Source organism: uncultured Paracoccus sp. (assembly GCF_937873615.1).
GTDB lineage: Bacteria > Pseudomonadota > Alphaproteobacteria > Rhodobacterales > Rhodobacteraceae > Paracoccus.
Genome location: NZ_CALMYP010000057.1, coordinates 1 through 115343, shown reverse-complemented (window position 1 = coordinate 115343; position 115343 = coordinate 1). Strand labels below are relative to the sequence as shown.

At 65.0% G+C, this 115343-nt stretch carries 102 protein-coding genes and 1 pseudogene (1 of these 103 running past the window's edge); 56 read left to right on the top strand and 47 right to left on the bottom strand.

Going from position 1 to position 115343, the window contains the following annotated elements; all coding sequences use genetic code 11:
- The 3 genes from Q0330_RS13685 to Q0330_RS13675 all read left to right on the top strand — a co-directional run.
- Window positions 1–371: the 3' portion of an ABC transporter ATP-binding protein gene (locus Q0330_RS13685; RefSeq protein ID WP_299480387.1), read on the top strand. The gene continues 619 nt to the left of window position 1, outside the view; 371 of the gene's 990 nt are visible here — the last part of the coding sequence; its start codon lies off the left edge, out of view; its stop codon occupies window positions 369–371.
- Entirely contained in the window at window positions 368–1354 is a 987-nt protein-coding gene (locus Q0330_RS13680; RefSeq protein WP_299480384.1) for a dipeptide ABC transporter ATP-binding protein, read from the top strand. Before Q0330_RS13685 ends, Q0330_RS13680 begins: the two co-directional genes overlap by 4 nt.
- 66 nt (window positions 1355–1420) lie before the next feature.
- The gene (locus Q0330_RS13675; protein ID WP_299480381.1) at window positions 1421–2872 is read left to right on the top strand and encodes a TrkH family potassium uptake protein; all 1452 of its coding nucleotides are present in this window, start codon (window positions 1421–1423) and stop codon (window positions 2870–2872) included.
- Between the two features lie 45 nt (window positions 2873–2917).
- Here the strand turns inward: Q0330_RS13675 and Q0330_RS13670 are convergent, their stop codons facing one another.
- Entirely contained in the window at window positions 2918–4291 is a 1374-nt protein-coding gene (locus tag Q0330_RS13670; RefSeq protein ID WP_299480378.1) for a peptidoglycan-binding protein, read from the bottom strand.
- Between the two features lie 146 nt (window positions 4292–4437).
- Between Q0330_RS13670 and Q0330_RS13665 the strand changes: the two genes are divergently transcribed.
- The 5 genes from Q0330_RS13665 (at window position 4438) to alaS (ending at window position 11780) form a co-directional block, all read left to right on the top strand.
- Window positions 4438–5370: a glycine--tRNA ligase subunit alpha gene (locus Q0330_RS13665; RefSeq protein WP_299480375.1), complete on the top strand. Its 933-nt coding sequence runs from the start codon at window positions 4438–4440 to the stop codon at window positions 5368–5370.
- Window positions 5367–5852: a DUF6446 family protein gene (locus Q0330_RS13660; protein ID WP_299480372.1), complete on the top strand. Its 486-nt coding sequence runs from the start codon at window positions 5367–5369 to the stop codon at window positions 5850–5852. The genes Q0330_RS13665 and Q0330_RS13660 overlap by 4 nt, the downstream gene beginning before the upstream one ends.
- The gene (locus tag Q0330_RS13655) at window positions 5852–6538 is read left to right on the top strand and encodes an FkbM family methyltransferase (RefSeq protein ID WP_299480369.1); all 687 of its coding nucleotides are present in this window, start codon (window positions 5852–5854) and stop codon (window positions 6536–6538) included. The genes Q0330_RS13660 and Q0330_RS13655 overlap by 1 nt, the downstream gene beginning before the upstream one ends.
- A 24-nt stretch (window positions 6539–6562) precedes the next feature.
- Complete coding sequence (glyS, locus tag Q0330_RS13650) at window positions 6563–8863, top strand: glycine--tRNA ligase subunit beta (protein WP_299480366.1); 2301 nt, start codon at window positions 6563–6565, stop codon at window positions 8861–8863.
- 265 nt (window positions 8864–9128) lie between these two features.
- A complete protein-coding gene (gene alaS / locus Q0330_RS13645; protein WP_299480363.1) occupies window positions 9129–11780 on the top strand; it encodes an alanine--tRNA ligase in 2652 nt (883 codons plus the stop codon).
- Between the two features lie 412 nt (window positions 11781–12192).
- Here alaS and yghU read toward each other — a convergent pair.
- Together yghU and Q0330_RS13635 are read right to left on the bottom strand one after the other, a co-directional pair.
- Window positions 12193–13053 (bottom strand): annotated as a pseudogene (gene yghU / locus Q0330_RS13640) (glutathione-dependent disulfide-bond oxidoreductase); the annotation flags it as partial.
- Between the two features lie 57 nt (window positions 13054–13110).
- A complete protein-coding gene (locus Q0330_RS13635; protein ID WP_299480360.1) occupies window positions 13111–14037 on the bottom strand; it encodes a DMT family transporter in 927 nt (308 codons plus the stop codon).
- Between the two features lie 194 nt (window positions 14038–14231).
- Here Q0330_RS13635 and Q0330_RS13630 point away from each other — a divergent pair, with 194 nt between their 5' ends.
- Complete coding sequence (locus Q0330_RS13630; protein WP_299480356.1) at window positions 14232–15716, top strand: MATE family efflux transporter; 1485 nt, start codon at window positions 14232–14234, stop codon at window positions 15714–15716.
- A gap of 60 nt (window positions 15717–15776) precedes the next feature.
- Here the strand turns inward: Q0330_RS13630 and Q0330_RS13625 are convergent, their stop codons facing one another.
- The 4 genes from Q0330_RS13625 to Q0330_RS13610 form a co-directional block, all read right to left on the bottom strand.
- The gene (locus Q0330_RS13625; RefSeq protein WP_299480353.1) at window positions 15777–16916 is read right to left on the bottom strand and encodes a DUF475 domain-containing protein; all 1140 of its coding nucleotides are present in this window, start codon (window positions 16914–16916) and stop codon (window positions 15777–15779) included.
- 212 nt (window positions 16917–17128) lie between these two features.
- Window positions 17129–18256 carry an OpgC domain-containing protein gene (locus tag Q0330_RS13620; protein WP_299480350.1) on the bottom strand — a complete coding sequence of 376 codons (1128 nt, stop codon included), beginning with the start codon at window positions 18254–18256 and terminating at the stop codon, window positions 17129–17131.
- Window positions 18253–20382, bottom strand: coding sequence for a glucans biosynthesis glucosyltransferase MdoH (gene mdoH / locus Q0330_RS13615; protein ID WP_299480347.1), 2130 nt, complete (start codon window positions 20380–20382; stop codon window positions 18253–18255). The genes Q0330_RS13620 and mdoH overlap by 4 nt, the downstream gene beginning before the upstream one ends.
- Before the next feature lie 6 nt (window positions 20383–20388).
- Window positions 20389–21930 carry a glucan biosynthesis protein G gene (locus Q0330_RS13610; protein ID WP_299480344.1) on the bottom strand — a complete coding sequence of 514 codons (1542 nt, stop codon included), beginning with the start codon at window positions 21928–21930 and terminating at the stop codon, window positions 20389–20391.
- Window positions 21931–22235: 305 nt separating this feature from the next.
- On the opposite strand from Q0330_RS13610, the gene exbB reads away from it, so the two are divergent.
- The 3 genes from exbB to Q0330_RS13595 are packed head-to-tail and all read left to right on the top strand — an operon-like array spanning window position 22236 to window position 24347.
- A complete protein-coding gene (gene exbB, locus Q0330_RS13605) occupies window positions 22236–23036 on the top strand; it encodes a tonB-system energizer ExbB (protein ID WP_299480341.1) in 801 nt (266 codons plus the stop codon).
- Window position 23037: 1 nt separating this feature from the next.
- On the top strand, window positions 23038–23472 hold the full coding sequence (gene exbD / locus Q0330_RS13600; RefSeq protein WP_299480338.1) for a TonB system transport protein ExbD: 435 nt from the start codon (window positions 23038–23040) through the stop codon (window positions 23470–23472).
- Window positions 23469–24347, top strand: coding sequence for a TonB C-terminal domain-containing protein (locus tag Q0330_RS13595; RefSeq protein WP_299480335.1), 879 nt, complete (start codon window positions 23469–23471; stop codon window positions 24345–24347). Before exbD ends, Q0330_RS13595 begins: the two co-directional genes overlap by 4 nt.
- A gap of 10 nt (window positions 24348–24357) precedes the next feature.
- Here Q0330_RS13595 and Q0330_RS13590 read toward each other — a convergent pair whose 3' ends face one another.
- The 5 genes from Q0330_RS13590 to Q0330_RS13570 all read right to left on the bottom strand — a co-directional run bounded on the left by Q0330_RS13590 (window position 24358) and on the right by Q0330_RS13570 (window position 31638).
- Complete coding sequence (locus Q0330_RS13590; RefSeq protein ID WP_299480331.1) at window positions 24358–27606, bottom strand: error-prone DNA polymerase; 3249 nt, start codon at window positions 27604–27606, stop codon at window positions 24358–24360.
- Window positions 27606–29102 carry a DNA polymerase Y family protein gene (locus Q0330_RS13585; protein ID WP_299480328.1) on the bottom strand — a complete coding sequence of 499 codons (1497 nt, stop codon included), beginning with the start codon at window positions 29100–29102 and terminating at the stop codon, window positions 27606–27608. The genes Q0330_RS13590 and Q0330_RS13585 overlap by 1 nt, the downstream gene beginning before the upstream one ends.
- The gene (locus Q0330_RS13580; RefSeq protein WP_299480325.1) at window positions 29038–29691 is read right to left on the bottom strand and encodes a hypothetical protein; all 654 of its coding nucleotides are present in this window, start codon (window positions 29689–29691) and stop codon (window positions 29038–29040) included. The genes Q0330_RS13585 and Q0330_RS13580 overlap by 65 nt, the downstream gene beginning before the upstream one ends.
- A gap of 142 nt (window positions 29692–29833) precedes the next feature.
- Window positions 29834–31138: a TRAP transporter large permease gene (locus tag Q0330_RS13575; protein ID WP_299480322.1), complete on the bottom strand. Its 1305-nt coding sequence runs from the start codon at window positions 31136–31138 to the stop codon at window positions 29834–29836.
- Window positions 31135–31638 (bottom strand): TRAP transporter small permease, encoded by a 504-nt coding sequence (locus Q0330_RS13570; RefSeq protein ID WP_299480319.1) that lies wholly within the window; start codon window positions 31636–31638, stop codon window positions 31135–31137. The genes Q0330_RS13575 and Q0330_RS13570 overlap by 4 nt, the downstream gene beginning before the upstream one ends.
- A gap of 337 nt (window positions 31639–31975) precedes the next feature.
- Here Q0330_RS13570 and Q0330_RS13565 point away from each other — a divergent pair, with 337 nt between their 5' ends.
- The 7 genes from Q0330_RS13565 (at window position 31976) to Q0330_RS13535 (ending at window position 40684) form a co-directional block, all read left to right on the top strand.
- Window positions 31976–32707, top strand: a complete 732-nt coding sequence (locus Q0330_RS13565) for a PIG-L deacetylase family protein (protein WP_299480316.1) — start codon at window positions 31976–31978, stop codon at window positions 32705–32707.
- An 87-nt stretch (window positions 32708–32794) separates the two neighbouring features.
- A complete protein-coding gene (locus Q0330_RS13560) occupies window positions 32795–33760 on the top strand; it encodes a VOC family protein (RefSeq protein WP_299480313.1) in 966 nt (321 codons plus the stop codon).
- Between the two features lie 3 nt (window positions 33761–33763).
- Complete coding sequence (locus tag Q0330_RS13555) at window positions 33764–34435, top strand: 4-carboxy-4-hydroxy-2-oxoadipate aldolase/oxaloacetate decarboxylase (RefSeq protein WP_299480310.1); 672 nt, start codon at window positions 33764–33766, stop codon at window positions 34433–34435.
- An 85-nt stretch (window positions 34436–34520) separates the two neighbouring features.
- Complete coding sequence (locus Q0330_RS13550; protein WP_299480269.1) at window positions 34521–35582, top strand: 4-oxalomesaconate tautomerase; 1062 nt, start codon at window positions 34521–34523, stop codon at window positions 35580–35582.
- Window positions 35583–35600: 18 nt separating this feature from the next.
- The gene (locus Q0330_RS13545) at window positions 35601–37286 is read left to right on the top strand and encodes a tannase/feruloyl esterase family alpha/beta hydrolase (protein WP_299480266.1); all 1686 of its coding nucleotides are present in this window, start codon (window positions 35601–35603) and stop codon (window positions 37284–37286) included.
- Between the two features lie 125 nt (window positions 37287–37411).
- Window positions 37412–38590, top strand: coding sequence for a LysR family transcriptional regulator (locus Q0330_RS13540; protein ID WP_299480263.1), 1179 nt, complete (start codon window positions 37412–37414; stop codon window positions 38588–38590).
- 231 nt (window positions 38591–38821) lie between these two features.
- Window positions 38822–40684: a PhoX family phosphatase gene (locus tag Q0330_RS13535; RefSeq protein WP_299480260.1), complete on the top strand. Its 1863-nt coding sequence runs from the start codon at window positions 38822–38824 to the stop codon at window positions 40682–40684.
- 135 nt (window positions 40685–40819) lie between these two features.
- Here the strand turns inward: Q0330_RS13535 and Q0330_RS13530 are convergent, their stop codons facing one another.
- On the bottom strand, window positions 40820–42364 hold the full coding sequence (locus Q0330_RS13530; protein WP_299480257.1) for an alanine/glycine:cation symporter family protein: 1545 nt from the start codon (window positions 42362–42364) through the stop codon (window positions 40820–40822).
- A 32-nt stretch (window positions 42365–42396) separates the two neighbouring features.
- Window positions 42397–42831, bottom strand: a complete 435-nt coding sequence (locus Q0330_RS13525) for a universal stress protein (RefSeq protein WP_299480254.1) — start codon at window positions 42829–42831, stop codon at window positions 42397–42399.
- Between the two features lie 145 nt (window positions 42832–42976).
- Between Q0330_RS13525 and Q0330_RS13520 the strand changes: the two genes are divergently transcribed.
- On the top strand, window positions 42977–43435 hold the full coding sequence (locus Q0330_RS13520) for an Lrp/AsnC family transcriptional regulator (RefSeq protein ID WP_299480251.1): 459 nt from the start codon (window positions 42977–42979) through the stop codon (window positions 43433–43435).
- Window positions 43436–43482: 47 nt separating this feature from the next.
- Window positions 43483–44088, top strand: coding sequence for a nucleoside deaminase (locus Q0330_RS13515; protein WP_299480248.1), 606 nt, complete (start codon window positions 43483–43485; stop codon window positions 44086–44088).
- Between the two features lie 133 nt (window positions 44089–44221).
- Here Q0330_RS13515 and Q0330_RS13510 read toward each other — a convergent pair whose 3' ends face one another.
- Entirely contained in the window at window positions 44222–45112 is an 891-nt protein-coding gene (locus tag Q0330_RS13510; protein ID WP_299480245.1) for a dihydrodipicolinate synthase family protein, read from the bottom strand.
- Between the two features lie 105 nt (window positions 45113–45217).
- On the opposite strand from Q0330_RS13510, the gene Q0330_RS13505 reads away from it, so the two are divergent.
- The 6 genes from Q0330_RS13505 to Q0330_RS13480 are packed head-to-tail and all read left to right on the top strand — an operon-like array spanning window position 45218 to window position 50262.
- Entirely contained in the window at window positions 45218–45943 is a 726-nt protein-coding gene (locus tag Q0330_RS13505; RefSeq protein WP_299480242.1) for an FCD domain-containing protein, read from the top strand.
- A 16-nt stretch (window positions 45944–45959) separates the two neighbouring features.
- Window positions 45960–46913 (top strand): sialic acid TRAP transporter substrate-binding protein SiaP, encoded by a 954-nt coding sequence (locus Q0330_RS13500; protein ID WP_299480239.1) that lies wholly within the window; start codon window positions 45960–45962, stop codon window positions 46911–46913.
- A 49-nt stretch (window positions 46914–46962) separates the two neighbouring features.
- A complete protein-coding gene (locus tag Q0330_RS13495; protein ID WP_366518335.1) occupies window positions 46963–47472 on the top strand; it encodes a TRAP transporter small permease in 510 nt (169 codons plus the stop codon).
- Window positions 47469–48743, top strand: coding sequence for a TRAP transporter large permease (locus tag Q0330_RS13490; protein WP_299480233.1), 1275 nt, complete (start codon window positions 47469–47471; stop codon window positions 48741–48743). The genes Q0330_RS13495 and Q0330_RS13490 overlap by 4 nt, the downstream gene beginning before the upstream one ends.
- Window positions 48740–49414 (top strand): putative N-acetylmannosamine-6-phosphate 2-epimerase, encoded by a 675-nt coding sequence (locus Q0330_RS13485; protein WP_299480230.1) that lies wholly within the window; start codon window positions 48740–48742, stop codon window positions 49412–49414. The genes Q0330_RS13490 and Q0330_RS13485 overlap by 4 nt, the downstream gene beginning before the upstream one ends.
- Window positions 49411–50262, top strand: coding sequence for an ROK family protein (locus Q0330_RS13480; RefSeq protein ID WP_299480227.1), 852 nt, complete (start codon window positions 49411–49413; stop codon window positions 50260–50262). The genes Q0330_RS13485 and Q0330_RS13480 overlap by 4 nt, the downstream gene beginning before the upstream one ends.
- A gap of 80 nt (window positions 50263–50342) precedes the next feature.
- Here the strand turns inward: Q0330_RS13480 and Q0330_RS13475 are convergent, their stop codons facing one another.
- The 9 genes from Q0330_RS13475 to Q0330_RS13435 all read right to left on the bottom strand — a co-directional run bounded on the left by Q0330_RS13475 (window position 50343) and on the right by Q0330_RS13435 (window position 59782).
- Window positions 50343–51605, bottom strand: a complete 1263-nt coding sequence (locus Q0330_RS13475) for a SulP family inorganic anion transporter (protein ID WP_299480224.1) — start codon at window positions 51603–51605, stop codon at window positions 50343–50345.
- Window positions 51606–51722: 117 nt separating this feature from the next.
- Window positions 51723–52763 carry an extracellular solute-binding protein gene (locus Q0330_RS13470; protein ID WP_299480221.1) on the bottom strand — a complete coding sequence of 347 codons (1041 nt, stop codon included), beginning with the start codon at window positions 52761–52763 and terminating at the stop codon, window positions 51723–51725.
- Window positions 52764–52899: 136 nt separating this feature from the next.
- Complete coding sequence (locus Q0330_RS13465; protein ID WP_299480218.1) at window positions 52900–53757, bottom strand: YgcG family protein; 858 nt, start codon at window positions 53755–53757, stop codon at window positions 52900–52902.
- 38 nt (window positions 53758–53795) lie between these two features.
- Window positions 53796–54782, bottom strand: coding sequence for a YgcG family protein (locus Q0330_RS13460; protein WP_299480215.1), 987 nt, complete (start codon window positions 54780–54782; stop codon window positions 53796–53798).
- A 41-nt stretch (window positions 54783–54823) separates the two neighbouring features.
- Complete coding sequence (locus Q0330_RS13455) at window positions 54824–55753, bottom strand: YgcG family protein (protein ID WP_299480212.1); 930 nt, start codon at window positions 55751–55753, stop codon at window positions 54824–54826.
- Complete coding sequence (gene ppk2 / locus Q0330_RS13450) at window positions 55750–56646, bottom strand: polyphosphate kinase 2 (protein WP_299480209.1); 897 nt, start codon at window positions 56644–56646, stop codon at window positions 55750–55752. Before ppk2 ends, Q0330_RS13455 begins: the two co-directional genes overlap by 4 nt.
- A 104-nt stretch (window positions 56647–56750) precedes the next feature.
- Window positions 56751–57674, bottom strand: coding sequence for a homoserine O-succinyltransferase (gene metA, locus Q0330_RS13445; RefSeq protein WP_299480205.1), 924 nt, complete (start codon window positions 57672–57674; stop codon window positions 56751–56753).
- Between the two features lie 2 nt (window positions 57675–57676).
- Window positions 57677–58552, bottom strand: a complete 876-nt coding sequence (locus Q0330_RS13440) for an ATPase (protein WP_299480202.1) — start codon at window positions 58550–58552, stop codon at window positions 57677–57679.
- A gap of 96 nt (window positions 58553–58648) precedes the next feature.
- Window positions 58649–59782 (bottom strand): outer membrane protein transport protein, encoded by a 1134-nt coding sequence (locus tag Q0330_RS13435; RefSeq protein WP_299480199.1) that lies wholly within the window; start codon window positions 59780–59782, stop codon window positions 58649–58651.
- A gap of 202 nt (window positions 59783–59984) precedes the next feature.
- Here Q0330_RS13435 and Q0330_RS13430 point away from each other — a divergent pair, with 202 nt between their 5' ends.
- From Q0330_RS13430 to paaZ, 10 genes are all read left to right on the top strand, one after another.
- The gene (locus tag Q0330_RS13430) at window positions 59985–60956 is read left to right on the top strand and encodes a hypothetical protein (protein WP_299480196.1); all 972 of its coding nucleotides are present in this window, start codon (window positions 59985–59987) and stop codon (window positions 60954–60956) included.
- A gap of 94 nt (window positions 60957–61050) precedes the next feature.
- Entirely contained in the window at window positions 61051–62499 is a 1449-nt protein-coding gene (gene guaB / locus Q0330_RS13425; RefSeq protein WP_299480193.1) for an IMP dehydrogenase, read from the top strand.
- A gap of 274 nt (window positions 62500–62773) precedes the next feature.
- Complete coding sequence (gene pcaF, locus Q0330_RS13420) at window positions 62774–63979, top strand: 3-oxoadipyl-CoA thiolase (protein WP_299480190.1); 1206 nt, start codon at window positions 62774–62776, stop codon at window positions 63977–63979.
- A 12-nt stretch (window positions 63980–63991) separates the two neighbouring features.
- Window positions 63992–64978 (top strand): 1,2-phenylacetyl-CoA epoxidase subunit PaaA, encoded by a 987-nt coding sequence (paaA, locus tag Q0330_RS13415; RefSeq protein ID WP_299480187.1) that lies wholly within the window; start codon window positions 63992–63994, stop codon window positions 64976–64978.
- A 68-nt stretch (window positions 64979–65046) separates the two neighbouring features.
- Entirely contained in the window at window positions 65047–65331 is a 285-nt protein-coding gene (gene paaB, locus Q0330_RS13410) for a 1,2-phenylacetyl-CoA epoxidase subunit PaaB (protein WP_299480184.1), read from the top strand.
- Complete coding sequence (gene paaC / locus Q0330_RS13405) at window positions 65331–66176, top strand: 1,2-phenylacetyl-CoA epoxidase subunit PaaC (RefSeq protein ID WP_299480181.1); 846 nt, start codon at window positions 65331–65333, stop codon at window positions 66174–66176. Before paaB ends, paaC begins: the two co-directional genes overlap by 1 nt.
- A gap of 1 nt (window position 66177) precedes the next feature.
- Window positions 66178–66687 (top strand): 1,2-phenylacetyl-CoA epoxidase subunit PaaD, encoded by a 510-nt coding sequence (paaD, locus tag Q0330_RS13400; RefSeq protein WP_299480177.1) that lies wholly within the window; start codon window positions 66178–66180, stop codon window positions 66685–66687.
- 10 nt (window positions 66688–66697) lie between these two features.
- Window positions 66698–67774, top strand: a complete 1077-nt coding sequence (gene paaE / locus Q0330_RS13395) for a 1,2-phenylacetyl-CoA epoxidase subunit PaaE (RefSeq protein WP_299480174.1) — start codon at window positions 66698–66700, stop codon at window positions 67772–67774.
- A gap of 9 nt (window positions 67775–67783) precedes the next feature.
- Window positions 67784–68536: a Phenylacetic acid catabolic protein gene (locus Q0330_RS13390; RefSeq protein ID WP_299480171.1), complete on the top strand. Its 753-nt coding sequence runs from the start codon at window positions 67784–67786 to the stop codon at window positions 68534–68536.
- An 11-nt stretch (window positions 68537–68547) separates the two neighbouring features.
- Window positions 68548–70590, top strand: a complete 2043-nt coding sequence (gene paaZ / locus Q0330_RS13385; RefSeq protein WP_299480168.1) for a phenylacetic acid degradation bifunctional protein PaaZ — start codon at window positions 68548–68550, stop codon at window positions 70588–70590.
- Window positions 70591–70656: 66 nt separating this feature from the next.
- On the opposite strand, the gene Q0330_RS13380 is transcribed toward paaZ, so the two are convergent.
- The gene (locus Q0330_RS13380) at window positions 70657–71409 is read right to left on the bottom strand and encodes a Bax inhibitor-1/YccA family protein (RefSeq protein ID WP_299480165.1); all 753 of its coding nucleotides are present in this window, start codon (window positions 71407–71409) and stop codon (window positions 70657–70659) included.
- 416 nt (window positions 71410–71825) lie between these two features.
- Between Q0330_RS13380 and Q0330_RS13375 the strand changes: the two genes are divergently transcribed.
- From Q0330_RS13375 to mgtE, 3 genes are all read left to right on the top strand, one after another.
- Window positions 71826–72185 (top strand): helix-turn-helix transcriptional regulator, encoded by a 360-nt coding sequence (locus Q0330_RS13375; protein WP_299480162.1) that lies wholly within the window; start codon window positions 71826–71828, stop codon window positions 72183–72185.
- A gap of 74 nt (window positions 72186–72259) precedes the next feature.
- A complete protein-coding gene (locus tag Q0330_RS13370) occupies window positions 72260–73042 on the top strand; it encodes an inositol monophosphatase family protein (RefSeq protein ID WP_299480159.1) in 783 nt (260 codons plus the stop codon).
- A 92-nt stretch (window positions 73043–73134) separates the two neighbouring features.
- A complete protein-coding gene (mgtE, locus tag Q0330_RS13365) occupies window positions 73135–74586 on the top strand; it encodes a magnesium transporter (protein ID WP_299480156.1) in 1452 nt (483 codons plus the stop codon).
- 218 nt (window positions 74587–74804) lie between these two features.
- Here the strand turns inward: mgtE and Q0330_RS13360 are convergent, their stop codons facing one another.
- Window positions 74805–76691: a propionyl-CoA synthetase gene (locus tag Q0330_RS13360; RefSeq protein ID WP_299480446.1), complete on the bottom strand. Its 1887-nt coding sequence runs from the start codon at window positions 76689–76691 to the stop codon at window positions 74805–74807.
- A 139-nt stretch (window positions 76692–76830) separates the two neighbouring features.
- Entirely contained in the window at window positions 76831–79110 is a 2280-nt protein-coding gene (locus tag Q0330_RS13355; protein ID WP_299480153.1) for an NADP-dependent malic enzyme, read from the bottom strand.
- 221 nt (window positions 79111–79331) lie between these two features.
- Between Q0330_RS13355 and Q0330_RS13350 the strand changes: the two genes are divergently transcribed.
- From Q0330_RS13350 to upp, 5 genes are read left to right on the top strand one after another with little or no spacing between them, the layout of a single operon-like run.
- On the top strand, window positions 79332–79730 hold the full coding sequence (locus Q0330_RS13350; RefSeq protein ID WP_299480150.1) for a cytidine deaminase: 399 nt from the start codon (window positions 79332–79334) through the stop codon (window positions 79728–79730).
- The gene (locus Q0330_RS13345; protein WP_299480147.1) at window positions 79727–81082 is read left to right on the top strand and encodes a thymidine phosphorylase; all 1356 of its coding nucleotides are present in this window, start codon (window positions 79727–79729) and stop codon (window positions 81080–81082) included. Before Q0330_RS13350 ends, Q0330_RS13345 begins: the two co-directional genes overlap by 4 nt.
- A 7-nt stretch (window positions 81083–81089) precedes the next feature.
- Window positions 81090–82268, top strand: coding sequence for a phosphopentomutase (locus Q0330_RS13340; RefSeq protein ID WP_299480143.1), 1179 nt, complete (start codon window positions 81090–81092; stop codon window positions 82266–82268).
- Window positions 82269–82300: 32 nt separating this feature from the next.
- Complete coding sequence (locus Q0330_RS13335) at window positions 82301–83281, top strand: adenosine deaminase (protein WP_299480141.1); 981 nt, start codon at window positions 82301–82303, stop codon at window positions 83279–83281.
- Window positions 83282–83297: 16 nt separating this feature from the next.
- Window positions 83298–83930 carry a uracil phosphoribosyltransferase gene (upp, locus tag Q0330_RS13330; protein ID WP_299480138.1) on the top strand — a complete coding sequence of 211 codons (633 nt, stop codon included), beginning with the start codon at window positions 83298–83300 and terminating at the stop codon, window positions 83928–83930.
- Between the two features lie 11 nt (window positions 83931–83941).
- On the opposite strand, the gene Q0330_RS13325 is transcribed toward upp, so the two are convergent.
- Window positions 83942–84709, bottom strand: a complete 768-nt coding sequence (locus Q0330_RS13325; RefSeq protein ID WP_299480135.1) for a sulfite exporter TauE/SafE family protein — start codon at window positions 84707–84709, stop codon at window positions 83942–83944.
- Window positions 84710–84734: 25 nt separating this feature from the next.
- Window positions 84735–85790: an AbrB family transcriptional regulator gene (locus Q0330_RS13320; protein WP_299480132.1), complete on the bottom strand. Its 1056-nt coding sequence runs from the start codon at window positions 85788–85790 to the stop codon at window positions 84735–84737.
- Window positions 85791–85847: 57 nt separating this feature from the next.
- Here Q0330_RS13320 and Q0330_RS13315 point away from each other — a divergent pair, with 57 nt between their 5' ends.
- A complete protein-coding gene (locus Q0330_RS13315; RefSeq protein WP_299480129.1) occupies window positions 85848–86540 on the top strand; it encodes a GntR family transcriptional regulator in 693 nt (230 codons plus the stop codon).
- 74 nt (window positions 86541–86614) lie between these two features.
- Here the strand turns inward: Q0330_RS13315 and Q0330_RS13310 are convergent, their stop codons facing one another.
- From Q0330_RS13310 to Q0330_RS13295, 4 genes are read right to left on the bottom strand one after another with little or no spacing between them, the layout of a single operon-like run.
- Complete coding sequence (locus Q0330_RS13310) at window positions 86615–87541, bottom strand: FAD:protein FMN transferase (RefSeq protein ID WP_299480126.1); 927 nt, start codon at window positions 87539–87541, stop codon at window positions 86615–86617.
- Window positions 87522–89672, bottom strand: coding sequence for a PepSY domain-containing protein (locus tag Q0330_RS13305; protein ID WP_299480123.1), 2151 nt, complete (start codon window positions 89670–89672; stop codon window positions 87522–87524). Before Q0330_RS13305 ends, Q0330_RS13310 begins: the two co-directional genes overlap by 20 nt.
- A gap of 57 nt (window positions 89673–89729) precedes the next feature.
- The gene (locus tag Q0330_RS13300) at window positions 89730–90191 is read right to left on the bottom strand and encodes a DUF2271 domain-containing protein (RefSeq protein WP_299480120.1); all 462 of its coding nucleotides are present in this window, start codon (window positions 90189–90191) and stop codon (window positions 89730–89732) included.
- 11 nt (window positions 90192–90202) lie between these two features.
- Window positions 90203–90562: a hypothetical protein gene (locus tag Q0330_RS13295; protein WP_299480117.1), complete on the bottom strand. Its 360-nt coding sequence runs from the start codon at window positions 90560–90562 to the stop codon at window positions 90203–90205.
- A gap of 144 nt (window positions 90563–90706) precedes the next feature.
- On the opposite strand from Q0330_RS13295, the gene Q0330_RS13290 reads away from it, so the two are divergent.
- Window positions 90707–91366, top strand: a complete 660-nt coding sequence (locus Q0330_RS13290) for a response regulator transcription factor (protein WP_299480443.1) — start codon at window positions 90707–90709, stop codon at window positions 91364–91366.
- Window positions 91363–92808 carry an ATP-binding protein gene (locus Q0330_RS13285; RefSeq protein WP_299480114.1) on the top strand — a complete coding sequence of 482 codons (1446 nt, stop codon included), beginning with the start codon at window positions 91363–91365 and terminating at the stop codon, window positions 92806–92808. The genes Q0330_RS13290 and Q0330_RS13285 overlap by 4 nt, the downstream gene beginning before the upstream one ends.
- A 99-nt stretch (window positions 92809–92907) precedes the next feature.
- Here Q0330_RS13285 and Q0330_RS13280 read toward each other — a convergent pair whose 3' ends face one another.
- A complete protein-coding gene (locus Q0330_RS13280; RefSeq protein WP_299480111.1) occupies window positions 92908–93297 on the bottom strand; it encodes a response regulator in 390 nt (129 codons plus the stop codon).
- 151 nt (window positions 93298–93448) lie between these two features.
- On the opposite strand from Q0330_RS13280, the gene Q0330_RS13275 reads away from it, so the two are divergent.
- Window positions 93449–93763, top strand: a complete 315-nt coding sequence (locus Q0330_RS13275) for a hypothetical protein (protein WP_299480108.1) — start codon at window positions 93449–93451, stop codon at window positions 93761–93763.
- Between the two features lie 39 nt (window positions 93764–93802).
- On the top strand, window positions 93803–94681 hold the full coding sequence (locus Q0330_RS13270) for a calcium-binding protein (RefSeq protein ID WP_299480105.1): 879 nt from the start codon (window positions 93803–93805) through the stop codon (window positions 94679–94681).
- Between the two features lie 294 nt (window positions 94682–94975).
- Here Q0330_RS13270 and purL read toward each other — a convergent pair whose 3' ends face one another.
- From purL to Q0330_RS13240, 6 genes are all read right to left on the bottom strand, one after another.
- Complete coding sequence (gene purL, locus Q0330_RS13265; RefSeq protein ID WP_299480102.1) at window positions 94976–97153, bottom strand: phosphoribosylformylglycinamidine synthase subunit PurL; 2178 nt, start codon at window positions 97151–97153, stop codon at window positions 94976–94978.
- 284 nt (window positions 97154–97437) lie between these two features.
- Window positions 97438–97986 carry a holin family protein gene (locus Q0330_RS13260; RefSeq protein ID WP_299480099.1) on the bottom strand — a complete coding sequence of 183 codons (549 nt, stop codon included), beginning with the start codon at window positions 97984–97986 and terminating at the stop codon, window positions 97438–97440.
- Window positions 97977–98588: a holin-associated N-acetylmuramidase gene (locus Q0330_RS13255; protein ID WP_299480096.1), complete on the bottom strand. Its 612-nt coding sequence runs from the start codon at window positions 98586–98588 to the stop codon at window positions 97977–97979. Before Q0330_RS13255 ends, Q0330_RS13260 begins: the two co-directional genes overlap by 10 nt.
- A 79-nt stretch (window positions 98589–98667) precedes the next feature.
- The gene (gene ccmE, locus Q0330_RS13250; RefSeq protein WP_299480093.1) at window positions 98668–99111 is read right to left on the bottom strand and encodes a cytochrome c maturation protein CcmE; all 444 of its coding nucleotides are present in this window, start codon (window positions 99109–99111) and stop codon (window positions 98668–98670) included.
- A gap of 9 nt (window positions 99112–99120) precedes the next feature.
- The gene (gene murI, locus Q0330_RS13245; protein ID WP_299480090.1) at window positions 99121–99933 is read right to left on the bottom strand and encodes a glutamate racemase; all 813 of its coding nucleotides are present in this window, start codon (window positions 99931–99933) and stop codon (window positions 99121–99123) included.
- 64 nt (window positions 99934–99997) lie between these two features.
- Window positions 99998–103426, bottom strand: coding sequence for an indolepyruvate ferredoxin oxidoreductase family protein (locus Q0330_RS13240; RefSeq protein ID WP_299480087.1), 3429 nt, complete (start codon window positions 103424–103426; stop codon window positions 99998–100000).
- Window positions 103427–103549: 123 nt separating this feature from the next.
- On the opposite strand from Q0330_RS13240, the gene Q0330_RS13235 reads away from it, so the two are divergent.
- From Q0330_RS13235 to Q0330_RS13220, 4 genes are all read left to right on the top strand, one after another.
- On the top strand, window positions 103550–104449 hold the full coding sequence (locus Q0330_RS13235) for a LysR family transcriptional regulator (RefSeq protein WP_299480084.1): 900 nt from the start codon (window positions 103550–103552) through the stop codon (window positions 104447–104449).
- A gap of 85 nt (window positions 104450–104534) precedes the next feature.
- A complete protein-coding gene (locus Q0330_RS13230; protein ID WP_299480081.1) occupies window positions 104535–106496 on the top strand; it encodes a heme lyase CcmF/NrfE family subunit in 1962 nt (653 codons plus the stop codon).
- On the top strand, window positions 106493–106948 hold the full coding sequence (locus Q0330_RS13225; RefSeq protein ID WP_299480078.1) for a cytochrome c-type biogenesis protein: 456 nt from the start codon (window positions 106493–106495) through the stop codon (window positions 106946–106948). Before Q0330_RS13230 ends, Q0330_RS13225 begins: the two co-directional genes overlap by 4 nt.
- Before the next feature lie 108 nt (window positions 106949–107056).
- Window positions 107057–107827 carry an enoyl-CoA hydratase-related protein gene (locus tag Q0330_RS13220; RefSeq protein ID WP_299480075.1) on the top strand — a complete coding sequence of 257 codons (771 nt, stop codon included), beginning with the start codon at window positions 107057–107059 and terminating at the stop codon, window positions 107825–107827.
- 9 nt (window positions 107828–107836) lie between these two features.
- On the opposite strand, the gene Q0330_RS13215 is transcribed toward Q0330_RS13220, so the two are convergent.
- The 4 genes from Q0330_RS13215 to Q0330_RS13200 form a co-directional block, all read right to left on the bottom strand.
- A complete protein-coding gene (locus Q0330_RS13215) occupies window positions 107837–108448 on the bottom strand; it encodes a nicotinate-nucleotide adenylyltransferase (protein ID WP_299480072.1) in 612 nt (203 codons plus the stop codon).
- A gap of 135 nt (window positions 108449–108583) precedes the next feature.
- Window positions 108584–109591: a GGDEF domain-containing protein gene (locus Q0330_RS13210; RefSeq protein ID WP_299480069.1), complete on the bottom strand. Its 1008-nt coding sequence runs from the start codon at window positions 109589–109591 to the stop codon at window positions 108584–108586.
- On the bottom strand, window positions 109591–110160 hold the full coding sequence (locus Q0330_RS13205) for a heme NO-binding domain-containing protein (RefSeq protein ID WP_299480066.1): 570 nt from the start codon (window positions 110158–110160) through the stop codon (window positions 109591–109593). The genes Q0330_RS13210 and Q0330_RS13205 overlap by 1 nt, the downstream gene beginning before the upstream one ends.
- Before the next feature lie 46 nt (window positions 110161–110206).
- Window positions 110207–110476: a DUF3572 family protein gene (locus Q0330_RS13200; RefSeq protein ID WP_299480063.1), complete on the bottom strand. Its 270-nt coding sequence runs from the start codon at window positions 110474–110476 to the stop codon at window positions 110207–110209.
- 76 nt (window positions 110477–110552) lie between these two features.
- Here Q0330_RS13200 and Q0330_RS13195 point away from each other — a divergent pair, with 76 nt between their 5' ends.
- On the top strand, window positions 110553–111887 hold the full coding sequence (locus Q0330_RS13195; RefSeq protein WP_299480060.1) for a diguanylate cyclase: 1335 nt from the start codon (window positions 110553–110555) through the stop codon (window positions 111885–111887).
- A gap of 353 nt (window positions 111888–112240) precedes the next feature.
- On the opposite strand, the gene Q0330_RS13190 is transcribed toward Q0330_RS13195, so the two are convergent.
- On the bottom strand, window positions 112241–112876 hold the full coding sequence (locus Q0330_RS13190) for a recombinase family protein (RefSeq protein WP_299480057.1): 636 nt from the start codon (window positions 112874–112876) through the stop codon (window positions 112241–112243).
- 455 nt (window positions 112877–113331) lie between these two features.
- Entirely contained in the window at window positions 113332–113694 is a 363-nt protein-coding gene (locus Q0330_RS13185; protein WP_299480055.1) for a hypothetical protein, read from the bottom strand.
- Here Q0330_RS13185 and Q0330_RS19240 point away from each other — a divergent pair.
- Complete coding sequence (locus Q0330_RS19240) at window positions 113617–113880, top strand: BRO family protein (RefSeq protein ID WP_366518336.1); 264 nt, start codon at window positions 113617–113619, stop codon at window positions 113878–113880. The genes Q0330_RS13185 and Q0330_RS19240 overlap by 78 nt on opposite strands.
- Here the strand turns inward: Q0330_RS19240 and Q0330_RS13180 are convergent.
- Window positions 113832–114362, bottom strand: coding sequence for a ribonuclease H (locus Q0330_RS13180; protein WP_299480052.1), 531 nt, complete (start codon window positions 114360–114362; stop codon window positions 113832–113834). The genes Q0330_RS19240 and Q0330_RS13180 overlap by 49 nt on opposite strands.
- Window positions 114363–115343: the final 981 nt, after the last annotated feature.

The following is a 115343-nucleotide window of genomic DNA, read 5'->3' as shown; positions in this document are numbered from 1 at the left end:
TGGTGCTGATTACTCATGACATGGGCGTGGTGGCGGAAACCGTGCAGCGTGTGCAGGTGCAATATGCCGGCCAGCGGGTCGAGTTGCAGGAGGTGGGCGGGCTGTTTCAGAACCCGCATCACCCCTATACGGCGGCGCTGCTGGCGGCGCTGCCGGAACGCGCGACCGAAAAGCGCCTGCCAACCATTCCCGGCGTCGTGCCGGGCCAGTTCGACCGGCCCGCCGGTTGTCTGTTCTCGCCCCGCTGCAGCTTCGCCGATGCGCGCTGCATCGCCCAGCGTCCGAGCCCTGCCGGCCCCGAACTGGGCCGCGCGCTGTGTCATTACCCGCTGATCGACGGTCAGCCCACCGGCAAGGAGTCCGCCGCATGAGCGAAGCGATCCTCACCGCGAAGAACCTGAAACGCCATTACGAGGTGAAGGGCGGCTTCCTGAAGCCCGATGCCACGGTGCGCGCGCTCGACGGGGCCAGCTTCACCCTGACACCGGGCAAGACGCTGGCCGTGGTCGGCGAATCGGGGTCGGGCAAATCGACGCTGGCCCGCGTCGTGACCATGATCGAGCCGCCGACCGAGGGCGATCTGATCATCGGCGGGCGCAAGATCGGCCCTGAAGGCGCCTCGGGCGACCGCGACCTGCGGGCCATGGTCCAGATCGTCTTTCAGGACCCTTACGGCAGCCTGAACCCGCGCCAGACCATCGGCCAGACCCTGATGGAGCCGCTGCTGCTGAACCGCCCCGAGGTTTCGGCCGCCGAGCGCGAGACCCGCGCCCGCGACATGCTGGCCATGGTCGGCCTGCGCCCCGAACATTTCGAGCGTTACCCGCATATGTTCTCGGGCGGGCAGCGTCAGCGCGTCGCCGTCGCCCGGGCACTGATGCTGGAACCCAAGATCCTGGTGCTGGACGAACCCGTCTCGGCGCTGGATCTGTCCATCCAAAGCCAGGTGCTGAACCTGCTGATGGACCTGCAGGAGCGGATGGATCTGGCCTATCTGTTCATCAGCCACGACCTGTCGGTGGTGCGCCACATCGCCGACGAGGTGCTGGTGCTCTATCTCGGTCAGCCGGTCGAGATCGGCCCGAAACAGGCGATCTTCGAGGCCCCGCGCCATCCCTATACCAAGGCGCTGCTGTCGGCGACGCCGGTGGCCGATCCGGCGCTGAGGAAGGAACGCATCAAGCTGGAAGGCGAATTGCCCTCGCCCATGAACAAGCCGCAGGGCTGTTCCTTCAACCCGCGCTGCTGGCGGCGGCAGGATGTCTGCACCAAAGTCGAGCCGGAGTTGCAGGGGCAGGGACATTGCTTCGCCTGCCACAACCCGATCCCGCTCGACGAAACCGAAGCGGCCTGAGCCATGGCCGCGCCCGGTTCCAGAACCCGGCTTGACCGGCAGGACCGGGCGCGGCAATCAGTGGCGATGATAGATTTTCGTCCCGTCGTCCATATCATCGGCCGCATCACCTTCGCGCTCGGGGCGATGATGATCTTCCCTGCGCTGATCGACTATGCCGCCGGCGATCCGAACTGGCTGCGCATGGCGCAATCCATGCTGATCGTCATGGTGCTCTCGGGGCTGGTCGTCGCCGCCACCCATTCCGCGCCGCGCGGGCTGAATATCGAACAGAGCTTTCTTTTGACCTCGGGCCTCTGGCTGGTGCTGCCCTTGGCCGGGGCGCTGCCCCTGATGATCGGCGCGCCGGGCTTGAGCTTTACCGATGCCTTCTTCGAATCCATGTCCGGCCTGACCACGACCGGGACCACCGTGATCCCCGCGCTCGACAACCTGCCGCCGGGCGCGAACATGTGGCGCGGCATCCTGCAATGGTCGGGCGGGCTGGGGATCGTCGTCGTGGCGATGGTCTTCCTGCCGGTGATGAAGGTGGGGGGGATGCAGTTCTTCCGCTCGGAAGGGTTCGACACGCTTGGCAAGGTGCTGCCGCGCGCCGGCCAGATCGCGGCCGAGATGACCTGGACCTATCTGGGCATCACCGTGGCCTGCGCGCTGCTTTACATCGTCACCGGGATGAGCCCTTACGACGCCATGCTGCATGCGCTGACCACCTGTTCGACCGGCGGGTTTTCCAATTACGACGCCAGTTTCGGCACCTTCATCGGGCCGGCGGAATGGGTGTCCTCGGTCTTCATGGTGCTGGCCTCGATCCCCTTCGTGCGCATGATCCAGGCCGCGCGCGGCGATTTCCGGCCATTCTGGCGCGATACCCAGATCCGCGCCTATCTGCGTTACATCTTCTATGCGGTGGCGGTGATCGTGCTTTACCGGCTGGCCTATATCCACCAGACCAGCCACCCCTGGGAGGTGCTGCGCGAGACCACCTTCAACGTCATCACCATCTTCTCGGGCACCGGCTATGCCTCCACCAATGTGCTGCTCTGGGGGCATCTGCCCTTCGCGCTGCTGTTCTGCGTGGCGCTGATCGGGGGCTGCACCGGCTCGACCGGCTGTTCGGTCAAGATCTTCCGCTATCAGGTGCTGTTTCAGGCGGTGCGGGCGCAGATCAAGCGGATGCAGTCGCCGCACCGGCTTTATCCGCTGCGGCTGGCCGGCAAGCGGCTGGATGCCGAGGTGGTCAATTCGGTCATGGCCTTCTTCACCATGTTCGTGCTGACCTTCGGGCTGCTGATCGTCGGGCTGGCGCTGACCGGGCTGCATCCGAAGACGGCGCTGACCGGGGCCTGGACGGCGATTGCCAATGTCGGGCCGGTCTGGGGGCCGGAGGTGACCGGCAATGGCAGCATCCAGCGCTTCCCCGAACTGGCCAAATGGCTGATGACCTTCGGCATGTATCTGGGCCGGCTGGAACTGGTCAGCGTCTTCGTGCTGCTGCTGCCGCGCTTCTGGCGCAACTGAGCGGCGGCCGGATCGCCCGGCCACCGCTGTTCTTCACCGCATCGCTCAGTTGGCGGCGGGTGCGGGCTGCGCTTCGGCCGGCGGCTGCGCTTCGGCCTCGGTTGCCGCGCGCTCGGCGGCGCTCGGCTGGCTGCGGGCGAAGCTCTTGGCGATTTCGGCGGCGATGCGCGGCGCGTTCTGGCCGTCCGCCACCGGCCAGATCAGCACCCAGCCCTCAACATGCCCATCGGCGACCCGCGCTTCCGAGCGTCCGATATGGGTCTCGTTGCGACCGCTGAGCACGGCGCTTGTCCGGCCAATCTCGCGCGTCGGTGCCGGCACCCAGCCAAGCGCGGTGACGAGCCCGGTCATGTCCTGCATCTCCTGCGCCCCGCCGGGGGTCGAGAACAGGATCAGCGCCGCGCCGGATTCGTCTTTGGGGCCATAGATCGACAGCGCCCGCTCGTTGCGGTCGTGCTGGATCATCCGGGTCGGCGCGATCAGTGAGAGGCCGGTATAATCGTCCTGCAGAACCTCCAGCCCCATTTCCTGCCGCCAGGCGTCGCGGGCCTGGCCGAGATCGAGCATGGCCTGCGCCGCCGATGCCGTCCGTCGCTGCGCGGCCACAGCCGAGGCAATCGCGGCGCGGGTCATCGGGCCGCTCTGCCCGTCGATCTCGCCATCGTAGAAGCCGGCCCAGCCCAGCAATTCCTGCACCTCGGTGAGATCGGGCATCTCGGGCAGGGTTTCAGGATTCTCGGGCCAGTCGGGCGTCGTGCCGGGGGTGGCGTTACTGCCCATTTCGGCCTCGGGCGTGATCAGGGCATCGTCGGGGATGGCCTTGCCCTCTTTCAGCGCAGCCAGCCATTGACCGGCAGCGGCTTCGGACAGCGGACCTGCGGCGATGGCGAACCAGCCATTCGGCAGGGACCAGAGGCCGGCCTCGGGGATGTTCTCTCGCCATTGGTCCAGGGCCGCATCGGCTGTTGCGCGGTCCTGAAAGGCCTCCAACCGGATGAAGCGGTCGGGGGCAGGGGGTGCGGGCGGTTCGGCCACGACAGGCTCGGCGGGGGCGTCCGGCGAGGTCGCGGCGTTGCTGCCCGCGTCAGCCTGGTTCATGGCCTGCCCGGTCAGGGTCGTGGCGTTCACGCCGGCTGCTGGCGTCAGCAGGCTGTCGGCGGGGATGCTGCGCGCGGCTTTCAGCGCGGACATGCGCGCCTCGGCCTCCTCGCGGGGCAAGGGGCCAAGGCCTATTGCCGTCCAGGTCGCACCGACCGGGAAGATCACCGCCGGAATATCGCCGACGCGCGTCTGCCATTCGGCGGCGGCGGTCAGGGCGGCCTCGTTGCCGCGCTTGGCCTCGACCCGGATGAAGACATCCTCGGCCAGTGCCAACCCCGGAAACGCCGCCGTCAGCAGCAGAACGGCAAGTGGTTTCATCATGTTCCCTGTCATCTTTCTGTCCTGCCCTGTTTCTTGTCTTGCCCGGTTTCTTCGTCTGCACAGTGCCGGTCCGATTGACCACGCCCCGCGTCGCGCCTAGAACACGCGCGAGTTCTGGCAGACATACGAAAAAGGATGCCCCCATGACCAGCCCCCGCAATGACGCAAAGCCGCGTTGTTTTCAGGATGTGATCCTGCGGCTTCAGGATCATTGGGCGAAATCGGGCTGTGCCATCCTGCAACCCTATGACATGGAGGTCGGCGCGGGAACCTTTCATCCGGCCACCACGCTGCGCTCGCTCGGGCCGCGTCCCTGGGCTGCGGCCTATGTTCAGCCCTCGCGCCGCCCGACCGACGGGCGCTATGGCGAGAACCCGAACCGGCTGCAGCATTATTATCAGTATCAGGTCATCATCAAACCCTCGCCGCCGAACCTGCAAGATCTCTATCTCGACAGCCTGCGCGCCATCGGGCTGGACCCTCTGGCCCATGACGTGCGCTTCGTCGAGGACGACTGGGAAAGCCCGACGCTCGGCGCCTGGGGCCTGGGATGGGAGGTCTGGTGCGACGGGATGGAGGTCAGCCAGTTCACCTATTTCCAGCAGGTCGCCGGCTATGACTGCCATCCGGTCTCGGGCGAGCTGACCTATGGGCTGGAGCGGCTGGCCATGTATGTGCTGGGGGTCGAGCATGTGATGGACATGCCCTTCAACGACCCCGACAGCCCGATCCCGCTGACCTATGGCGACATCTTCCGCCAGGCCGAGCAGGAATACAGCCGCTGGAATTTCGACACCGCCGATACCGCGATGCTGTTCCAGCATTTCGCCGATGCCGAGGCCGAATGCGAACGCATTGTCAGCGCCGCCCCTGAAGATGCCGCCGGGCGGGCCATCCTGATGGCGCAGCCGGCCTATGATCAGGCGATCAAGGCCAGCCATCTGTTCAACCTGCTGGATGCGCGCGGCGTGATCTCGGTCACTGAGCGCGCCGATTACATCCGCCGGGTGCGCGCGCTGACCAAGAAATGCGCCGACCTGTTCATGCAGACGCCGCTGGCCGAGATCGCGCCATGAGCACGGGCAAGATCCTTGCCTCGATGATCGTGCTGTCGGCGCTGCTGACGGGGCTCGCGGTCTATTACCTGCAGGTCTATGGCTTCTACGCGCCGCTGGACGAACAGGCCGGCGCGGCGGAAATTCATGCCACCGCCGCCGACATGGAGCCGGTTCCGCTTGCCGTCAGCGAGTTCCGTGGCATCGATGCCGACAGCTCTCCGCTGCGCTATCGTTCCTGCTTCCGGCTGGACGATGCCGCCGCGCTTGCGACCGCACGACCCTATGACGGGGCGACGCCGCTTGTCGGTCCCCGCTGGTTCTCCTGCTTCTCGGCCAAGGCATTGACGGGCGATCTGGAAAGCGGCGCGGCCGTGGCCTATCTTGGCCAGCCGAATGTCCACCCCGGAGTCGACCGCGTGATCGCCGTCTATCCCGATGGCCGCGCCTTTGCCTGGCACCAGATGAACGACGAACTGGACGAGCGGGGAGTGATGGATTGATGTCCGACGAAGATCTCCAGATTTCCGAGCTTGAAAAGAAGATCGGCAAACTGCGTCGCCGCAGCGCCAAGCTGCAACGCGCAGCGCGGGCCTATGGCGTTCTCGATGGCGTGGTCGCCATGTTGCGTCCGGGCGATGTGGTTCTGGATTGCGGCGCGAATATGGGCGAGATCACGGCGAAGCTTGCTGAAACGCCGGCGACGGCGCACGCGTTTGAGCCTGATCCGGACTGTTTTGCCCATCTTTGCGATCGTTTTGCCGGGAAGCCGAATGTCGTCCTGCACAACTCCGCCGTTGGCGCCCGCGCCGACCAGCTTCTTCTGTTCCGTGGAGTAAGCGGCGCCGGGACGCTTGAGGCCTCGTCGGTCAAGAATACGCTGATCAGTGGCGGTCGCGGCGTCGATGAAGAGAACAGCGTTCTGGTCGATGTCATCGACCTGCCGGCCTTCATCTCTGACCTTCTCGGCAAGGGGGAACGCGTTGCTTTCGTGAAGATCGACATCGAAGGGGCCGAGATAGATCTGGTGAACAAGCTTCATTCAGACGGGCTTCTGGACCGGATATCGCTCACGGTCGTGGAAACCCACGAGAAGAAGTTCCGCCACCTCGCGGATGCATTCGCGGCCCTGCGCAAGACGGTCGCTGAAAATTACAAACCTACTCATGTCAATCTTGAATGGATCTGACGCGGCGACCCTGAGGATGCCCCCATGCCCGACCTGCTGATCGAACTCTTTTCGGAAGAAATCCCGGCGCGGATGCAGCCGAAGGCCCGTGCGGACCTGAAGAAGCTGGTCACCGACGGGCTGGTCGAGGCCGGGCTGACCTATGCCGGTGCGGGTGCGTTTTCGACCCCGCGCCGGCTGGCGCTGTCGGTCGAGGGGCTGGATGCGGCCTCGAAACCCGTGCGCGAGGAACGCAAGGGTCCGCGCGCCGATGCGCCGGAAAAGGCGCTGGAAGGCTTCCTGCGCTCGACCGGGTTGACGAAGGACCAGCTTGAACTGCGCGACGAGAAGAAGGGGCAGGTCTATTTCGCCGTGATCGAACGCCCCGGTCGCCCGGCAGCCGAGATCGTGGCCGAGGTGCTGGAAAAGACCATCCGCGATTTCCCCTGGCCGAAGTCGATGCGGTGGGGCTCGGGCACGCTGCGCTGGGTCCGCCCGCTGCATTCGATCCTGTGCATTCTCTCGGACGAGGCCGGGGCAGAGGTGGTGCCGCTGGAGGTGGACGGCATCGTCTCGGGCGATACGACGCGCGGCCATCGCTTCATGGCCCCCGACGCGTTTTCCGTCACGAATTTCGAGGATTACGCCGCAAAGCTGCGCCGCGCCAAGGTGATGCTCGACACCGGCGAGCGCGAGGCGGCGATTGAACAGGAGGCCGCGAACCTGGCCTTTGCGCGCGGTCTTGAGATCGTCGAGGACACGGGGCTGCTGGCCGAGGTCGCGGGCCTTGTCGAATGGCCGGTGCCGCTGATGGGCGCCATCGAGGCGCGCTTCCTGACCCTGCCGCCCGAGGTGCTGCAGACCTCGATGAAGGAGCACCAGAAGTTCTTTTCCGCCCGCAATCCCAAGACCGGCCGGATCGAGGGTTTTGTCACTGTCGCCAATATCGAGGCCACGGACGATGGCGAGACGATCCTTGCCGGCAACCAGCGGGTGCTGGCGGCGCGGCTCTCGGACGGGCTGTTCTTCTGGGAAAACGACCTGCGCGAGGCGAAAGCGGGCATGACGGATTGGGCCGAGGGGCTGAAATCCGTGACCTTCCACAACAAGCTGGGTAGCCAGGCCGACCGCGTCGCCCGCATCGCGGCGCTTGCGCGCGAGATCGCGCCGATGGTCGGGGCTGACCCGGATCAGGCGGCGCGGGCGGCGGAACTGGCCAAGCTGGACCTGCGGTCGTCGATGGTCGGCGAATTCCCGGAATTGCAGGGCGTGATGGGGCGTTACTATGCGCTTGAGGCCGGCGAGCCGGAGGCCGTGGCCGACGCCGCCCGCGATCACTACTCGCCGTTGGGTCCGTCGGACGATGTGCCGACTGCTCCGGTTTCGGTGGCCGTGGCGCTTGCCGACAAGATCGACACGCTGACCGGCTTCTGGGCGATTGACGAGAAGCCCACGGGTTCGAAGGATCCGTTTGCGCTGCGTAGGGCGGCGTTGGGGGTTATTCGTCTGGTTCTACAAAACAACCTAAAACTGGAACTCCAACGGATAACTTCCGCTAGCCTAGTCATCAAAGCTAGCGCAGATAGTTTTAAAGATACCGTGGCGTATCAGGAGGCACTAGGGCAGCGATCTTCTACCTATGCAAAACGGGTAGAAAAGGCGGTAAGAAGAATTCTCACTGGCGATTTCGATCCAAACATCACGCAAACCAACGATTGGGAAAAAACAATAGCGTCGCAGCAGGAAGATCCTTCAACGCGTGTTGACGAGATGCTTTTCTACATGGTGGTGCAGCGACATCTCGAAATCAACGGGTCCGCTATCGACCTCCTCTCCTTCCTCCACGACCGCCTGAAAGTCTATCTCCGCGATCAGGGTATCCGGCATGACATCATCGACGCCGTGCTGGCGCAGCCGGGCAATGACGATCTGGTGCTGGTGGTGAACCGGGCCAAGGCGCTGAACGACATGCTGGCGACCGAGGACGGGCAGAACCTGACGCAGGGCCTCAAGCGGGCCGGCAATATCCTCGGTCAGGCCGAGGAAAAGGACGGGGTCGAATACTCCTTCGGCGCCGATCCGAAATTCGCCGAGACGGACGCGGAGCGCGCCCTGTTCGCGGCGCTCGACAGCGCCGAGCCGGCGATCAAGGCCGCCACCGCGTCCGAGGACTTCCCGGCCGCCATGTCCGCCATCGCCGGGCTGCGCGCCCCCATCGACGCCTTTTTCGAGGCGGTTCAGGTGAACACCGACAACCAGATCGTGCGCCGCAACCGGCTGAACCTGCTCAGCCGCATCCGCGAAGCAGGCCGCCAGATCGCCGATTTCACCAAGGTCGAAGGGTAAGCCCCGGCGCGGAATCAAGGCCGCAGGCCGCCGCGCCAGCGCCGGACCGGCCCCACGGTCTGGCGCTTTGTCGCCGCCGGTGCGCCGTATATATATCGTCCGGCAGTTGCCGCCATAAAGCGCGCCGCACATCTCTTGCTGCGCCAGCCCCCGGTCCGGCGCTGGCACGGCTGCGTCACGACCTGAAAACCAATCAAGCATCGGCCCATGTGGACATGGCCGCCGCGCAGCACTAAATCAGGGCGACCAGCCCCCGAGGGAAACCATGCCAAGCCTTAACGATATCCGCTCGACCTATCTCGATTTCTTCAAGCGCAACGGGCACGAGGTCGTGGCCTCCTCGCCGCTGGTGCCGCGCAACGATCCGACGCTGATGTTCACCAATTCCGGCATGGTTCAGTTCAAGAACCGCTTCACCGGGGTCGAGAAGGGCGATTATCAGCGCGCCACCTCGTCGCAGAAATGCGTGCGCGCGGGCGGCAAGCATAACGATCTGGACAATGTCGGCTATACGGCGCGCCATCATACATTCTTCGAGATGCTGGGGAATTTCAGCTTCGGCGATTACTTCAAATCCGATGCCATCCCCTTCGCATGGGAGCTGCTGACCAGGGATTTCGGTATCCCCAAGGACAAGCTGCTGGTCACCGTCTATCACACCGATGACGAGGCGGCGGAGATCTGGAAGAAGGTCGCGGGCCTCACCGACGACCGCATCATCCGCATCCCGACCGACGACAATTTCTGGCGCATGGGCCCGACCGGCCCCTGCGGCCCCTGCACCGAGATCTTCTTCGACCATGGCGACAAGATCTGGGGCGGCCCGCCCGGCTCTGCCGAGGAAGACGGCGACCGTTTCATCGAGATCTGGAACCTCGTCTTCATGCAGAACGAGCAGTTCGAGGACGGCACCATGCGCGATCTCGACATGCAGTCGATCGATACCGGCATGGGGCTGGAACGGATCGGCGCGCTTCTGCAGGGCAAGCATGACAATTACGACACCGACCTGATGCGGGCGCTGATCGAGGCTTCGGCGCACGCGACCAGTTCCGATCCCGACGGGCCGGGCAAGGTCCATCACCGGGTGATCGCGGATCACCTGCGTTCGACCTCGTTCCTGCTGGCGGATGGGGTGATGCCCTCGAACGAGGGGCGCGGCTATGTGCTGCGCCGGATCATGCGCCGCGCCATGCGTCACGCGCATATGCTGGGGGCGCAGGACCCGGTCATGCACAAGCTGGTGCCCTCGCTTGTCCGCCAGATGGGCGCGGCTTACCCCGAGCTTGGCCGGGCCCAGTCGATGATCGAGGAATCGCTTCTGTCCGAGGAAACCCGCTTCCGCAAGACGCTGGACCGTGGCCTGCGGCTGCTGGACGATGAGCTTGCCAGGCTGCCCGAAGGTGCCGACCTGCCGGGCGAGGCGGCGTTCAAGCTTTACGACACTTACGGCTTCCCGCTCGACCTGACGCAGGATGCGCTGCGCGAACAGGGGCGTGCGGTCGATATTGCCGGTTTCGACGCCGCCATGGCCGAACAGAAGCGTCAGGCGCGGGCTGCATGGGCCGGTTCGGGCGAGACCAAGGATGCCGCGATCTGGTTCGAACTGGGCGAAAAACACGGCGCGACCGAATTTCTGGGCTATGACACCGAAAGCGCCGAAGGGCAGGTCCTGTCGCTGGTCCGCGACGGGGCCGAGATCGAGACGGCCAAGGAAGGCGAGGCGGTGCAACTCGTCGTCAACCAGACGCCGTTCTATGCCGAATCCGGCGGTCAGGTCGGCGATACCGGCACGATCAGGACCGAAAGCGGTCTGGTGCGGGTCTCGGATACGAAGAAATCCGGCGGCGTCTTCATCCATGTCGGCGAAGTGACCATGGGCCAGATCGCGCGCGGGCAGGCGGCGAAGCTGGAGGTCGAGCATGCAAGGCGCGGGACGATCCGCGCCAACCACTCGGCCACCCACCTGCTGCACGAGGCGCTGCGCCGCGCGCTTGGCGATCACGTGGCACAGCGCGGCTCGCTGAACGCGCATGACCGGCTGCGCTTCGATTTCAGCCATAACAAGGCGATGACGTCCGAGGAAATCGCGCAGGTCGAAGCCGAGGTGAACGATTTCATCCGCCAGAATACGCCGGTCGAGACCCGCATCATGACCCCCGACGATGCCCGCGATCTTGGCGCGCAGGCGCTGTTTGGCGAGAAATACGGCGACGAGGTGCGCGTGGTCTCCATGGGCAAGCTGGACGGGTCCGGCAAGGGCGCGGACAAGCAGACCTATTCGCTGGAACTCTGCGGCGGCACCCATGTCGCGCGCACCGGCGATATCGGCATGTTCGCGCTGACCACGGAAACCGCTTCGGCCGCCGGGATCCGCCGGATCGAGGCGCTGACCGGGCAGGCGGCCATGGCCGAGCTGCGCCGGGTCGACCGCGAACTGTCGGAAATCGCCGGCATCCTGAAGGCGCAGGCGGGCGATGTCGTCGGCAAGGTGCGTGCGCTGTCGGATGAGCGCAAGGCACTGGCGAACGAGGTCGCGCAGCTGAAACGCCAGCTTGCCATGGGCGGCGGCGGGGCGTCGGAAGCCAAGGAGATCGCCGGGGTCAAGTTCATCGGCCGCAAGGTCGAGGGCGTGTCCGGCAAGGATCTCGGCGCGCTTGTCGACGAGATGAAGCAGCAGCTTGGCAGCGGTGCGGTGCTGGTTCTGGCCGAGGCCGATGGCAAGGCCACGGTCGCGGCGGGCGTGACCGGCGATCTGACCGACCGGATCAGCGCCGTGGCACTGGTTCAGGCGGCTACGGCTGCACTCGGCGGCAAGGGCGGCGGCGGCAGGCCGGATCGCGCACAGGGCGGCGCGCCCTCGCTGGATGCGGCGGATGCGGCCTTCGCGGCGGCGGAAGGGGTCATTGGCGCGTAAACAATGGAACAGGTCGGCGCCAAGCTGCGCGAGATGATGCCCTAAATCTCCAAGCGCAAGATGGGGGACAAGGCGCGTAACTGAACGCGTCAAAACATTGAAAAGCCCGGCAATGCCGGGCTTTATCTCGTTAATCCGCCTTCAGAGGGTAAAGCCGGAGAGCTGCGGCTGCGATGTCATCCCATTCCTCGCCCCGCTTGTGACCGGCTACAACGCAATAGAGGCGCGCTGCGAAGTCGCGGTTTGTTTCGGAACCTATTTCGCCATCTTTGGACCAATATTGCCGCGTTCGACTGAATTTTTCCTTTTCACCCTTCAGAGAAAAATGGTGGAGTTGAGCATAAAGTTCTTCGTCTAGGCCGTGTTGCTCCAGGTAACTCAGCATATCTACGACATCTTTGCGGGTGAGCCGCTCCAGCTTATCTTGCGTCATCGTCTCGAAATCCGAGGCGTCGTGACGCTCGCGCAACTGGCCTGACAACTCGCCTGAGCTGCGGTTGACCATCAGCCCGCGCTGCACGGCGGGGCGGGCGGCGATTTCCTCGGTCCAGCGGACGACGTTCTTATAGGTTTTCGCATCGAGGAAGGTCACGGCATCGCCGTAAGCCCCGCCCTGCGTGATGCGGCCATACCAGGGGAAGATGGCCATGTCGGCGATGGAATATTCCGTGCCGGCCATGAACCGGTTATCCGCAAGGTGGCGGTCCAGCACGTCCATCTGGCGCTTCACCTCCATCGTGTAGCGGTCGATGGCGTATTTGATCTTGACCGGCGCGTAATGGAAGAAATGTCCGAAACCGCCGCCGAGGAAGGGCGCCGAGCCCATCTGCCAGAACAGCCAGTTCAGCGCCTGCGTGCGCGCGGGCAGGTCATTGGGCAGGAAGGCCCCGAATTTCTCGGCCAGATAGAGCAGGATCGAGCCGGATTCGAACACCCTCAGCGCCGGGCTTACGGAATGGTCCATCAGCGCCGGGATCTTGGAGTTCGGGTTCACCCCGACAAAGCCGCTGCCGAACTGGTCGCCATCGCCGATCTGGATCAGCCAGGCGTCGTATTCTGCGCCCGTATGGCCGGCGGCCAGCAACTCCTCCAGCAGGATGGTGACCTTCTGGCCGTTCGGCGTCGCCAGCGAGTAAAGCTGCAGCGGGTGCTTGCCGATGGGAAGCTCTTTTTCATGCGTGGGGCCGGCGATGGGGCGGTTGATGCTGGCGAACTCGCCGCCATTGCCTTTTTCCCATGTCCAGACTTTCGGCGGGGTATAGTCGTCACTCATGACCTGTCCTGTTCCTGAAGGGTTATGGAGTGAACCTGTGCCCGCGCGGGCGAAAGTTCAACCGCCCCGGGCGAATAGCCGGGCCGCGCGCCCGTCGATGGCGGCAAGGCCCAGCCCGATCAGCGCCATGCCGGCGATGTGGCGGGGCAGCAGAACCTCGTTCAGGACAAGGGTGCCCAGAAGAATGGCGCTGACCGGGATCAGGAAGGTGACGAGCAGCAGGTTGGTCGCACCCGCCGTGGCGAGGATGCGGAAATAGAGAAGATAGGCGAGCGCGGTCGACAAAGCCGCCACCGCGATCAGTGCCGCCACGGCGTCCATGCCGGGCATGGGCAAGGTCCAGGGCCGGTCGACGATCAGCATCAGGGGCAGCAGGATCGCGCTCGACGCCGTGACCTGCCCGGTCGCGGTCTGGATCGGCGTCACCCCCATGGCCCGGAAGCGGCGCCCGTAGATCCCGGCAAGCGCATAGGAGACCGCACCGCCTAGGCACATCAGCTGCGCCCCCAGATTGCCGCCCATGCCGCGCAAGGCCGCCGGCCCGATCATCACCGCGACACCCAGAAAGCCCGTCAGCACGCCGGCCAGCCGGGCAGGCGTCATCCGCTCATCCACGGTCAGGAAATGCGCGAAGATCACCGTGAAAAGCGGCGTCGCGGCGTTCAGGATCGAGGCCACGCCCGAGGCGAGGCTCTGCTGGCCGGCGACGATCAGCGAGAAGGGGATGACATTGTTCAACAGCCCCATGGCGAAGAAGGCGGCCCAGACGCGGCGGTCCTTCGGCATGGACTGACCGCCAAGCCGCATCACCGCCCAAAGGATCAGCGCGGCAAGGGCGACGCGGGCGACAACCACGGTGAAGACCGGCAATTGCCGCACCGCGATCTCGTTGAAGAAGAAGGACCCGCCCCAGAGCGCCGAAAGCGCCAGCAGCATTCCCCATTCGCCGGCCCCCATCTGCCGGTTCGCGGTGGTTTCCGCCATCGTCCTGCCCTTTCCCTTTTCGCCCCTGCTAGCAGCCCCCGGGGGCGGTTGCGCGCGAAAAACGGGCGCGGCATTCCGCCGGCGCAAGGCCGGCCCGGCGCGAAGGGGCGCTGACTTCCCGCCGGGCATGGACTATGCAGGCCGAAGGTCCCGGCGAAACCCCGGGGCATGCGGTATTTTCAGGGGTTCATGTCATGGCGCGTCAGAACAACCTCGTTTCCGCCCCGATAGCCTCGACGCTGCTGGCTTTCGCGCTGCCGACGCTGGCTTCTTCGGTGCTGCAATCGGCCAATGGCTCCATCGACACGGTCTGGGTCGGGCAGCTGATCGGCGAGGATGCGGTGGCGGCCACGACCAATGGCAATTTGGTCATGTTCCTGATGACCGCCTTCGTCTTCGGCTTCGGCATGGCGGCGACGATTCTGGTCGGGCAATCCTTCGGGCGCGGCGATATCGAGGGCGCGCGCCGCGTCGTCGGCACGGCCGTGGGCACTTTCGTGCCGGTGGCGCTGACGTTGGCGGTGGTGGGCTGGTTTGTGGCCCCGCATGTGCTGGCGCTGCTGGGGACGGACCCGGCGATCACGCCGCTGGCGCGGGCCTTTCTGAAGGTCACCTTCCTGGCCCTGCCGGCGATCCTGATGATGACCATGCTGATGATGACGCTGCGCGGCAGCGGCGACGCGATCACGCCCCTGATCTTCATGATCCTTGCCGTGGTGCTGGATGTGGTGCTGAACCCGGTCTTCATCCTTGGCCTCGGGCCGGCGCCGGCGATGGGGATCGGCGGGTCCGCCTTCGCCATGGCAATCGCGAATTACACCGCGCTGATCGCCATGCTGGCCTATATCTATGCTCGCGACCTGCCCCTTCGCCTGCGCGGGGCCGAGCTGTCCTATCTGCGCCCCGATCCCTCGATCCTGATGCTGATGCTGCGCAAGGGGCTGCCGATGGGGGTGCAGATGGTCGTCGTCTCGGGCTCGATGCTGGCGATGATGAGGCTGGTGAACCGGCAGGGCGTCGATACCACGGCGGCTTTCGGGGCGACGCAGCAGCTTTGGACCTATGTGCAGATGCCGGCCATGGCGCTTGGCGCTGCGGTCAGCGCCATGGCGGCGCAGAATATCGGCGCCGGTCGCTGGGACCGGGTCGGCCAGATCACCCGGGTCGGCATCCTTTACAACATCCTGCTGACCGGCGGGCTGGTCGCGCTGCTGATCGCCGCCGACCGTCAGGCGATGGAGGTCTTTCTGGGCCGGGGCTCTGCTGCGGTCGAGATCGGCCGCCATATCGCGCTTCTGGCGACATGGGGTTTCGTGCCCTTCGGCGTCACCATGGTGCTCTTTGCCACCATCCGCGCCAATGGGCAGGTGATCTGGCCGCTGATGATCCTGATCGTCTCGCTGTTCCCGGTGCGGCTCGGCTTTGCCTATGGGATGCAGGGGGCCTTCGGCACCGATGCCATCTGGCTGAGCTTCCCTGTCGCCATGGTCGCCACCATGGCGATGGCGATCCTGCTCTATCGTTTCGGCAATTGGCGCAGCGAGCATGACATGCAGATCGCGCCTGAACGCCCGCCCGAGGCGCAGCCCGCCGCCGCGGCGCTTTATACCGAGGCCGGCCCGCCCGGCGCAGCGACCGGCGGCCAGCCCCTGCGCCCGGGCGAGGTGGCGGAGCGCTAGCCGGACAGTCTGAAACCCCGGCAACCGGCATTTCAGACCCGGACGCCGATCCGCGAGGGTTCAGCGATGCATGTCCGCGCCATGCGCGGTCTCAGCAGGCGCCGGTTCAGCGGATTCATCGGTCAATTGGCCTTCATCCTGACCGAAGACCCGGTTCCAGCGGATCGAGGACCAGAGCGAGAACCCGATCAGCGCCGCGCCGCCAAGGCCGGTCACCACCTCGGGGATCTCGACGAAGCTCTGCATGAACATGATGATCGACAGCGCCACGATGGCATAGAAGGCCCCATGTTCGAGGAAGCGGTATTGCGTCAGCGTGCCCTTCTCGACCAGCATGATGGTCATGGAGCGCACATACATCGCCCCGATGCCCAGCCCGATGGCGATGACGAACAGGTTCTGGGTCAGCGCGAAGGCCCCGATCACCCCGTCGAAGCTGAACGAGGCGTCGAGCACTTCGAGATAGAGAAACGCCCCCAGCCCGCCCTTGGCGCCGGCCTCCAGCACCTGCTGATGGCTGTCGAGGAAACCGCCCAGCACCTCGACCAGCAGGAAGGTCAGAAGCCCCCAGATCGCCGATTTGAAGAAGATCTCGGAGGAGACCGGATCGAGGAAATGGGCGAAGCCCAGCACCGTGACCAGCACGATGGCGACCTCGACGCCGCGGATCGTGGAATATTTCTGCATCTTGCCTTCCAGCCAGCGCAGCCAGTGCACGTCCTTCTCGTGGTCGAAGAAGAAGCTGAGGCCGACCATCATCAGGAAGGTGCCGCCGAAAGCCGCGATGGGAAGATGCGCCTCATGCATGATATGGGCGTATTCCTCGGGGCGGGTGGCGGCCAGGACCATGGCCTGCCAGGGGCCGATCCTGGCGGCGATCACGACGATCATCAGCGGAAAGACGATTCGCATCCCGAAGACGGCGATGACGATGCCCCAGGTCAGGAAGCGATGCTGCCATTTCGGCGTCATGTCCTTCAGCTTGTTGGCATTGACGATGGCATTGTCGAAGGACAGCGAGATTTCCAGCACCGCCAGCACGGCGCAGATGAAGAAGACGCTGGCCATGCCGGCAAGGCTGCCGGTCATCTGCCAGCCGAGGGCTGCACCAAGCGCCAGCCCGATCACGGTGACGATGAAGGCCCATTTGAAATAGTGAAGGACTCCGCTGCCAGCGGCAGCGCCTGTCGGGGTTTGCATGGTGTTTTTCCGGTGCGGCAGGCCATGTTTCAGTGCCGACATCACGAATGTGCCGCCACATCCGCCAGAGGGGCCCGGTCACCACTGCAAGTCGGCGCGAAGGCGCGCGACTGCCCCTCAGATAGGGGATTGCGGGACCAGAATTCAACCTTTCAGTTCAGGATTGGCGCAAAGTTGTTCCTGCCGATGCAGCCTTGCCACGCGGGCGAGGTTCAGCCCGCCTTCAATCGGGCGGCCTGCTTGCGCCCGGCGCTGCGCCGGGCCTCGATCATTCCGACCAGCCACAGGACGCCAAGCGTCCACAGCTCGACCGCGATGCGGAACCCGGTGCCGGCGCCGCCTGGTCGTGTCATCAGCGCATCGCCGATGACCGACAGCATGACGCAGGCAACAAAGGTCACCAGCCCGCCGCGCCCGATCACCGCCAATGCGCGCCCGATCACCGTATCGGCCAGCCAGGCCATGGGGCGGGCCAGCGGCGCCGCGACCAGCCAGGCGGCGACCAGGATGCCGACATAGCGCACCCAGTCCAGCGACCATTTGTCGACCGAGCCGACGAGGTCGCGCAGCATGTAGAAGACCTGCTTCAACTCCGGCCCATAGCGCCAGAGCTGCGCCATGGCGAGGCCGAAGATCACATAGATTGCCGCGAAGATGTTCAGCGCCGTGGCATGACGGCGCAGGACCGGCATGAAGCGTTCACGGAACAGGCCCATGGCCACGCCGGTATGAAACAGCAATTGCCAGGCGAAGGGGTTGAACAGCATCCCGCCCGAGCCGCCGCGCTGATTGGGCAGCATCTGGTTCAGCGGCAGCGACACCGCCCAGAGGGCGATGGCGCCCGCCGCGAAGGCCCAGGGCCAGCGCAGCATCAGCGGCACGGTGATCGGGGTGAAGGCCAGCACGATCACATAAAGCGCCAGCACATCGAGCAGGTTCGGCTGCATCCACAACACGCCGAGCGTGACCACATAGCCGACCGGGAAATCGACGATCCAGCGGGCATATTCCGACCAGACGGCGGTATGCGGCATCCCGGCCGCGAACAGGAACCGCGAGACGAGCGCCAGCAGGATGCCGCCGATCACCAGAGCCAGCCAGACCTGAAAGGCCCGGCGCAGGAAGCGCCTCTGGGCGGCGCGGCGGCCGTCCTTGCGTTCGACCGTCAGCCAGACCAGCCCGACCAGAAAGCCCGAGAGCAGCACGAACAGCTCTGCCGCGTCGAAGACGGCGAAATTCGCCAGGGTGACATGGCGCAGCACGCCATCGGGCATGTGATCGACCATGATGGCCGCCAGCGCGTAACCGCGCAGCATATCCAGCGCTGCGATCCGTTTCATTGCGGCAGTCTGGCCCAGTCGTCGATCAGGGCGGGGCTGTTCAGCAGCGCCTGCCGCTCGTCGCGGTCGAGGAAGCTCAGCGCCTGGCCCTGATCCTCGGCCACCGCGATCTTGGCTGCGGCCGAGATCGCCGGCAGCCGCTCGGGGACCGAGCGCGGCGGCTGTTCGGGGATCAGGGCGACATAATCCGCCCTTGCCCCGGTATCGCGCCCGAGAAGCGCCGTGGCATCGCCGGAGACGCGCAGATGGCGGGCATGATTGACCGATCCGGCCATGATCGGCGGGGTTGTGCGTTCCTCGGGCGTGACCAGCAGGCCCGCCGCCCGGGCCCAACGGCCCAGCACGGGCGATGCGCTCCAGCGCGAGGTCAGCGGTGCGAGAATCAGCCCGGCCAGGATCGGCGACAGCCAGATCAGCTGGCCCGGTGCCAGATAGGCGATGGTCACCCCGGTCACCAGACCGGCGGCGACATGGATCCAGTGCCGGTGCAGGACCACGCCCCAGCCGGGCATGGAGCCCTTGCGGACCTGGCTTTCCCAGCCGGAATTGCGCCCGATCAGGATCTCGCAGATCTGCCGGGTCTGGATCAGCATCTGCACCGGCGCGATCAGCGCCGACATGACGATCTCGAAGGCCGCACTCAGCAGGATGCGCGACTTGCCGCCGGCGCTTGCCGCCAGCGGTCGGCGCCACGCCCGGACGATCGAGAAGATCTTCGGCACCAGCAGCAGCGCCGCCGAGGCTGCCAGCAGCCAGATCATCCGCCGCGCATCGAAGGTCGGCCAGTCCGGGAACAGCTGATAGGTGTTCGGGAAATAGACCGGGCTCGACAGGATCACATTGGCGGTCAGGATCAGCCCGGCGAGGATCAGCAGCAGCCAGATCGGGCTCATCAGGAAGCTGAGCACGCCGATCATGAAATGCGCCCGGGTGATGGCGGTAAATCCGCGCCCGCCGATCAGGCGCAAATGTTGCAGGTTGCCCTGCGCCCAACGCCGCTCGCGCACGGCCATGTCCAGAAGCGTGGGCGGGCTGCCCTCGAAACTGGCGCGCAGGTCCCAGTCCAGCCGGACCTTCCAGCCGGCGCGGCGCAGCAGTGCCGCTTCGACGAAATCATGCGACAGGACGGTGCCGCCCCAGGGCGGGCGGCCCGGCAGCTCCGGCAGCCCGCAGCATTGCGCGAAGGCGGCGACCCGGATCATCGCGTTATGGCCCCAGAAATTGCCGTTATCGCCCGACCAGGCGGCGACGCCGCGGGCGATGGGCGGGCCATAGATGCGGCCGGCGAACTGGATCACGCGGGCGAAGATGGTCTGGCCGTTCACCAGAATCGGCATGGTCTGGATCAGTGCCAGCGCCGGATCGGCCGACATCCGCGCCGACATCTGCCGGATCACCTCGCCCGAGACCACGCTGTCGGCGTCGAGCACCACCATCTGGTCATAGCGCCCGCCCCAGCGGCGGACGAATTCGGCGATATTTCCGGATTTGCGCCCGGCATTGTCGGTGCGGCGGCGATACCAGACCGGCAGGGCCGCGCGCTCTCGCAGCCTGGCCGCCGTCAGCGCCTCGGCGGCCAGAACGTCGGGGTCGCGGCTGTCCGAAAGCACGAAGATCTCGCAGCGATCCGCCATGCCGAGGGCGGCCAGCTCGTCGGCAAGGGCGGCCAGAAGGCCCAGGCTTTCGGCCGGGTCCTCGTGATAGACCGGCATGACCACGGCGATGCGGGCCTTGCCGTCATCGCCCGGCGTTTCCTGCTGACGCGCCAGAAGCCCGGCCAGCATCGAGCAGAAGCTGAACCCGATCCAGGCGAAGGTGATCGTGAACAGCGTCAGCAGCACATATTGCATGAGCTGGATATTGGTCCCGAAGGCCGCCCACATCTGCCAGGCGCCAAGCCCCGCGATCAGCAGCGCCCCCCCGAAAGAGATCAGCCGCGCCGCCAGCACCTCGACCGAGGGGGCGACAAAGGCCGGACCCTGCGGCGGCGGGGCCGAGAAATCCTGCGCCGGCATCTCCAGCGGGGATTCGGGCGGCACGGCGGGGTCGGGGATCAACCGGCCCTGCCGCGCCCCGGCGCGCGTCGTCGTGCCGGCGTCTCCGGGGGCGTTTTCCATTGTCGTCATCAAGGCTCAGCCCCCGGACCAGCGGTACAGCCAGGTTTCCGTCAGATTTCCCTCCGGGCCGCGCAGCACCGCGCTCAGATCCGAGGCGCCCGAGCCGTCGGGGACATATTCGAAGGACAGGCGCAGGATGTTTTCGGCGGGCAGGCGCAGGATATAGGGATGTTCCAGCGTGCCGCGCGCCGCGCTCAGCTCGATCTCGGGATCGTCGCGGCCCTCGAAGGGGGCCAGTTCGAAATCGACGAAGAAGCTGCGGACATTCTTGCGGTTGATCGACAGGCCCGAACGGGTCGAGACGACCTGCGCCAGCGTGGTCGGGGCCACGACCTCGTTGCCGAAGCCCAGCCGATAGCCGAAATCGGTGCGGTTGCCGGCCTTCAGCGGTTCAGCCGGCTGCCAGTAGCTGACGATATTGTCATGAAACTCGCTGTCGACCGGGATCTCGATCAGGGTGACATTGCCGCGTCCCCAATCGCCGGTCGGCTCGATCCAGGCCGAGGGGCGTTTCTCATAGCGGGCCTCGGCATCCTCGTAATCGGCGAAGGCGCGCGGGCGCTGGATCAGCCCGAAGCCGCGCGGGTCCTGATCGACGAAGGCCGAGATCTGCAGCTTCGCCGGGTTGCTGAGGACGCGCCACAACTGCTGGCCGCTGCCGGTCCACATCTGCAACCCGTCGCTGTCGTGAACGGCGGGGCGATAATCGTCCTGACCGGCGCCATCGGCCGGCCCGAACCAGAACATCGAGGTCAGGGGTGCGATGCCCACATTGCTCATGTCCTTGCGCGGGAACAGGGCCACGCGCGTGGTCAGCACCGTGGCCGCGCCGGGTGCGATGACGAATTCATAGGCCCCCGCGACCGAGCGGCTGTCGAGCAGCGCCTGAATGGTGATGGTGCCGGTTTCCGGGTTCGGATCGTGGATCCAGAACTCGTTGAAGACCGGAAACTCCTCGCCCTCGGCGCTGCCGGTGCCGATGGCCAGCCCGCGCGCCGAAAGCCCGTAATGGCTGCCCCGGCCGAGGATGCGGAAATAGGAGGCGCCCTGAAACACCGCCAGCTCGTCCAGCACGTCGGGCCGGTTCAGCGCGTGGCGGATGCGAAAGCCCGACCAGCCCATTTCATCGGGGCTGGCCTGGCTGGCATCCTCGGGGAAGAAGGCCGGATCGAAATCGAAGACCGAAGGATCGAAGGGCATCGCGCGCGGCACGCCGCCGGTGACGAAATTGATCCGCACCGGCTCGTGGAAGATCATCCCCGGCGACAGCAGGTCCAGCCCGAATCCGCCGATATCCTTCCACGGATCGGCGTCGCGGCGGAAGCGGATGCCGCGATAGGCGTCGTAGTTGATATCCGCGTAAGGCCCGGTCAGTGGCCGCGAGGGGTTTTCCCAGGCGCGCGCGGAAACCCCCGCCGCAATCGCGGCGACGCTTTCGAATCCGAAAGGGGCGGCGGGTGCTGCATCGGGCGGTGCGGCCTCTTGCGCGAAGGGCTTCGCTGCGTGACCGAGCGTCATCGCGGCAGAGATAGATCCAAGGAAAAAACGGCGTTTCACTCTGGTAATATCCAAACAGAGGCTTCAATCGCCCATTATGTCATCGCGATGACAACGGCAAGAAACACGGAAGGGTGCGGCATCGAATTGGCGGAAATTCACGCAGGTTGGTTTGACAGCGGATAAATCGGCGGATTCATGCGCATATGCCAGATGATCCTTGGTAAAGAACGCGTGTAATGGATGCCGGCAGCAAGGGCTGGGCCGGGAAGGAAGGGCGTATGTTGACAATAATACTCGGATTTGAAATATCCGCTGCGCACCGGCCCCGCCGGATATCCGCTTTTCAACTGCCGAGCCGACCCATGTTTCAGCGCCCCTTCCGCAGCTTTCTTCCGATTGCCGCCCTTGCCCTTTCCGCCGCGACCCCGGCAGGGGCGCAAACCGTCGGCGAGGTGATCGCCTTCGCGGGCGCTGTCCTGCCGCATGACCTGTCCCCCTGGGGGATGTTCATGGCGGCCGATATCGTGGTGAAGGCGGTGATGATCGGCCTTGCCTTCGCCTCGGTCGTGACCTGGACGGTGCTGGTGGTAAAACTGGTCGAGATCCGGGGCGCCAATCGCAACGCGCGCGAGGTTGCCGGCATCATCGCCCGCGCCGCCGACCTGCCCGAAGCGGTGGCGGCCACGCATGGGCGCAACTCTCCGGCCGCGCAGATGCTGCGCGCGGTCGAGAGTGAGATGAACCGCTCCGCCCCGGCACTGGATGCGGCGGGCGCGGCGGGGCTGAAGGAGCGTATCGGTTCCTATCTGTCCAGCATCGTTGCCTTTGCCGGGCGTCGGGCCGGGATCGGCACCGGCGTGCTCGCCACCATCGGCTCGACCGCGCCCTTTGTCGGGCTGTTCGGCACCGTCTGGGGGATCATGAACAGCTTCATCGGCATTTCCGAAGCGCAGACCACCAACCTTGCCGTCGTGGCGCCGGGCATTGCCGAGGCGCTGCTGGCCACGGCCCTGGGTCTGGTCGCGGCGATTCCGGCGGTGGTCATCTACAACTATTTCGCCCGCGAGATCGCCGGCTACCGGATGCGCCTGAACGAGGCCGCCGCCGGGATCGAGCGACTGGTCAGCCGCGACCTCGATTTCCGCAGCCGGCAGGGGGGCTGACATGGCTGGCCGCTTTCAGGAAGGCGATACGCTTGAGGAAAACCACGAGATCAATGTCACCCCCTTCATCGACGTGATGCTGGTGCTGCTGATCATCTTCATGGTCGCCGCACCGCTGGCGACGGTGGATATCAATGTCGATCTGCCGCCCTCGCGCGGGGTCGCCTCGGAACGGCCCGATCAGCCGGTCTGGCTGACCATCGCGCCCGACCTGAGCCTGACGCTGGGACAGGAGGCGGTGACCGTGGATGGCTTGCCCGCAGCGCTCGATGCCGCGACCGAGGGCGACCGCGAGACGCGGGTCTTCCTGCGCGCCGACAAATCGGTCAGCTATGGCGAGGTGATGGAGGTGATGAACCTTCTGCGCGACATTTCCTATAACCGGATCGCGCTTGTCGGGCTGGAAAGCGGGCCGGCGGGGAATGCCGGCCCATGACAGGTTGGGGCGGCGAATTCGCCCGCTGGGGGCTTGGCGGCGCGCTTGTGCTGGCCGCGCATGTCGGGGCCGGCTTCTGGCTGGTCCAGGCGGCTGAGCGGGGCGAGATCGCCGGTCTTCCCGACGCCATTGCGATAGATCTGGCGCCGGCACCCGCCCCGGAGGAGGCCCCGGCTGCCGCCGAAAGCCCGGAGGCCGTGGCGGGCGAGGCTGAGCCTGTGCCGGATTTCACCCCGCCCGATTTTCAGGAACTGCCGCCGGTCGAGGATTTTGCGGATCTGATCCCGGACCCCGTTTCCGCCCCGGATTTCCAGCCGCCGCCGCTGACGGAACTGCCCCCGATCACCGATTTCGCAGCACTTCTGCCGGAGTCCGCGCTGCTTCTGTCCGCCTCCGAGCGGCCCATGGCCCGCCCGCCACGCCGCACGCCTGAACCGCAACGCCAGCAGACCCGGCAGGAACCGCAACAGCAGGAACCGCAACGGCAGGCCGAACCGGCGCGGCAAAGCCGGCAGGTGCAGCAGCCGGGCCAGGTGCAGCGCAAGGCCGGGGGCGGCGAGGGCCAGCGGCAGGGCAACCCGGCGGCTACGGCGCGCCAGCAGGCAGGCTGGCAATCGCAGGTCCGGTCGCGGATCGTGCGCCAGATGTCCAGCCGCCGGATACGCGGCAGCGGGCACCGGGGGCAGATGACGGTGACGGTGCGGGTCTCGATCGCGGCCAGCGGCGCGACCTCGGCCCGGTTGGTCGGGGCGACCGGCGATGCCCGGGTCGATTCGACGCTTGCGGGTCTTGCCTCGGGGATGCCGAACATGCCGGCACCGCCGAATGGCAGGGCGGCCTCCTTCGATCTGCCGATCCGCATTCAGGTGAACTGACGAAGCGCGATCAGTGGAAATCCCGTGAATTCGGCAGCACCCGCAGATTGCGCGGGTGGTGACGCCCCTGCGTGCCCGGTTTCGGTGCCGGGCCGGTCATGCCTGCCAGCCGGGCCAGCACGTCGCTGCGGTCGGTCAGTTTGCCGACAACGACATGCGTCACCCCTTCGGCCCGCTGGACCTGACCGGAAACGGCCAGAACGCGGGCGGTCATGGCGGGTTTGCGGAACGCCTCGAACACCGTCGGCCAGAGCACCAGATTGGCGCTGCCGGCCTCATCCTCCAGCGTGATGAAGCAGACCCCCTTGGCCGAGCCGGGGCGCTGCCGGATCAGCACCAGCCCGGCCAGCCGGACCGGCGCGCCATTGCGCAGCCCGGCCAGATCGCCGGTGGTGACATAGCCCTGCGCGCGCAGGCTGGCGCGCAGGAAGCGCATCGGATGGGCCTTCAGCGACAGCCGCAGGGTCTGGTAATCGGCGACGACCTGCTCGCAGACCGGCATGGCGGGCAGGGGGGCTGCGGGTTCCTCGCCCTCGTCCTGCGCGAAAAGCGGCAGCGCCGGCGCGTCCTTCAGCGCCCGGGCGTCCCACATCGCCGCCCGCCGGTCGCGCCCGGTCGAACCGAAAGCGTCGCCTTCCGCCAGGCGTCGGATCGCGGCGGCACCCAGGCGGGCGCGGCGTTGCAGGTCTTCGGGGGAAGCATAGGGCACGTCGCGGGACGCAATCAGCCGTGCGACCTCCTCGGCCCGGGTGCCGTCGATCTGGCGCAGACCCAGCCGCAGCGCGAAACCGCTGTCGCAGGGCTCCAGCAGGTTGTCCCAATCCGAGTAATTCACATCCGCCGGCAGCACGGTGACACCATGTTCGCGCGCATCGCGCACGATCTGGGCCGGGGCATAAAACCCCATCGGCTGACTGTTCAGAAGCGCGGCTGCGAAGGCGGCCGGATAGCGCAGCTTCAGCCAGGACGAGACATAGACCAGATGCGCGAAGGCCGCCGCATGACTTTCGGGAAAGCCGTAATCGCCAAAACCCTTGATCTGGTCGAAGCAGCGCCGGGCGAAATCGGGGTCATAGCCGCGCCCGACCATGCGCCCGACCATCTTGTCCTGCAACTCGCCGATGGTCCCGCGCGAGCGGAAGGTGGCCATGGCACGGCGCAGCTCGTTCGCCTCGGCATCCGAGAACTCGGCCGCGACCATGGCGATCTTCATTGCCTGTTCCTGGAAGATCGGCACGCCCTTGGTGCGACCGAGGATCCCACGCAATTCATCCGGGTCATGGGGCGCGGCGGGCGAGGGGTATTCCTCGGCCTCCTTGCCATTGCGGCGGCGCAGATAGGGATGGACCATGTCGCCCTGGATCGGGCCGGGGCGGACGATGGCGACCTCGATCACCAGATCATAGAAACATTGCGGGCGCAGGCGCGGCAGCATGTTCATCTGTGCCCGGCTTTCGACCTGAAAGACGCCGACGCTGTCGCCCTTCGACAGCATGGCGTAAACCTCGGGGTCTTCGGGAGGCAGGTTGGCGAGCGTGAAATCCTTTCCGTAATGCGCTGAGATCATGTCGAAACATTTGCGGATGCAGGTCAACATCCCAAGCGCCAGCACATCGACCTTGAGGATCCCCAAAGCGTCGATATCGTCCTTGTCCCATTCGATGAAGCTGCGTTCGGGCATGGCGCCATTGCCGATGGGGACGGTTTCGGTCAGCGGTCCCTCGGTCAGGATGAAGCCGCCGACATGCTGGGACAGGTGGCGCGGCATGCCGATCATCTGCTCGGCCAGGCGGATGGTCATCGCCATGCGCCTGTCGCACAGGGGCAGCCCGGCCTGATCCGCATGTTCCAGATCTTCGCCCCAACTGCCCCAGACGGTATTCGCCAGTGCCCCGGTCACGTCCTCGGACAGGCCCATGGCGCGGCCGACTTCGCGGATGGCGCTGCGCGGGCGGTAATGGATCACCGTCGCGCAAAGCCCGGCCCGGTCGCGACCGTATTTGGCATAGATATGCTGGATCACCTCCTCGCGGCGTTCATGTTCGAAATCGACGTCGATATCGGGCGGCTCGTCGCGGGATTCGCTGATGAAACGCTCGAACAGCAACTCGCTGGTGGCCGGATCGACCGGGGTGATGCCCAAGACATAGCAGACCGCGCTGTTCGCGGCGGAACCGCGCCCCTGGCAGAGGATGTCCTGGCTGCGGGCGAAGCGGACGATTTCATGCACGGTCAGGAAATACTGGGCGATGCGTTTCTTCGCGATCAGGGTCAATTCGTGCCGCAACTGGGCGCGGACCTTGTCGGGGATGCCAGAGGGATAGCGTTCGGCGGCGCCCTGCCAGGTCAGGGTGGCCAGATGATCCTCGGGCGTCTGGCCTGCGGGCACGGTTTCGCGCGGATATTCATAGGCGAGATCCGTCAGCCGGAAATCGCAGGCATCGGCGATGCGGCGCGATTGTGCCAGCGCATCGGGCCAGCGGGCGAAAAGCCGCGCCATTTCCGCCGGCGATTTCAGGTGCCGTTCGGCATTGGAGTTCAGCAGGCGACCGGCGCGGTCGATGGTCACGCCCTCGCGGATACAGGTCATCACGTCCTGCAGGGGGCGGCATTCGGGCGCGTGGTAATGCACGTCATTGGTGGCGAGAAGCGCCAGCCCCGAAGCCCGCGCCGCCCGTTCCAGCCGGTTGATCCGGGCCACGTCATCGCCGCGATAAAGATAAGAGGCCGCGACATGGCCCAGCCCCGGCAGCCGCGCGGCCAGAGCGGGCAGGGCGGCCAGTTCCGCCTTGTCGCAATGCTCGGGCGGGGTCCAGATCAGTTGCAGCCCCTCGGCGTGACCCGCCAGATCGTCCAGGCTCAGGTCGCATTGCCCCTTGGCCTGCCAGTTGCCGTCCAGATCGTGCCGCCGCCCCTTGGCGATCAGCGTCGAGAGCCGCCCGTAAGCCGCCCGGTCCTTCGGATAGGCCAGAAACGCGGTGCCATCGGCCAGCACGATCCGCGCCCCGATCACTGGCCGCATCCGCGCCTTCAGCGCCGCCACATGCAGCCGCACCACGCCGGCGAGGCTGTTCAGGTCGGCCACCCCGATCGCGTCATAGCCGAGCGCATGGGCGGTCGCGACCAGATCCTCGGCCGGGCTGGCGCCGCGCAGGAAGGAAAACGGCGTGGTCACGCCAAGCTCAATGAAAGCGGCGCGGGGGTTGGGGGCGAAATCCCCGGTCAGGGGTGCGCGGCGCGGGCGGTCATGGTCGGGCATCAGGCGAAGACCCCCTGCACGAACCAGCGGGGCGGCCCGCCGCGCCCGTCGCCGGCCAGCCCCTCGCGATAGAGCCACAGACGCTGACCGGTCTCATCCTCGACCTTGTAGTAATCGCGCAGCCTCGTGCCGGGCCGGTCGAGCCACCATTCCGGCGCGATCCGTTCCGGCCCCTGCCAGCGGGCAATGCGGGTCGGGTGGCCGCGCCACTGGAATTGCGCCGGCGGGCCTTTGGGAACGGCATAGAGGACACGAACCTCCTCGGCGGGATCGAAGATGCGCAGGGGGCGGTCTTCGGGCTGGTCCTGCGCGTTCGGGGCCGGGGCGGTGGCCGCGACCTCTCCCCGGCTGCGTTCGGGGATATGGCTGTTCAGCACGACAGGCCGCAGCAACCGGTCCGGCCCGAAACGCGCGGCCAGCCGGTCGATCAGGCGCGGCAGGTCGCGGCTGTCATCGCGGCGGCCGGTCAGGTCGCGCTGGCTGGGGGCGAAGGTTTCGGTCTCCGGCGCGGCCAGTTCGATCAGGTCGAAGCCGAAACCGGGGTCGATCTTCTCCAGCCGCTCGCGGAACAGGAAGGCGATATGGTCGGGGTCGCGGGTGGGGGTGGCGGCGCCGGCCTCGATCCAGCGCATCTCGCCATCGGTGCGCCAGACTGACAGCCGCAGCCGCCGCGCGCCCTGCGCCGCCGCCGCAAGCGCGCGGCAAAGCGCGGCTGAGAGATCGGGCAGGTGATGGGTCGGGTCCTGTACCGGCTCGGGCAGCCGCGCCTCGATCCGGAAGCGGGCCGGGGGATGGGGCGGGTTGATCGGCTCGGCCAGGCGGCCGCTCAACTGGTCCAGCCGGATCAGTGGGTTATCGGCGGCATCGTGGCGATTGAAGCGCCGAGCCAGGGTGATGCGCGGCATGGCGGCCAGATCGCCCACCGTCTTCAGCCCGAGCCGGCGCAGCAGCAGGACCGTATCGCCTGAAAGCCGCAGGGCTGAGGCCGGCAGCGGATGCGCGGCCTCGGTCTTGGTCGCGATGCGTCCGGGGTCCAGCCGTGCCAGCGCCCAGGCCGCGCCCCATGTCGGGGCGAAGGCGGCCTGCGCCAGATGGCCGAGCCTGCCGAATTCGGCCACCATCGCCGCCATCATCCCGACCTCTCCCCCCCACAGATGGGCGCTGCCGGTGATGTCCATGACCAGCCCGGCAGGGCCGGGGCCGCTGGCATCCATGGCGGTCCAGGGGCAGAAGCGCCGCGACCAGAGCGCCAGTTGCGCCAGTGCCGCCGCATCGCCTTGGGGATCGGCGGGGGCAGCGTGCAGGGCCGGGCAGAGCGCGCGCATATCGGTCAGCCGCGCGCCGGGGGCGATGCCGGCGGTTTGGGCAGCGGCATTCGCGGCATGGATGACCGGTCCGTGCCCGCCCTCGATCCAGAGCGCGACAGGGGGGTCAGCCGGCGGCGCGGCCCCGGTCTGCGGCTGGCTGTGTGTCGTCCGGCGCAGATGGCGTTCCATCGCGAAACTCGGCAGCGAAATGCAGGCGATCCGGCGTGGCGGGGTCATGGCCGACCACCCAGATGCCGGGCCGCTTGTCGCGCGAGCGCAGCAGTTCCACACGCCAGAGCGCCGCGCCCGGGGCGGCCGGATCCTCCGGGTTCAGCGCCGAGGGCAGGGCGCCGATCCGCCAGCGGTCGCGCAGCGCGCTCGGTTCGGCCCGCGCAGCATGGCGGATCAGCCAGAGGGTGACGCCATGCGCCTCGGCCCGCAGGGCGAGGCGGCGCGTGGCGGTGAAGCTGAGTGCCGTGGGATTGCCGTGGATTTCCGCCACCACCGCCGCAAGCGCGGGGCAGGTCAGCCCTTCTTCGGCGGCGGCCAGAACGTCGCGGGGATGGGCCGGTCGCATCAGTAGCGCCGCGCCCGATCTCAGCCAGGGGCGCCCGGTCAGCCGCGCGCTCTGCCGGTCCTGAAGCCACAGGACCGGCCCGGTCAGATGCGCCGACAGGAAGCCCGCGAATGCCCCGTCCGCTGCCGCGAAAACCTCGGCGCTGCGGGCCGGATGGGGCGGGACAGAGACAGCATTCGCGGGGATATCGGCGAGGGTCATACATGTTCAGATGGCTGAAAGTTCTTCTTTTGTTCTATCCCCTTTGCCATGCCCGAGTCAAATTCGGCGACCCCTTGGCCGCCGTCTTTCCGCATCTGGTGGAAGGTTGCGGGCCGGACCACAAGATCCGGCCCGTCTTGGCCTATCCGAACATCGAATTCGGGATCAGCAGCGCGATCTGCGGGATCAGGATGATGAGAATCAGTCCGACGATCATCGCCAGCAGGAAGGGCGCCACGCCGCGGAAGACCGTGGTCAGCGGCACGTCGCCGGCCACGCCGCGCACGACGAAGACGTTCAGCCCCACCGGCGGGGTGATCATCCCCATCTCGATCACGATCACCGCGACGACGCCGAACCAGATCGGGTCGAAGCCCATGGCGACGATCACCGGGAAGACCACCGGGATCGAGATCACCAGCATCGACAGCCCGTCCATGAACATCCCCATCGCCACATAGGCGAGGATGATGACCAGAAGCGTCCCGTAAGGCCCGAGCCCCAGCGATTGCAGCCCCTCGCCAAGCGTGGCCGGGATCTGGGTCACGGCGAAGAACGGGTTCAGCACATTGGCGCCGATCACGATCATATAGAGCATGGCCGAGGTTTTCAGCGTGTCCAGCAGTGCCTCGTAGAAACCCTGCCAGTTCAGCTTGCGGGTCAGAAGCGCGATCAGGATGACCAGACCGGCACCGATGCCCGAGGCCTCGACCGGGGTGAAGGCGCCGACATAGATGCCGCCGATGGTCAGCACCATGACGCCCAGAAGCGGCGCGGCATGGCCGAGAATGCGGAAGCGTTCGCCCATCGGGACATTCGGGCCGGCGGGGGCCTCGGTGGGATTGCGCAGGGCCATCAGCCAGACGGTGGCGATGAACAGGATCATCAGCAGCGCACCGGGCAGGATGCCGGCCATGAACAGCCGGCCGATGGATTGCTCGGTCAGGATGGCGTAGATCACGAAGCCGGTCGAGGGCGGGATCAGGAACCCCAATGTGCCGCCCGCCGCGACCGAGCCGGTGGCGAGGCTGTCGGCATAACCCAGCCGCTTCATCTCGGGCAGGGCGACCTTGCCGATGGTGACGGCGGTGGCGACGGAGGAGCCGGAGACAGCGGAAAACGCCGCGCAACCCAGCACCGAGGCCGAGGCCAGCCCGCCCCGGAAATGCCCGACCCAGGCATAGGCGGCGTCATAGAGCCCGCGCGAGAAGCCCGCCGCCGAGGCGATATTGCCCAGCAGCACGAACATCGGCACCACGATCAGCGTCTCGCTGGCGACGGCGCCATAGCTTTCGGTCAGGATCAGGGCGCCGGCGGTGCGGAACCCTTCCAGCGCCCACATGCCGAAGAAGCCCGCCAGCAGCATGGCGAAGGCGACCGGGGTGCGGAAGACCATCAGGATGAACAGAAGGGCGATGCCCAGAAGGCCGACTGTCGTGCCGCTCATGCCCGGCCTCCGCGCTTGAGGATGTCGATCAGCTGCACGGCGAAGATCAGCACGCAAAGCGCCGCGCCGATGCCCAGCACGGCATAGAAGGGCCAGACCGGCAGGTCGAGCATATTGGTCGCATCCTCGTATTCCCAGGCATCCAGCGCCTTCAGCGCCGCCCGCCAGACCAGCACCGACAGCACGAAACCCGAGAGCAGCCGAGAGACCACGTCGCCAAGCAGACGGCCCACCGCGCCGATGGCATTGTCGAAGACATCGACACCGACATGACCGTTATGCAGCGTGCAATAGGGCAGCGCCGCCATGACCAGCACCACGGCGGTCAGCTGGTTGATCTCGTTCAGCCCCAGAAGCGGCGTGCCGAAGACATAGCGCAACATCACGCCGGTCGAGATGATGACGACCATGAAGATCAGCGCCAGCCCGGCCAGCCAGGCCAGCCAGAGCGTGACCCGGTCGAGAAGCCGGGTCCGGCGTGCATCGGTTACGGCCTGCATGAACTGGTCCTCCCATCGGGTGCGCGGGCAAATGCCACGCCATCGGAAATCAACACTGCTTATCCTCCTGGCTGATCGGGCCCGCGTCGGGCGCGGGCCGCAAAAGATTCAGCGTACATGCAGCTTAAGGGCGACGGTGCGGCTTGAAAAATAGAAAGCGGTCAATTGGGGATAAAATTTTGCTATAGGAACACCTTCATTATTTGGGCTTGGAATATCTTTCAGGAATTTGACTAGCAAAAAATTATGAAACTTGCCGTGCTTCAAATTTGCGCAGAGGGACCCGCGGGTGCAATCCTGCCATCAGCCCGTCTTGCCGGCCCTACGGAGGAAAACCATGACCAAGAAAACCGCCCTCGCGATTTCAGCCCATGCCGCCGATTTCGTCTGGCGCTGCGGCGGGGCCATCGCGCTTCATGCCGAGAAGGGCTATGATGTCACCGTCGTCTGCCTGTCTTTCGGCGAGCGCGGCGAAAGCGCAAAGCTGTGGAAGCTGGACGGCATGACCATGGACCGGGTCAAGGCCGCCCGCCGCGCCGAATCCGAGAAGGCGGCCAAGGCGCTTGGCGTGCATGACCTGATCGAGTTCGACCTTGGCGATTATCCCCTGCACCTGACGCAGGAGGACAAGTTCCGGCTGGTCGAGGTGATCCGCAAGGTCCAGCCCAGCTTCATGCTGAGCCACAGCCAATACGATCCCTATAACACCGACCACATGTATGCGACCCAGGTGGCGCTGGAATGCCGGATGATCGCCCAGGCCTGGGGCCATAACCCGGGCGAGAAGGTGCTGGGCGCGCCGCAGCTTTACCTGTTCGAGCCGCACCAGACCGAGCAGATGGGCTGGAAGCCCGATACCTTCCTCGACATCACTCCGGTCTGGGACAAGAAACGTGCCGCCATCGAATGCATGGAAGGGCAGGAACATCTGTGGGAATATTACACCCGCGTCGCCGAGAACCGCGCCAATCACTTCATGCGCAATTCCGGCGGGCAGGGCGGCGGTCGCAAGGCGAAATATGCCGAGGGCTTCCAGTCGATCTTCCCGCGCACCGTCGACGAGCTTTGATCCGTCCTGCCGCGCCGGTCGATCCGGCGCGGCCTTTCGACCGGCAATGCGCGAAGGGCCGGTTCTCATCCCAGTGAAGGAAATGCCATGTCCGCGCCCACCAATCCCGGTTTCGACCTCGCCCATCTCGGCCATGTCGAGATGCTGACCGACAGGTTCGACGAGAGCCTTGATTTCTTCACCCGCGTCTATGGGCTGAAGCTGTCGGGGCTCGACGCGGACAGTGCCTATCTGCGGGCCTGGGACGATTACGAACATTGCACGCTGAAACTGACCCGGGCCGGCACCACCGGGGTCGGGCATATCGCCTATCGCGCCGCCTCGCCCGAGGCGCTGGAACGCCGGGTCGCCGCCATCGAGGCCTCGGGCTACAAGACCCATGGCTGGATCGAGGGCGACCAGAGCCATGGCCGCGCCTTCCGTTTCGAGGATCCGTTCGGCCATGTCTTCGAGATCTATTACGACACCGTCTGGTTCGAGCCGCAGGAGGAGACCGAGCGTGCGGCGCTGAAGAACACCGCCAGCGCCTTCACCGGCGCGGCACCCCGGCGGATCGACCACCTGAACCTGTTGTCGGACGACGTGACCGAGTTCCGGCGTTTCATGGAAACCTGTCTCGGCAGCCGGGTGACGGAATATATCCAGCTCGACAATGGCAGGCTTGGCGGCTGCTGGTTCACGGTGAACAACAAGACCTATGACCTTGCCTGCACCGAGGAACATGGCGGCGGCATGGGGCGGCTGCATCACGTCACCTATGCCACCGATCAGCGCGAGGACATCCTGCGCGCCGCCGATATCTTCCTTCAGAACGGCGTCCATATCGAGACCGGCCCGCACAAGCACGCGGTGCAGGGGACGTTCTTCCTTTATGTCTGGGAACCGGCGGGCAACCGGGTCGAACTGGCCAATGCCGGGGCGCGGCTGATCCTGGCGCCGGACTGGCAGCCGGTGAAATGGACCCAGGCCGACCGCATGAAGGGGCAGGCCTGGGGGCTGAAAACCATCGAATCCTTCCATACTCACGGCACCCCGCCGGTCAAGAAAGGCTGAACCATGACAAAGGTTGTCCGGAATATCACCCGCGCCCCGGCGGCGGTCATCGACGCGCTGGCAGAGGCCGGCGTCGCCACCGTTCACGAGGCGCAGGGCCGAATCGGCTGCCTGCAATCCTACATGCGCCCGATCTATGCAGGCGCCCGCATCGCCGGATCGGCGGTGACGATCAGCGCGCCGCCCGGCGATAACTGGATGGTCCATGTTGCCATCGAGCAGTTGCAGGATGGCGATGTGCTGGTTCTCGCCCCGACCTCGCCCTGCGATAACGGCTATTTCGGCGATCTGCTGGCGACCTCGGCCATGGCGCGGGGCTGCCGGGGGCTGGTGATCGACGCCGGCGTCCGCGACGTGCGCGACCTGACCGAGATGGGTTTCCCGGTCTGGTCGAAGGCCGTCAGCGCGCAGGGGACGGTGAAGGAGACGCTGGGTTCGGTGAACGTCCCCATCACCTGCGCCGGGCAGGCGATCGAGGCGGGCGATGTGATCGTGGCCGACGATGACGGGGTTTGTGTGGTCAAACGCGCCGATGCCGAGGCGGTGCTGGCCGCAGCAACGAAGCGGCTGGAGGCCGAGGAGGCGAAGCGCAAGCGGCTGGCCGCGGGCGAATTGGGGCTCGATATCTACAATATGCGGCCCCGGTTGGAGGAGAAGGGGTTGAAATATCTTTAGGCGGGAAGGGGGCGCTGCCCCCTCTTGTCCGGTTCCCGGGTAATTCACCCCCGAGGTATTTGGCCACCGAAGAAGGAAGCGGCGGATGATCCATGATGACGGCGTGCCCTGCCTGTGGATGCGGGGCGGAACCTCGAAAGGGGCGTATTTCCTGGCCTCGGACCTGCCGGCGGATGAGGCGGCGCGGGACGATCTGCTGCTGCGCGTCATGGGCAGCCCGGATGCGGCGCAGATCGACGGGATCGGGGGGGCGGATCCGCTGACCTCGAAAGTGGCGATCCTCGGGCCGCCTTCTCGCACGGATGCGGATGTGGATTACCTGTTCCTGCAGGTTTTCGTCGACCGGCCGCTTGTCTCCGGCGCGCAGGGCTGCGGGAATATTCTGGCCGGCGTCGGCCCGGCAGCCATCGAGCGCGGGCTGGTCGTGGCCGAGGATGGCGAAACGGTGGTGCGCATCCATATGCTGAACACCGGAGAGATCGCCGTGGCGCGGGTCAATACGCCGGGCGGGCGGGTGCGTTACGATGGCGAGGCCGCGATTGACGGGGTGCCGGGGACCGCCGCGCCGATTCCGCTGATGTTTCAGAACATCGCCGGCTCCATGACCGGGGCGCTGCTGCCGACCGGGAATGCCGTCGATGTCGTCGAGGGCGTGGACTGCACGCTGATTGACAACGGCATGCCCATCGTGGTCATGCGGGCCGCCGATTTCGGGCTGACCGGGCAGGAAAGCCGCGAGGATCTGGACGCCGATGCCGATCTGAAGGCGCGGATCGAGAAGATCCGGCTGGCGGTCGGGCCGATGATGAATCTGGGCGATGTGACCGAGAAATCGGTGCCGAAGATGACGCTGGTTTCAAGCCCCGCGCATGGGGGCGCGATCAATACCCGCAGCTTCATTCCGCATCGCGCCCATGCCACCATCGGCGTTTTTGCCGCCGTCAGCGTGGCCACGGCCTGCACCTTGAAGGGCTCTCCGGCGGCGGAACTGGCCTCGATCCCGGCGGATGGCCGCTATCTGGTCGAGCATCCGGGCGGCGCGGCCGAGGTGTTGATCGAGACGGATGGCGCAGGCAGGATGGTTGCCGCAGGCACCCTGCGCACGGCACGGAAGCTCTTTGACGGGCGTGTCTTTCCGCGCGCCTGATTTACAGGAGATGCGTCCATGAATGTATTGAAGTTTATTGCTATTTCCTGCGTGATCTGGTTGGGGGCCGCACCTGGCAGGGCTGCGGTGCTGGATGTGGTCAAGCCTGCGGTCACCTGTGCCAGTCTGATCGGCACCGATATGGGCGCCATCGGCGGCGAAGGCAGCGAGATCACCGGCGCCGAGGAAACCACCAGCGATGGCATCCCCGTGTGCAGCGTCACCGGCAGGCTGGCGCCGCAGGTGAACTTTCAGGTGATCCTGCCCATGGAAAGCTGGACGCAGCGCTATCTGCAACTCGGCTGCGGCGGGCTGTGCGGGAATATCACCCTGCGCTCGGGTGCCTCGACCGGGTGCAAGGTGCTGAACGATGGCGGTTTCGTCATGGCCGCGACCGATATGGGGCATGGCGGCAATGACGGCAGATGGGGCCTCGATGCGACCCAGCGGGCCGATTTCGCCTATCGCGCCCAGCATCTGACCGTCGAGGCGGCGAAGGCGCTGATCGCGGCCTATTACGGCCAGCCGCAGCAATACAGCTATTTCAACGGTTGCTCGGATGGCGGGCGCGAGGGGCTGATGGCGGCGATGCGCTTCCCCGAGGATTTCGACGGCGTCATTGCCGGCGCGCCGGCGATGCTGTTTCAGGTGCAGAATACGCTCTATCACGGCTGGATGGCGGCCTCGAATTACAATGAGCGGGGCGAGGTGATCCTGACCTCGAAGAAGCTGCCGGCACTGCATGCGGCGGTGGTCGCCGCCTGTGACGAGACCGATGGCGTAAAGGACGGGCTGATCGCCCAGCCGGCACTGTGCGAATTCGATCCGCACCGGATCAGTTGCCCGGCCGATGCGCCGGAAACGGACCGGTGCCTGACCGGCGCGCAGGTCGAGGTGGTGCGGAAATTCTATGCCGGACCGCAGGATGCCGCGACCGGGGCCTATCTGACCGCCGGCCAGCCGCTTTACGGCTCCGAGCTGAACTGGCAGGGCGTCTATGTCGCAGATAATGCCGACAGCGAATTGTTTTCGCAGATGATTGTCGATCCGGTTCTGAAATATCTGGCCTTCGATCCGGCCCGGCCCGAGATGACACTGGCCGATCTGGACTTCACCGAGGCGGTGCTGGACGATTTGCGCCCGCGCCACCCGCTGTTCGATGCCACCAGCCCCGATCTTTCGGGTTTCAATGCCGCCGGCGGCAAGCTGATCATGTGGCATGGCCTGGCCGATCCGCATATCTCGCCGGCCAATACGCTGGCCCTGCACACGGGGATCGAGGCGATTCTGGGGGCCGAGGCGATGGCCGGTTTCGAACGTCTCTATCTGTTGCCCGGCGTCGATCATTGCGGCGGCGGCGAGGGGCCGAGCCATCTGGACCTGCTCAGCCCGATGATGGCCTGGGTCGAGGACGGCGCCGCACCGGGTGCGATCATGACCGCAACGGCGGGCGAGGCGTCCAGCTTCGGCCAGCCGGACGGGGTGGGCGGTGGCGGCGGACGTCCGGCACCGCTCGATCTGGGCGTGGCGCCGCTGCCCGAGATGACGCGGCCCGTCTATCCCTATCCGCATCTGGCCGGCTGGTCGGGCGAGGGCGATGTGCATGACGCCGCCACCTGGTCCGAGGGGCCCGCGGCCGAGATCGTCCGCCTGCGCGACTGGCCGGGGGCCGACCTGTTCGCACCTTATGCCTTCGCCGACTAACCCAAGAGTGGTGCGGCGGCTCACCGGATCGCCGTGCCGTTCTGACTGAAAGCACTAGTTAACATTATGACATTCATAGGGTTATGATGGCCGCGCCGGTCCCTCTGACCGGCGCGGAGGAGACCATGCAGCCCAGCATTCGCCATATGCGCATGTTTCAGACATTGGCCGAAACCCATTCGGTAACCCGCACGGCCGAGATCTGTCATGTCTCGCAACCGGCGGTGACTCAGGCCATGAACAAGCTGGAACGCGATGCCGGCCAGCCCTTGTTCCAGCGCAGCCCGCAGGGGATCTTTCCGAACGAGGCCGGGCAGGCGATGGCGCATCGGACAAGGCGGGCGCTGGCTTTCCTCGATGCGGCCATGGCCGACATGGCCCGCGCGATCCGCTTTCAGGCGACGCGGCCCCAGCTTCAGGCGCTGATCGCGGTCACCGAGACCGAGAATTTCACCCTTGCCGCGCGCCAGCTCGGGCTGGCGCAGCCGACCGTGCATCGCTCGGCCTCGATGCTGGAACAGGCGGCGGGCCTGCGCTTCTTCGAACGCACCGCCCATGGGCTGATCGCCACCCGTGTGGCACGGCAACTGGCGCAGGCGGCGCGGCTGGCATTCGCCGAGATGGAACAGGCCGAGGCCGAACTGGCCGCCCTGGCCGGGCGAGAGGTCGGGCGCATCACCATCGCCGCCTTGCCGCTGTCGCGCTCGACCCTGCTGCCCGGCGCGATGCTGGCCTTCCGTCAGGCCCATCCGGGTATCCCTTTCGAGGTCATCGACGGCCGCTATGACGAGCTTCTGGCCGGGCTGCGCCGGGGCGAGATCGACATGATGATCGGTGCGCTGCGCATCCCGAGCCCGATCGAGGATATCCATCAGGAGCCGCTTTTCGACGATTCCGTGGTCATCGTCGCCGGGCGCGACCACCCGCTGCTGGCGCAGGACAAGGTGTCGCCCGCCGATCTTTCCGCCTATCCTTGGGTGGTCGCCCGCCCCGGCACACCGATCCGCGCGGCGCTGGAGGCGCTTCTGCCCGAGGACAGCATTCGCGGCGCCATCGTCACCTCCTCGGTGATCCTGCTGCGCGAGATCCTGCGCAAGTCGGATTACCTCGGCGCGCTGTCGCGGGTGCAGGCCCTGCCCGAGGGCGAGGCCTCGGCGTTCGGTGTGCTGCCGCTGGAGCTGCCCGAATCGCTGCGCCCCATCGGCATCACCACCCGCGCCGGATGGGAGCCGACGGCGGCGCAGCGCGAATTCCTGGACCTGCTCCGCGAAGGTGCGGCGTCGATGAGGGACGCGCAATCCTGACGCGCCGCCGGTCGCGCGCGCAGCGACCTGAGCTGAGAAGAACCGTCCTGCCATGACATGCGCAGTCCTTCCCTGAGGAGGGGTGGCCCAATGCCGTTCTGGCCGGCGGATTATCCATCTATGCGAGAGTTGGGCGCCGTCACAAAACTGAAAGACGAAGCGTGTATCGGTCTGCGTGGTGACATGCCGGTTGCGGCATCATGACGATTCACGAGAACGAGGAAACCGACAATGGATATCAGATCGACAGTGCACCTGTCCTGGGACGAGTTTGACGAACTGCGCAACCCGCGGCCCGCAGAAAGCGATTTCGACCGGGTGGTCGAGGCTGCCGTTTCGCGGCGCGGCTTCCTGGGCGGGGCACTGGCTTTCGGGTCGGGCGCGATGGTGTTCGGCTCGGGTGTTCTGGCTCAGGCCACGTCGGCGCGCGCGCAGGCTGCCGCTTTCGCCTTCGAGCCAATCGGAATTGCGACCGATTTCGATATTCATGTGCCGCAAGGCTATCACTGGCAGCCGCTGGTGAAATGGGGGCAGGCGCTGTTCTCGGATGCCGAGGGCGCCTGGTCGCCCGAGACCGGCGTGCCGGTGGAGATGTCCGACAAGGTCTTCGGCGAGAATACCGACGGGATGGAGACCTTCGAGCATGACGGCCATGTGCTGCTGGCCATCAATTCGGAATATGTGAACCCCGAGATCAACCTGCCGGCGGCCTCGGAAGGGGTGCCGCAGACCGCCGACGAAGTGACCTTGCTGAAGAACATGCAGGGCGTCACCGTCATGGAAATCGCCGATGCCGGCAATGGCTGGCAGGTCGTGCTGGACAGCCCCTATAACCGCCGCATCACCCATGAAACGCAGATGACCATGGACGGCCCGGCCGCCGGGTCCGATCTGGTGAAGACGAATGCCGACCCCGAGGGTTTGTCGCCCAAGGGCACGATGAACAATTGCGGTTCGGGCAAGACGCTCTGGGGCACCTATCTGACCTGCGAGGAAAACTTCAACGGCTATTTCGGCGCCACCGGCAGCTTCGAGGAAACCGACGGCCTGGTTCGCTATGGCATCGGCGGCGAGGGGCGCTATGCCTATGAGAAATTCGATCCGCGCTATGATCTTTCGCAGGAACCGAATGAGCCGAACCGGCATGGCTGGGTGACCGAGATCGACCCCGCCGACCCGGAAAGCACCCCGGTCAAGCACACCGCGCTTGGGCGTTTCAAGCATGAGAATGCCGAAATGGTGCAGGCCGCCGATGGCCGGATCGTGGTCTATATGGGTGACGACGAGCGCGGCGAGTTCATGTATCGCTACGTCTCGAACGGCACCTGGGCCGAGGGTCAGCCGACCGATGGGCTGTTGTCTGACGGCACGCTCTATGTTGCCCGGTTCAACGATGACATGACCGGCGAATGGCTGGCGCTGACGCCCGAAACCACCGGCATGAGCATCGAGGACGTGCTGGTCTTCGCCCGCCTTGCCGGCTCGGCGGTGGGTGCGACGACCATGGATCGCCCGGAATGGATCGCCGCCCATCCGCACCGGGTCGAGGCCTATTGCGCGCTGACCAACAACTCCAAGCGCGGCGGCGATGGGATGCCGGTCAATGCCGCCAACCCGCGCGAGACCAACGAATACGGCCAGATCATTCGCTGGCGGCCTGCGGATGAGGATCACGGTGCCGATAGCTTCACCTGGGATCTCTATGTGATGGCTGGCAACCCGGAGGTCTATGACAACATCTATGGCGGGTCCGAAAACGTGACCGCCGGCAATTTGTTCAACTCTCCCGACGGGATGGCGTTCTCGTCCGACGGGATGCTGTGGATCCAGACCGATGGCGATGACAGCAACGAGGGCGACTTTGCCGGCATGGGCAATAACCAGATGCTGATCGGCAATCCCGATACCGGCGAGATCGCGCGCTTCCTGACCGCGCCGAACGGGGCCGAGGTGACCGGCCTGACCTGGTCGCCCGACCGCAAGGTGGCCTTTGTCGGCATCCAGCATCCGGGCGGGTCATGGCCCGATGGCACCGGCAAGCCGCGTTCCTCGGTGATCGCCGTCTGGCGCGAGGACGGCGCCACCATCGGCTGAGCCTTGCCTTGAAACGGTGAACCCGGCGCCCGCAATCTGCTGGCGCCGGGTTCTGTCGTCGATGATGGGGTGAGGCTGCCGCAGCTGGAACGCCCCCGGCAGCTATCCTGCCGGGGACGCCCTTCATCCTGGCGGTCAGTGGAACTTCGTGATCTCACCCGACTTGAGGCGCGACATATAGCTGTTCAGCTCTCGTCTCACGAGTGGCATCAGCAGGTAGAGCGCGATGATATTGACCACGGCCATGGCAAACAGCGCCGCGTCCGAGAAGTCGAGCACCGGGCCGAGATTGGCCGAAGCGCCGATCACCACGAAGATGCAGAAGATGACCTTGAAGGCGATTTCCTTGTTCTTGCCTTCGCCGAACAGGTAGGTCCAGGCCTTCAGCCCGTAATAGGACCAGCTGATCATGGTCGAGAAGGCGAACAGGATGACCGCGATCGCCAGCACATATTTGAACCAGCCGAAGGTCGAGGAGAAGGCGGCCGAGGTGAGCGCCACGCCCTTGTTGTCGCCGATGGTCTGGATCGTGGCGGCGCCGTCATCCAGCAGATACATGCCGGTTGCCGGGTCGCTGACCAACTGGCCGGAAATGACGATAACCAATGCGGTCATGGTGCAGATCACGACGGTGTCGATGAAGGGCTCAAGCAGCGACACGAAGCCTTCGGTGATCGGCTCCTTGGTCCGCACCGCCGAATGGGCAATGGCGGCAGAGCCGACGCCGGCCTCGTTCGAGAAGGCGGCGCGCTTGAAGCCCTGGATCAGGGCGCCGACGATGCCGCCGGCGACACCAAGGCCCGTGAACGCCCCGGCGAAGATCTGACCGAAGGCCCAGCCGATCTTGTCATAGTTCATCAGGATGATGATCAGCGCGGTCGTGACATACATGATGCCCATGAAGGGCACGATCTTCTCGGTCACCTTGGCGATGGATTGCAGCCCGCCGATAATCACCGCGAACACGATCCCGGCAAAGATGATGCCGGTGATCCAGCCGGGGAAGTCGCCGGCGATATTGGCGATCTGGGCATGTGCCTGATTGGCCTGGAACATGTTGCCGGCGCCGAGTGTGGCCAGAATGCAGAAGACGGAAAAGAGAATGGCCATGATGCCACCTCCGCGCAGGCCGCGTTCGGCAAAGCCCTTGGTCATGTAATACATCGGGCCGCCCGATACTGCGCCGTCGGCATATTCGTTGCGGTATTTCACCGCCAGCGTGCATTCGGTGAATTTCGAGGCCATGCCCATCAGCCCGGCCAGGATCATCCAGAAGGTCGCGCCCGGCCCGCCAATTCCGACGGCAACGGCCACACCGGCGATATTGCCCAGCCCGATCGTGCCAGACAATGCGGTGGCCAGGGCCTGGAAGTGGCTGACCTCTCCGGCGTCGTTCGGATCGGAATAGTCGCCCTTCACCAGCGAGATCGAGTGCGGAAAGGCGCGGAACTGGATGAAGCCGAAATAGAGCGTGAAAACCGTTGCGCCCACGACCAGCCACAGCACGATCCAGGGAAAGTTGGTGCCGGGGAACGAGGCGAAGATGAAGTTGACGAACCAGCCGGTCGAGCTGGCGAAGATCCCGTTGATCTTCTCGTCAAGCGTTTGGGCCATGGCTGGCGCAGATGCGGCCAGCATGGCGGGGGCAGCCAATGCGGCCGCCTTGAGGTGATTTTTCATTGGTTTTCCTGTTGGGCTTGTAATTGTTGGACTCAGGGTACGATGGTGACCGGCACCGGCGCGCCTTGCGCCAGGCTGATGGCGACCGACCCGAACACGCGCGATGCCAGGCCCGGCTCTCCATTGCGGCCGATCACGATCTGATCGGCGCCCTCGTCCTTGGCGATCTGGGCAAGGGTCGAGGCGATATGGCCATATTTCAGCGCGGTGCTGATCGGGACCCCGCTTTCCGTGAGCTTCTTGAGCGCTGGCAACAGGATCGCATCCTCTGCCCGGGCCAATTCCTCTCCTCGACGCTTGTGACGTTCTTCCAACTCGTTTGGGGTGAGGAACGAATAGGGCGACCATTCCAGGACATGCGCCACGACGATGCTGCCGCCCTGCAAACGCGCCACGTTCACAGCGAAACTGAGCGCCGCCTTGGCGCTGTCGCTGCCGTCGTATCCGACGACGATCTTGTGAGCCATCATTAACCTTCCTGTGTGTTTTTTCTTGTTCGCTAGAGCCCTCAAGGTAGAAGTTTTGATGTTGAAAAGGTTCTCTTATTTCTTTTCATTCGAGAAAAATTATAGAATAATTACGAAAATTGTGATGTGAGTGAGAAAATTTCCGATGGACAGGTTGGATATCCGTATTCTTTCCATTCTGCAGCGGGATGGCCAAACCTCCATGGCGCGGCTGTCCGAACAGGTGGGGCTGTCGCTTTCGGCCTGCCACCGAAGGGTGAAGCTGCTGGAGGCGGATGGGAAAATCTCTCACTACGCCGCCCGGCTGAACCGCAAGCTGGTCGGGCTGCATATCCAGGTTTTCATCGAGGCCAAGCTGACCGGTCAGCGCCGCGAGGATATCGAGGGGTTCGAAGCCGCCATCCGCGACATGCCCGAGGTACTCGAATGCCATCTCATCTCGGGGGAGTTCGACTATCTGATGCGGGTTGCGGCAAGGAATACGGAGGATTACGAGAAGCTCTATCGCGAGCGCCTGACGCTCATTCCTTCCGTCGCGCAGATGAAGACCCTGCTGAGCCTGTCGACGGTGAAGGAATTCCGTGGCTTTCACCTGTCGAGCTAGGGGGGGCGACGGCTTGCACCCGCTGTCTCGGCGGCCTAGCAAGAAGCATGAACAAGCCGATCCACTTGACCGATACCGATCTTGCCGGCGCGTTTCTGGGCGCGCTGGAAGATCATGTCCTGCCCCTGACCCGGCAGGGCGTGGCGCAGGGCAACAAGATCTTCGGGGCGGCGCTTCTGCGCAAATCCGATGGCGCGGTGGTTCTGGCGGAAACCAATAACGAGACCGAGAACCCGCTCTGGCATGGCGAGGTGCATCTGCTGAAGCGCTATCACGAGGTCGAGGGCCTGCCGCCACCCGACGAGTTGATCTTTCTCAGCACGCACGAGCCCTGCTCGATGTGTCTTTCGGCGATCACCTGGGCCGGGTTCGACAATTTCTTCGATTTCTTCACCCATGAGGACAGCCGCGACAGCTTTGCCATCCCGCATGACCTGAAGATCCTGAAAGAGGTATTCACGCTCGATCCCGGTGGCTACCGTCGCGAGAATGCCTATTGGGTGGCGCGCTCGGTCGATGAGGTCATTGGCGGTGCGGATCCTGCGGCGCAGGGCGCATTGCGGGCGCGGGTCGATGCGATCCGGGCGGAATATGCGGCACTGTCAGAGGCTTATCAGGGGGCCAAGGCTGAGAACGCGATCCCGCTGCGCTAGGGCTCGGTTGGTGAATCCGCCCTGGCTTCTGCATCGACCGAGATCGTCACGACGCCTCGGGGCGGTTGATCCATGCCGGGATCGTGCCCACCGCCCCCCGGCACAGCCCCCTTCGTAGAATTGAAGCCGTTTGTCAGGCGATCCATTCGGCAAAGTCGGGCTTCGCCATCAGCGCGGCCATACGCGCTTCGCCATCGTCGACGCGCATGGCCATCGGTGCGCGGGTGGGGCCTGCGTCAATGCCGATGGCACGCAAGGCGGCCTTCATGCCGGGCAGGACGCCTGTTGCCAGCAACGCCTCGACAAAGCGGGCGGAAATATCCTGAAGCCGTTGTGCCTCTGTCATGTCGCCGTTGCGGATCGACCGATCCAGCGCGACATAGAGTTTGCCCAGAAGATTGTAGGTGGTGCCGATACCGCCATCGGCCCCGATCACCGCGCCCGACAGATAGATCTCGTCAAACCCGAAAAACAGCGTCGAATCGGGGCAGGCGCGGCGAAGCATGGAGAGCTTGAACATGTCCGTCGACGTGAATTTCAGCCCCGTGACATTGGGCATGGCAAGGATCTCGGTCAGAACCTCGATGGCGATGGGGCGTCCGGTTCGAACCGGCACCTCATAGACGATCAGCGGCAGGTCAGTCGCTGCCTGAAGGTCGCGGTAATAGGCACAGATCTCGGCATCCGTGAAGGGATAGGAATGCGGTGGCAGGGCCGACAGGCCATGATAGCCCAGCTTCGCGGCATTTTTCGCCAACCGGATGGAATCGCGCAGGCTGGGCGCCCCGACATGGGCGATCAACACAGTGTCCGGTGCATCCTGTGCAACGATTTCCTGCTGCGCGAGCAGTTCCTCCGTGTCGAGCAGGCCGGATTCGCCGCTGCTGCCGCCGACATAAAGCCCGGTCAGCCCCTGTCGCAGCACATATTCGTCAAGGCCCCGCTGGCGGTCGGGGCTGAACGCCCCATTGTCATCGAGTCCGGTCATCAGCGCCGCATACATGCCCGCGAGTTTTCTGGTCATGGTGATCCCCCAAAATTCGTAATGTAAGCATAATTTTCTTTTTCTGTTTGACAATATATATTTTATGGTAATACCAAAATACCATCAACCAATGCAGGAGGGGGCATGGGGGATTCAGTCAATGTGATTCGCTTGCCAGACCTGATCGCCTGTGAGTTGATCGAAGAGATCCGGCGTGGTGATATCGCGCAGGGCCAGGCGTTGCCGCCCGAGCGCGAGCTGTGCGACCGGTTCGATGCGTCGCGTCCGACCGTGCGCGAGGCACTGTCACAGATGCAGATGCGCGGCTTTCTGGATGCCGGCGGCGGGCGTCGCCCTCGTGCCAGTCGCCCGTCGCTGCAGGCGATCCTGCAGTCAGCCGCCGGAAATATCCGCGAAGTCATGGGCGATGCCGAAGGCGGCGCGCATCTTGAGCAGATGCGCCAGTTCATCGAGATCGGTGCAGCCAGAGAGGCTGCGATCCGCGGTGACCGGGTTCAGATCGCTCGGCTTCAGGACGCTTTGGATCAGAATGAGGCCGCCATCGGGACCTCACGATTTGCGGAAACCGACATCGCCTTTCATCGTGCATTGGTCTCGATCGTCGGCAATCCGGTGATCCTGACGCTGCACGACATGTTCGTCTCGGATCTGCTTGCACAGCGACCACCGGTCGACGATCCGGCGCGGCACGATGCAACGGCCCACGAGGAACATCGCGCCATTTATGTGGCTGTCCTGAACGGTGACATGATGACGGCAACCGATGTGATGGGGCGCCATCTGGAGCGTTCGTATCGGGCGCGGCTGTTGGCCGCCAGATCGGGCGGCACCCCACAGCAATCAAGATAACCTGGAGGATGAGAAGATGAATAAATTCGTAATGGCCGGTGCGGCATTCCTTGGCCTCGCAGCCGCTGCTGATGCCCGCGAACTGACGCTGGGATTGCAGGACAATGAAGCGACGCCCGTTTACAAGGGTGCGGAAGAGTTCGCCAACAAACTGGCCGAGGTGTCGGGGGGTGAACTCTCGATCAACCTGTTCCCTTCGGCCACGCTTGGCGATTTCAAGGCCATGGTTCAGCAAGCCCAGGCGGGTGAGCTGGACATCGTCATCACCGGCTACCCGGACATGTCCTATACCATCCCCGAATTGAAGCTGATCGGGGCACCCTATGTCGTCAGCGACTACGCCCAGTTGAAAGAGATCGTGGCCGGGCCGTGGGGTCAGGGCATGGCCGGAAAGTTCGAGGAAAAGGGCATTCATGTCCTCGACGTCTGGTATTATGGCACCCGCCAGACGACCGCGAACAAGCCGATCAACTCGATTGAGGACATGAAGGGTTTGCGGCTGCGCACCCCGAACGTTCCCTTCCTGATTGCCTATGCCGAGGCTGTGGGCGCGACCCCGGCACCCGTGGCTTTCCCCGAGGTTTATCTGGCGCTGCAGACCAATCAGGTCGATGCGCAGGAAAACCCGCTGACCACAATCGACGCGCAGAAGTTCTATGAAGTGCAAAGCTCGGTTGCCATGACCAATCATTTTGTCGCCTCATCGGCGGTTCTGGTCGGGAAGCCGACCTGGGACGGGCTGTCGGATCAGGAGAAGGAGTGGGTCGCAACGGCAGTCGCGGCTGGCGGTGACCTGAATGACGAGCTGCTTCAGACCGGTGAAGCGGAACTGGTCGCGGAATTCGAAGGGAAAGGCCTGACCGTAACGCACCCGGATCTGGAGCCGTTCAAGGCCGCGATGCAATCCTATTACGATGAGCTTGAACAGGAGTTCGGAGAAGGCTCCATCGCCGCGGTGACCGCAAAGTAAGCGTGCAAGGTGCCGGGACTATAAGTGTCGGCACCCCCGCTCCTATCGGGTGGATTTACGGGAGGTTGGCTGCGTGAGACCGCTGAGAAGATACAGTCCGGAAGGAATCGCCGCGTCGATCCTTTTCATCGTGTTGATTGTCGTGCTGATGATCCAGATCCTTGGGCGCACGCCTCTGTTCACCGGTCCGGTCTGGACCGAGGAGGCGGCGCGCTGGCTCTGGGTCTGGATGGCGTTGATCGCCATTCCCGAAGTGGAGCGCACCGACAGTCAACTCCGCATGGGTTTTCTTGTTGAACAATTGCAGCGGCGCGCAAGGATTGCCGTGCTGACGCTCATCGATCTCGTCTATCTGGGGGTGGTCCTGCATCTGATCTGGATCGGCTGGAAGACCATGCAGCGCACCTGGTCCAACGAGGCGGTCACCCTGCCGGTCACCAATGCGGTGCTCTATGCCTCCGGCTTCGTCGCCATGATCCTGATCGCCAACAGGGTGATCAGACGCCTGTTGGGTATCGGCTATCGCCATAGTCCCGACGAGTTGGAGGTGCCGCTGTGATCCTGTCGATTATCGCCATTTCATGGCTGGCCATGGTTCTTGTCGGTGTGCCGATCGGAATTTCGATGATCCTTGTGTCCATGGGCTATTTCTACTGGTCCGGTCTCGGGCTGGCTTTTGCCCTGTCGCGGATGGTGGATGGGCTGAACAGCTTTCCGATGCTGGCGGTGCCGCTTTTCATCCTTGCCGCCGCGATCCTGAACGGGGCCGGCATCACCAACCTGCTGTTCGGGTTCGCCCGTGCGCTGGTCGGTCACATCCGTGGCGGCCTCGGTCATGTCAACATCATGGCCAGCCTGTTCTTTTCCGGTATGTCGGGCTCGGCGCTCGCAGATGCGGGCGGGCTTGGAAAGATGGAAATCGAGGCCATGCGCAAGGCCGGCTATGACGATGAGTTTTCCGGTTCCGTGACAGCGGCCTCGTCGATGATCGGCCCGCTGGTGCCGCCGTCGATCACCATGGTGCTCTACGGCGTGATTTCGAACACCTCCATCGGCAAGCTGTTTCTGGGCGGTGTCGTGCCGGGCGTGCTCTGCGCGGTCGCGCTGATGGTCATGGTCTATGTCATCGCATCCAGGCGCGATTATCCGCGCGATTCCTGGCCGGGCCTTCAGGCTGTCGGTGGGCTGTTCGTCCGCTCTTTTCCGGCGCTGCTGACGCCGGCGGTCATTGTCGGGGGCATCTTCAGCGGGTTGTTTTCGCCAACCGAGGCCGCTGCGGTCACCGTGGTCTATGCGGTCCTGATCGACCTGGCCTTCTATCGAGAGCTGACCTGGCGGCGGCTGTGGGACGCGATCTATGAAACGACGGCGACCTCGGCCAGCATCGCCACGATCATCGCGGGCGTCTCTCTGCTCGGCTATGTGCTGGCACGAGAGCAGGCGCCGCAGCAGATCGCCTCGTTGTTTCTCAGCATTGCGGACGGGCCGATCAGCTTTCTGATCGCCGTGAACCTGATGATCTTCGTGCTCGGGATGTTCATTGAATCGCTGGTGATCCTGCTGATCGTCGTGCCGATTCTGGTGCCAATCGCATTGGGCTTCGGAATCGATCCGGTCCATTTCGGCATTATCGTCGTGCTGAACCTGATGATTTCGATCCTGACGCCGCCAATGGGAATGGCGCTGTTCGTGGTGGCGCAGGTCGGCGGGATTCCGTTCCAGAAACTCGCCCGGGCCATTCTGCCCTGGCTGATCCCGCCGCTGGTGGTGCTGCTGCTGGTCTGCATCTTCCCGATCCTGGCGACCGGCCTTCCGAGCCTGATGGAATGAGCGTTGTTGAAAGATTGCGGGGCGGTCTGGTGGCGTCCTGCCAGCCTGTTGACAACGGGCCGATGGACCGACCCGACATCGTTGCGGCAATGGCGCAGGCCGCTGTCGCTGGCGGTGCGGTCGGGCTGCGGATCGAGGGTATGGCGAACCTGCGCGCGACCCGACGGCTGGTCGATGTTCCGATCATCGGGATCGTCAAACGGAATCTTGACGACAGCCCGGTGCGCATTACGGTGACCGTCGCCGATGTGATCGCACTGATCGAGGCCGGGGCCGATATCGTCGCTTATGACGCGACCCCGCGCCCCCGAACCGACAAACGCGAAGATATACTCGCAGCCATTCTTGCCCACGGCGCGATCGCGATGGCGGATTGCGCGACCGAAGAAGATGCTCGGGCCGCCCTCGCTGCAGGTGCGACTGTCATCGGCACGACGCTTTCAGGCTATACGGCGGAAACCGCCTCGGACGATGACGGGCCCGATCTCGCGCTGCTCGGCCGGTTCCGGGACCTGGGTGGCTTCGTCATGGCCGAAGGCAGGTTCAATCTGCCCGCCCTTGCAGCCGAGGCCATGCGGGCAGGTGCGGATGCCGTGACTGTCGGCAGCGCATTGACACGGATGGAGATCGTGACTGGCTGGTTCGCCGACGCTGTCAGGGGCGCGCGATGATCACAGGTTTTGCCGTCGATCTCGGCGGCACGAAGACGGCCGCCGCCCGGATCGAAAACGGTCGTGTCATCGCACGCGAACAGGTCCTGACAGACGGGCAGGCCGGGCTGGACCACCAGATTGCCGAGATGGCTGCGCTTCTGAAGCGCCTGGGTCATCGAAATGGCGAACGCCTTGGCGTGGCGGTTGCCGGTCGGGTTGATTCCGAGGGGCGCTGGCAGGCGGTCAATGCCGATACGCTGCCCGGCATCAGTGGCGAGCCCTTGCTCCAGCGATTGCAGGACAGGTTCGAAGGGACTGTTTCTGTCATCAACGATGCGGCTGCCGCGGCATTGGCCGAGGCGGTTCTGGGCGCGGGGCTTGGGGCGCAGCATTTCGCTTACCTGACCGTGTCGACCGGGGTTGGCGGTGGGATTGTCCTGAGCGGAAAGCTCCTGCAAAGCGGGAACGGATTGGCGGGGCATGTCGGGTTCATGTCCTCGCCCTTCGGTCACGATCCTTGCGGCTCAGGCAGGGTCGGAACCGTGGAAAGCGTGGCCTCGGGGCGGGCAATTGCATCCGCCGCCGGAACGCCCGATGCGCGAACCGCCTTTGCGCAAGGGACTGAGGAGAGCCACGCGGCCATCGACCGCTCCATCGCGGCTGTGGCGTGCCTTTGCGCTGATCTGACAGCCATATTCGGCCTTGACCGGATCGCATTGGGGGGAAGCGTCGGACTGGCCGATGGCTATCTTGCCGGCCTGTCCAGGCATCTTGAAGACGAACCTCCGCTTTTCAGGGTCGCCGTCGTTCGGGCCGCGCTTGGACATGACGGTGCGCTTCTGGGCGCATTGTTGCCCAAAGGGTAAACGCCGCGAAACTTCTGATCCGCAAACATGAGTTTCCGCATGTGCGCCCGTCAGAACATCATGCCGGTCGCTGCCACGCCCTAGCGATCCGGCGGGGTCCAGTCGGCCGGGGGCACGTCGCGGCGTTGCAGCCTGAGCGCGAGGCCGACCCCGACGCCGGTGCCGATGGCGATGGTCAGGTCGGCGACGACGGTCAGGACCATGGTCAGGATCATCAGGAACAGGTCCGAGCGGCGTTCGGCCAGATAGCTGCGCCAGCGATGTGGCTCGGCCATGTTCCAGGCGGTCAGCATCAGCAGCGCCGCCAGTGCCGGCAGGGCCAGCCGCCCGGCGACAGGGGCGGCGATCAGCATCACCAGCAGCACGGTCAGCGCATGGACAAGACCCGCGACCGGGGTCTTGCCGCCGGCGCGGATATTGGTCGCGGTGCGGGCGATGGCGCCGGTTGCCGGCAGCCCGCCGAAAAGCGACGAGCCGATATTGGCGAAACCCTGGGCCATTAGCTCGGCATTGGGGCGGTGTTTGCCGGCGATCATGCGGTCGGCGACCATGGCCGACAGAAGCGACTCGATCCCGGCCAGGAAGGCGATGATCAGCGCCGAGGGCAGCAGTTCCGAGACCAGCGCCAGATTCATCTGCGGCAAGGAGGGCATGGGAAGCCCGCGCGGCAATTCGCCGAAGCGGCTGGTGATGGTCTCGACCGGCATTCCGGCCAGCAGCGCCAGTGCCGAGGTCACGCCGACAGCGACGATCAGCCCCGGAAAGCGCGGCAGCAGCCGGCGCAGGATCAGGATCAGCGCCAGCGTTCCCAGCCCGACTGCCAGCGCCGCCCCCGAGAGCGTGTCGCGCGCGGTCCAGAGTGCCTCGATCTTGGGGAAGAACTCGGCGGGCAGGTTCTCGATCTGAAGCCCGAAGAAATCCTTCAACTGGCTGGTGCCGATGATGATGGCGATGCCGATGGTGAAGCCGTTGATGACCGGTTCCGGCACCAGCCGGATCAGGTTGCCGGCCTTCAGCAGCGCCGCCGCGATCAGGATCAGCCCGGCCATCAGCGTGGCCAGGATCAGCCCCGACAGCCCATGCGTGGCGATGACATCGTAAACGACGACGATGAAGGCACCGGTCGGGCCGCCGATCTGCACCCGGCTGCCACCGAGAAGCGAGATCAGGAAGCCGCCGACCACGGCGGTGATGATCCCGGTCGAGGGCGGCGCGCCCGAGGCGATGGCGATGGCGAGGCTGAGCGGCAGGGCGACCATGGCCACGGTGATCCCGGCGATCAGGTCGGCGCGGAACAGCGCCGGGCTGTATTCGCGCATGGTGGTGAGGATCTTGGGTTTCATCGGGCTTTCCGGTCTGTGTCGCCTAAACTGCCGTTCTGCGCTGAAAAGGCAAGGAAAAAGGCGGCCCGAACGGGGCCGCCTTTCCAGATATGCACAAATTTCGACCGGTCAGGCCGATCAGAAGCCGGCCTTGATCTTCTCGAACTCGGCCAGTTGCTTCTCGCGCAGTTGCGGCGAGTTCGGGGTCTGGTTCAGGATCGGTGCGTCGATGGGGCCGAGGCCGGTCTTCACCGCTTCCTCGTCCTTGATGGTCTCCATCCCGGCGAGGGTTGTCGGGCCATAGCCGATGGTGTCGAGGAGGCCCTTGGCCGATTCCGGGGCCAGCCAGGCATTGATGAAGTCATAGGCCTTGTCCTCGTTGCCGGGGCCGTCCTTCATATTGATGAACCCGCAGATGAAGTTCGACGAGCCCTCTTTCGGCGTGCGCTGGAAGCCGACCGGGTAATCGTCGGCCTGCAGATAGGTCACGCCGTCGTTCCAGGACCAGGCGACATCGACCTGGCCCGAGGCCATGAGCTGCGCCTGTTCGGACGGGTCGGACCAGTAGGCGACGACACCCTGATGCGCCTGACGCAGCCAGTCGGCGGCGGCGGCGAACTGTTCGTCGCTGACCTCGGTCCAGTCGGTGACGCCGGTCGCCAGATAGGCAAGCGCCCAGACATCGTCCGAACTGTCGGGCAGCGAGGTGCGGCCAGCGTAATCCGGGTTGACGAAGACCGACAGGCTTTCGACATCCTCGGCCGGGACCTTCTCGGTGTTATAGGCGATGGCGGTGGCACCCCAGTCGGTCGGGATATACCAGACGCCCTCGGCGTCGTGGAACACCTCGGAGTCGTTATATTGCGGGTCCATGTCGGCATAGGCGGGGATCTTCGAGACATCCCAGGGCTCGATCAGCCCGGCATCGCGATATTTCGAGACCATCTGGCTGCAGGGATGGACGAGATCGGCCTTGAAGCCCGAGGCGATCTTCTGGAAGGCCTCGTCGTCGTCGCCATAAAGCGCGAAGGTCGGCATGTCGCCATGCTTGTCGACATAGGGCTGGAACAGCACCGGTTCCTCGAAACCGGCCCAGTCGAAGACGGTCAGTTCGGAATCGGCGGCGAAGGCGGGGGTGGCGAGAACCGCGACAAGGGCGGTCGAGCGCAGCAAGGTCATATGCGATGGCCTTTCGGTTAAGGGTCAGCGGAACGACGCTAGCCGCAGGCTGAAAGCCACGCAAGCGGTTAGGCCACCGCTGTCGAGGGCGTGACGCAAGGGAAGGTTGAGGTTGCGCAGAACGCAGGCAGAGTGGCTACCACCGCCCGGAGGCGCCGCCGCCCGAGGAGGAACCACCGCCATAGCCGCCACTGGAACTGCTACTGCTGCTTCTACTGCTGCCGGAGCCGCCGGAATCGCTGTCATGGCCGGAACTCCAGCTTCCGGAACTCCAGCTTCCGGAACTGCCGGAGATTGGGCTGCCGCGATATCCACGCAGCTCTCCATTCTCGTCCAGATATGGGCCCGACAGGGAGGGGCGCTTCGTCCTGCGAGGCTGGGCCCGGACGATATAGACGATGAAGGCGGCGAAGCCGGCCAGAAACACGCCCAGCAGGATAAGCGAGGCCCTGGTGCTCGTGCCCTCGTCGGTGTCGGAACTGATCCGCATCGGTTCTGGCACGAAGCCGGTGGCATGAGGTTCAGCGATCAGTTCGATGACCGAGAGCGTGCCCCTCCGCAGGCCGGTCGAATAGTCTCCGTCGCGAAAGGCCGGTATCATGTCGGTATCCATGATATACTGGGCGATGCTGTCATAGGCCTTGGGGTAACCCGCGCCGAGTTCGATCCGGCTTTCGCGGTCGTCCTTGAGGATCAGGATCATGAAGCCGTCATTGCGGCGCTTGTCGCCGACGCCCCAGTAATTGAACAGCCGCGTGGCGAAGGGTTCCAGCCCGCTTTGGCCGCCATGGCTGGCGCGGTTGGCCAGTGTGACCACGGTGCCTTCGACCCCGGTCTGGTCGTGAAGCGCGATCAGGGCCTGATCGAGGGTGCGGATGTCGTCATTGCTCAGCAGCCCGGCGAAATCGTTGATCGAGGTATATTCCCAATCCGGCAGCGATTGTGCCGCCGCCGGCAGGGCGAGGATGAGCCAGAGAAGAATGGCGCGGATCATGATCTGTCCTTTCTGCGCAGGGGGCGCCGGGGATTGCATCACCACCGCCCCGAAGCCCCGCCGCCGCGCGACGAGCCACCGCCATAGCCGCCGCTTCTACCGCTGCTACTGCTACCGCTGCTACTGCTATCGCGGCGGCGGCTACTGCTGCCGTTGTCGTAATCGTCGTAGTTATAATTGCTGCCGCGAGAGCCAAGGCCGTAGCGCGCGAAATTGGTGCGGCCCAGAAAGACGCCGTCTATGGCGTATTTCTCGGTATAGCCAAGGTTGCGGGTGAGGGTCGTGTGCCAGCCGCAATCCCGGCACTGACGCTTGACCGCATGTTGCGAGACCTCCCAGCCCTCGTCATCCTTGTTGTTCAAAATCGGCTCGGCGGTTTCGGTGAGGTTGCGGCCGTCGCATTGCGGGCAGCGCTTTTCGAACAGGCTGCGCAGCCAGACGACCACCAGCGGCGCGGCCAGCAGAAGGGCGATGATGAAACCGATGGGTGGCCGGTTGCGATCCGGCGTGGAAAGCCCCGGGGGCGGCATCAGACGGCCCTGGGCATGGGGTCGTGCGATCTGGTCGATCACTGCCAGCGTGCCCTCGCGCAGCCCGGTGGAATAGTCGCCACGGCCGAAGGCGGGCAGCATGGCACGCTCCATGATCGTGGCGGCCCGGCCGTCGAAGGCGGGCGAATAGCCGGCGCCAAGCTCGATCCGGGCTTCGCGGTTCGCCGGCAGGACCATGACCATGAAGCCGTCGTTGCGGCGCTTGTCGCCCACGCCCCAGTAATTGAACAGCCGCGTGGCGAAGGGTTCCAACCCGCTTTGGCCGCCATGGTAGCGGCGGTCCTCGATGGTGACGACGGTGCCCTCGATCCCGGTCTGGTCGTGCAGCGCGATCAGCGCCTGATCGAGGATGCGGGTATCGTCATTGCTCAGCAGTCCGGCGAAATCGTTGATCGAGGTATATTCCCAATCCGGCAGCGATTGTGCCGCCGCCGGCAGCGCGAGGATGAGCCAGAGAAGAATGGCGCGGATCATGACCAGTCCTTTCCGATGCGGGCGCGCGGCGTCATGCGGCCCTACCACCGCCCCGAGGCGCCGCCGCCCGAGGACGAGCCGCCGCTAAAGCCGCTGCTGCCGGAACTGCTGCTGCCCGACCCGCCGAAGGAGGAACTGTAATGCTGGGTGCGGCCCAGGAAGGCGCCGTCTGCGGCGAAGCTGTCGGTATAGGGCAATCCGCGGGTGAGGGTCGTGCTCCAGCCGCATTGCTGGCACAGGCGCCTGACCGAAAGCTGCGAGACGCGCCAGCCGTTGTCGCTGGCGGTTTCGCGGATCGGTTCCGAGATTTCGACCAGATTGCGATTGCCGCATTGCGCGCAGCGGCTGTTCATCCAGCGAAACAGGACGAAGATCGACAGGGGCAGCGACAGCACCGCGCTCAGCACGATGCCGATGATGGCAAGCGGGTTGCGGCTGGCCCAGCTTGGCGGGGGCGGCGGAGCTGGGGGCGGCGGTTCCTGCCCGGCGGCATGGGGGCGGGCGATCTTCTCGATCACCGCCAGCGTGCCCCGGCGCAACCCGGTCGAATAATCGCCGTCGCGGAATCCCGGCAGCATGAGATCGTCCATGATCTGCTGCGCCGTCGCATCGAAGGCAGGGGGGTAGCCCGCGCCAAGCTCGATCCGGGCTTCGCGGTTCGCAGGCAGGACCATCACCATGAAGCCGTCATTGCGGCGCTTGTCGCCGACGCCCCAGTAATTGAACAGTCGGGTGGCGAAGGCTTCCAGCCCGCTGTCGCCGCCATGGCTGCGGCGGTCCTCGATGATGACCACGGTACCCTCGACCCCGGTATCGGCATGAAGCGCGATCAGCGCCTGATCGAGGACGCGGGTGTCGTCATTCGACAGCAGACGGGCGAAATCGTTGATCGAGGTATAGTCCCAGTCCGGCAGTGATTGCGCCGCCACGGGCAGCGCCAGCACCAGCCAGAGCAGGAGGGCGCGGATCATCCCTCGGCATCCAGCATGGACGGGCCGCCGGCGATCTTCGGGTCGATCTTGCCGATGGCATCCTTGTCCTTGCCGGCATAATCGACGGCGCGCAGGATGGTCTGGATGGCGGCGATGCGGGCGCGTTTCTTGTCGTCCGAGCGGATCACCGTCCATCGGGCCAGCCTGGTATCGCTGCGCTTCAGCGTATCCCGGATGGCTTCGGTATATTCGTTCCATTTGCCCAGGCCATCGACATCTATCGAGGATAGTTTCCACTGTTTCAGCGGGTCCTTCTCGCGGTCGAGGAAGCGCTTCAACTGCTCGGCCCGGCCGACATTCAGCCAGAGCTTGACCAGCACGGTGCCGTCATCGACCAGCATTTCCTCGAACATGGGAAGCTGGGTGAAGAAATCCTTGCGCTGTTTGTCGGTCGAGAAGCCGAAGACGCGTTCGACCACGCCGCGATTATACCAGCTGCGGTCGAACAGCGCGATCTCGCCATCGGCGGGCAGCCAGTCGGCATAGCGCTGGAAATACCATTGCCGGGATTCGCGATCCGTCGGCTTCGGCAGCGCCACGATATAGGCCGAGCGCGGGTTCAGGTTCTCGCGCACGCGTTCGATGGTGCCGCCCTTGCCGGCGGCGTCGCGGCCCTCGAAGATCACCACCAGACGTTTACCGGTGACGGTGATGTCATGCATCATCTTCACCAGTTCGAGTTGAAGCCGCTTCAGGTGGTCTTCGTATTCGTCCTTGTCCAACTCATCCCTGTAGGGATAGCCGGGGTCGAGCATGTCGTCCTTGCCGGCCTTCTGGATCGCCTTGCGGATCTCTTTCGGGGCCTTGTCGTCGAAATACCGGGTGATCTCGCCGACATAGGGCAGGGGGTGGGGCGATGTCGAACTGGTCATGGTTGCACTCCATATGCTAGGGCGCAGTATGGGCGGCGCGGCGCGTGCTGAAAAGGGGCAGGGGACGAATGCGGTGGCCGGTTCACGGACCGGCCACGGCAGGATCAGGTTCCGATCTTCGACAGGTCGAATTCGGTCGTCTGGTATATCTCGTTGATCCAGTTGCCATAGAGCAGATGCGCATGGCTGCGCCAGCGGTTCGAGGGCGGCCGCGAGGGGTCGTCGTTCGGGTAGTAATTCACCGGCACCTCGATGGCCTTGCCCGAGGCCGCGTCGCGGTCATATTCGTCCTTCAGCGTCGTGGAATCGTATTCCAGATGGTTGAAGATATAGAGCGCGCGGTGACCTTCATCCTGCAACAGGCAGGGCCCGACCTCGTCCGAGGCCAAAAGCGTGCTCAGCGCAGGGCGGGCCGCCACCTCGTCCGCGCGGACCTCGGTCCAGCGGCTGACCGGGATCAGCAGGTCGTCGGAAAACCCGCGCAGGAAGGGCGAGGCCGGGGCCTCGTTATGGTGGCGGAAGCAACCGAAGGCCTTTTCCGGCAGGTCGTGCTTTGGCAACCCGTGGAAATGCCAGGCCATGGCCATCGCCCCCCAGCAGACGCCGAAGGTGGAATGCACATGGGTCTGGGTCCAGTCGAAGACCCGGGTAAGTTCGTCCCAATAGGTCACCTCCTCGAAGGGAAGCTGCTCGATCGGGGCGCCGGTGATGATCAGGCCGTCGAATTTCTCGCCCGAAGCCTCGACCTCGGAGAACTTGCGATAGAAGCTCTGCAGGTGATCGGCCGCCGTGTTGCGGCTTTCGTGATCCGACATGCGGATCAGCTGGAAGTCGATCTGCAGCGGCGTGGCGCCGATCAGCCGGGCGAACTGGTTCTCGGTCTGGATTTTCTTCGGCATCAGGTTGAGAAGCCCGATGCGGATCGGTCGGATGTCCTGCATGGCCGCGCGACCCGGCGACATGACCATGACGCCCTCTTTCGACAGGATGTCGAAGGCGGGCAGGTCATTGGGCAGGGTGATCGGCATGATCAGGTCTCCTTGCGGTCGGGTTGGCGGTCGATGGCGCGCGCGATCAGCGCGTCGAGATCGGCACTGCTGCGGATCCCGGCGACTTCCTCGGCGGTGACGGTTACGCCGCGCCTGGCCATGGCCTCATAGCGCGGCTGGCGATGGGCGAGGGCGCGGGCATAGGTCCAGCGGACGAAGTCGTCGGGATCGACCTGATCCTCTCTCTGGCCCTTTTCCATGCGATAGGACAGCCACGCCTTGTCGAGGAATTCCGGCTGGTAATACATCGGTTTCGGCGCCCGGTCGAAGCGGCGCACCAGTTCGGCGGTATGCGCGTCCGATCCCTTGATCCAGACCATCAGCAGCCGCTTTTCCAGCACCGACAGCACCGGATCGTCGGGATCGTTCGGATCGACCACCTCGCAGATCGAGCCGCCGCTGTCGCAGACGAAATGCGGCAGGCGGTAGATATCGGTCGCCCGCTCGATGAAATAGGGCGTATCGAGCAGCGAGGCGATCTCGGCCTTGCGATGTTCGTTCTGGCGCTTCAGGTAGCTGTCGAAGGGCAACCCGCCGCGCGTCTGGCTGCCCGGCTTGCCGAGATAGGTCGAAAGCGGCGACAGATTGTCGAAGGTGATGTTCGAGCCGATATAGACGCTGTCCGACAGCAGAAGCTCGCGCAGGAAGGGGACCTTCATCGCCTCGCGCTTGAAATTATCCGCGATCAGCTCGCCCATGTAACGGGTGCCGATGCGGTAATCTATGCTGTAATGGAACCAGTCGCCCGAGGCGCGCAGGAGGTTCGACAGATGCGTCTTGCCAAGCCCGGACATGCCGAACAAGAGCACGCGCTTGCGGCTGCTGCCAAGCCAATCCTGTCCGGTCGCGTAGATCATGGTCTCTCCTTACTGCCGGGCAATCTAGGCAGCCAGGCGGCAAGAGAAAAGCCCCGCGCGACGGCGGGGCTTTCCGAATGGCGTTTCGCGGCGGTCTCAGAAGCGATAGCCGATCCTGAGCCCGAGGCTGACGGCATCGTTATCCTTCATCTTGGCGCGCGCCGCATCGGGGGTGCCGGTTTCCGCATAGGCGTCGCCCAGCTTGGTGTAGTTGATGCCGCCGGTGAACTTCCACTGGTCCATCGTATAGATGCCGGCCACGGTGATGCCCTTGCGGCCATTGGTCGGTGCCAGCGGTGACACCAGATCGTCGCCGGTCGGTTCATAGGTGAAGGCCACGGTGCCCGACCATTGATCGGTGAATTTCTGGCCAACGCCGAGCGTGAAGGTGTTGGTGTCGTCGAGGCTGACCAGCCCGTCCGGCACCGATTGGCCGAACCAGCCCGGCGTCACCGTGAAGTCGGACCAGTAAGTGCGGCGCAGCTGGCCGAAGACCAGGGTGTTCTGGGCCACGCCGGTCTGGAAATCCAGCGCCAGCATGGCGGGCGTGGTGACATCGGTCGAACCCTCGGCGACCTTCACCGCGCCCATGAATTCCTGGGTGTCGAAGCTGTGGTCGATATCCGAGTAATAGGTCAGCGAGACCCGGGCGGCGATGTCAGGCCGCTCCCACGAGACACCGGCCAGCCAGCCGACGGCGGTATCGTCCTGCAGCTTGGCGCGATAGCCCGAGAGTTGGCCATAGGCCGCGCCGCTCAGCCGGATGTCGCCCGAGGCTTTCGAGGCCCGAAGACCGGCATGTGCCCCCCAGGCATCATCGAACTTGTAGCGCCCGATGACCGAGATCATCGCGCTTTCGACATTCGCGTTGGTCCCGCTCAGCATATAGGAACCTTTGGTGGTCGAGGTCGGGTCGAGGCTCTCATAGGCGATATCGGCGCCGTAGGGGTGCTCGATGATCAGCGCGGCCGAGATCTTGTCGGTGAACTGATGCTTGTAGCCAAAGGTCACGACGTTGAAGTCGTCGGCGACATTGCCGGTTTTCCGGCCACCATAGATGTCAAGGTCGCGGCCGCTGACATCGGGATTGGTGACCTGGGCGCCGAACTCGACGTAGTTGCCTTCTTCGAACAGGATGGCGATCGACTGGGTCGAACGCTCGATTCCGGCGGCGAAAACCGGCGCGGCGGTCATCAACAATGCGGCAGCACCGCAGACAGTCTTTTTCATGGCATCCTCCCTGAGCGCGGCTCGATTGACCGCTGATGTTCTGCCCTCATGGTTAACGGCTCGGAGGTGCAATTCAATCAGGCCACGGCGATGACGTGGCGTCCCGGACCTGTGTCCCTGCGTCACCGTGTCACTCATGCAACGGTGCTGTTGCGGAAAGTCGGCAAAGATCGTCAAATCCGTCGATGATGAAGGAAGGCCGATGACCCAAAGACCGAAATTCGTTGCGCCGAGACAGGCGCCCCCCGGAATCTGGCGGCGCACGCCGCCCATGATCTTCGCCCCGATCTGCGGGCTTCTGGGGCTGGCGCTGGCTTGGCAGTCGATGGCGGATGCCTCGGTGCTGGGGGCGCTGTCGGGGTTGCTGGATGGGGCAGCCGTCGCGCTGTTCCTGTTCGCGGTGCTTGCCTATCTGAGCAAGGTCTTCCGCCGCCCCGCTGTCGTCATTGAGGAGCAGGAGACGCTGCCGGGCCTGGTCGGGATTGGCGCCGGGGTGCTGTCGATCGGCCTTTGCGCGGGAGTGCTGGCGGCCTATGCGCCCATGGCCGGGCGCGGGATGCTGGTGATCGGGCTTCTGGCGCTGCTCTGGCTGATCGTCACCTCGCTTCGGCAGATGGCGGCGGCGGAGGAGGCCATCGGGCCCGAGCGGCAGTTCCTCTCGGCCGGGTTGCTGGTCGCGGCGGCGGTTGCGCCGATGATGGGCTGGCCGGGGCTGGGGCGGGTGCTGATCTGGCCCGGGGCGGGGCTGGCGCTTGTGCTCGCGACGATCAACCTGATGCAGCTGCGCCGGCATCGGGTGCCCAAGGTGCTGCTGCCGCTGATGGCGCTGCATCTGGTGCCGGTCGCGGCCTATGGCATGGCGGCGGTCCAGCTTGGCGCGCCGTTTCTGCTGGTGGCCTGTGGGCTGAGCTTCGTGGGGCTACTGCTTCTGCCCGTCCTCGCGCTCAGGGCCGGCTCGGGGCTGTTCCTCTCGGTTCTGACCATCCCGTTGGGACTGTCGGCACTGCTTTTCGCGCATCTGCCGCCGGCCTTCCCCGGCATCGGCATCCTGCCGGTCCTCGCGTCGCTGGTGCTGGTCGCGGCGACGCTGACCTGTATCCCGGCGACCTTCCTGGTGATGCGCGACTGGGCGCGCGGGCGGCTGGCCACCAGCAGCAACGCCGCCATTGCCTGAGGCGAAAGCCTGCCATGCAGCCCCGGGGACTGGACAAACCGGGCGCGAGGTGAAAAGGGGAACTGCCAAACGAACCCCCGAAAGGATTGCTGCCATGCAGATTCGTGAGGCCCTCACCTTCGACGACGTTCTTCTGGTCCCGGCGGCCTCCAATGTCATGCCCTCGACTGCCGATGTGACCACCCGCGTCACCCGCGGCATCCGCATGAACATCCCGCTGGTCAGCTCGGCCATGGATACGGTGACCGAAAACCGCATGGCCATCGCCATGGCCCAGGCCGGCGGCATGGGCGTCATCCACCGCAACCTGACCATCGAGCAGCAGGCCGACGAGGTCCGCCGGGTCAAGCGCTTCGAAAGCGGCATCGTCTATGACCCGATCACGCTGACGCCCGAGCAGACGCTGGCCGATGCCAAGGCGCTGCAGGACCGCTACAACGTCACCGGCTTTCCGGTGGTGGATGCGGATGGCCGCGTCGTCGGCATCGTCACCAATCGCGACATGCGCTTCGCCAGCGACGACCGGACCCCGGTCAAGGCGATGATGACGGCGCAGAACCTCGCCATCCTGCGCGAGCCCGCCGACCGGGCCGAGGCCATCGCGATGATGAAGGAACGCCGGATCGAGAAGCTTCTGGTCACCGATGGGGCCGGCCACCTGACCGGGCTCCTGACGCTGAAGGATACCGAGAAATCGGTGCTGAACCCGCTGGCCTGCAAGGACGATCTCGGGCGGCTGCGTGTCGGCGCCGCCTCGACCGTCGGCAACGAAGGGTTCGAGCGCAGCGCCGCCCTGGTCGAGGCCGGGGTGGATATGGTGGTGATCGACACCGCCCATGGCCATTCCGAGGGCGTGGCCATGGCGGTGGAACGGCTGCGCAACTTCTCCAGCACGATCCAGATCGTCGCCGGCAATATCGCCACCGCCGAGGCTGCGAAGGCGCTGATCGGGGCCGGGGCCGATGCGGTCAAGGTCGGGATCGGGCCGGGTTCGATCTGCACCACCCGCATCGTCGCGGGCGTCGGCGTGCCGCAGCTGACCGCGATCATGGATGTCGCCGGTGCGGCGGGCGATGTGCCGGTGATCGCGGATGGCGGCATCAAGTTCTCGGGCGATTTCGCCAAGGCCATCGCGGCGGGCGCCAGTTGCGCCATGGTCGGCAGCGCCATCGCCGGCACTGACGAATCGCCGGGCGAGGTGATCCTCTATCAGGGTCGCAGCTTCAAATCCTATCGCGGCATGGGCAGCCTTGGCGCGATGGCGCGCGGCTCGGCCGACCGCTATTTCCAGAAGGACGCGGCCACCGACAAGCTGGTCCCGGAAGGGATCGAGGGGCAGGTGCCCTACAAGGGCCCGGTCGCGACCGTGGTGCACCAGATGGTCGGCGGGTTGCGCGCCGCCATGGGCTATACCGGCAGCGCCACCGTGGACGAGATGCGCGGCGGCTGCCAGTTCGTGCGCATCACCGGGGCAGGGCTGAAGGAAAGCCATGTCCATGACGTGCAGATCACCCGCGAAAGCCCGAATTACCGGCTCGGCTGATCCTCAAGTCGGCTTGCCGGGAACATGATACGCCGCACCTGTGACCGGGCGCGGCGTTTCCTGTTAACCACCGTGTAAATGGCGCCTGCATATCGCTTTTTTCAAGCGGGCGCGCATCTTTGATGTCACAGTATTTTGGGGTGCTGGCAAGCATCCTGCGCCGGCCTTCGGGGGTCTGCGCAACATTTCATTTGCGCGATCTGCGAATCGGCGTATAAATAACCGAACGGTCGGTCAACGTTTGACGCGCCGACCTGTCGTGAAGGGGGGAGACATGGCCGAGGCCTATATCTGCGACGCAATCCGGACTCCGATCGGGCGTTATGGCGGTGCGCTCAGCACCGTTCGCGCCGACGATCTGGCGGCGGTGCCGCTGGCGGCGCTGATGGCGCGCAATCCGGGTGTGGACTGGGCCGGCGTCGACGACCTCATCTATGGCTGCGCCAATCAGGCGGGCGAGGATAATCGCAATGTCGGACGCATGGCGGCTCTGCTGGCCGGGCTGCCGATCAGCCTGCCGGGGACGACGGTGAACCGGCTTTGCGGTTCCGGCATGGATGCGGTGGGCATGGCCGCGCGCGCGATCAAGGCCGGCGATTGCGACATGATCATTGCCGGCGGCGTCGAATCGATGTCGCGGGCACCTTTCGTCATGCCCAAGGCCGAGACCGCCTTCAGCCGCGCCAACGCTGTCTATGACACGACCATCGGCTGGCGCTTCGTGAACCCGAAGATGAAGGCGCAATACGGCACCGATTCGATGCCGCAGACCGCCGATAATGTCGCCGCCGATTTCAATGTCTCCCGCGCCGATCAGGACGAATTCGCCGCCCGCAGCCAGGCCCGCTGGCAGGCCGCGCATGAGGCCGGGCTGTTCGGGGACGAGATCACGCCGGTCACCATCCCGCAGAAGAAGGGCGAGGCGATCATCGTCGATACCGACGAACATCCGCGCCCCGGCACGACGGCGGAAAAGCTGTCGAAGCTGAAGGGCGTCAACGGCCCGGATCTGAGCGTGACTGCCGGCAATGCCTCGGGCGTGAATGACGGCGCCTGCGCGCTGCTGATCGCCAGCGAGGAAGCTGCCCGTGCCAATGGCCTGACGCCGAAGGCCCGCATCGTCGCCATGGCGGCGGCGGGGGTCGAGCCGCGCATCATGGGCATCGGGCCTGCGCCTGCCGCGAAGAAGGTGCTGGCGCGCACCGGGCTGGGCATCGACCAGATGGACGTGATCGAGTTGAACGAGGCTTTCGCCAGCCAGGCGCTTGCGACACTTCGCGACCTTGGCCTGCCCGATGACGCCCCCCATGTTAATCCCAATGGCGGCGCCATCGCGCTTGGCCATCCGCTGGGCATGTCGGGTGCCCGGCTGGTGACGACCGCGATGTACCAGCTTCACCGGACCGGCGGGCGCTATGCGCTCTGCACCATGTGCATCGGCGTCGGTCAGGGCATCGCCATCATTATCGAACGCGTCTGAGGAGGAACTGCCATGTATGCACAGCTCGTCAAATCCGAGGGCAAGTCGAAGGCCGAACTGACCCCGGAAGACCACGCCTTCCAGGCCCGCATCGACGCGGGCGAGAAGATCGAGCCGAAGGAATGGATGCCCGAGGGCTATCGCAAGACCCTGATCCGCCAGATCGGCCAGCACGCCCATTCCGAGATCGTTGGCCAATTGCCCGAGGGCAACTGGATCACCCGCGCCCCCACGCTGGAGCGCAAGCAGATCCTGCTGGCCAAGGTCCAGGACGAGGCCGGGCACGGGCTTTACCTTTACTGCGCCGCCGAGACGCTTGGCGTCAGCCGCGACGAGTTGCTGGAGAAGCTGCATTCCGGCGACATGAAATATTCCTCGATCTTCAACTATCCGACGCTGACCTGGGCCGATATGGGCGCGGTCGGCTGGCTGGTCGACGGGGCCGCGATCATGAATCAGGTGCCGCTACAGCGGACCAGCTATGGCCCCTATAGCCGGGCGATGATCCGCATCTGCAAGGAGGAAAGCTTCCACCAGCGGCAGGGTTACGCGATCATGATGAAGATGGCCAATGGCACGCCGGAACAGAAGCAGATGGCGCAGGATGCGCTGAACCGGCTGTGGTATCCCTCGCTGATGATGTTCGGGCCGTCGGACAAGGATTCGGTGCATTCGGTGCAGTCCATGGCCTGGAAGATCAAGATGAATACCAATGACGAATTGCGCCAGAAATTCGTCGACCAGACCGTGCCGCAGGCCGAATATCTGGGCCTGACCGTCCCCGACCCGAACCTGAAATGGAACGAGGAGAAGGGCGGCTACGATTTTTCCGAGCCGGACTGGGACGAATTCTTCAACGTCATCAAGGGCAACGGGCCGTGCAACAAGGAACGCCTTGGCGCGCGGGTGAAAGCCTGGGATGACGGGGCCTGGTATCGCGAGGCGATGGTCGCCCATGCGAAGAAGAAGGCCGCGCGCCGAACCGTCGCCGCCGAATAGAACGCGCGAAGAAGCGGGCGGCCTCGCGCCGTCCAGAGTTGAAGCCAGGGCAATGGGAGGAGATCCGAATGTCCAGCGAATGGCCCCTTTGGGAAGTCTTTATCCGTGGTCAGCACGGGTTGAACCACCGCCATGTCGGCAGCCTGCATGCGCCGGATGCGGAGCTTGCCATCAAACATGCCCGCGATGTCTACACCCGCCGCAACGAAGGCGTGTCGATCTGGGTGGTGAAATCGGCGGATATCTCGGCCTCCAGCCCGTCCGAGAAGGGACCGCTGTTCGAGCCGTCGAATGACAAGGTCTACCGGCACCCGACCTTCTACGACATTCCCGATGAAGTGGGGCATATGTGATGCCCTCGCTTCCCGATATCATGACCCCCGATGCCGAGGGGCTGGCGGCCAAGGCCGCCCATGGCGGCGCCCATGCGCCCGCGCCCGATGCCGATCAGGATGCCTTCTTCGAATTCCTGCTGCGCATGGGCGATAACGCGCTGATCCTCGGCCACCGCAATTCCGAATGGTGCGGCCATGGCCCGGTGCTGGAGGAAGACATCGCCATGTCGAACATGGCGCTGGACCTGATCGGGCAGACGGCGCTCTGGCTGGGACTGGCCGGAGAGGTCGAGGGCAAGGGACGCTCCGCCGACGATCTGGCCTATCTGCGCGATGCCTGGGATTTCCGGAATGTGCTGCTGGTCGAGCGTCCGAATGGCGATTTCGGTGCCACCCTGATGCGGCAATTCCTGTTCGACGCCTTCCATTTCCACCAGTTGCAGGCGCTGACGAAATCCGCCGATGCCCGCGTGGCCGAGATTGCCGGCAAGGCGCTGAAAGAGGTCAGTTATCACCTCGAACGCTCGGCCGAGCAGGTGATCGCGCTTGGCGACGGGACAGAAGAAAGCCATGCAAGGATGCAGGCGGCGCTGGATGACCAATGGGGTTACGCGCTGGAAATGTTCGCCGGCGATGCGACCGATGCCAAAATGGCCGATGCCGGGATCGCCCCGGACCTGGCCGATCTGCGCGGGCCTTGGGATGCGACCGTTCAGGCGGTGCTGGCCGAGGCGACGCTGGCGATCCCCGAAAACAGCTATGTCCACAAGGGCGGCAAGCAGGGCACCCATACCGAGCATCTGGGCTATATCCTGGCCGAGATGCAGTTCCTGCAGCGCGCCTATCCGGGCGCGGAGTGGTAACATGCGCGCCGCCGTCTCGCAGGTCTGGGACTGGCTGGCCGAGGTCCCGGACCCGGAAATCCCGGTGATCTCGCTGACCGATCTGGGCATCATCCGCGCTGTCGAATGGCAGGGCGAGGTGCTGGTGGTCACGGTGACGCCGACCTATTCCGGCTGCCCGGCGACGGCGGTCATCAACCTGGATATCGAGGCGCATCTGCGCGGCAAGGGGGTCGAGCTGATCCGGCTGGAACGCCAGTTGACCCCCGCCTGGACGACCGACTGGATCACGCCAGAGGGCCGCGAGAAGCTGCGCGAATACGGCATCGCCCCGCCGATCGAGGGCACCGCCCCCGATGGGCAGGTGATGGCGCGCGTGGGCGCGTTGAGCGGCGCGAACCTGACCGTGCCCTGTCCGCGCTGCGGATCGAATGAGACGCGGCGGGTCAGCCAGTTCGGCTCGACCCCCTGCAAGGCGAGTTGGGTGTGCAATGCCTGCCTCGAACCCTTCGACTATTTCAAGTGCCATTAGAGGAACCGCCATGGCCCGTTTCCTTCCCCTGCAGGTGACCGATATCCGCCGCGATACCCGCGATGCGGTGGTCGTCACCCTGACCCCGCGCCCCGAGGATGCCGGGGCCTTCGACTTCACCCAAGGGCAATACCTGACCTTCCGACGCAGCTTCGATGGCGAGGAATTGCGGCGCTCCTATTCCATATGCGCGGGCCGCGACGACGGCGCGCTGCGCGTCGGCATCAAGCGCGTCGATGGCGGCGCCTTCTCGACCTGGGCGAATGAGGAACTGGCGCCGGGCATGGAGTTGGAGGCGATGCCGCCGATGGGCCGTTTCCATACCGCGCTCGATGGCGGATCGGCGAAGCACTATATTGCCGTAGCCGCAGGGTCGGGCATCACGCCGATCCTGTCGATCATCAAGACCACGCTGAAGCGCGAACCGAAAAGTCGCTTCACGCTGGTTTACGCGAACCGCTCGGTCAATTCGATCATGTTCCGCGAGGAACTGGAGGATCTGAAGAACCTCTATCTCGGGCGCTTCTCGGTCATCCATGTGCTGAAATCCGAGGGGCAGGAGATCGACCTCTTCACCGGCCGCATCGACGCCGAGAAGATGCAGGCGCTGTTCGACAACTGGATCGACCCGGCCAGCATCGACACCGCCTTCATCTGCGGCCCGGAAGGGCTGATGCTGACCGTGGCCGACAGCCTGCGCAAGGCCGGGCTGGACGATGCGCAGATCAGGTTCGAGCTTTTCGCCTCCTCTCAGCCGGGTCGCGCCAAGAAGAAGGCGGTCAGCAGGGATGCCACCCATGCCGGCGACGCGACCGAGGCCGTGGTGACGCTGGACGGTGCCACGCGCACGTTCCGGATGCCCAAGCAGGGCGAGAACCTGCTGGATGCGGCGCTCGCGGCGGATATCGACGCGCCCTATGCCTGCAAGGCCGGGGTCTGTTCGACCTGTCGCGCCAAGGTGCTGGAGGGCGAGGCCGAGATGGCGATCAACCACGCGCTTGAGGATTACGAGGTCGCGCAGGGCTATGTGCTGACCTGCCAATGCTATCCGCTGACCGACCGTATCGTCGTCAGCTATGACGAATAGGGGGCGGCGATGACGGATATGAGCATCGAGGACTATCTGGCCAAGGGCGGCAAGCTGACCTCGCCCGGCAATGTGCCGGCGCGCTATCGGGGCGAGCTTCTGCGCCTGATGGCCAGCTTCATCGACAGCGAGTTGGCGGGCGCGGCGGGTTTCGCCGAGACCATCAACGACGCGCCGGGGATCAGGAACCGGATCGCGGCGGCAAAGATCACCCAGGAAAAGCTGGATCATGCCGGCCGGGTGCTGGCGGTGATGGGCGAATTCGGCGCCGATACCGCGCGCTATGACAACCGCCACGACTGGGCGGCGCGGATGGGTCGCGATGCCGACCTGAAGGCCGCGCGCCACGGCGACGACATGCGGCTGTCGGTCTTTCACTATCCGGTGCAGGGCTATGTCGATGCGGTGGTGCTGAACGTGCTGATGGGGCTGGCGACCGGCGTGCAGATGCAGGAATTCGCCCGCGTCAGCTATGCGCCGCTGGCCGATACCTTCCGAGAGATCGCCCCGCGCGAGGCGCGTCATGTCGACCTCGGCCTGACCGGCTTGCGCCAGATCGTCGAAAGCGACGAGGGCCGCGCCAAGGCCGTGCAATCGGTGCAATACTGGCTGCCCAGGGTCGAGGCGTCGTTCGGGCAATCGGCCTCGAAACGCTATGAGACTCAGGCCCGCTTCGGCCTGCGCCATACCGAAAATGACGCGATGCGCAAGGACTGGGCGGGCCGCGTGCGCGAGGCACTGGCGCCGCTGGGTCTGGGCTGAAAGGAAAAGTAATGAACAAGCAAACCGCGCCGCGCCTGCTGCAATCCTATCTCTGCGGCGAATGGCGGGCCGGCAGCCGCGACGGCCAGCCGCTGCTGAATGCCGCGACGGGCGAGGTGGTGGCGCTGATCGACGCCTCGGGTCTGGATCACGCGGCGGCGCTGGATTACGGGCGCCGGAAGGGCGGGCGGGCCTTGCGCGCGATGACCGTCCATCAGCGCGCGCTGATGTTGAAGGAGATCGGCCTGAAGCTGCTGGAGATGAAGGAGGATTTCTATGCCGAAAGCCTCTGGACCGGGGCGACGCGGGCCGATGGCTGGGTCGATATCGAAGGCGGCATCGGCACGCTTCTGACGCTGGCCTCGAAGGCGCGGCGGGAATTGCCGAATGCGAAGCTGATCCCCGATGGCGCGGTCGAGCCGCTGTCGAAGGATGCGAGCTTCTCCGGCCAGCATATCCTGACGCCTTTGCAGGGCGTGGCGGTGCATATCAATGCCTTCAACTTCCCGATCTGGGGGATGCTGGAAAAGATCGCACCGACGCTGATCGCCGGGATGCCCACGCTGGTGAAGCCGGCCAGCCAGACCGCCTATCTGACGGAACTCATGGTGCGCCGCATCGTGGATATGGGCATCCTGCCCGATGGGGCGCTGCAACTGGTTTCCGGCTCGGCCGGCGATCTGCTGGATCATGTGACCTGTCAGGACGTGGTGACCTTCACCGGCTCTGCCTCGACCGGGCGGATGCTGAAAACCTCGCCCGCGATCGTCGAAAACTCGGTGCGCTTCACCATGGAGGCGGACAGCCTGAATGCCTCGGTCCTCGGCCCCGATGCCGGCCCGGGATCGGAGGAGTTCGACCTGTTCGTGCGCGAGGTGCTGCGCGAGATGACCTCCAAGGCCGGGCAGAAATGCACCGCCATTCGCCGCGCCATCGTGCCGGCAGGCCATATCGAGGCGGTGATTGCCGCACTTGCCGACAAGCTGGGCAAGACCGTGGCCGGCGATCCTGCGGTCGAAGGGACACGGATGGGCCCGCTCGCCAGCCTCGATCAGCGCGACGAGGTGCGCGAGCGGATTGCCGATCTGAAAGCCACGTCGCGGATCGTGATCGGCGACCCGGACGAGGTCCGCGTGGCCTCGGGCGATGCCGGGAAGGGGGCCTTCATCAACCCGGTGGTGCTGCTGGCCGAAAACCCGCTGGAAGCGGCGGCGAACGATGTCGAGGCCTTCGGGCCGGTGGTCACGCTGATGCCCTATGACAGCGTGGAGGACGCGGTGGCGCTGACCCATCGCGGCAAGGGATCGCTGGTGGCATCCGTCTTCACTGACAGCAAGGACGTGGCCGAGGAGATGGTGATCGGCATGGCACCGATGCATGGCCGGGTGCTGATCGGCAACCGGCGCAGCGCGAAATCCTCGACCGGGCACGGCTCTCCTCTGGCGCCGCTGGTGCATGGCGGGCCGGGTCGGGCTGGCGGTGGCGAGGAATTGGGGGGGATGCGCGCGGTCAAGCATTACATGCAGCGCACGGCTGTGCAGGGCGCCCCGCATCTGCTGAGCGCGGTGACCGGCATCTGGTCCGAGGGCGCCGATACCCGCGCCGACAGGCATCCCTTCCGCAAGACCGTGGCGGAGCTGCGCATCGGCGACCAGATCGTCACCAAGGCGCGCGAGGTCACCGAAGCCGATGTCGAGCATTTCGCCCATTTCACCGGCGACACCTTCTATGCCCATATGGACAGCGAGGCGGCCAAAGCGAACCCGTTCTTCGACGACCGCGTGGCGCATGGCTATCTGATCGCCTCTTTCGCGGCGGGGCTGTTCGTCGATCCCGATCCCGGCCCGGTGCTGGCGAATTACGGCGTCGACAACCTGCGCTTCCTGACCCCGGTCTATTTCGGCGACAGCCTTCAGGTCCGGCTGACCTGCAAGGAGATCAATCCGCGCGAGAATGCCGGCCATGCCGAGGTCCGCTGGGATTGCCGGGTCACCAACCAGAAGGATGAGGTGGTGGCGCAATATGACGTGCTGACCATGGTGGCGAAGGACTGACGCGCCATCCCGCGCCATGAAAAAGGCCCCGCAAATGCGGGGCCTTTCGCGTTCCGGGAAACCGGATCAGTCGTTGCTGGAACCCATGAACTGCAGCAGGAACATGAACAGGTTCAGGAAGTCCAGATAGAGGTTCAGCGCGCCAAGAATGGCGGTCTTGCCCAGGAATTCCTGATCGGAATCGCGCAGTTGCAGATAGGTGTTCTTGATCTGCTGGGTGTCATAGGCGGTCAGGCCGGCGAAGATCAGCACCCCGATGACCGAGATCGCGAATTGCATCGCGCTCGACGCCAGAAAGATGTTGATGATCGAGGCGATGATCAGCCCGATCAGGCCCATCATCAGGAACGAGCCCATGCCCGACAGGTCGCGCTTGGTCGTATAGCCGTAAAGCGACAGGCCCGCGAAGCCGGCGGCGGTCGCGAAGAAGGTCGAGGCGATCGAGGTGCCGGTATAGCGCAGGAAGATCCAGCTGATCGACATGCCCATCAGCGCGGCAAAGCCGTAGAAAATCAGCGTCGCGGCTTGCGCCGACAGCTTGTAGACGGCGGCACCGAAGGCAAACACCACCAGAAGGGGCGCGAACATCAGCACCCATTTCAGCGGCGAGGCGTAGACCGCGTAACCGATCTGGGTCAGCTGGCCGTCCTGAACGGCAAGCATGTTCAGCCCAAGGGCAAAGAAGGCGGTCACAGCCATGCCGGTGGCCATGATCCCATAGACCTTCGACATGTACGCGCGAAGGCCGGCATCGATATCGGCACGGGTCGCGGCACCCGTCCGGGCCTGGGCCAGACGCTGGGTGTCGTATTCAGCCATCAAACTCTCCATATAACTGGCGTTGGCGGCGCGGATGCGCCGGTAAAGCGTATATATTGGCGCATTATGGCAGGTTTTCAACGGAAGCGAAGGCCAAAATAATGTGAGAGCCGCTGTGTGGGCGGTCTTTCTGGTATCTTGGTTGACGCTTGGTAAGCTCAACGCGTGGCAGAAAAGGCTGAAAGCCGCTTTGTGGCCCTTGTTCCGGGAATCGGGCGTCGTGCTGAGCTGATTCGGGCGAGACGGGCAGGATTCGGGCAAAAGGTCGGCTGAATTCCGCCCATATGGCGCATTTGAAGCGGCAAGACGCCGATTGACCCTGTTCTTTTAGTCAACTTTAGCGTGTTTTCTAATTAACGGAGTCGTCAGGGGCTCTTGCCTGGTCTAGGAATTGATCAGTTAGTGAGAGGTTGGTTATGAAGCACGAAGTTGATGTGCATGTTGGCACGCGTATTCGCCATCGGCGTTGGTTGATTGGCATGACCCAGCAGCAGCTGGCGGATCAGGTCGGGATCAAGTTTCAGCAGATCCAGAAATACGAAACCGGGGCGAACCGGGTTTCGGCGTCGCGGCTGTGGGACATTTCCACGGCGCTCGATGTTCCCATCAGCTTCTTTTTCGAGGGGTTGAACGGGGGTCGCGAGGCGGCGGCGCTCGGCGACGATATCATGGCCAACAAGGAGGCACTGCAACTGATCCGGGCCTATTACGCCATGCCCGAGGCGCAGCGCCGCCAGATATTCGAACTCGCCCGGGTTCTGTCGCACGCCGCTTGACGCGGCAATTCAGACATCGCCTGTTCTGCCCCGTCTTTCCGCGCTATGAACGGCGCGTCAGGACGGGGATTGGAATGGATCGCACCGATATTTTCGAGACTGCCGCGGCGATGGCCGATGCTGCCCGTGGGCAGACCTTGCCACTATTCCGCAGCGCCGGATTGCGGCCTGACAACAAGCTCGCGGACGGGTTCGACCCGGTGACCGAGGCGGATCGCGCCAGTGAGCAGGCGATGCGTGCCATATTGGCCGAGCGTCGCCCCGACGATGCGATCCTGGGCGAGGAATTCGGCTCTCTTGCCGGGCGCTCCGGCCTGACCTGGGTCCTGGACCCCATCGACGGCACCCGTGCCTTCATCTCGGGCGCGCCGAGCTGGGGCACGCTGATCGGCCTGACGGACGATACCGGGCCGATCTATGGCATTGTGGACCAGGCCTTCACCGGAGAGCGGTTCGAGGGCGGGCTGGGTCGCGCCCGCGTCACCTCGCCCGCCGGAGAGATGCCTCTGGCCACCCGCAAGGGGGTTGAACTGGGCCAGGCGACACTTTTGACCACCTTCCCTGAAATCGGCTCGACCGAGGACTACGCGGCTTTCCACCGGGTTGCCGGGCAGGTGCGGCTGACGCGCTATGGGCTGGACTGCTATGGCTATGCGCTGCTCGCGCTCGGTCAGGTCGATCTGGTGATCGAGGCCGGCTTGCAATCCTATGACGTGGTCGCGCCGATTGCCGTGGTGCAGGCGGCTGGTGGCGTGGTGACCGACTGGCAGGGTGGTCCGGCCCATGGCGGCGGGCGCATCATCGCCGCCGCCACGCCCGAAATTCACGCCGAAGCACTGGCACTTCTGGCCGGCTGAGCGTTGCCCCCGGCGGGCGGCTTCTCTAAGATCGTCCTCGGGCCCCGTCGCCCGATCCGCAGGCCGATGCAAATGACATGACAGGGGGGTCCATGCAGGACGACGAACAGCGCCTCGACGCCGCCGAAAAGCCCGAACTCGTGGCCGACAAGCTATCCCCCGAAGCCGAGCAACCGCCGGAACCGCCCGAGGAGGAGGACGATTTCACCCCCTCGCGCGCGCTGCTCGACCAGATCCGCGATGCCATTGATGATGAAGACCCGGCCAAGCTGAACGAGCTGCTGGAGCCGATGCACGCGGCCGACATCGCCGACGTGATCGAGAATCTCTCGGCGGCGCGGCGGCGCATCTTCATGTCGCTCTGGTCCGGAGAGATCGACGGCGACATCCTGTCGGAGATCGACGAATCGATCCGCGACGAAATCGTCGAGCTGATGCCGAAATCGGCCCTGGCCGAGGCTGTCCGCGAGATGGACAGCGACGATATCGTCGAACTGATCGAGGAGTTGGACGAGGACGATCAGCAGAAGGTTCTCGACGCGCTCGACGAATCCGACCGGGCCGCGGTCGAGCAATCGCTGACTTATCCAGAATATTCCGCCGGTCGGATGATGCAATCCGAGGTCGTGACGGCGCCCGAACACTGGACCGTCGGCGATACCATCGACTACCTGCGAGCCGAGGAGGATTTGCCGGACCAGTTTTACCATGTGATCCTGGTCGATCCGCGCCGGCATCCGCTTGGCTATGTGGCGCTTGGCCGTTTGCTGGCGGCACGGCGCGACACGGCGCTGCGCGACCTTGCGGAAGAAAGTTTCCGCCCCATCGACGCCTATGCGAACGAGGCCGATGTCGCTTATGCCTTCAACCAGTATCACCTGATCTCGGAACCCGTGGTCGACGAACACGACCGGCTGGTCGGTGTCATCACCATCGACGATGCCATGGAAGTGCTGGACGACGAGCACGAGGAAGACATCCTGCGCCTGGCCGGCGTCGGCGACGAATCCTCGATCTCGGATACGGTGATCGAGACGCTGGGTCAGCGCCTGCCCTGGCTGGCGGTGAACCTGCTGACGGCGATCCTCGCCTCTTTCGTGATCGCCATGTTCGAGGATACGATCTCGCAGATCGTGGCACTGGCGGTGCTGATGCCGATCGTGGCCTCGATGGGCGGCAATGCCGGCACGCAGACGCTGACCGTGGCGGTGCGGGCACTGGCGACGAAAAGCCTGACCGGCTCGAACGTCTGGCGGGTCGTCGGGCGCGAGGCGGTGGTCGGATTGCTGAACGGGATCTGCTTTGCCCTGGTGATGGGGGTGGTGGCCTGGATCTGGTTCGATGGAATCTCTCTGGCCAGTGTCATCTCCATCGCGATGGTGGTGAACCTCTTTGTCGCTGCTTTGGCGGGAATTCTGGTGCCGCTGACGCTGGAAAGATTCGGTGCCGACCCGGCCCTTGCCTCGGGCACTTTTGTGACGACCGTAACCGATGTGGTTGGTTTCTTTGCCTTTCTTGGATTGGCGCAGATGGTGCTGTTATGAGCCGGCTGAAAAGGTAAACGGGAAACCGCCTCCGTTAACAAAAAAATGCTTGATTGGCGGGCGTCATTCCCGCAATTTGGGCCGAATAGACCCCCAAACACAATATCTGGTGGCCGCTAAGGTGCGATCAGAAGACTGGCGGGCATCGGCAGGGAACTGGGACAGGCGCTTCCCGTCCGCATGACGCGGGCGGGATGTTTCACATTCGGGGCCGGGATTCAGGCGAGCGTGACCTGCTTCAGATGCGCCGCGATCTCGTCCAGAACGGCGGGATCCTCGATGGTGGCGGGCATCTTGTAGTCCTCGCCGTCGGCGATCTTGGCCATGGTCGCGCGCAGGATCTTGCCCGAACGCGTCTTCGGCAGCCGGTCCACGATCACCGCCAGCTTGAAGGCCGCAACCGGGCCGATATCGTCACGGACCATGCGCACCACGTCGCGCAAGACCTGCTCGGGCGGGGTGGTGCTGCCTTTCTTCAGGCAAAGGAAGCCGAGCGGCGATTGCCCCTTCAACTGATCGCTGATGCCGATCACCGCGCATTCGGCGACATCCGGGTGGCGGGCCAGCACCTCCTCCATCGCGCCGGTCGACAGGCGGTGGCCGGCGACGTTGATCACGTCATCGGTGCGGGCCATGATGTAAAGATAGCCGTCCTCGTCCAGATAACCCGCATCGCCTGTCTCGTAATAGCCGGGGAAATGCGAGAGATACGACTTGCGATAACGATCCTCGGCATTCCACAGCGTCGCCAGCGTGCCGGGCGGCAGGGGCAGCTTGATGGCGATGGCGCCGAGCGTGCCAGCGGGAACCGGATTTCCGCCCTCGTCCAGCACCTGCACGTCATAGCCGGGCATGGGCACGGTCGGACTGCCCAGCTTGACCGGCAATTCCTCGATCCCGATCGGGTTGGCGGCGATGGCCCAGCCGGTTTCGGTCTGCCACCAATGGTCGATCACCGGCACGCCCAGATGCTTCTGCGCCCAGGCGATGGTCTCGGGGTCGGCGCGTTCGCCGGCAAGGAAAAGGGCCTGCAGGTCGTGCAGCTTGTAGCGGCGGATATATTCGCCGTCTGGGTCTTCGCGGCGGATGGCGCGGATGGCGGTGGGGGCGGTGAAGAAGCTCTTGATGCGGTTGTTCTGGATGGTGCGCCAGAAGACGCCGGCATGGGGCGTGCCGATGGGCTTGCCCTCGAAGACCACGGTCTGCGCGCCGGCGATCAGCGGCCCATAGCAGATATAGCTGTGACCCACGACCCAGCCCACATCCGAGGCCGCCCAGAAGCGGTCGCCGGGGCCGATCTTGTAGATATTCTCCATCGACCATGCCAGCGCGACCAGGTGGCCCGCCGTGGGGCGCACCACGCCCTTTGGCTGGCCGGTCGTGCCCGAGGTGTAAAGGATATAGGCCGGGTGATTGCCCTCGACCGGGACGCAATCGACCGGCTTGATGCCGTATTGGAAGCCGTACCAGTTGAAATCGCGGCCCTCGATCAGCTTGGCGACCTCCTCCTCGCGCTGGAAGATGACGCAGAATTCGGGCTTGTGGCTGGCCAGTTCGATGGCCTGGTCGAGCAGCGGCTTGTAATGCACCACGCGCCCGGGTTCGAGACCGGCCGAAGCGGCGATGATCGCCTTGGGCTGGGCGTCGTCGATGCGCACCGCCAGCTCGTTCGCGGCAAAGCCGCCGAACACGACGGAATGGATCGCGCCAAGCCGGGCGCAGGCCAGCATCGCCTCGATCGCCTGGGGGATCATCGGCATGTAGATGATGACGCGGTCGCCCTTCTCGACGCCGCGCGCGCGCAGCGCCCCGGCCAGGGTGCCGACGCGGGTCTTCAACTCGGAAAAGGTGATGCCCTTGGTGGCATTGGTGATCGGACTGTCATGATAAATGGCGATCTGGTCGCCGCGCCCGGCTTCGACATGGCGGTCGACCGCGTTCCAGCAGGTATTGACCAGCCCGTCGGAAAACCATTCGTAGATCGGTGCATTCTCGTCGAACAGGGCCTTCGACGGCGGTTTGACCCAGTCGATGGCCTCGGCGGCCTTCATCCAGAATGCCTCCGGATCGGCCTTCCAGCCGGCATAGATATCCTGATAGCCCATAGGCTCCTCCCTCATCCCTCACGCGCCTCTGCCGAGACGTTAGGCCGGAAGCGCGCCTTGGGCAATCGTCACCTTCGCCGCGTCAGGCAAGAAAGCCGATCAGCGCGCGGGGGGGGCGCCAGCCGCACCCGGCGGCGCATCAGCGATAATGCGCGACCGGGGTGCCGGCGACGGCCGACATGTTCAGCAGCCCGCGCGCGGTGATCGAGGGGGTGACGATATGGGCCTTGTTGCCCATGCCCATCAGGATCGGCCCGACCTCCAGCCCGCCGGCCTTGGTCTTGAGGATGTTGCGCACCGCCGAGGCGGTATCGGTGCCGGCGAAGATCAGCACATTGGCCGCGCCTTCCAGCTTCGCCGCCGGGAAGATGCGCGCCCTCAGCTTGGGATCGAGCGCCGAGTCGATATTCATCTCGCCATCGAAATTGAAGCCGACCTCGCGTTCCTGCAGAAGCGCCATCGCCGCCCGCATCCGCTCGCCGCTATCGGTGCCGAGATTGCCGAATTGCGAATGGCTGCACAGCGCGACATGTGGTTCCAGCCCGAAGCGGCGGACATGGCGGGCGGCGCCGATGGCGGCGCGGGCGATCTCCTCGGGGCTGGGGGTGTTGTGGACCTGGGTGTCGGCCACGAAAAGCGGGCCGTCCTCCAGGATGATCATCGACAGGGCACCATGCGGGTAAAGCCCGTCGCGGCCGAGCACCTGGGTGATATAGTTCAGATGCCAGCCATATTGCCCGAAGGTGCCGCAAAGCAGGCTGTCGGCCTCGTTGCGATGGACCATGACGCTGCCGATGGCGGTGGTATTGGTGCGCATGATCGCCCGGGCCAGGTCCGGGGTGACGCCGCGCCGGGCCATGAGGTCGTGATAGGTTTCCCAATATTCGCGGTAACGGGAATCGCTCTCGGGGTTCACGATCTCGAAATCCTTGTCCGGCCGGATCGGCAGGCCGGCGCGTTCGGCGCGGGCCGCGATCACCTCGGGGCGACCGATCAGGATCGGGACATCGGTGGTTTCCTCCAGCATCGCATTGGCGGCGCGCAGCACACGTTCTTCCTCGCCCTCGGCGAAGACGATGCGGCGGCTGGCGGTGGCGGCGGCCTCGAAGACCGGGCGCATGATCAGGGCCGAGCGGAAGACCGACCCGTCGAGCTTGCGCTTGTAGGCGCCGATATCCTCGATCGGGCGGGTGGCCACGCCCGAGTCCATCGCGGCCTTGGCCACGGCGGTCGAGACGACGCCGATCAGGCGCGGATCGAAGGGTTTCGGGATCAGGTAATCGGGCCCGAAGCTGAGCTTTTCGCCGCGATAGGCGGCCGCGGCCTCGGCGGCGGTGGTGGCACGGGCGAGTGCGGCGATCCCCTCGATACAGGCCAGTTGCATCTCGTCATTGATCTGGGTCGCGCCCACATCCAGCGCGCCCCGGAAGATGAAGGGGAAACACAGGACGTTGTTCACCTGATTGGGGAAATCGCTGCGGCCGGTGGCGATGACGGCCTCGGGCGCGACCTCCTTCACCTCGTCGGGCATGATCTCGGGCGTCGGGTTCGCCAGTGCGAAGACGATGGGCCGCGCGGCCATCTTTGCCACCATCTCCTTCTTCAGCACGCCGGGGCCGGAGAGGCCGAGGAACATGTCGGCGCCGTCGATCACCTGATCGAGCGTCCGCAGATCGGATTTCTGCGCATAGGCCGCCTTCTGCGGGTTCATGTCCTCGGTCCGGCCCTCATAGACCAGCCCGTGAATGTCGCAGAGCCAGACGTTTTCGCGCCGCACCCCCAGCTTCAGCAGCATGTTCAGACAGGCGATGCCGGCAGCACCCCCGCCGGTCGAGACGATCTTGATCTCCTCGAAGCGCTTGCCGGTGACCTGCAGCGCATTGGTGGCGGCGGCGCCGACGACGATGGCGGTGCCGTGCTGGTCGTCGTGAAAGACCGGGATGTTCATCTTCTCGCGGCAGAGCTTTTCGACGATGAAGCAATCGGGTGCCTTGATGTCTTCCAGATTGATGGCGCCGAAGCTCGGCTCCAGGCTCTGGACGATGGCGGCCAGCTTCTCGGGGTCGGTTTCGGCGACCTCCAGATCGAAGCAGTCGATATTGGCGAATTTCTTGAACAGGACCGCCTTGCCCTCCATCACCGGCTTCGAGGCGAGCGGGCCGATATTGCCAAGGCCCAGCACCGCCGTGCCGTTCGAGACCACCGCGACCAGATTGCCCCGCGCCGTATAACGGGCGGCATCGGCGGGGTTTTCCTTGATTTCCAGGCAGGCCTCGGCCACGCCGGGGCTATAGGCGCGGGCCAGGTCGCGGCCGTTGGCCAGGGGCTTCGTCGCCCGCACCTCCAGCTTACCGGGACGGGGGAACTCGTGATATTCCAGCGCCGACGAGCGCGCCATTTCCTGCCGCTGTTCTTCCATGTCCTGTCCCCTCTACGGCACCCTTGCCCTTGCTTGGTCGGGGTGCATTCCCTGCCGGACCCGCTTTCTGGCAGGTTCCGACGCGCGATGGTTCAGCGTTAAACCAGTTTGCCGGTGCATCACAAGCACCCTTGCCGGATGCGGGGTTCCGCCCGCCTGCGGCATCTTGCATCCTTAAGGCGCAACGCGCAGACTCCGCCGATCAGCTTCGGAGATTGCCCATGTCCCTTCTCGATGCCGCCCGCGAGGTTCGCGAAGCCGCCTATGCGCCCTATTCGAATTTCAAGGTCGGGGCCGCCGTGCGCGGCAAGTCCGGCATGATCTATCGCGGCTGCAATGTCGAAAACGTCGCCTATCCCGAGGGCACCTGCGCCGAGGCCGGCGCCATCGCCGCCATGATCGCGGCTGGCGAGACCGAGTTGATCGAGGTGGCCGTGATCGCCGGCAGCCCAAGCCCGGTGCCGCCCTGCGGCGGTTGCCGGCAGAAACTGGCCGAGTTCGGCCGTCCCGAAACGCCGGTGCTGCTGGCCACGACCGGCGGTGCCACGCTGGCAACGACCATTGGCGAGCTGCTGCCGGGTCGCTTCGATGTCGGGCATATGGAAGGCAGCGGCGCGTGACCGATCCCGGGCGGGCCCCGAATAGCCGGGCAGACCCCCGCCCGGTCATCGCGCGGCTGCGTGACGGTGGCGGGCTGGACGAGGGCGGGGCAGCGCTGATCGCGCGCGGTCTTTCCGATGGCAGCCTGTCGGATGCGCAGGCCGGCGCCTTTGCCATGGCGGTGCTGCTGCGCGGTCTGTCGACCGAGGAACGCTCGGGCCTGACCCGGGCGATGCGCGATTCCGGCCATGTCATGCGTTGGGACCTGCCCGGCCCGGTGCTCGACAAGCATTCGACCGGCGGCATTGGCGATGTGGTCTCGCTGGTGCTGGCCCCGATTCTGGCCGCCTGCGGGGCTTTCGTGCCGATGATCTCGGGCCGGGGGCTTGGCCATACCGGCGGCACGCTGGACAAGCTGGAGGCCATTCCCGGTTTCATCACCGGGCTGGACGAAGCCGCCTTTCGCAAGACCGTAAGCGCGACCGGCTGCGCCATCGTCGCCGCCAGTGCCGATCTCGCCCCCGCCGACCGCAGGCTTTACGCGATCCGGGACGAGGCCGCGGCGGTCGAATCCATCGACCTCATCACCGCCTCGATCCTGTCCAAGAAGCTGGCGGCGGGGCTCGATGCCCTGGTGCTGGATGTGAAGGCCGGATCCGGTGCCTTCATGGGATCGCCAGAAAAGGCCGAGGCGCTGGCAGTCTCGCTGGTTGAAACCGCCAATGCCGCCGGTTGCCGGACGTCGGCGCTGATTACCGATATGGACCAGCCCCTTGCCCGCGCCGCCGGCAATGCGCTGGAGGTGATCGAGGCGATCGACTGCCTGCGCGGCGCGCCTTCGGCCCTGCGCGATCTGTCGCTGGCACTTTCGGCCGAGGCGCTGCTTCTGACTGGTGAGACTGACGGCATGGCGCGCGCGACCGAGGCGCTGGATTCGGGCCGCGCGGCCGATGTCTTCACCCGCATGGTTGCGGCGCAGGGTGGCCCCGCCGATCTACTGGACCGGCCCGAGGCCCATCTGGCACCCGCCCCGGTCATCTGCCCGGTGCCGGCGCCTGCGGGCTTTGTCGCCCGGATCGACGCTGCCCGGCTTGGCCATGCGGTCATCGCGCTTGGCGGCGGACGGGTTCGGGCCGGCCAGAAGATCGACCACCGGGTCGGCCTGTCGGCCCTGCGCCGGCTTGGCGAGGCCAGCGAAGGTTGCCTCGCCCTGGTCCATGCGACCAATGAGGCCGATGCGGAAGCCGCCATCGCCGCCGTTCAGCGCGCCTATCACCTGGCCGATACCGCGCCTGCGCCGACGCCCCTGATCCGCGCCCGAACGCGGGCCGAGGCGGGCGATCAGCCGGGCGAAGAACAGCAGGAAAGTTGAGATCGCCATGTCCAGAGCCTTCCTTGTCGTGATGGATTCCGTGGGCATCGGCGGCGCGCCGGATGCGGTGGATTTCTTCAATGACACCCGCCCCGATACCGGTGCGAACACCGTTCTTCACATTGCCGAGAAACGCGGCCTGTGCCTGCCGCATCTCGACCGGCTCGGGCTTGGTGCCGCGATCCGGCTTGCCTCGGGCGCCGAGGCACCGGGACTCGGTGCGGCGCCGGAGGGGCTTTGGGGGGCCGCGACCGAGATTTCGCCGGGCAAGGACACGCCCTCCGGCCATTGGGAGATTGCCGGCGTTCCGGTCCCCTGGGACTGGCATTATTTCCCCGACAGCCAGCCCGCCTTTCCGCCCGAGGTCACCGCGCGGGTCTGCGAACTGGCCGGAACCGAGGGCATCCTTGGCAATAAACATGCCTCGGGCACCGTCATACTCGACGAATTGGGCGAGGCGCATCTGCGGACCGGCTGGCCGATCTGCTATACCTCTGCCGACAGCGTCTTCCAGATCGCCGCACATGAGGAGGCCTTCGGCCTCGACCGGCTTCTGGCATTGTGCGAGGGGCTGGCCCCCATGCTGCACCGGATGCGGGTGGGCCGGGTGATCGCGCGGCCCTTTGTCGGCGCGCCCGGAAATTTCACCCGCACCGCCAACCGGCGCGATTACGCCATGGCCCCGCCGGCCGACACCATTCTGGACATCGCCGCCAGGGCCGGGCGCGACACCCATGCCATCGGCAAGATCGGCGACATCTTCAGCCATCGCGGCATCGGCAAGCTGCACAAGGGCAAGTCCGATGCCGATCTGGCCGCGCATCTGCTGCGGCTGATCGAGGAAGCCGCGCCGGGCAGCCTGACCTTCGCCAATTTCGTCGAATTCGACAGCCTTTACGGGCATCGCCGCGATATCGACGGCTATGGCGCGCAGCTGGAATGGTTCGACACCATCGTCGGGCAGGCGGTGGCCGCGCTTCGGCCCGGCGATCTGATGATCTTTACCGCCGATCATGGCAACGACCCATCATGGACCGGCACCGATCACACCCGCGAGCGTGTGCCGGTGCTTGGCGCGGGGTTGGGTGCGCGCGCCATCGGGAATGTCGGCTTCTCCGATATCGGGGCCAGCGTCGCGGCGCATCTCGGCCTCGATTCGCCCGGGTATGGCAGCAGTTTCATTTGACCTCCGCCTCTGATTCGCAGGATCACGTTCGCATGAAGAACTTAAAGAAGATTGAACTGCATCTTCATCTCGAAGGGGCCGCGCCGCCCGGCTTCATCCGTGGCCTCGCCGCCGAGAAGGGGGCCGACCTGACCGGGGTTTTCGACGCCCGGGGCCATTACGCCTATCGCGATTTCGACGATTTCCTGCGCGTTTACGAGGCCGCGACCTCGGTCATCGCCACGCCCGAGGATTACGCCCGCCTGCTGGGCGAGGTGTTGCAGAATTGCGCCGAAGAAGGCGCAATCTATGTCGAATTCTTCGTATCCCCGGAATTCTGCGGCGGTGGCGACCTGAGCGCCTGGCGCGACTATCTGGCCGCGATGGAGGCGACCGCGAAATCCATGGCGGCGCAGGGCATCGACAGCCGCGCCATTGTCACCCCGATCCGGCATTTCGGACCCGACCGGGCGCGAAAATCCGCCATCTGCGCCGCCGAAACCGGCAGTTCGGACGGCGCGGGCTGGGTCACCGGCCTTGGCCTGGCAGGGGACGAAGCCGTGGGCAAGCCGCAGGATTTCGCCTGGTGCTTCGACTGCGCCCGCGAGGCCGGGCTGGGCCTGACCTGCCATGCCGGCGAATGGGGCGGCCCGCAATCGGTTCGCGATGCACTCAGCCTTGGCATCACCCGCGTCGGCCACGGCGTCCGCGCCATCGAGGATGCCGAACTGGTCCGAGAGCTTGCCCATCGCGGCACCGTGCTGGAAGTCTGCCCGGGCTCGAATGTGGCGCTTGGCCTTTATCCCGACTGGCCGTCGCATCCGATTGCGCGGCTGGCCGATGCCGGGGTCAGGGTGACCGTCTCGACCGACGATCCGCCCTTCTTCCACACCACGCTTGGCCGCGAATATGACCGCCTCGCCGATGCCTTCGGCTGGGCCGAGGCCGAATTCGCCGCCCTGAACCGCAATGCCGCAGAGGCCGCCTTCTGCGACAAGACCACGCGCGAACGCCTGCTTGCCGCCTTCGCCTGACCAGAACGGAGCCCACATGACCCCACATCTCACCGTCGTCGATCACCCGCTGGTGCAGCACAAGCTGACGCTGATGCGCGACAAGAGCACCTCGACCGCCGGTTTCCGGCAACTTCTGCGCGAGATCAGCCTGCTTCTGGCCTATGAGATCACCCGGGAACTGCCCGTCGCCACGACCCGGATCGAGACGCCGCTGCAGGCGATGGACGCGCCGGTGCTGGAGGGCAAGAAGCTGGCTCTGGTGTCGATCCTGCGTGCCGGAAACGGGCTGCTGGACGGGATTCTGGAACTGATCCCCTCGGCCCGGGTCGGCTTCGTCGGCCTTTACCGCGATCCCGAGACGCTGCAGCCGGTGCAGTATTATTCGAAACTGCCGGGCGGGCTGGATGAACGTATGACCATTGTCGTCGATCCGATGCTGGCGACGGGCAATTCCTCGGCTGCGGCCATCGACCTGATCAAGCAGGCGGGGGCGAAGAATATCCGTTTCCTCTGTCTTCTGGCCGCGCCCGAGGGCGTCGCGCGGATGCAGGAGGCCCATCCCGATGTGCCGATCGTGACCGCGGCGCTTGACGAAAGGCTGAACGATCACGGCTATATCGTGCCGGGTCTGGGCGATGCCGGCGACCGGATGTTCGGAACCAAATAGACCAAGGCGATCTATGTGCTGCGCATCAACTCGCTGACGCCGCCATAGATCAGCCGGAGCGACAGCAGGATCAGGATCGTATCCAGCGCCAGCCGGAAGCGGCGGTCGTCCATGCGGTTCAGGACCAGCCGACCGACAAGCGTGCCGAGGAAACCCGCCGCGATCATGGCGACCAGAAAGCCCGCCCAGGCCGCGAAGGCAAAGCCGAGGACCGAGAAGGTCAGCGACTTGACACCGTGCTGGACCGTCATCAGCGCCGCATGGGTGGCGACATGGCCGTGGCGCAGCAGGGCCTGCGACTTGGTGAAGGTGGCCACGAACATGCCGGTTGCACCGAAGAACATGGTCAGGAAGCTGGAAATCGCGCCGACTGTGAAAGGCCAGTCGCGCACGCCCCGGGGTGGGCGGCCCAGCACCGTCCAGATGACGAAACCGCCGACGCCGATCTGTACCCAGGCCGGCGGCAGGTTGATCACCAGCGATCCGCCAAGCGCGGCCCCGGCGATGGATCCCGCCGCGAAGGCGGGCAGGGCGGGCCAGAAGATATGCCGGAAGGTCACCAGTGCCCGCCCGAGGTTGGAGCCGATCTGGATCACCCCATGGGTCGGGATCAGCGCCGCCGGCGGCACCAGCGTGGCCATGACCGCCAGCAGCATCGCTCCGCCGCCGATGCCGAAGGCGACGGTGATCAGCGAGCCCGCGAAACTGGTCCCGAGCAGCGCCGCGAAGGTCACTGCGCTCATCCCCTCGGGCATGAAGCTGGCGGCGAGGTCGATCATCGGGGGCTCTTTCGCGTCGGGGCGCTCAATTCGTGCGGTCTGGCTTGCTGCGCAATCCCAGCACACCGGCCATGAGCGGCGCGCCCAGGATCACCAGCGTCAGCCGCACCAGATGATGCACGACGATGAAACCCAGATCGGCACCGGCGACGATGGCCAGAACCGTCATCTCGGCCTGGCCGCCGGGGGCGAAGGACAAAAATCCCTCGATCGGTGTGGCAAGGCCAAGCTGCACCACCGCTTCGGTCACCGCGAAGGCCAGCACGGCGAGGATCAGCACGAAAATCATCCCCGACAGCACGATGCGCCGCAATTCCAGCAGGGTGACGCCGACATAGCCGACCCCGATGCCCATGCCGATGAAGAACTGCGCGCCCAGAATCGCCTCGCGCGGGGGGCGGTGCTCGATCATGCCGCTGAGCGAGAGGGCGGCGGTCACGATCATCGGGCCAAGAATCGCAGCCCCGAAAAGCCCGATCCGTTCCGCGACTTTCCAGCCGAGAATGGCCGCCGCCGCCATCAGCAGCAACTCGGTCAGCGGCAGGTCGATGGCCGGGGCGCCGACCGGCTGCACCAAAGGGCGGTCCATGGCATAGACCAGAATCGCCGGAACGATGGTGACGATGACCAGCACCCGCGTCGCATGGATCAGCGACAGCGCGCGCACATCTCCGCCGGCTTCCTTGCCGAACAGCACCATGTCCTGTAGCCCGCCCGGCATGGCGGCGAAATACGAGGTCGGCAGGTCGAAGCCGCAGATCTTGTGGAAATAGGGCACACCGACCAGCCCGATCGCGGCGATGTAAAGCGGCACGAAGGCGACCGATCCGGCCATCTGCGGGATCTGGTGGATCACCGCCGGGGTGATCGACGCGCCGACCGCCACGCCGAGGATCGTCCGCGCGGCGTCCGAGATCGGCTTCGCACCCAGAAGCGGCGCCCCCATCAGGGCCGCGATCAGGCAGGCGAACATCGGCCCGAACAGGAAGGGCAGCGGCATGTGCAGGGCCGAGAAGACCGCCGTTCCGAAAACGGCGAGAAGCAGCGTGCCAAGGCGGCGCAGATGTCTGGTTCGGGTCATGTTCGCGTCCGGCAAAAGTCTTGACGGGTTTGTATCCCGAAGTATACTAATGTATCCATGATGGAAACCGTTAATTTTCCCGACCCCAGATCCGAGACCGGCGCGCGCGGGCTGCAGGGCGAAAGCGTCTATGAACGGCTCTGCGATGATATTCGCGCGGGCGTTCTGGCCCCCGGCAGCCGGCTGCGCGAGGCCGAGATCGCCGAGCGCCTCTCGGTCAGCCGGACCCCGGTCCGGGAAGCGATCCGCCGGCTTGAGGCCGAGGGGTTGGTCGATCATCTGCCGCGCAGCGGGGCCACTGTCCGCCGGCTCGACTATTCCGAGACGATGGAGTTATACGAGATGCGCACCGTGCTGGAAGGCACGGCGGCGCGGCTGGCGGCACGGGCGGCCTCTCCGGTCGAGCTTGAGGAATTGCAGGCGATCAACGCCGAGATGCGGGCCGCCGATGGCCAGCCAGAACGGCTCGTGCGCCTGAACCGGCAGTTTCACCGCCGCCTGCTGGAGGCGTCGCGGAACCGTTTCCTTCTGCGGGCCATGGCGACGGTTGAGAATACGCTGCTGATTCTGGGCGCCTCAAGCATGCACCTGCCAGAGCGCGCGGTTGCGGCGGTGGCCGAACATGGAGAGGTGCTTGACGCGCTGTTGATCCGTGACGGCGCCGCAGCCGAGGCCGCCATGCGCCGGCACATGGAACGGGCGCAATTCGCACGGCTGCAGATCCTGCGCCAGGCGGATGGCGTGCCCTAGCTGGCAAACGATCCGAGCTTCAGGGGACCGCTCTTTCCGATGCGCGTTTTCCTGTCGGTCAGGCCAAGAAGCCTCTACTGCCGCATCCCGTTATCCATTGACGAGGCTGCGACTTCCGGCATGGGCAGCCAGTTTGCGGCAATCCCGTGCCGCGTGGCCATGGCCCGGCCGGCCTCCGGCGGCAGGATCATCAGCGCCGTGGCCCAGGCGTCGGCGCGGGCGCAGGTTTCGGCCAGCACCGTCACCGCCGGCACGCCCTGCGCCGGCAGGCCGGTGCGTGGGTTCATGGTATGGCCGATCCGGGCATCGCCGAGCATCACGAAATGCCGGTAATCGCCAGAGCTTGCCAGCGCCGTATCGCCGATCTCGATCAGGGCATTGGCGGCGCGGCGGGTGGGGTCGGGCGTTTCGACCGCGATCCCCCAGGGGCGACCGTCGGGACGCTGGCCGAGGGCGCGAAGTTCCCCGTCGAGACCGAAAAGCGCGTTACCAACGTCCATCGCCCGGGCGGTCTCGGCCATGGCATCGACGGCATGGCCCTTGGCAATGCCGTCGAGGGTCAGGCTCAGGGCGGCGTGTTTGCGCGCCCGGCCGGCGGCGGGGTCGAGTTCCAGCGCCTCTGCCGTCGCCTGCGCGGCCCGGGGCTGGCCGATCATCGCCTCGGGCCGGGTCTGGCCCTGCGCCGCGCCAAAGCCCCAGGCGGCGGTCAGCCCGCCCATGGCGATGTCGAAAAGCCCCTCGGTCTCGGCACCCAGATCCAGCGACAGGGCCAGCAGATCCAGCAATTCGGGCGGCAGCGCGACCCATTCGCCGCAAGGCGCGGCGTTCAGCCGGTTCAGATCGCTTTCGCGGCGCCAGAGACTCGCCTGCGCCTCGATCCGTTCCACCGCCGCCGCGAGCGCCGGGGCAAGGCCCGGCACCGGATCGGCCAGCCGCGCCGTCCAGCGGCTGCCCATGGCGGGACCGGAGAGGGTGACGGGATCAGTAGATATCTTCGACATATCGCCCCTCCTGCTTCAGGGTCGCGACGCTGAGGCCTGCGGGCGCCAGGATCGCATCCAGTTCCGCCGCGACGGCGCGCCCCATGGTGACGCTGCCGCAGACCAGCACCCGGGCGCCGGCCAGGATCTGCCGGCTCAGCCTTGCGGCATCCTCGCGCAGGCTGTGCTGGACATGGCGGCGGTCGCGACGGCTATAGGCGGTGTTGAGCCGGGTCAGCCGGCCATCGCCATGCCAGTTCGCCAGTTCCTCGCGATAGAGGAAATCCGATTCCGGGTGGCGCAGCCCGAAATAGAGGCTGCGCTCGGCCCCCGGTGCGGCGCTGCGCAACAGCCCCGCCATCGGCCCCACGCCGCAACCCGAGGCGACCATCACCAACGGCTCCTCGCCGGCGCGGAAGGCCGGGTTGGGGCGGATGAAGGCGCGGATGCTGTCTTCCGACCCCAGCCCGTAGAGATAGGTCGAGCAGATCCCCCCCGGCACCTTGCGCACGCAGATCTCGGCGAAGCCGTCGCGTGACGAAGACGCCAGCGAATAGAAGCGCGGCGCGGTGGCGCCGGGTGCCATGACGCCCAGCAGATCGCCGGCCTTGAAGCGCGGCCCGCCCAGCCACCAGGGCCGGATGCCGAAGCGCAGGATGGCCGAGGGCGCCTGCACCGCCTCGCCGTAATCGCGGCGCGAGATCAGCGAAAGCGGGCTGAGGCGCGGCAAGGTCGGGCGATGTTCGGGCGAGATTTCCAGCCCGAGGCTGCGGCCAAGATCGCGGCCCCAGGCGTTGAACTCGGCCGGGGATTGGCGGTCGATGCGGCCCATCGGCATCAGCCGGGGCCAGCCATGGCGGGTCAGATCGGCCAGCACCGTTTCGGCATAGCCGCAGAAGGCCGGAAAGGCGCGGTCGCCGAAGCCCAGCACCGCGACCGGCAGCGGGGCCGCATGACCCAGCCGGTCCAGAAAGCCGTTGGCCGAGGCCGGCGCGGTGCCGTCGCCATAGGTCGCCGTCATCAGGATCAGCGCCTCGGCCCGGGGCATCGCGCCGAGATCGTTCATCTCGCCCAGATGGACGCGACGCCCGGCCTCGGTCAGGGCCTTGTGAAGGCTGGCGGCAAAGCCACGGGTCGAGCCGCCCTCGCTGCCGGTCAGGATCACCAGATCGGCCTGATCCATGGGGATATTGCCGGGAATGCGACGGCTGCGCAGGCGCCGCGACAGCCAGATCGTGGTGCCGGTCCCGGCCAGAACCGGCACCATCGCCGCCACCAGCCCGAGCGCGAGGCCGACCAGCCACAGCCCGTGCCCGGTATGCAGCCGATAGGCCCATTCCCAGATCCGCGCGCCAAGCCCATGCGCTGCCTCGGCCAGGACCTGCCCGCTGGCCGGGTCGATCTGGGCGCTGGCACTGTCGCTTTCCAGCAGGATCACGTCGCCCGCCCGTGCCGGCAGGCGCAATTCACGGAGGGTCTCCAGCGGCGCAGCAAGACCCGCCATCTCGTCCAGCGGCAGGACGGTTTCGGCACTGGCCGTCACCATCGGCAAGGGCGGATTGCTGTCATCGGGAACGAAGCCGAAGCTTGCCGCCGACAGCCAGACCCCGGTCAGCGAGGACAGTGCCAGCCCGACCACCGCCGCCCGGCCGATGCGGGCGTGCCAGCCCTTCGCATCCCCGGTCCGCACCGCGCCGCCCAGCCGGTTCCAGCCGCCAAGCGAGCGCGCCAGCAGCCACAGCCCCGATCCGGCGATCAGCGCCATGACCCCGGCCATGATCCCGACCGCCGCGCGCCCGGCATCGCCAAGCTGCAAGGACCGGTGAAAGCCCTTGATCCAGCGCATCACCGGCCCCTCGACCACCTCGGGCAGCGCCGCGCCGGTTGCGGGATCGACGGTCAGCTGGTGGATGCCGGTCTCGTCGCGGACCTGCGCGCTCAACACGCCGTTCGGGCTGCGGCTTAACGCCTGCAGGCCGGGCTGGGCGATGGCGATGGCCTCGGTGGCATCACCGATGCTGAGTTGGGCTGCTGAAGGCGCGGCCACATGCTCGATGGTCGGCTGCACCGACAGATAAGCGCCACTGGCGGCGATCAGGGTCAGGAAAAGGCCGAGCGCGAGCGCCGGCAGGGAATGGAAGCGACGTATCATGGGGATGGTCCGAAGGTTGGGGCTGCAGCGGCGGCAGGCACCGCCGCAGCCGTCAGGTCACATGTCGTAGCGCAAGGACTGCACGAAGCCGCTGCCGGCAACCGGCTGGCCGGCCCCGGCCGAGGTCAGCGGCACCACCACATCGGCGGGGGCATCGCCCATATCCTCGACCGAACTGTCGACGCGGATCTGATAGCCGGCATCGAAAAGCGCATCGGCCAGATCGACGGTCACGCTGAGTGTGCGCCCCGATCCGACCGAGGCCCCGGTCACACCATCGGGCACGGCACCGCCGGTGGCGCGATACCAGTCGGTCAGATGCGGCCACCATTTCGCCTTCGGCGCCGCCAGCCAGAGCGTGCCCTGATAGGCCCCCTGTTCGTCGGTCACATAGATGGCGACAAAGGCACCCTCGCCGCGATAATCGGTCATCTGCGTGGTCAGCGTGACCTCTCGGGCCTGGGCAAGCGCCGGGGTGCCAAGCGCGGCGAGCGTCATCAGGGCTGTCATCGGTTTCATGGCGGTCTCCGTCAGTTGGTGGTGGCGCGCGGGGCACCGATCAGCGGGTTCTGCGCCGGGGCAGGGCCGGTGCGACGCGGCGCGCTGCGACGATCGTCGTCATCGTCATCATCGTGATCATCATCATGATCATCGTCATGATCGTGATGGCGCCCGCGACGGTGGTCGTGATCGCCCCGGCGGCCATCCTTGCGCCACCAGCGATTGTCGTCGTCGTCATTATCGGCCAGTTGGATCGGGGCCGCATCTTCGGCAAGGCCGGATTTTCCGGCGACAAGGCGCGCTTCGCTGTCGCTCAGCGCAGCAAGGGCGGGCAGGGCCACGCCCGAAAGAACAACGGCCATGACAAGGCGTCGGGTTGGGGTCGACATGGTTTTCTCCTGTGTCTTTTCAGTCTCGATGCCTCCGGTTTCGCAGCCTTGCCTGACGCCTGTCTGAACGGGGACAACCGCGACGTTCAGCCTGCTGTCAGCTTCCTGCGATCATGCTAAGCAGACCGAAAGACCGGAGTGACAATGCGCATCTTGCTGATCGAGGATGACCAGGGGCTCGGCTCGGCCGTGCGCGACCAGATTGCGGCGGATGGCCATTCGCCGGACTGGGTGCAGACCCTGGCCGAGGCCGGCGACGCCGAACGCACCACCGCCTATGACCTGATTCTTCTCGACCTGATGCTGCCCGATGGCGCGGGGCTGGGCTTTCTGCGCGGCCTGCGCGCGCGTGGCTCGGTCACGCCGGTCATCATCCTGACCGCCCGCGACCGCATCACCGAACGGATCGAGGGGCTGAATGCCGGCGCCGACGACTATATCGTCAAGCCCTTCGACCTGGCCGAGCTTTCGGCCCGGATCGGCGCTGTCGCCCGGCGCTATGCCGGCAACCCCAATCCGCTGATCGAACTTGGCGATCTGTCCATCGACCTGGCTGACCGCGCCGTCACCGGGCCGCAGGGCCGGATCGACCTCTCCGCCCGGGAATGGGCGATCTTCGATGCGCTTCTGGCACGGCCGGGCGCGATCCTGTCCAAGGCGCAGCTGGAAGAGCGGCTCTATTCCTTCAATGCCGAGGTCGAGAGCAATACCATCGAGGTCTATGTCAGCCGCCTGCGCAAGAAGCTCGGCGCGGCGGTGATCGAGACGGTGCGCGGCATGGGCTACAGGCTGGGCCAGCCATGAAGGTGCCAAGCCTGCGCCGCGAACTGACCTGGCGGCTGTCGCTCGGGTTGCTGCTGGCCTGGATGCTGGCGCTTGCCGGGGCCGGCTGGGCGCTGAAGGCGCGCACCGACCATATTTTCGACAGCGCGCTTCAGGAAACCGCCGAGCGCATCCTGCCACTCGCGATCATGGAGAACGAGGCCGACAGCTATCGCCGCAGCCAGTCCGACCCGCGCCGCCGCAGCAGTCGCCGGCATGATGACGATGACGACGACCATGACGACGATCACGACGACCGCCCGCGAGAGATCCGCCGCCTGCCGGAACCCGCCCCGCATGAGGAATACCTGACCTATCTTCTGCGCGACCGCGACGGTCATGTGCTGGTCTATTCGCATGATGCCGATCTGGATGGCTTCGACGACGATGCGCCGCAGGGCATGTCGACGGCGGGCGGCTATCGCCTCTATACGCGCAGCACGACGGACGGCGCCTATACGATCCAGATGATCGAGCCGCTTTCGGTCCGGCGCAAGGCGCTGATCTCCAGCCTGGTGCTGATGCTGCTGCCGCTGTTCCTGATGCTGCCCCTGGCCGTGCTGGCCATCCATCGCAGCCTGCAACGGGGCCTTCGCCCGGTCGAAACGCTGGCTGCGGAACTCGGCCAACGCGGTGCCCAGAACCTCACCCCCTTGCCCGAAATGGACCTGAAGGCCGAGCTGATCCCGATCCGCGACGCCGCCAACCGGCTGATGGAACGCGTCGAGCTGGCGCTGGAGGCCGAGCGCAGCTTTTCCTCGAATGCCGCGCATGAGCTGCGCACGCCCATCGCCGCGACCCTCGCCCATACCCAACGCCTGATCGAGGAGGCCCCCGAAGGTCCCTTGCGCGACCGTGCCCGCAAGGTCGAGGCCGAGCTCAAGCGCATGACCCGGCTGGCCGAGAAACTGCTGCAACTGGCCCGGGCCGAGGGCGGCGGCGTGATCGCGAGCGCGCCCCATGACCTTACCCCGGTGCTGGCCGCCCTTGCCGACGATCTCGGCCGGGACCTGCCGCCGGGCCGGATCGCCCTGTCGCTGCCCGAGCGCGCGGTGATGTCGCGCCTCGATCCTGACGCTTTCGCGGTTCTGGCCCGCAACCTGATCGAGAACGCGCTGTCGCATGGTGCCAAGGACAGCCCGGTCGAGGTGACGCTTTCGGCAGACGGCACCCTGACCGTCGCCAATGACGGCCCTGTGGTTCCGCCAGAACGCCTTGCCCTTCTGACCACCCGCTTCGAACGCGCCGGCAGCCGGGCGCCGGGTTCCGGCCTCGGGCTGACCATCGCGGCGGGCATCGCCTCGGCCATGGGGGCAGAGCTATACCTGTTCTCACCCCGTCAAGGCCTTGAAAGCGGATTTGCCGTCTCGGTCGATGTGATCCCGGATCGTTCCGCGCGGAGAGAGCAGGGCGCAATCGGATAAGCTCAGGGCATTTCGACCCTTGTCAAGCGCCTGTGCCTGCCGTGTGAAGGTTGCGGCGATCTGCCTTTCCAGCCAGCCTTGGCGGGATCCTTCTGGTGGCTATGCGGTCAGGGAAGGGTGCCCCTGTTCGGTAATGACGTGCAGCGCCATGACCAGCTTCTGCGGGTCGAATGGTTTCACGATCCAGCCGGTCGCACCGGCATTGCGGGCGCGGGCCTTCAATTCCGGGGCGCTTTCGGTCGTCAGCATGAGAATCGGGGCCGCGCGCAGCCGGTCGATCCTACGCACGGCCTCGATGAAGCCGAAGCCGTCCAGGCGCGGCATCCTGACCTCTGAAATGATGGCGTCGGGGTGAAATTCTTCCAGCAGTTCCAGCCCGTGCAACCCGTCTTCGGCGGTGGCCACGATCATGCCGGCGCCGGTCAGCGAGATCCGCAGCATGTCGCGCATGGTCCGGCTTCCATCGACGGCAAGTATCTTCAGGCTCATGGAGGTGGTCCTATCATGTCCGATAGAGCTTCGGGTCAGGCTCAGGTGGTGGTCGTGTCCGGCTATTGTCAGGACCGTGTTCTGTTTAGATCGATATCGCGGCACAATCCATACTGAACGTCTCATTTTATCTATTTCAGGCGCTCGGGGCGTGCGCGATCCGCAGGCGATTTGGAGAATGTCTCATTCTGAAATCTGGCACCAATTGAGGCGGTTATGGGCGAAATATCAAATGGACCGGCCTATTCGTGGGGATCGGAAAAACCCGCCCGATTTCACCGATAGGGTGATTATTCGCCATGCCGGCATGGGTGGTGTGACGGCGGACCGATCCAAAGGCGAGGATCAAGATCATAATGGCGACAGGTTGTCTGATCGGACCGAGGCAGGCATTTCTGATCTTTCCCGACGCTTTCGCCGGAAGAAAATTTCAATTCCTACTATCTTTCCTGTTAAGATATGTTAGCCTGCATTTGTTACATGGTTAAATTAAAGGGTGATAAAGATGGCTGATATTATTGGAACCAATGGGAACGACGAACTGATCGGCACGGAATTCGCCGATACGATCAGCGGTCTTGTCGGGAACGATACGATCTTTGGCGGTGACGGCGCGGATAAACTCTACGGCAATGCCGGCGATGACCGGATTTGGGCTGGTGTCGGAGATACCGGCAACGACCGCGTCTGGGGTGGCGACGGCAACGACATTCTTGGCGGCGGCGCTGGTATTGACCGCCTTTGGGGCGACGCTGGCGATGACGGCCTTTGGGGCGGCGCGGGTAATGACTTCCTCTGGGGTGGCGACGGCAACGATCTTTTGGGCGGCGGCGCCGGCGACGACGATCTTTATGGTAATGACGGCAACGACACCGTATGGGGCGGAACCGACTCTGACTGGCTCGAAGGCGGTATGCACGACGATCTGATGGGTGGCGGCACTGGGAATGACTTCCTTTATGGCCAGGACGGCAATGACACTCTGTTCGGCTATCTCGGCATTGATGTACTTAGTGGCGGTTCTGGTGACGACGTTCTTTATGGCGGAGACGGTAACGACAACCTCTCCGCAGGTTCAGGGACGGATGAGCTTTGGGGGGGTGCCGGAAACGACAACCTCACTGGCGGGGCTGGACAGGATACCTTCAGATTTGCCTCGGGTCACGGAACCGACAACGTCTCCTCTTTCAACGCTGGCGCAGGTGGCGACGTGATTGACCTGACGGCATTCGGGTTTACGGGTCAGACGTTGGGCGACCTGATCGGCAACGGCGATATCGTCGATTTCTTGGGGAACGCCGAGATCACGACAGAGACTGGATCGATGATAACCATCATTGGCGTAACCACAGCCATGCTTCACGACGACAATTTCCTGATCTAGGAGATTTGTGCGTGGACAGGTTTCTCTGGTGATCGTGCACTGTTGCTGTCACCAGAGAGGCTGAGGTCAACCATATCGACAAAGTCTGCGCCGGGATCCTGCTTCCAGGGTCCCGGCGTTCCATTGTGGTAATGGTCAGGCCGCATCTGGTGTGATCGCCGATGGCTGCAAGCTGGGCCTGGATATCGGCTTTGCCTGGCACGCCCCGCCACTGGTGGGGCCTGCGTCATTCCGCTGAAACGAAAGAACGACATCGCCAGACGATGGCGACCGCATCTGTCGTTCGGGCCGGACTTAACCCAGCGGTTCCTCGCCATGGATCGCGTCCGAAAAGGCGCTGCGATAAAGCCGCGACAGTTCCGCCAGATCGCCCGCATCCACGCCCATTTCCACGGCCATGCCGCCGAACTGCCCGACCTCGGCTGCCGGCACGCCGGCGGCATCGGCGGCTTTCAGCAGGGCTTCGGCCCCGGCAGCGTCGCAGGCGACCAGATAGCGCGCCTGATCCTCGCCATAAAGCTGGGCGATGTCATCGGATTGCAGGCGTATACCGATCCCCGCGCCCTCGGCCATCTCGAAAGCCGCAAGCGCCAGACCGCCATCCGACAGATCGGTCGCCGCCCGCAGATGCTTGCGATTGGCGCGCAGGAATTCGCCATGCCTGCGCTCTGCCGCCAGATCGACCGGCGGGGCGTCGCCCGCCTCGATCCCGAAGGCTTCGGCGGCAAGGGCGGACTGGCCGAGATGGCCCTTGGTCTCGCCGATCAGGATCGCGATATCGCCATCCTCGGGCAGGCCGGCGATCATCTCATCCAGATCGGTCAGCAGCCCGACCGCGCCGATGGTCGGCGTCGGCAGGATGCCCTGACCGTCGGTTTCGTTATAGAGCGAGACATTGCCCGACACGATGGGCATATCCAGCGCCGCCACCGCCTCGCCGATGCCTTTGATCGCGCCGACGAACTGGCCCATGATCTCGGGCTTTTCGGGATTGCCGAAATTCAGGTTGTCGGTGGTCGCGAGCGGCAGAGCGCCACAAGCGGTCAGGTTGCGATAAGCCTCGGCCACCGCCTGCTTGCCGCCCTCATAGGGGTTCGCCTTGACATAGCGCGGGGTCACGTCGCTGGTGAAAGCCAGCGCCTTGCCGGTGCCGTGGACGCGCACGACGCCGGCGCCAAGCCCCGGACGGCGCACGGTATCGGCGCCCACCTGGGTGTCATACTGTTCCCAGACCCAGGCCTTATGCGCATGGTTCGGGCTGCCGATCAGCGCCCGCAGCGCCTTGATCGGCGTGATCGCGGGCAGATCGGGCAGGGCGCCCGCCGCAGGCGTTTCCACCCAGGGGCGGTCGTATTCCGGCGCGCTCGACGACAGTTTCGACAGCGGCAGATCGGCCTTCACCTCATTGCCATGCAGGATCAGGAAGCGGTCCTCGGCAATGGTTTCGCCGACAATGGCGAAATCGAGGTCCCATTTCTCGAAGATCGCCCGCGCCTCGGCCTCGCGTTCGGGCTTGAGGACCATCAGCATCCGTTCCTGGCTTTCCGACAGCATCATCTCGTAGGCGGTCATATGGGTTTCGCGCTGCGGCACCGCGTCGAGGTTCAGCCGGATGCCCAGCCCGCCCTTGTCGCCCATCTCGACCGCCGAGCAGGTCAGGCCGGCCGCGCCCATGTCCTGAATGGAGATCACGCTGTCGGTCGCCATCAGTTCCAGACAGGCTTCCAGCAGGCATTTCTCGGTGAAGGGGTCGCCGACCTGAACGGTGGGGCGCTTTTCCTCGATGGTGTCGTCGAATTCAGCCGAGGCCATCGTCGCCCCGCCGACCCCGTCGCGCCCGGTCTTGGCGCCCAGATAAACCACCGGCATCCCGATCCCCGAGGCGGCGGAATAGAAGATCTTGTCCGTATCGGCCAGGCCCGCGGCGAAGGCGTTCACCAGGCAATTGCCGTCATAGGCGCGATGAAAGCGCACCTCGCCGCCGATATTGGGCACCCCGAAAGCATTGCCGTAAGCGCCGATCCCTTCGACCACGCCCTTGACCAGATGCGCGGTCTTGGGGTGCTGGGGGCGTCCGAAGCTCAGCGAATCCATCGCCGCGATGGGGCGCGCGCCCATGGTGAAGACATCGCGCAGAATGCCGCCGACGCCGGTCGCGGCGCCCTGATGCGGCTCGATATAGGACGGGTGGTTGTGGCTCTCCATCTTGAAGACCACGGCCTGACCGTCGCCGATATCGACCACGCCTGCATTCTCGCCCGGGCCGCAGATCACCTGCGGGCCGGTGGTCGGCAGGGTGCGCAGCCATTTCTTCGACGACTTGTAGGAGCAATGCTCGTTCCACATGGCCGAGAAGATGCCAAGCTCGGTAAAGCTCGGCTCGCGCCCGATGATGTCGAGGATGCGCTGATATTCGTCGGGCTTCAGCCCGTGCGCCGCGATCAGGTCCTCGGTGATCTCCGGTTCGTTCATGGCCGTCCCCCGATATTGCTGGATGGGCTGCCTTTTAGGCGCAGTGCCGGCGAAGGGAAAGGGGGCGTTCATCCCTGCCGGCGCAAAAGCGCTGTGGCCGGCGGGCAAAAAAAAGCCGGGCATGAAGCCCGGCCCAAGTCCAACAGGGAGGTGAAGGTCTGAGAGTTGCCTCAACCAGCGCCTTCGAGGACTGATGTAGGGGCAGGCTGCCCTGTAATCAAGCATGAACGTGCTGCATATGCAGCATATCCGCTATGCATTGATTACATGGCAAACTCTTCCGTTTACGTTAGGGAAGCCTGACGGCTGGCGACCCAATCCTGCAATGCGGCGTTATCGCCCAAACCGATTGGTCCGTCTGCCGCCATGTCGGAGGAACCCCGTTCCGGGCCGCCGGGTGCGGGCAGGACCGATTTCTCGATCTTCTGCGGAAAGCTGCGGGCGCGGAAGTAATGCGCCTCTCGCGCGCCGAAATAGAACGAGACGATGGCGCCCAACAGCCACCAGAGCGGTTCGGGCACGGTCTGCAACCCAAGCATGCGTTGCGAAAATCCGGCGGGCTCGATCATCGCATAGACAAACAGGCCAAGCGTCCCCAGCGTCAGGAAGGGCCGGGGCAGGCGGTTGAGGCCGTTCATCAAATCGTCGAACCACCCCCGACGATTCGCGCCGAATTCGGCGGAAAGCTGGGTGATGGCGTGGTGGTAAGCCTCCTCATCCAGTTCCATCCGCCGGGTGGCGTTCTCGCGGAAGATTTCAGTCACATTGGCGGCGGCGTTGGACACCGTCTCGGCGGCGGCACCCATGCCGAGGAAGCGGTCGATCATGCCCATCTGGCGGTCCTTTCGCGGTGCTGGCTGGCGCTCAGGTGGTATTTCGGGGCGATGAACGCCTCGGCCCGGGTGATCCAGCCGCCCTTGCCGCCGGCGCGAGTGGCGGCGTATTTGCGGCTGGCGGGGCGGGCATCGGCGAGGGCGTAGTAATAGTTGCGCCGCGCGATCCCGTAGGCATCGGCGATGTGGTGCGGTGCAGCTTTCGCGGCGGCGCTGACGGCGGCAATGGTGCGTGGGCCGATCAGACCGTCATCTGCGGCCGGAAAGCCCATCGCACTGACCAGCTGTTGCAGGATCTTCACCGCATTTGCGCCGGCATTGACATACATGTCGAAGACGCTGGCGTGCAGTATACTTGGCAGGCGTTCGATGCCGGGCCGGCGGAAGTAATGTTCCTTGAAGATGTTCGCCGCCTGCGCCCGGCTTAGCGCCTTCACATCTGCGGTATCGACGCGCCCGTCGCCGTTCAGGTCCAGCCCGAGGCGCCGCATCGTGCCGATGGTGACGCCGTAATTCGTCGCCCCGCCCGGGTCGTCAGGGTCGTTCACATACCCCCCTTCACGCGCCACGATCTCGGCGGCGATTTCATCCACGGATTTCATCCCGTCCCCCTTCTGCTTTGAAACGGGGACGAGGCTGCGCCTGATGCGTTAAGCGCGGGTTAAGAAGGCGGGCGTTGCCCTAGCTGTTCGGGTCCTCGTAGACGCCGGTTGCCTTCAGCGAGTCGATGACTTCCTTGGGCATGTAATTCTCGTCATGCTTGGCGAGGATCTCGGTGGCGACGAAGGTCTCGCCCTGCATCTTGCCGGTGCCGATCATGCCCTGACCTTCCTCGAACAGGTCGGGCAAGACGCCGGTGAAGCTGACCGGGATCGAATAGTCGCCATCGGTAACGCTGAAGCTGATCGTCTCGCCCGCGCCACGGGTCAGGGTACCGTCCTCGACCAGCCCGCCAAGGCGGAAGACCTCGCCATCCGAGGGCGGTTCCTCGACCACCTGGGTCGGTGCGCGATACAGGTTGATGCCGTCCTGAAACCCGTAGCCGATCAGGACCGCGGCCAGCCCGATGGCCAGGGCGGCGGCAATGAGGATCTGGATTCTACGTTTCTTTTTCAACGACTTCATGGCGATTCCTCAGGCGGATTCGAAGGGGATCTTCTGGCGCAGGAACTGCGTTGCCTTGGACGAGACCCGGGCGGGATTGCCGGTGGTCAGGCATTTCGATTCCGTGCCGCTGCCGATGAATTCGGGGCGGCGCTCCAGATAGTCGGCAAGGCTTTCGGCGACCAGGCTGGCCTGGCTGAACAGCGTCACTTCGGGGCCGAGGGCGTGTTGGAAAGCGTCCTGCATGAACGGGTAATGCGTGCAGCCGAGGATCGCGGCCTGCGGGTGCGGCATCCGGCGCTTCAAGGCCTCGACATGGCTGGTGACGAGCGCTTCGGCCAGGATCTCGTCGCCATCCTCGATCGCATCGACGACGCCGCCGCAGGGCTGTGCCTCGACATCGACGCCGATGGCGCGGAAGGCCAGTTCGCGCTGGAAGGCGCGGCTGGCGACGGTGGCCGGCGTGGCGAACAGGGCCACATGCTTCACCGCGACCTCGCGCGGGGGCGAGTTGTCGCCCCATTGCCGTTCGGTCAGCGCCTCGATCAGCGGCACGAAGACGCCCAGCACGCGCTTGTTCGGGGGGACGAATTTTTCCTGCATCCGGCGCAGCGCGGCGGCAGAGGCGGTGTTGCAGGCGAGGATCACCAGATCGCAGCCCTCGGCCCAGAGCCGTTCGGTCGCCGCGCAGGTCAGTTCATAGATGTCGTCGGCGGTGCGCACGCCGTAGGGCGCATGGGCATTGTCGCCGAAATAGACAAGCGGCAGATCGGGCAGCCGGTTGCGGATCGCCTTGTAGACGGTCAGCCCGCCCAGACCCGAATCGAAAACGCCTACCGCCATGTTCCGCCCCTGCCAGTTCAGATCGCGACATAAGCCGCGACCTGCCGAAAGTCCATGACAGAGGTCATTCCGCCGCAGTTGCCAGCGGTGTGCCCCCGGCGTCGAAAGCGGCCAGCAGTTCGAGGCGTCGCGCCCTGGCGGTGGCGATGGCCTCGTCCTTGACGAAGCCGTAACCCTTGATCGAGAGCGGCAGCCGGCAAAGCTCTCGCGCGGTCTCGACCGTGGCCGGGGTGATGCGGGGCAGGATCGCCTTCATGTCACCCTCGAACTCGGCGATGGCGGCGCGCTCGGCCCGGCGCTCGGCCAGCCAGCCGAACGGGTCGAAGGCGGTGCCGCGCAGCGCCTTCATCCGCGCCAGTAGCCGGAAGGCGGGCAGGATCCAGGGCCCGAATTCGCGCTTCTTCGGTCGCCCGTCGGCATCGCGGCCGGGCAGGATCGGCGGCGCGAGGTGGAAGGACAGCTTCGTGTCGCCATCGAATTCGCGGGCCACGCCCTCGGCGGTTTTCAGGTGCAGGCGCGCGACCTCGTATTCGTCCTTATAGGCCAGCAGCTTGAAATAGCCCTCGGCCAGATCCGCGCGCAGATCCTCGGGCGCCCGCGCGACAAGGTCGCGGAAGCGCTGCGCGTAGGCCGCATCCTGATATTCGGTCAGGAAACCGGCGCGGTAGTCGATGGGATCGACGGGCGCGGGTTCGGCCGGCGCGGTTGCGGCGGCGACGGCTTCGGGGGCGACCATCGCCCAACGGCCGATCTGGAAGGCCCGCTGGTTTTCCGCGACCTTGGCACCGTTCAACTCGATGGCCTTCAGGATCGCGTCTTCGCTCAGCGGGATCAGCCCCTGCTGCCAGGCGGCGCCCAGCACCAGCATGTTCGAATAGATCGAATCGCCAAGTGCCGATTGCGCCAGCTTGTTGGCGTCGAAGAAGGCCGCGCGATCCCCCAGCCGGGCCTGCAGCGACAGCTTCAACCGCTCGGACGGGATCTGGAAGTTGCGGTTCTTCGTGAACTCGCCGGTGATGATCTCGTGATCGTTGACCACGGCGCCGGTGCGGCCTTGCGTCATCAGCCCGATGGTCTTGGCCCCCGCCGTCACCACCAGATCGCCGCCGATGATGCAATCGGCCTCGCCCACGGCGACGCGGATGGCGCTGATATCCTCGGGGCGGTTGGCCAGGCGCAGGTGGATATGGACCGCGCCGCCCTTCTGGGCGAGGCCGGCCATCTCCATCATCCCGGCGCCCTTGCCGTCGATATGCGCAGCCTGCGCCAGCACCGCGCCGATGGTCACGACGCCGGTGCCGCCGACGCCGGTGATGACGATATTATGGGTGCCGTCGATGGCGGGCAGGCCGGGCGCGGGCAGGGCGGGCAGATCGAGCGCTGCCGCCTGCGGCTTCTTCAGCCTGCCGCCCCGGACCGAGACGAAGCTTGGGCAGAAGCCGTTCACGCAGGAATAATCCTTGTTGCAGCTGGATTGCTCGATCTGCCGCTTGCGGCCCAGTTCGGTGTCCAGCGGCACGACCGAGACGCAGTTCGACTGCACCCCGCAATCGCCGCAGCCCTCGCAGATCTCGGGGTTGATCCAGATCCGTCGGTCGGGATCGGGAAAGAGGCCCTTCTTGCGGCGGCGGCGTTTCTCCGCCGCGCAGGTCTGGATATAGAGGATCGCCGAGGTGCCGCCGCGCCCGGCCAGTTCCTTCTGCACCGACATCATCTTGTCGCGGGTTTCCATCCGCAGCCCGTCGAATTGTCCGGGGTCCACATCCTCCTTGTCGTCATAGACCACGACCACCGGATCGACGCCCATCGCCACCAGTTCGCGCGCGATCTGGGGCGCGGTCAGCCCGCCCTCGTTCGGCTGGCCGCCGGTCATGGCGACGGCGTCGTTGAACAGGATCTTGTAGGTGATATTGGTCTTCGTATCGACCGCGTGACGGATCGCGAGACTGCCGGAATGATTATAGGTTCCGTCGCCAAGATTCTGAAAGACATGAGGTCTTTTCGAAAATGGCGCCTCGCCGACCCAGTTCGCGCCCTCGCCGCCCATCTGGGTGAAGCCAAGCGTGTCGCGGTCCATCCACTGCACCATGTAGTGACAGCCGATGCCGGCATAGGCGCGGCTGCCCTCGGGCACGCGGGTCGAGCTGTTATGCGGGCAGCCCGAGCAATACCACGGCGTCCGAACCGCGAGTTCCGGCGCATTGTCGGCACGGCGCGCGGCGGAAAGCTTCTCCAGCCCGGCGCGGATGCCCTCGGTTCCCCGGCCTTCCTCGATCAGGATACCGCCCAGCTTTTCCGCGATCATCACCGGGTCGAGCGCGTAGCGCGTCGGGAAGACCTCCTCGCCAGTGCGGTCGTGCTTCCAGCCGATGACGCGGCGGCCATGGCGGTTGTCGAAGATGGCTTCCTTGACCTGCACCTCGATCAGCTTGCGCTTTTCCTCGACCACGATGACCAGATCCAGCGGTTCCGACCATTCCTGGAAGGACTTCATGTCCATCGGGAAGGTCTGGCCGATCTTGTAGGTGCTCAGGCCCAGCCTTTCGGCCTCGTCCTCGTCGATGCCCAGAAGGGCGAGGGCATGAACCAGATCGAGCCAGTTCTTGCCCGCCGCCACAAAGCCGATCTTGGCGCCCGGCTTGCCCCAGACCGGTCGGTCAAGGCGGTTGGCGCGGGAAAACGCCTCGGCCGCGAAACGCTTGAAGTCGATCATCCGGGCTTCCTGCGCGACCGGCGTATCGCCCAGCCGGATGTTCAACCCGCCATCGGGCATCTTGAACTGCGGAGTCACGAAATTCAGCCGGAACGGGTCGCCATTGACCACGGATGTGGCCTCGACCGTGTCCTTCATCGTCTTCAACCCGGTCCAGACCCCGGCAAAACGGCTGAGCGCGAAGGCGTAAAGCCCATAATCGAGAATTTCCTGCACGCCTGCGGGCGAAATGACCGGAATATAGGCATCGACCATGGCCCAGTCGGATTGATGCAGCACGGTCGAGGACTCGCCCGTATGGTCGTCGCCCATGGCCATGACGACCCCGCCAAGCGCCGAGGAGCCGGCCATATTGCCGTGCCGCATCACGTCGCCGGAACGGTCGATCCCCGGCCCCTTGCCATACCACAGCGCGAAGACGCCGTCATATCTGCCCTCGCCGCGTAGCTCGGCCTGCTGGCTGCCCCAGATGGCGGTGGCGGCCAGATCCTCGTTCAGCCCGGGCTGGAACAGGATGTCGTTCTGTTTCAGTAGCTTGTCGGCCTTCATCATCGCCAGATCGACCCCGCCGAGCGGACTGCCGCGATAGCCGGTGACCAGCCCGGCCGTGCTCAGCCCGGCCTGCCGGTCGCGGGCCTGCTGCATCAACATCAGCCGCACCAATGCCTGCGTGCCGTTCAGCAGCACCTGCGATTTCGACAGATCGAAGCGATCCGCCAGTGAGAATGCCTGTTCCTGAGGAACCCCCATCTCGCCCTCCATGCTCGCGGTGGTTGTCATCATTATATGTCAGTAATTCTGACCCACAAACGAAAAACGCGATGTTTACTTATGTTGCCCGGACGGGCGTTCCCGGGTAAGAGTTGCATTGTTTCCGGGGCATCTTCGTTAGAAAGTCATAACATGGATTGGGACAAGCTGCGCATCTTTCATGCGGTGGCGGATGCGGGTAGCCTGACCCACGCCGGTGATTCGCTGCGCCTGTCGCAATCCGCCGTCAGCCGGCAGATCCGCGGGCTGGAGGAACAGCTTGGCGTCACCCTGTTCCACCGTCACGCCCGCGGGTTGATCCTGACCGAACAGGGCGAGCTGCTGTTCAACGCCACCTCGGAAATGGCCAGCAAGCTGGACATGGCCGAGGCGCGCATCCGTGACAGCGAAGAACATGTCATGGGCGAATTGAAGGTGACGGCGGCGACCGGTTTCGGCACGCTCTGGCTGGTGCCGCGTCTGAATAAACTCTACGCGATGTATCCCGATCTCAAGATCAACCTGATCCTAGAGGAACGCGTGCTCGATCTGCCCATGCGAGAGGCCGATGTGGCCATCCGCATGAAGGAACCCAGCCAGTCCGACCTGATCCGGCGCCGTCTTCTGAACATCCGTATGCGGCTTTACGCGACCCGCAGCTATCTGGCCGAGGCCGGGCGTCCGACCTCGATGCCCGATCTGGCGCGGCACCGGCTGATCTGTCAGGATCCGGCCGTGCCGCAGGTCTCGGCGGGCAAGCTGCTGGTGCAGCAATTGCTGGAACAAAGCCCGCGATCCCTGCTGATGGTGAACAATTACTTCGGCGTGTTGCAGGCGGTGCTGAACGATGTCGGCATCGGTGTGCTGCCCGATTATCTGACCGCCGATTTCTCTGAACTCGTGCGCGTCTTCGACGATGTCGAATCCGCCGAAGTGCCGGTCTTCCTGGCCTTCCCCGAGGAATTGCGCGGCTCTCGTCGGGTCATCGCCTTCCGCGATTTCGTCGTTGACGAGATTCAGGCCTATCGCAAGGCGCAAAGCTCGGCCGACTAGGCGGCTGCGGCGCGGCGTCGCGGCGCTGCGGCTGGCTTCACGCGGCACGAGGGGGTATGATCCGCCCGCGCAACGGGAGCCCCTCATGATCGCCGAGCTTGGACATTTCGCCCTCATCCTCGCCTTCGCGGTGTCGCTGTTTCAGGCCAGCGTGCCGCTGATCGGTGCCGCAAAGGGCTGGCCCGCCTGGATGGATGCGGCGCGGCCCGCCGCCATCGCCCAGTTCGGGCTGGTCGGGATTGCCTTCGCGGCGCTGACCGTGGCCTTTGTCACCTCGGATTTCTCGGTCGTGCTGGTCTATGAGAATTCGCACAGCGCCAAGCCGATGCTCTACAAGTTTTCGGGCGTCTGGGGGAACCACGAGGGCTCGATGCTGCTCTGGGTGATGATCCTGTCGCTGTTCGGCGCCGCGGCGGCGAGTTTTGGCGAGCATCTGCCGCCCAGCCTGCGCGCCCGGGTGCTGGGGGTGCAGGCCTCGATCGGGGCGGCCTTCTATGCCTTCATCATCTTCACCTCGAACCCGTTCATGCGTTTCGACATCGCGCCCTTCGACGGTCGCGATCTCAACCCGCTGTTGCAGGATCCGGGCCTCGCCTTCCATCCGCCCTTCCTCTATCTCGGCTATGTCGGCCTCAGCATGGCGTTTTCCTTCGCTGTCGCCGCGCTGCTGGAAGGCCGCGTCGATGCCGCCTGGGCACGCTGGGTCCGGCCATGGACGCTGGCGGCCTGGATGTTCCTGACCGTCGGCATCGCGCTCGGGTCGTGGTGGGCCTATTACGAGCTGGGCTGGGGCGGGTTCTGGTTCTGGGACCCGGTCGAAAACGCCAGCTTCATGCCCTGGTTGCTGGCGGCGGCGCTGCTGCATTCGGCCATCGTCGTCGAGAAGCGCGAGGTGCTGAAAAGCTGGACGATCCTTCTGGCGATCATGGCCTTCGGCTTTTCGCTGATCGGCACCTTCATCGTGCGCTCGGGCGTCATCACCTCGGTTCACAGCTTCGCCTCGGACCCGCAGCGCGGGGTTTTCATCCTGGCGATCCTTGCGAGTTTCGTCGGCGGTGCGCTGACCCTTTTTGCGGCGCGGGCAGGGACGATGCAGGCCAAGGGCGTCTTCGCGCCGATCTCGCGCGAGGGGGCACTGGTGCTGAACAATATCCTTCTCGCCGTCGCGGCTTTCGTCGTCTTCATCGGCACGGTCTGGCCGCTGATCGCCGAGATGTTCTTCGACCGCAAGCTGTCGGTCGGGGCGCCCTTCTTCGAGAAGGCCTTCACCCCTTTCATGATCGTGCTGGCACTGGTCCTGCCGGTGGGCGCGATCATCCCGTGGAAACGCGGCAATATCCGTCGCGCGCTGATGCCCCTGCGCGGTGCTGCAGCCCTCGCCCTTGCGGTCATGGTGCTGGTCTTCGCGATCTCGACCGGACATAGCGGATTGGCCGTGATCGGCGCGGGCCTGGGTTCCTGGCTGGTTTTCGGGGCGCTTGCCGAGTTGAAATTCCGCACCGGCTCGGCCGGGTTTTCGCGCCTGCGCCGGCTGCCGCGCGCCGATTGGGGCAAGGCCTGCGCCCATGCCGGGCTTGGCGTGACCTTCATCGGCATCAGTCTGCTGATGGCCTGGCAGGTCGAGGATATCCGCACCCTTCCCGTTGGCGGAACCTTCGAGATCGCCGGTTATGAAGTCACCCTGGCCGAGGTTCATGAGGAGCCCGGCCCGAACTATACCTCGACCAAGGCGACGATGCGCGTGGCGAAGGGCGGGCGCGAAATTGCCGTTCTGCACCCGGAAAAGCGCGTCTACCCGGTGCAGGCCATGCCGACGACCGAGGCCGCCATTCAAAGCGGGCTTTTCCGCGACATCTATCTGGTGATCGGCGACGAACAGCAGGGCGGTGGCTGGGCGGTGCGCAGCTATATCAAACCCTTCGCCATCTGGATCTGGTTCGGCTGCGGGTTGATGGCGCTTGGCGGGCTGATCAGCCTGTCGGATCGCCGCTATCGGGTGGCTGCGGGCGCAAGGCGCAAGCAGCCGCTGGGGGTGCCGGCGGAATGAAGCGGCTGTTCCTGATCCTGATGCTGCTGGCCACGCCCGCCATGGCCGTGCAGCCCGACGAGGTGCTGGGCGATCCCGCGCTTGAGACGCGCGCCCGCGACATCTCGAAACTGCTGCGCTGCCCGGTCTGCCAGGGCGAGACCATCGACGAATCCAATGCCGCGATCAGCCGCGATCTTCGGCTTTACGTCCGCGAAAGGCTGGTTGCCGGTGACAGCGACGATCAGGTCGTCGATGCCGTGACCGACCGTTTCGGCGAATTCGTGCTGTTCGAGCCGCGGGCGACCGGCGGCAATCTCATCCTCTATCTGGCCGGCCCGCTGATGGCGCTGATCGCGCTTCTGCTCGGCTGGCGGTTCCTGCTCAGCCGCCGCGTTTCGCCCGAGGCCGAAGCCGCGCCGCCCTTGTCGGAGGCCGAACGGGCGCGTCTCGACGAGATCATGCGCGAGTAACGCGACACCGTGCGCGCGTGACGCGAGATCGTGCGCGTGTGACGCGACGGCGGGGCTTTTCGTGCCCTCCGGCCCGGGCCATGCTGGCCCGAACCAGGAGGAACGCCGATGACCTATGAGACCATTACCTTCACCGCGAAGAACGGTATCGCCACGCTGATGCTGAACCGGCCCGACGTGATGAACGCGCTGAACACGCAGATGCGCGCCGAGATCACTCGGGCGCTTGCCAGCATCGGCGAGGATGTGCGCTGTGTGGTGATGACCGGGGCAGGGGCGGCGTTCTGCTCGGGTCAGGACCTGAGCGATGCGGCTGCGGCGGCCGATATCGAGGGCACCTTGCGCCGCGAATACGAACCCATGTTGCAGGCGGTGATCGAATGCCGCGCGCCGGTCATCGCCGCCGTGAATGGCGTGGCGGCGGGGGCGGGGGCGAACCTCGCCCTGGCGGCGGATGTGGTGATCGCCGTCGACAGCGCCTATTTCACCCAGGCCTTCACCCGGATCGGCCTGATCCCCGATGCCGGCGGCACCTGGATCCTGCCGCGTCTGGTCGGCAATGCGCGGGCGCTCGGGATGATGCTGTTCGCCGATAAGATCGCCGCCCAGCAGGCTGCCGATTGGGGCATGATCTGGCAGGCGGTGCCGGCGGATGAGTTTGTCGAGACGGTGGGGGCACGGGCGATGCAGCTGGCCTCGGGTCCGACCGGCGCCTATCTTTCGGTTCGCGCGGCGGTGCGCGCCTCGGGCGCCAATGATTTCGCGACCCAGCTTGAGCTTGAGGCGCAGTTGCAGGGCAAGGCCGGGCGCAGCGCCGATTTCCGCGAGGGCGTGACCGCGTTTCTGGAAAAGCGCGCGCCCCGTTTTACCGGTCGCTGAGGCGGTTTTTCAGCCCTTTGGGGCAGCGGTCTCTCGCGCCGCGCGGATCGCGCTCGATGAAGCGCTCGACATCGGCATGTTCACCATGACCCAGGCCGGCGGCCGGGCCGACCCGAGCTGGCTTGCGCGCCGTTCCGGCAACCGGGCCGAGGCCATGACCCGCGCCGCCTTCGACAGGCGCGCGGCCAGCCGCGTGCCGGGCCGGCTGAGCACGCCGATGGGAACCCGCGCCGCAATCTCGCGCCAGCGCTCCCAACGGCTGAACTGCACGAGGTTGTCCGAGCCCATCAGCCAGGTGAAATGCAGGTTCGGATAGTGCTTCTGCAGGGCGGCGATGGTGTCGACGGTCTTTTGCGTGCCCAACTCTGCCTCGATCCCCGTCACCTCGACCCGGGGATCGTCCATGAGCTTTTGCGCATGGGCTATGCGTTCGGCCAGCGGCGCGGGCTGATGCGCCTTCAGCGGGTTGCCGGGCGTCACCAGCCACCAGACCCGGTCCAGCCCGAAGCGCTTCAGCGCCTCCTCGGTCAGCAGGACATGGCCTTCATGGGCGGGGTCGAACGACCCGCCCAGCAATCCGACACGCTGGCCGGCCGTGGCGAAAGGAAATCCCTGCTTCATCCTGCCGCTCTAGGTCGCGGCGCCCGCACACGCAAGGCGGATTGCAGGCCGGCCCTGACATCGGTGGGCTTCTGCGGCCCGGCGCCTGTTCCTGACACCATCCAACCGCGCGCCCTTGCTGACCTGCCCCTTCCCCTATCGTTTGGCGACATGGCTGCCGTGAAGGCGAATACATCCCCTGCCACTTCGCTTCGCGGAATAGAGGGCGCTGTCTCCGTCAGCCAGCATCGTCTCGGCGCTGACTGTCTCATAATGTTGCGACATGGTGGCGCCGATGCTGGCCGAGACATGGCAGATATTCGCATCGACCGGGATCGGCTCTTGCGTTGCGGCAATCAGGCGGTGGCCCAGTTGCAGCAGCGTGCTTTCCGAAGCCATGCCGGGCAGGAGAACCATGAATTCATCGCCGCCGACCCGGGCCACGGCATCTTCGGTTCGGGTTTCGCGACGCAGGACCTCGGCAATCTGGCGCAAGACCGCATCGCCTGTGGGGTGGCCAAAGCGGTCGTTGACATCCTTGAACCAGTCGAGATCCAGTTGCAGCAGCGCGAATTCCTGGCGCCGTGCCGCCGGGGCTGCGCGTGCTTCCAGTGCCCGCCCGAGCGCGAGGTCGAAGCCGCGGCGGTTCAGCAATCCCGTCAGCGGATCGGTGAAGGCCTGCATCTCAGCCACCTGCCGCGCCTCCTCCAGGCTGAAGCTGTGCCTGGCCAGTTCCGACCGGATCGCCTGGTTCGAGCTGTGAAGATAGAGCATCTCGATGGCGAGGTCGTTGGCGGCAAAATCGGCATCGGTCAGGTCATAGGTCGTGATTGCCTCGATCACGCCGATCCCGAAGCCCAGATTGATGAAGATCTCCCCCTTGGTCAGTTGCGATGCTTCGCCGCGCAGCGGTGGCAACGGGCTTTCCTTCAGCCCAAGAAACACCCGCTCACCATGATCTGCGGCTTGCTTCAGCGTGGCCATGAAGTTTGCATCGGCAGGGGTGCGCCGCAATTCGAAAACGTCATGAATGTTCCGGGCCCGTCCGATCAGCTTTCTGAGGGTCGGGCCGCAGGAGCGGATTTCACCATCCGGCCCGGCGAGAAGATGCATCGGCATCAACATCGTGACCCGTTCGAAAGCCATGGACAGGTTGGTTTGCATCACGACACCCAGAGCTTCTGAATGAGCGAGAAGCTGCTGCCCTCGGCAAATGCATCATCGGCGATGCTTACCTGAAGACAGCCCTCATGGGTTTCGACAATGGCGAGAACACCGTATTCGTCAGCCATCCCGCGCAGAAAACCCGCCATGACCGGATACCAATCGGCCTCGTCAGCGGCGATCCGTAACAGATATTGCCGGGGTGCGGTCACCTGTGTGGCGATCCGCGGCAACTCAAGCCCTGGAAGCACCACGCGGCCCCGGTCGTGAAGATCATCGAGCGACAGCACGAAATCCTCAAAGGACGAGCCGCTGAAGCGCATGATATGACGCACGCTGTCCAGCCGTGGAATCCAGCCGCCGATATCTTCGAGCAGTTCGTCGCGGCTGATCCGCAATTCTGTGCTGGTGGCGTCGAGAAGTCGCGTTGCCACCTCGTCGGGGTAGATGCGCATCAGCATCGTGCCGCGCCGGTCGATCCCGGCCGCCGACGATACCTTGGCCCAGACCTCATCGCCGTGCCGGGTGCGCAGGAAAAGCTCGATTCCCCGGATGATGAAGCCGTGCATGCTGCCTCCGTTTCGCCTGATCTAGCAGGAGGAGATTAAGATTGCGTCAATCGCGCCGGGCGAGATAACGGGCCGCCAAGCCGATCTCGGCGGCACCGACCCCGAGAGCCTCGGCGCAGATAATCACCCGATCATCGCTTTCCGTCACGAAGTCCATGATGAATTCATGAACATTTTCATCATTCACAATGTCTCGCAACTGCGCCGGCGTCATGCCGCTGCGCCCCATCAGGCTGTTCAGCAATTCCGGGTCCCCAAGGATGTGCAGAAGCAATCGGTCGGCGAGATCGCGGGCTTGTGAGGCTGAGCCTGTCATTCGGCAATGTCCGGAAAGTCTTTTTTAACGAGTTTGTGTGAATTTGCCCTCGGACTATCAGCGAGGCAAGGCAAACATGCTCGGACGACTGCTTGTTATCGATGGCGATATCGCCTCGCGCCTTGCGCTCAAGGCGCGGCTGGGGGCTGCGAATCATCAGGTGCAGACGGTCGGCGACGTGGAGGAGGCGATGCTGACAGGTTGGGACGCCAGTGCGGTCATGATCCGAAATCCCGACCAGACGGCTCTGCTGCGCGATCTGATGGTGCTCAAGCGCAGGTTGCCGGTTCCGGTGATTGCGATCTGCGATGCCGCCCAGCGCGCGGCGACGTTTCGCGCCGGTGCGGAATATGTGCTCGATGAGGCTTGTCAGGATTCCGTGCTGCGTGCCCGGCTGCGAAGTTGGATGGCGCGACCGACCGAGGCGGAAGGCGGGTTTTCAGAGGCCGCGTCGGATTTTGTGCCGCCGGATCAGTTCGCGCTTCTGACCGATGATGCGGTGCTCTCCTCGGAATGGCGTTGTGCGGTCGAGGCCGCGATGGGGCAACGCTTGCAGGTTCTTTCCCATCAATCCCTGCAAACGCAGATGCCGCCGAAATTGGCGGCGTTATTGGTCGATGGCGGGCTGAATGGAACAGGTCTGCAATATCTCGCAGACCTGCGTGCGCGGCTGCTTGCCGATGGGCGGGGTACCGCGCTTGCGCTGTTGCAGCGCCGAGAGCTTGCCGATGAGGAGACCCGGGCCCTGGAGATCGGTGCGACAGAGGTGCTTTCGGCCGGTCTATCTGCCTCGCGGCATAAGGCGGAACTGGCCGCTCGTCTGGGCCTGTTGCTGCGCTGTGGCATGGAAGGCGAGCGGCGGCATTCGGATGTGCGGCTGGCGCGGCGACTCGCGATGGTGGACCCGCTGACCGGGCTGGCCAACCGACGCCGGATCAATGCCGAGATGGCCGCGACCGCCGCCTCTGGCACCAGCTTCGGGGTGCTGATGATCGACATAGATTGCTTCAAGGCCGTCAACGATACGCATGGCCATGCAGCGGGCGACGCCGTGCTGAGCGCGATCGCCGCATCGCTCTCGGACGAAATCGGTGCCGCTGGCCAGGTGGCGCGATATGGGGGAGAGGAGTTTCTGGTGCTGTTGAACTCCGTCAACGAGACTGAAGCGGTCTCGCTGGCAGAGCGTGTCCGACATCGGATTTCGTCCCGGCAAGTTCGTGCGAAGGGCCTGGCTGGCTGTGTGGATCTCCAAGTTTCGGTGTCAGTTGGCGTCGCGGTCTCGGAGCAGGATGGCGCGGGCGAACCTCCTGAGGTCGACGAATTGCTGCGTCAGGCCGATGCAGCTTTGATTGCGGCCAAGCTGGCCGGCAGGAACCTGGTCATGCTGGGGCGTCAAAAACATGCAGCCTGAACAATGCTGGAAAAGCTTGGTACCTGCCTTTGCGCAGCGCTGATGCACAGGTGGCATTATGGCGACGATTGTCCTTTCCTCGGACATATTCAGGGGGTGCGCCCAGTCACTGCGGCACGCCTCATCGCAGTAAAACCTTCCCGAAGCAGAACACCGAAGTTCCCCAGGAACTGGAAGGATTCAGATAAATATCAATTCGCTAGGAGTAACTGGTGGAGCCAAGGGGAGGTGCCGGTTGGATCATGATTTTCTTCGTGATTTCAATATGAAACGGGCCCAAATAGTTGTCAATGATGCGGAGAAATGTAACGGTTTCGACCATCGCTCTGACCGGGCCGAAGCTGATGATCGGCCTATTCCCACCTCGCCAGCACCGCCTCTGCCCCAGCCATATCGCTGCGCAACCGCTGCACGGTCGGGCGGGTCAGTCCCGTGGCCCTGGCAATGGCCGATGCCCCCGCGCCTTGCGCCAGAAGGTCACGCATCTGGTCCAGTTGTTCGCGTGTATAGCTGGGCTTGCGACCCCGATACTTGGCAGGCGTCATCGCCTTGTGCATGGCAATTCCGGCCCTCTGGGCTTCTCTGGTCGCCTCGGCCTGTGCCTGAGCCGTGGCCGCCATGAAGCCGATCAGTGCATCTCTCACGGCCTGCTGCATGGGGTCTTTCGTGGCCCCGTCGAAGGTCAGCCCGTTGATGACCGTCCGAATGATGACGCCCTGCCGCATGAACTCGCGGATCGTGTCGGTCACATCCTGATAGTTGCGCCCGAGACGATCCACCCAACGCACGACAAGCACGTCACCGGCCCGCAGCTTGTCGAACAGTCGCTTGCCCTCGGGCCGTTCCCGCAGCGCCGTGTTGAGGCCTGACGTGGCCTCATCAGCGATGACCTCATCAATGACGAAGCCCGCCGCTTCGGCCTGGGTCTTCTGATGGGTCGTTGTCTGATCAGAGGTGGAAACACGGGCGTAAAGGACGGTTCTTGTCATGGGGGCATCCTGCCATCTAGGGTTGTGCCAGTATGGATATCTGCCAACAAGGCAAAGTCAACCCATTTGGGCACCCATCCGGGCATCTTTTCATCTGCCAGCTTGGGCATACCCTGTGGGCAGGTAGGGCGGATGAAAATGCGGATGGATATGGCGATGGCCAGCACCGGCTGCCTGCCGCCTTGCCTGCGACCGGACGGGGCAGCGGGGGAAGCGCCCACAGCCAGCTACCTGATTTGGGCTTTCAGGATTTTACGGGAAAACACGCGGGGGTCGTGGTGACCATTAGCAACACCCAACGCCATCCGCGTGTTTGACCGAGGCGGGCAGCCGTGGTTCGTCGTCAAGGATGTCTACCGCGCCATTGCCCTGCCTCTCGGCTCGCAGGACTACCACATGAAGCAGCTTGCTGAAGACGAGATGGGTTACGAGAAATTCGCAACCGTTCAGGGCCTTCAGAAGATGCGGATCATCTCCGAAAGCGGCCTCGACAAGTGGGCCATGCGGTCGGCCAGCCGTGGTTTGTTGCGGCTGATGTCTGTGCTGTCATCGGTATTGAGAATGTGTCTCACGCTACGACTAAACTCGCTAATAACGAGGTTAATCGCCTCCACTCCGGCGGGCGTAGTTGTTCCGAGGGCAGCACCTTCACCTTCATCCGCCCCTCGGGCAACACCAACGCCATCCGCGTGATCGACCAAGACGGCAACCCGTGGTTCGTTGCGGCTGATGTCTGCAAGATCCTCGGGATTGTGAACCCAACCCATGCCGTGTCTAGACTTGATCAGAGCGAGGTTGAACGTGTCCGACTGGTTCAAGGACGCGGCAGCGCCAACCTAATCATCTCCGAGTCAGGCCTCTACAAGCTGGCCATGCGCTCGGACAAACCCGAAGCCCGCGCCTTCCAGGACTGGGTGACCCGCGATGTCCTGCCCGCGATCCGCAAGGACGGGGCCTACATCCGGCCCACATTCTTCCGCTCCGCCAGCCTTGCGCCACGATAGGCCAGCCGGTCGGCCCGCTCGTTCAGCGCCGTGCCGTCATGACCCCGGACCCATTTCCACGTCACGTTGCGCCCCGATGCCTCGGTTTCCAGCGCCACCCACAAGTCGCAGTTCTCCACCTTCCGGCCATTGCCCTTGCGCCAGCCCTTGGCCTTCCACCCCGCCAGCCATTGGTTCATGCCACGGGGGATCAGGTCGCAGTCGCAGAACACGGTGACCGGTTCAGCGGTCTTCGATCCCAGCGCCCGAAGCCCCATCAGGGCGGCTGTCATTTCCATGCGGATATTCGTGGTCACGGATGAGGATGCGCCCCAGATCTCGCGGATCTTGAGGGTTGTGCCGGTGGCGTCCCGCCTGATCAGGACACCCCCATAGCCACCGGGGCCAGGATTGCCGATGGACGACCCATCCGTGTAGATTTCGATGCAGGTCTGGCTGTCATGCGACGGCTGGTCACTGCGGCTGTTGGCGATGTGGTTCATGATGATCCTGTTTCGGGATTGGAACGGCCAAGAGCCTGCCTGTCGCGGGACAGCAGGGGGTGAATGACCGTGGTGAAAGGATTGAGGGGAAGACCGTGATGGCCAGCCCGATCCGGGCAGACGTGATGCCGCCCAGATGGGGCATTCAGGTTGCTTTGAGGGGAACGTTAAGAAGAACCTATAAGTCTGATGATCAGGTAGATTATCATTGTGTTGTTCATAGAGATGATCAGTCTGATGTTCAGTATGTTGATCAGTCTGATGTTCAATTCTGCTATTCCTTTAGGGCCTGATAATTCCGATCCACATCAACCCATTGTTATGTCGTCATTTTCCAGATCGCCATGAACGGGGCTGTCGAACCCCGAATATCGGGGCCATGACCATGATGGTCTTCCCCGGCAGGCCCGCTGCCCGGCTGTCAGGCCATCTACGAACGGCACCCTCGCAGAGCCGCGCAGCGAGTCACTGAGGGCCGCTGCCATCGTCGGGCCACCCAACTAGCCGCCAGCCCGAGAAGCGATTCCAGCACCCCTCCCAGCGCCTCTACGGCGGTCCTGTTGCTTGCCTGATCAGGAATGAGACAGGGACCGACTGAACGGTCCCCCGATTGCTTGCCCCTACCATATGTGCGGAGGGCGGATTATGCCGTCACGGCGCTGCGGGCATGGCCGGGCAGATCAAGACGACTCGATGAGTGTTGGCAGGGGGTGCCAGTTCACGACGCATTCAAGGGCATTAGATGCCGGCAAGAGCGGAGGAAACTCAATCCGCCGAACCGGCGCGAAATCTCGCAAGGATCGGCGGCAACCGGATGTTCGCTGCTAGTGCGATATGGCTTCTTCTTCCAAGTCCGGAAAGTCACCCTCGTGTCGGACTCCCTTGCTGGTAAACGACGTTGGCAAGCACTATATCGTAAGCAGATCCTAGTGTGCTGAGTCTGACGTTTGCTACCGGCTTCCACGGATTTCATCGAGGGCT

Coding starts and splice junctions, on each gene's coding strand:
- Q0330_RS13680 (WP_299480384.1), top strand. CDS start 368: ATGAGCGAAGCGATCCTCACCGCGAAGAACCTGAAACGCCATTACGAG.
- Q0330_RS13675 (WP_299480381.1), top strand. CDS start 1,421: ATGATAGATTTTCGTCCCGTCGTCCATATCATCGGCCGCATCACCTTC.
- Q0330_RS13670 (WP_299480378.1), bottom strand. CDS start 4,291: ATGAAACCACTTGCCGTTCTGCTGCTGACGGCGGCGTTTCCGGGGTTG.
- Q0330_RS13665 (WP_299480375.1), top strand. CDS start 4,438: ATGACCAGCCCCCGCAATGACGCAAAGCCGCGTTGTTTTCAGGATGTG.
- Q0330_RS13660 (WP_299480372.1), top strand. CDS start 5,367: ATGAGCACGGGCAAGATCCTTGCCTCGATGATCGTGCTGTCGGCGCTG.
- Q0330_RS13655 (WP_299480369.1), top strand. CDS start 5,852: ATGTCCGACGAAGATCTCCAGATTTCCGAGCTTGAAAAGAAGATCGGC.
- glyS (WP_299480366.1), top strand. CDS start 6,563: ATGCCCGACCTGCTGATCGAACTCTTTTCGGAAGAAATCCCGGCGCGG.
- alaS (WP_299480363.1), top strand. CDS start 9,129: ATGCCAAGCCTTAACGATATCCGCTCGACCTATCTCGATTTCTTCAAG.
- Q0330_RS13635 (WP_299480360.1), bottom strand. CDS start 14,037: ATGGCGGAAACCACCGCGAACCGGCAGATGGGGGCCGGCGAATGGGGA.
- Q0330_RS13630 (WP_299480356.1), top strand. CDS start 14,232: ATGGCGCGTCAGAACAACCTCGTTTCCGCCCCGATAGCCTCGACGCTG.
- Q0330_RS13625 (WP_299480353.1), bottom strand. CDS start 16,916: ATGCAAACCCCGACAGGCGCTGCCGCTGGCAGCGGAGTCCTTCACTAT.
- Q0330_RS13620 (WP_299480350.1), bottom strand. CDS start 18,256: ATGAAACGGATCGCAGCGCTGGATATGCTGCGCGGTTACGCGCTGGCG.
- mdoH (WP_299480347.1), bottom strand. CDS start 20,382: ATGACGACAATGGAAAACGCCCCCGGAGACGCCGGCACGACGACGCGC.
- exbB (WP_299480341.1), top strand. CDS start 22,236: ATGTTTCAGCGCCCCTTCCGCAGCTTTCTTCCGATTGCCGCCCTTGCC.
- exbD (WP_299480338.1), top strand. CDS start 23,038: ATGGCTGGCCGCTTTCAGGAAGGCGATACGCTTGAGGAAAACCACGAG.
- Q0330_RS13595 (WP_299480335.1), top strand. CDS start 23,469: ATGACAGGTTGGGGCGGCGAATTCGCCCGCTGGGGGCTTGGCGGCGCG.
- Q0330_RS13590 (WP_299480331.1), bottom strand. CDS start 27,606: ATGCCCGACCATGACCGCCCGCGCCGCGCACCCCTGACCGGGGATTTC.
- Q0330_RS13585 (WP_299480328.1), bottom strand. CDS start 29,102: ATGGAACGCCATCTGCGCCGGACGACACACAGCCAGCCGCAGACCGGG.
- Q0330_RS13580 (WP_299480325.1), bottom strand. CDS start 29,691: ATGACCCTCGCCGATATCCCCGCGAATGCTGTCTCTGTCCCGCCCCAT.
- Q0330_RS13575 (WP_299480322.1), bottom strand. CDS start 31,138: ATGAGCGGCACGACAGTCGGCCTTCTGGGCATCGCCCTTCTGTTCATC.
- Q0330_RS13570 (WP_299480319.1), bottom strand. CDS start 31,638: ATGCAGGCCGTAACCGATGCACGCCGGACCCGGCTTCTCGACCGGGTC.
- Q0330_RS13565 (WP_299480316.1), top strand. CDS start 31,976: ATGACCAAGAAAACCGCCCTCGCGATTTCAGCCCATGCCGCCGATTTC.
- Q0330_RS13560 (WP_299480313.1), top strand. CDS start 32,795: ATGTCCGCGCCCACCAATCCCGGTTTCGACCTCGCCCATCTCGGCCAT.
- Q0330_RS13555 (WP_299480310.1), top strand. CDS start 33,764: ATGACAAAGGTTGTCCGGAATATCACCCGCGCCCCGGCGGCGGTCATC.
- Q0330_RS13550 (WP_299480269.1), top strand. CDS start 34,521: ATGATCCATGATGACGGCGTGCCCTGCCTGTGGATGCGGGGCGGAACC.
- Q0330_RS13545 (WP_299480266.1), top strand. CDS start 35,601: ATGAATGTATTGAAGTTTATTGCTATTTCCTGCGTGATCTGGTTGGGG.
- Q0330_RS13540 (WP_299480263.1), top strand. CDS start 37,412: ATGCAGCCCAGCATTCGCCATATGCGCATGTTTCAGACATTGGCCGAA.
- Q0330_RS13535 (WP_299480260.1), top strand. CDS start 38,822: ATGGATATCAGATCGACAGTGCACCTGTCCTGGGACGAGTTTGACGAA.
- Q0330_RS13530 (WP_299480257.1), bottom strand. CDS start 42,364: ATGAAAAATCACCTCAAGGCGGCCGCATTGGCTGCCCCCGCCATGCTG.
- Q0330_RS13525 (WP_299480254.1), bottom strand. CDS start 42,831: ATGGCTCACAAGATCGTCGTCGGATACGACGGCAGCGACAGCGCCAAG.
- Q0330_RS13520 (WP_299480251.1), top strand. CDS start 42,977: ATGGACAGGTTGGATATCCGTATTCTTTCCATTCTGCAGCGGGATGGC.
- Q0330_RS13515 (WP_299480248.1), top strand. CDS start 43,483: ATGAACAAGCCGATCCACTTGACCGATACCGATCTTGCCGGCGCGTTT.
- Q0330_RS13510 (WP_299480245.1), bottom strand. CDS start 45,112: ATGACCAGAAAACTCGCGGGCATGTATGCGGCGCTGATGACCGGACTC.
- Q0330_RS13505 (WP_299480242.1), top strand. CDS start 45,218: ATGGGGGATTCAGTCAATGTGATTCGCTTGCCAGACCTGATCGCCTGT.
- Q0330_RS13500 (WP_299480239.1), top strand. CDS start 45,960: ATGAATAAATTCGTAATGGCCGGTGCGGCATTCCTTGGCCTCGCAGCC.
- Q0330_RS13485 (WP_299480230.1), top strand. CDS start 48,740: ATGAGCGTTGTTGAAAGATTGCGGGGCGGTCTGGTGGCGTCCTGCCAG.
- Q0330_RS13480 (WP_299480227.1), top strand. CDS start 49,411: ATGATCACAGGTTTTGCCGTCGATCTCGGCGGCACGAAGACGGCCGCC.
- Q0330_RS13475 (WP_299480224.1), bottom strand. CDS start 51,605: ATGAAACCCAAGATCCTCACCACCATGCGCGAATACAGCCCGGCGCTG.
- Q0330_RS13470 (WP_299480221.1), bottom strand. CDS start 52,763: ATGACCTTGCTGCGCTCGACCGCCCTTGTCGCGGTTCTCGCCACCCCC.
- Q0330_RS13465 (WP_299480218.1), bottom strand. CDS start 53,757: ATGATCCGCGCCATTCTTCTCTGGCTCATCCTCGCCCTGCCGGCGGCG.
- Q0330_RS13460 (WP_299480215.1), bottom strand. CDS start 54,782: ATGATCCGCGCCATTCTTCTCTGGCTCATCCTCGCGCTGCCGGCGGCG.
- Q0330_RS13455 (WP_299480212.1), bottom strand. CDS start 55,753: ATGATCCGCGCCCTCCTGCTCTGGCTGGTGCTGGCGCTGCCCGTGGCG.
- ppk2 (WP_299480209.1), bottom strand. CDS start 56,646: ATGACCAGTTCGACATCGCCCCACCCCCTGCCCTATGTCGGCGAGATC.
- metA (WP_299480205.1), bottom strand. CDS start 57,674: ATGCCGATCACCCTGCCCAATGACCTGCCCGCCTTCGACATCCTGTCG.
- Q0330_RS13440 (WP_299480202.1), bottom strand. CDS start 58,552: ATGATCTACGCGACCGGACAGGATTGGCTTGGCAGCAGCCGCAAGCGC.
- Q0330_RS13435 (WP_299480199.1), bottom strand. CDS start 59,782: ATGAAAAAGACTGTCTGCGGTGCTGCCGCATTGTTGATGACCGCCGCG.
- Q0330_RS13430 (WP_299480196.1), top strand. CDS start 59,985: ATGACCCAAAGACCGAAATTCGTTGCGCCGAGACAGGCGCCCCCCGGA.
- guaB (WP_299480193.1), top strand. CDS start 61,051: ATGCAGATTCGTGAGGCCCTCACCTTCGACGACGTTCTTCTGGTCCCG.
- pcaF (WP_299480190.1), top strand. CDS start 62,774: ATGGCCGAGGCCTATATCTGCGACGCAATCCGGACTCCGATCGGGCGT.
- paaA (WP_299480187.1), top strand. CDS start 63,992: ATGTATGCACAGCTCGTCAAATCCGAGGGCAAGTCGAAGGCCGAACTG.
- paaB (WP_299480184.1), top strand. CDS start 65,047: ATGTCCAGCGAATGGCCCCTTTGGGAAGTCTTTATCCGTGGTCAGCAC.
- paaC (WP_299480181.1), top strand. CDS start 65,331: ATGCCCTCGCTTCCCGATATCATGACCCCCGATGCCGAGGGGCTGGCG.
- paaD (WP_299480177.1), top strand. CDS start 66,178: ATGCGCGCCGCCGTCTCGCAGGTCTGGGACTGGCTGGCCGAGGTCCCG.
- paaE (WP_299480174.1), top strand. CDS start 66,698: ATGGCCCGTTTCCTTCCCCTGCAGGTGACCGATATCCGCCGCGATACC.
- Q0330_RS13390 (WP_299480171.1), top strand. CDS start 67,784: ATGACGGATATGAGCATCGAGGACTATCTGGCCAAGGGCGGCAAGCTG.
- paaZ (WP_299480168.1), top strand. CDS start 68,548: ATGAACAAGCAAACCGCGCCGCGCCTGCTGCAATCCTATCTCTGCGGC.
- Q0330_RS13380 (WP_299480165.1), bottom strand. CDS start 71,409: ATGGCTGAATACGACACCCAGCGTCTGGCCCAGGCCCGGACGGGTGCC.
- Q0330_RS13375 (WP_299480162.1), top strand. CDS start 71,826: ATGAAGCACGAAGTTGATGTGCATGTTGGCACGCGTATTCGCCATCGG.
- Q0330_RS13370 (WP_299480159.1), top strand. CDS start 72,260: ATGGATCGCACCGATATTTTCGAGACTGCCGCGGCGATGGCCGATGCT.
- mgtE (WP_299480156.1), top strand. CDS start 73,135: ATGCAGGACGACGAACAGCGCCTCGACGCCGCCGAAAAGCCCGAACTC.
- Q0330_RS13360 (WP_299480446.1), bottom strand. CDS start 76,691: ATGGGCTATCAGGATATCTATGCCGGCTGGAAGGCCGATCCGGAGGCA.
- Q0330_RS13355 (WP_299480153.1), bottom strand. CDS start 79,110: ATGGAAGAACAGCGGCAGGAAATGGCGCGCTCGTCGGCGCTGGAATAT.
- Q0330_RS13350 (WP_299480150.1), top strand. CDS start 79,332: ATGTCCCTTCTCGATGCCGCCCGCGAGGTTCGCGAAGCCGCCTATGCG.
- Q0330_RS13340 (WP_299480143.1), top strand. CDS start 81,090: ATGTCCAGAGCCTTCCTTGTCGTGATGGATTCCGTGGGCATCGGCGGC.
- Q0330_RS13335 (WP_299480141.1), top strand. CDS start 82,301: ATGAAGAACTTAAAGAAGATTGAACTGCATCTTCATCTCGAAGGGGCC.
- upp (WP_299480138.1), top strand. CDS start 83,298: ATGACCCCACATCTCACCGTCGTCGATCACCCGCTGGTGCAGCACAAG.
- Q0330_RS13325 (WP_299480135.1), bottom strand. CDS start 84,709: ATGATCGACCTCGCCGCCAGCTTCATGCCCGAGGGGATGAGCGCAGTG.
- Q0330_RS13320 (WP_299480132.1), bottom strand. CDS start 85,790: ATGACCCGAACCAGACATCTGCGCCGCCTTGGCACGCTGCTTCTCGCC.
- Q0330_RS13315 (WP_299480129.1), top strand. CDS start 85,848: ATGATGGAAACCGTTAATTTTCCCGACCCCAGATCCGAGACCGGCGCG.
- Q0330_RS13310 (WP_299480126.1), bottom strand. CDS start 87,541: ATGTCGAAGATATCTACTGATCCCGTCACCCTCTCCGGTCCCGCCATG.
- Q0330_RS13305 (WP_299480123.1), bottom strand. CDS start 89,672: ATGATACGTCGCTTCCATTCCCTGCCGGCGCTCGCGCTCGGCCTTTTC.
- Q0330_RS13300 (WP_299480120.1), bottom strand. CDS start 90,191: ATGAAACCGATGACAGCCCTGATGACGCTCGCCGCGCTTGGCACCCCG.
- Q0330_RS13295 (WP_299480117.1), bottom strand. CDS start 90,562: ATGTCGACCCCAACCCGACGCCTTGTCATGGCCGTTGTTCTTTCGGGC.
- Q0330_RS13290 (WP_299480443.1), top strand. CDS start 90,707: ATGCGCATCTTGCTGATCGAGGATGACCAGGGGCTCGGCTCGGCCGTG.
- Q0330_RS13285 (WP_299480114.1), top strand. CDS start 91,363: ATGAAGGTGCCAAGCCTGCGCCGCGAACTGACCTGGCGGCTGTCGCTC.
- Q0330_RS13280 (WP_299480111.1), bottom strand. CDS start 93,297: ATGAGCCTGAAGATACTTGCCGTCGATGGAAGCCGGACCATGCGCGAC.
- Q0330_RS13270 (WP_299480105.1), top strand. CDS start 93,803: ATGGCTGATATTATTGGAACCAATGGGAACGACGAACTGATCGGCACG.
- purL (WP_299480102.1), bottom strand. CDS start 97,153: ATGAACGAACCGGAGATCACCGAGGACCTGATCGCGGCGCACGGGCTG.
- Q0330_RS13260 (WP_299480099.1), bottom strand. CDS start 97,986: ATGGGCATGATCGACCGCTTCCTCGGCATGGGTGCCGCCGCCGAGACG.
- Q0330_RS13255 (WP_299480096.1), bottom strand. CDS start 98,588: ATGAAATCCGTGGATGAAATCGCCGCCGAGATCGTGGCGCGTGAAGGG.
- ccmE (WP_299480093.1), bottom strand. CDS start 99,111: ATGAAGTCGTTGAAAAAGAAACGTAGAATCCAGATCCTCATTGCCGCC.
- murI (WP_299480090.1), bottom strand. CDS start 99,933: ATGGCGGTAGGCGTTTTCGATTCGGGTCTGGGCGGGCTGACCGTCTAC.
- Q0330_RS13240 (WP_299480087.1), bottom strand. CDS start 103,426: ATGACAACCACCGCGAGCATGGAGGGCGAGATGGGGGTTCCTCAGGAA.
- Q0330_RS13235 (WP_299480084.1), top strand. CDS start 103,550: ATGGATTGGGACAAGCTGCGCATCTTTCATGCGGTGGCGGATGCGGGT.
- Q0330_RS13230 (WP_299480081.1), top strand. CDS start 104,535: ATGATCGCCGAGCTTGGACATTTCGCCCTCATCCTCGCCTTCGCGGTG.
- Q0330_RS13225 (WP_299480078.1), top strand. CDS start 106,493: ATGAAGCGGCTGTTCCTGATCCTGATGCTGCTGGCCACGCCCGCCATG.
- Q0330_RS13220 (WP_299480075.1), top strand. CDS start 107,057: ATGACCTATGAGACCATTACCTTCACCGCGAAGAACGGTATCGCCACG.
- Q0330_RS13215 (WP_299480072.1), bottom strand. CDS start 108,448: ATGAAGCAGGGATTTCCTTTCGCCACGGCCGGCCAGCGTGTCGGATTG.
- Q0330_RS13210 (WP_299480069.1), bottom strand. CDS start 109,591: ATGCAAACCAACCTGTCCATGGCTTTCGAACGGGTCACGATGTTGATG.
- Q0330_RS13205 (WP_299480066.1), bottom strand. CDS start 110,160: ATGCACGGCTTCATCATCCGGGGAATCGAGCTTTTCCTGCGCACCCGG.
- Q0330_RS13200 (WP_299480063.1), bottom strand. CDS start 110,476: ATGACAGGCTCAGCCTCACAAGCCCGCGATCTCGCCGACCGATTGCTT.
- Q0330_RS13195 (WP_299480060.1), top strand. CDS start 110,553: ATGCTCGGACGACTGCTTGTTATCGATGGCGATATCGCCTCGCGCCTT.
- Q0330_RS13190 (WP_299480057.1), bottom strand. CDS start 112,876: ATGACAAGAACCGTCCTTTACGCCCGTGTTTCCACCTCTGATCAGACA.
- Q0330_RS13180 (WP_299480052.1), bottom strand. CDS start 114,362: ATGAACCACATCGCCAACAGCCGCAGTGACCAGCCGTCGCATGACAGC.